The sequence below is a fragment of the Deinococcus sp. LM3 genome (assembly GCF_002017875.1).
Lineage (GTDB): Bacteria > Deinococcota > Deinococci > Deinococcales > Deinococcaceae > Deinococcus.
The window spans coordinates 1,017,501-1,127,626 of the sequence record NZ_MUFV01000001.1 but is presented as its reverse complement, the minus strand read 5'-3'; the positions used below and the strand labels follow the sequence as shown (position 1 = coordinate 1,127,626).

At 70.2% G+C, this 110,126-nt stretch carries 114 protein-coding genes, 2 tRNA genes, 1 pseudogene and 1 riboswitch (2 of these 118 cut by a window edge); of the genes and pseudogenes, 58 read left to right on the top strand and 59 right to left on the bottom strand.

What is annotated here, in order from left to right; all coding sequences use genetic code 11:
• The 8 genes from BXU09_RS05275 to BXU09_RS05240 all read right to left on the bottom strand — a co-directional run.
• Positions 1-313 carry the 5' portion of a hypothetical protein gene (locus BXU09_RS05275; protein ID WP_144011989.1) on the bottom strand. Its footprint begins 272 nt before the window's first position, so the window shows 313 of its 585 coding nt (coding positions 1-313); its start codon is at positions 311-313; its stop codon lies off the left edge, out of view.
• Positions 310-834: a hypothetical protein gene (locus BXU09_RS05270; protein ID WP_144011988.1), complete on the bottom strand. Its 525-nt coding sequence runs from the start codon at positions 832-834 to the stop codon at positions 310-312. The genes BXU09_RS05275 and BXU09_RS05270 overlap by 4 nt, the downstream gene beginning before the upstream one ends.
• Positions 835-950: 116 nt before the next feature.
• The gene (locus BXU09_RS05265) at positions 951-1,367 is read right to left on the bottom strand and encodes a helix-turn-helix domain-containing protein (RefSeq protein WP_144011987.1); all 417 of its coding nucleotides are present in this window, start codon (positions 1,365-1,367) and stop codon (positions 951-953) included.
• Positions 1,368-1,369: 2 nt separating this feature from the next.
• The gene (locus BXU09_RS05260; RefSeq protein WP_158235817.1) at positions 1,370-1,660 is read right to left on the bottom strand and encodes a type II toxin-antitoxin system HigB family toxin; all 291 of its coding nucleotides are present in this window, start codon (positions 1,658-1,660) and stop codon (positions 1,370-1,372) included.
• 32 nt (positions 1,661-1,692) lie between these two features.
• On the bottom strand, positions 1,693-3,087 hold the full coding sequence (locus tag BXU09_RS05255; RefSeq protein ID WP_078301012.1) for a nicotinate phosphoribosyltransferase: 1,395 nt from the start codon (positions 3,085-3,087) through the stop codon (positions 1,693-1,695).
• A 240-nt stretch (positions 3,088-3,327) separates the two neighbouring features.
• The gene (locus tag BXU09_RS05250; RefSeq protein ID WP_144011986.1) at positions 3,328-4,260 is read right to left on the bottom strand and encodes an adenylate cyclase; all 933 of its coding nucleotides are present in this window, start codon (positions 4,258-4,260) and stop codon (positions 3,328-3,330) included.
• Positions 4,261-4,311: 51 nt separating this feature from the next.
• Positions 4,312-5,178 (bottom strand): SDR family oxidoreductase, encoded by an 867-nt coding sequence (locus BXU09_RS05245; RefSeq protein WP_078301010.1) that lies wholly within the window; start codon positions 5,176-5,178, stop codon positions 4,312-4,314.
• Positions 5,179-5,263: 85 nt separating this feature from the next.
• A complete protein-coding gene (locus tag BXU09_RS05240; protein ID WP_078301009.1) occupies positions 5,264-6,001 on the bottom strand; it encodes an enoyl-CoA hydratase-related protein in 738 nt (245 codons plus the stop codon).
• Positions 6,002-6,126: 125 nt separating this feature from the next.
• Here BXU09_RS05240 and BXU09_RS05235 point away from each other — a divergent pair, with 125 nt between their 5' ends.
• Together BXU09_RS05235 and BXU09_RS05230 are read left to right on the top strand one after the other, a co-directional pair.
• Positions 6,127-7,749, top strand: coding sequence for an ATP-binding protein (locus BXU09_RS05235; RefSeq protein WP_078301007.1), 1,623 nt, complete (start codon positions 6,127-6,129; stop codon positions 7,747-7,749).
• A complete protein-coding gene (locus BXU09_RS05230) occupies positions 7,746-8,189 on the top strand; it encodes a response regulator (protein ID WP_078301002.1) in 444 nt (147 codons plus the stop codon). The genes BXU09_RS05235 and BXU09_RS05230 overlap by 4 nt, the downstream gene beginning before the upstream one ends.
• A gap of 96 nt (positions 8,190-8,285) precedes the next feature.
• On the opposite strand, the gene BXU09_RS05225 is transcribed toward BXU09_RS05230, so the two are convergent.
• The 4 genes from BXU09_RS05225 to BXU09_RS05210 form a co-directional block, all read right to left on the bottom strand.
• Positions 8,286-8,831, bottom strand: a complete 546-nt coding sequence (locus BXU09_RS05225) for a hypothetical protein (protein WP_078301000.1) — start codon at positions 8,829-8,831, stop codon at positions 8,286-8,288.
• Positions 8,832-8,943: 112 nt separating this feature from the next.
• A complete protein-coding gene (gene pdxY / locus BXU09_RS05220) occupies positions 8,944-9,828 on the bottom strand; it encodes a pyridoxal kinase PdxY (protein ID WP_078300999.1) in 885 nt (294 codons plus the stop codon).
• 36 nt (positions 9,829-9,864) lie between these two features.
• Positions 9,865-11,406 (bottom strand): Ppx/GppA phosphatase family protein, encoded by a 1,542-nt coding sequence (locus BXU09_RS05215; RefSeq protein ID WP_078300998.1) that lies wholly within the window; start codon positions 11,404-11,406, stop codon positions 9,865-9,867.
• A 48-nt stretch (positions 11,407-11,454) separates the two neighbouring features.
• Complete coding sequence (locus BXU09_RS05210) at positions 11,455-12,102, bottom strand: hypothetical protein (RefSeq protein WP_078300996.1); 648 nt, start codon at positions 12,100-12,102, stop codon at positions 11,455-11,457.
• Between BXU09_RS05210 and BXU09_RS20910 the strand changes: the two genes are divergently transcribed.
• Positions 12,088-12,237, top strand: a complete 150-nt coding sequence (locus BXU09_RS20910; protein WP_168174564.1) for a hypothetical protein — start codon at positions 12,088-12,090, stop codon at positions 12,235-12,237. The two genes, BXU09_RS05210 and BXU09_RS20910, sit on opposite strands and share 15 nt — an antisense overlap.
• A 593-nt stretch (positions 12,238-12,830) precedes the next feature.
• Here the strand turns inward: BXU09_RS20910 and BXU09_RS05205 are convergent.
• Positions 12,831-13,886 carry a GNAT family N-acetyltransferase gene (locus BXU09_RS05205; RefSeq protein ID WP_078300995.1) on the bottom strand — a complete coding sequence of 352 codons (1,056 nt, stop codon included), beginning with the start codon at positions 13,884-13,886 and terminating at the stop codon, positions 12,831-12,833.
• 233 nt (positions 13,887-14,119) lie between these two features.
• Here BXU09_RS05205 and BXU09_RS05200 point away from each other — a divergent pair, with 233 nt between their 5' ends.
• A complete protein-coding gene (locus BXU09_RS05200; RefSeq protein ID WP_078300994.1) occupies positions 14,120-14,674 on the top strand; it encodes a DUF99 family protein in 555 nt (184 codons plus the stop codon).
• Positions 14,675-14,823: 149 nt separating this feature from the next.
• Here the strand turns inward: BXU09_RS05200 and BXU09_RS05195 are convergent, their stop codons facing one another.
• A complete protein-coding gene (locus BXU09_RS05195; RefSeq protein ID WP_078299924.1) occupies positions 14,824-15,726 on the bottom strand; it encodes a transposase in 903 nt (300 codons plus the stop codon).
• Between the two features lie 432 nt (positions 15,727-16,158).
• Between BXU09_RS05195 and BXU09_RS05190 the strand changes: the two genes are divergently transcribed.
• A complete protein-coding gene (locus BXU09_RS05190; RefSeq protein WP_078300993.1) occupies positions 16,159-17,250 on the top strand; it encodes a DUF4384 domain-containing protein in 1,092 nt (363 codons plus the stop codon).
• Between the two features lie 93 nt (positions 17,251-17,343).
• Here the strand turns inward: BXU09_RS05190 and BXU09_RS05185 are convergent, their stop codons facing one another.
• The 8 genes from BXU09_RS05185 to BXU09_RS05150 form a co-directional block, all read right to left on the bottom strand.
• Positions 17,344-19,068, bottom strand: a complete 1,725-nt coding sequence (locus tag BXU09_RS05185; protein WP_078300991.1) for a M3 family oligoendopeptidase — start codon at positions 19,066-19,068, stop codon at positions 17,344-17,346.
• Between the two features lie 42 nt (positions 19,069-19,110).
• Positions 19,111-19,971 (bottom strand): stage 0 sporulation family protein, encoded by an 861-nt coding sequence (locus BXU09_RS05180; protein WP_078300990.1) that lies wholly within the window; start codon positions 19,969-19,971, stop codon positions 19,111-19,113.
• A 99-nt stretch (positions 19,972-20,070) separates the two neighbouring features.
• Positions 20,071-20,448 (bottom strand): RidA family protein, encoded by a 378-nt coding sequence (locus tag BXU09_RS05175; protein WP_078304772.1) that lies wholly within the window; start codon positions 20,446-20,448, stop codon positions 20,071-20,073.
• A 24-nt stretch (positions 20,449-20,472) separates the two neighbouring features.
• Positions 20,473-21,537 carry a protein phosphatase 2C domain-containing protein gene (locus BXU09_RS05170; protein WP_078300989.1) on the bottom strand — a complete coding sequence of 355 codons (1,065 nt, stop codon included), beginning with the start codon at positions 21,535-21,537 and terminating at the stop codon, positions 20,473-20,475.
• Positions 21,538-21,619: 82 nt separating this feature from the next.
• On the bottom strand, positions 21,620-23,329 hold the full coding sequence (locus tag BXU09_RS05165; protein ID WP_078300988.1) for an HD domain-containing phosphohydrolase: 1,710 nt from the start codon (positions 23,327-23,329) through the stop codon (positions 21,620-21,622).
• A gap of 292 nt (positions 23,330-23,621) precedes the next feature.
• The gene (locus BXU09_RS05160; RefSeq protein ID WP_230283624.1) at positions 23,622-24,089 is read right to left on the bottom strand and encodes a methylglyoxal synthase; all 468 of its coding nucleotides are present in this window, start codon (positions 24,087-24,089) and stop codon (positions 23,622-23,624) included.
• 41 nt (positions 24,090-24,130) lie between these two features.
• Positions 24,131-25,036, bottom strand: coding sequence for a DUF1206 domain-containing protein (locus BXU09_RS05155; RefSeq protein WP_078300986.1), 906 nt, complete (start codon positions 25,034-25,036; stop codon positions 24,131-24,133).
• Between the two features lie 158 nt (positions 25,037-25,194).
• Positions 25,195-25,692, bottom strand: a complete 498-nt coding sequence (locus BXU09_RS05150; protein ID WP_055363958.1) for a YbjN domain-containing protein — start codon at positions 25,690-25,692, stop codon at positions 25,195-25,197.
• A 172-nt stretch (positions 25,693-25,864) separates the two neighbouring features.
• Here BXU09_RS05150 and BXU09_RS05145 point away from each other — a divergent pair, with 172 nt between their 5' ends.
• The gene (locus BXU09_RS05145) at positions 25,865-26,911 is read left to right on the top strand and encodes a bifunctional nicotinamide-nucleotide adenylyltransferase/Nudix hydroxylase (protein WP_078300985.1); all 1,047 of its coding nucleotides are present in this window, start codon (positions 25,865-25,867) and stop codon (positions 26,909-26,911) included.
• 48 nt (positions 26,912-26,959) lie between these two features.
• On the opposite strand, the gene BXU09_RS05140 is transcribed toward BXU09_RS05145, so the two are convergent.
• Complete coding sequence (locus BXU09_RS05140) at positions 26,960-27,541, bottom strand: GIY-YIG nuclease family protein (RefSeq protein ID WP_078300984.1); 582 nt, start codon at positions 27,539-27,541, stop codon at positions 26,960-26,962.
• 129 nt (positions 27,542-27,670) lie between these two features.
• Here BXU09_RS05140 and BXU09_RS05135 point away from each other — a divergent pair, with 129 nt between their 5' ends.
• The 3 genes from BXU09_RS05135 to BXU09_RS05125 all read left to right on the top strand — a co-directional run bounded on the left by BXU09_RS05135 (position 27,671) and on the right by BXU09_RS05125 (position 31,339).
• On the top strand, positions 27,671-30,349 hold the full coding sequence (locus BXU09_RS05135; RefSeq protein WP_078304771.1) for a DEAD/DEAH box helicase: 2,679 nt from the start codon (positions 27,671-27,673) through the stop codon (positions 30,347-30,349).
• Between the two features lie 87 nt (positions 30,350-30,436).
• Positions 30,437-30,510, top strand: a tRNA-Gln gene (locus tag BXU09_RS05130).
• A 244-nt stretch (positions 30,511-30,754) separates the two neighbouring features.
• On the top strand, positions 30,755-31,339 hold the full coding sequence (locus tag BXU09_RS05125; RefSeq protein WP_078300982.1) for a DUF4384 domain-containing protein: 585 nt from the start codon (positions 30,755-30,757) through the stop codon (positions 31,337-31,339).
• A 69-nt stretch (positions 31,340-31,408) separates the two neighbouring features.
• Here the strand turns inward: BXU09_RS05125 and BXU09_RS05120 are convergent, their stop codons facing one another.
• Complete coding sequence (locus BXU09_RS05120; protein WP_078300981.1) at positions 31,409-32,254, bottom strand: helix-turn-helix domain-containing protein; 846 nt, start codon at positions 32,252-32,254, stop codon at positions 31,409-31,411.
• 110 nt (positions 32,255-32,364) lie between these two features.
• On the opposite strand from BXU09_RS05120, the gene BXU09_RS05115 reads away from it, so the two are divergent.
• Positions 32,365-33,045, top strand: a complete 681-nt coding sequence (locus BXU09_RS05115) for a glycerophosphodiester phosphodiesterase (protein WP_078300979.1) — start codon at positions 32,365-32,367, stop codon at positions 33,043-33,045.
• 149 nt (positions 33,046-33,194) lie between these two features.
• Here BXU09_RS05115 and BXU09_RS05110 read toward each other — a convergent pair whose 3' ends face one another.
• Positions 33,195-34,043, bottom strand: coding sequence for an NAD(P)H-binding protein (locus BXU09_RS05110; protein ID WP_168174563.1), 849 nt, complete (start codon positions 34,041-34,043; stop codon positions 33,195-33,197).
• A gap of 190 nt (positions 34,044-34,233) precedes the next feature.
• On the opposite strand from BXU09_RS05110, the gene BXU09_RS05105 reads away from it, so the two are divergent.
• The 4 genes from BXU09_RS05105 to BXU09_RS05090 all read left to right on the top strand — a co-directional run bounded on the left by BXU09_RS05105 (position 34,234) and on the right by BXU09_RS05090 (position 40,059).
• The gene (locus tag BXU09_RS05105; protein ID WP_078304770.1) at positions 34,234-35,520 is read left to right on the top strand and encodes an ABC transporter substrate-binding protein; all 1,287 of its coding nucleotides are present in this window, start codon (positions 34,234-34,236) and stop codon (positions 35,518-35,520) included.
• Positions 35,521-35,672: 152 nt separating this feature from the next.
• Entirely contained in the window at positions 35,673-36,611 is a 939-nt protein-coding gene (locus BXU09_RS05100) for a sugar ABC transporter permease (RefSeq protein ID WP_078300976.1), read from the top strand.
• The gene (locus BXU09_RS05095) at positions 36,601-37,476 is read left to right on the top strand and encodes a carbohydrate ABC transporter permease (protein WP_078300975.1); all 876 of its coding nucleotides are present in this window, start codon (positions 36,601-36,603) and stop codon (positions 37,474-37,476) included. The genes BXU09_RS05100 and BXU09_RS05095 overlap by 11 nt, the downstream gene beginning before the upstream one ends.
• Before the next feature lie 324 nt (positions 37,477-37,800).
• Positions 37,801-40,059, top strand: coding sequence for an esterase-like activity of phytase family protein (locus tag BXU09_RS05090; RefSeq protein ID WP_346417555.1), 2,259 nt, complete (start codon positions 37,801-37,803; stop codon positions 40,057-40,059).
• 315 nt (positions 40,060-40,374) lie between these two features.
• On the opposite strand, the gene BXU09_RS05085 is transcribed toward BXU09_RS05090, so the two are convergent.
• Entirely contained in the window at positions 40,375-41,877 is a 1,503-nt protein-coding gene (locus tag BXU09_RS05085) for a carboxypeptidase M32 (protein ID WP_078304767.1), read from the bottom strand.
• 62 nt (positions 41,878-41,939) lie between these two features.
• Between BXU09_RS05085 and BXU09_RS05080 the strand changes: the two genes are divergently transcribed.
• The 5 genes from BXU09_RS05080 to BXU09_RS05060 all read left to right on the top strand — a co-directional run bounded on the left by BXU09_RS05080 (position 41,940) and on the right by BXU09_RS05060 (position 47,275).
• Positions 41,940-43,778 carry an alpha/beta fold hydrolase gene (locus BXU09_RS05080; RefSeq protein ID WP_078300973.1) on the top strand — a complete coding sequence of 613 codons (1,839 nt, stop codon included), beginning with the start codon at positions 41,940-41,942 and terminating at the stop codon, positions 43,776-43,778.
• Between the two features lie 66 nt (positions 43,779-43,844).
• Positions 43,845-44,360 carry an RNA 2'-phosphotransferase gene (locus tag BXU09_RS05075; protein WP_078300972.1) on the top strand — a complete coding sequence of 172 codons (516 nt, stop codon included), beginning with the start codon at positions 43,845-43,847 and terminating at the stop codon, positions 44,358-44,360.
• 345 nt (positions 44,361-44,705) lie between these two features.
• The gene (locus tag BXU09_RS05070) at positions 44,706-45,332 is read left to right on the top strand and encodes a hypothetical protein (protein ID WP_144011985.1); all 627 of its coding nucleotides are present in this window, start codon (positions 44,706-44,708) and stop codon (positions 45,330-45,332) included.
• 393 nt (positions 45,333-45,725) lie between these two features.
• Positions 45,726-46,460: a Sir2 family NAD-dependent protein deacetylase gene (locus BXU09_RS05065; RefSeq protein WP_078300969.1), complete on the top strand. Its 735-nt coding sequence runs from the start codon at positions 45,726-45,728 to the stop codon at positions 46,458-46,460.
• A complete protein-coding gene (locus BXU09_RS05060; protein WP_168174562.1) occupies positions 46,457-47,275 on the top strand; it encodes a hypothetical protein in 819 nt (272 codons plus the stop codon). The genes BXU09_RS05065 and BXU09_RS05060 overlap by 4 nt, the downstream gene beginning before the upstream one ends.
• Here BXU09_RS05060 and BXU09_RS05055 read toward each other — a convergent pair.
• The 3 genes from BXU09_RS05055 to BXU09_RS05045 all read right to left on the bottom strand — a co-directional run bounded on the left by BXU09_RS05055 (position 47,263) and on the right by BXU09_RS05045 (position 49,190).
• Positions 47,263-48,018 carry an NAD(P)H-binding protein gene (locus BXU09_RS05055; RefSeq protein ID WP_168174561.1) on the bottom strand — a complete coding sequence of 252 codons (756 nt, stop codon included), beginning with the start codon at positions 48,016-48,018 and terminating at the stop codon, positions 47,263-47,265. The two genes, BXU09_RS05060 and BXU09_RS05055, sit on opposite strands and share 13 nt — an antisense overlap.
• 120 nt (positions 48,019-48,138) lie before the next feature.
• Positions 48,139-48,705: an IS630 family transposase gene (locus tag BXU09_RS05050; protein WP_144011981.1), complete on the bottom strand. Its 567-nt coding sequence runs from the start codon at positions 48,703-48,705 to the stop codon at positions 48,139-48,141.
• Entirely contained in the window at positions 48,702-49,190 is a 489-nt protein-coding gene (locus BXU09_RS05045) for a winged helix-turn-helix domain-containing protein (RefSeq protein WP_276205842.1), read from the bottom strand. The genes BXU09_RS05050 and BXU09_RS05045 overlap by 4 nt, the downstream gene beginning before the upstream one ends.
• A gap of 52 nt (positions 49,191-49,242) precedes the next feature.
• Here BXU09_RS05045 and BXU09_RS05040 point away from each other — a divergent pair, with 52 nt between their 5' ends.
• The 8 genes from BXU09_RS05040 to BXU09_RS05005 all read left to right on the top strand — a co-directional run bounded on the left by BXU09_RS05040 (position 49,243) and on the right by BXU09_RS05005 (position 57,753).
• A complete protein-coding gene (locus BXU09_RS05040; protein ID WP_078300964.1) occupies positions 49,243-50,688 on the top strand; it encodes a sodium:alanine symporter family protein in 1,446 nt (481 codons plus the stop codon).
• A gap of 153 nt (positions 50,689-50,841) precedes the next feature.
• Positions 50,842-51,097, top strand: a riboswitch (FMN riboswitch).
• Positions 51,098-51,195: 98 nt separating this feature from the next.
• Positions 51,196-52,236, top strand: a complete 1,041-nt coding sequence (ribD, locus tag BXU09_RS05035) for a bifunctional diaminohydroxyphosphoribosylaminopyrimidine deaminase/5-amino-6-(5-phosphoribosylamino)uracil reductase RibD (protein WP_078304766.1) — start codon at positions 51,196-51,198, stop codon at positions 52,234-52,236.
• A 56-nt stretch (positions 52,237-52,292) separates the two neighbouring features.
• A complete protein-coding gene (locus tag BXU09_RS05030; RefSeq protein ID WP_078300962.1) occupies positions 52,293-52,949 on the top strand; it encodes a riboflavin synthase in 657 nt (218 codons plus the stop codon).
• Entirely contained in the window at positions 52,946-54,151 is a 1,206-nt protein-coding gene (locus BXU09_RS05025) for a bifunctional 3,4-dihydroxy-2-butanone-4-phosphate synthase/GTP cyclohydrolase II (RefSeq protein WP_078300960.1), read from the top strand. Before BXU09_RS05030 ends, BXU09_RS05025 begins: the two co-directional genes overlap by 4 nt.
• Positions 54,152-54,300: 149 nt before the next feature.
• Complete coding sequence (gene ribH / locus BXU09_RS05020; RefSeq protein ID WP_055362280.1) at positions 54,301-54,765, top strand: 6,7-dimethyl-8-ribityllumazine synthase; 465 nt, start codon at positions 54,301-54,303, stop codon at positions 54,763-54,765.
• A 160-nt stretch (positions 54,766-54,925) separates the two neighbouring features.
• Entirely contained in the window at positions 54,926-56,428 is a 1,503-nt protein-coding gene (locus tag BXU09_RS05015; RefSeq protein ID WP_168174560.1) for a DUF512 domain-containing protein, read from the top strand.
• 424 nt (positions 56,429-56,852) lie between these two features.
• Complete coding sequence (gene mscL / locus BXU09_RS05010) at positions 56,853-57,230, top strand: large conductance mechanosensitive channel protein MscL (RefSeq protein ID WP_078300957.1); 378 nt, start codon at positions 56,853-56,855, stop codon at positions 57,228-57,230.
• 70 nt (positions 57,231-57,300) lie between these two features.
• The gene (locus BXU09_RS05005) at positions 57,301-57,753 is read left to right on the top strand and encodes a DinB family protein (protein ID WP_144011984.1); all 453 of its coding nucleotides are present in this window, start codon (positions 57,301-57,303) and stop codon (positions 57,751-57,753) included.
• 254 nt (positions 57,754-58,007) lie between these two features.
• Here the strand turns inward: BXU09_RS05005 and BXU09_RS05000 are convergent, their stop codons facing one another.
• Positions 58,008-59,216, bottom strand: a complete 1,209-nt coding sequence (locus BXU09_RS05000; protein WP_055363129.1) for a VWA domain-containing protein — start codon at positions 59,214-59,216, stop codon at positions 58,008-58,010.
• A 126-nt stretch (positions 59,217-59,342) separates the two neighbouring features.
• Between BXU09_RS05000 and BXU09_RS04995 the strand changes: the two genes are divergently transcribed.
• A complete protein-coding gene (locus BXU09_RS04995) occupies positions 59,343-61,196 on the top strand; it encodes an HRDC domain-containing protein (protein WP_078300956.1) in 1,854 nt (617 codons plus the stop codon).
• A gap of 28 nt (positions 61,197-61,224) precedes the next feature.
• Here the strand turns inward: BXU09_RS04995 and BXU09_RS04990 are convergent, their stop codons facing one another.
• The 5 genes from BXU09_RS04990 to BXU09_RS04970 all read right to left on the bottom strand — a co-directional run bounded on the left by BXU09_RS04990 (position 61,225) and on the right by BXU09_RS04970 (position 65,250).
• The gene (locus BXU09_RS04990) at positions 61,225-61,575 is read right to left on the bottom strand and encodes an NAD(P)H-dependent oxidoreductase subunit E (RefSeq protein ID WP_078300954.1); all 351 of its coding nucleotides are present in this window, start codon (positions 61,573-61,575) and stop codon (positions 61,225-61,227) included.
• A 4-nt stretch (positions 61,576-61,579) separates the two neighbouring features.
• Positions 61,580-62,380, bottom strand: a complete 801-nt coding sequence (locus BXU09_RS04985; protein ID WP_078300953.1) for an ABC transporter ATP-binding protein — start codon at positions 62,378-62,380, stop codon at positions 61,580-61,582.
• 4 nt (positions 62,381-62,384) lie between these two features.
• Positions 62,385-63,350, bottom strand: coding sequence for an iron ABC transporter permease (locus BXU09_RS04980; RefSeq protein WP_168174605.1), 966 nt, complete (start codon positions 63,348-63,350; stop codon positions 62,385-62,387).
• Positions 63,351-63,408: 58 nt separating this feature from the next.
• Complete coding sequence (locus BXU09_RS04975) at positions 63,409-64,284, bottom strand: ABC transporter substrate-binding protein (protein WP_078300950.1); 876 nt, start codon at positions 64,282-64,284, stop codon at positions 63,409-63,411.
• A 303-nt stretch (positions 64,285-64,587) separates the two neighbouring features.
• The gene (locus BXU09_RS04970) at positions 64,588-65,250 is read right to left on the bottom strand and encodes a lysophospholipid acyltransferase family protein (protein WP_078300948.1); all 663 of its coding nucleotides are present in this window, start codon (positions 65,248-65,250) and stop codon (positions 64,588-64,590) included.
• A gap of 152 nt (positions 65,251-65,402) precedes the next feature.
• On the opposite strand from BXU09_RS04970, the gene BXU09_RS04965 reads away from it, so the two are divergent.
• Positions 65,403-66,038, top strand: coding sequence for an NAD(P)H-binding protein (locus tag BXU09_RS04965; RefSeq protein WP_078300946.1), 636 nt, complete (start codon positions 65,403-65,405; stop codon positions 66,036-66,038).
• Positions 66,039-66,089: 51 nt separating this feature from the next.
• Here BXU09_RS04965 and xseB read toward each other — a convergent pair whose 3' ends face one another.
• Complete coding sequence (gene xseB, locus BXU09_RS04960; protein ID WP_078304764.1) at positions 66,090-66,329, bottom strand: exodeoxyribonuclease VII small subunit; 240 nt, start codon at positions 66,327-66,329, stop codon at positions 66,090-66,092.
• Positions 66,330-66,358: 29 nt separating this feature from the next.
• Between xseB and BXU09_RS04955 the strand changes: the two genes are divergently transcribed.
• A complete protein-coding gene (locus tag BXU09_RS04955; RefSeq protein ID WP_078300944.1) occupies positions 66,359-67,018 on the top strand; it encodes a flavin reductase family protein in 660 nt (219 codons plus the stop codon).
• An 89-nt stretch (positions 67,019-67,107) separates the two neighbouring features.
• Here the strand turns inward: BXU09_RS04955 and BXU09_RS04950 are convergent, their stop codons facing one another.
• From BXU09_RS04950 to BXU09_RS04940, 3 genes are all read right to left on the bottom strand, one after another.
• On the bottom strand, positions 67,108-67,728 hold the full coding sequence (locus BXU09_RS04950) for a DNA-3-methyladenine glycosylase (protein WP_078300943.1): 621 nt from the start codon (positions 67,726-67,728) through the stop codon (positions 67,108-67,110).
• Positions 67,729-67,825: 97 nt separating this feature from the next.
• Positions 67,826-68,677: a serine protease gene (locus BXU09_RS04945; protein ID WP_078300941.1), complete on the bottom strand. Its 852-nt coding sequence runs from the start codon at positions 68,675-68,677 to the stop codon at positions 67,826-67,828.
• A gap of 84 nt (positions 68,678-68,761) precedes the next feature.
• Entirely contained in the window at positions 68,762-70,303 is a 1,542-nt protein-coding gene (locus BXU09_RS04940; protein ID WP_078300940.1) for a S8 family peptidase, read from the bottom strand.
• A gap of 298 nt (positions 70,304-70,601) precedes the next feature.
• Between BXU09_RS04940 and BXU09_RS20905 the strand changes: the two genes are divergently transcribed.
• Together BXU09_RS20905 and BXU09_RS04935 are read left to right on the top strand one after the other, a co-directional pair.
• Complete coding sequence (locus BXU09_RS20905) at positions 70,602-70,748, top strand: hypothetical protein (protein ID WP_168174559.1); 147 nt, start codon at positions 70,602-70,604, stop codon at positions 70,746-70,748.
• A gap of 86 nt (positions 70,749-70,834) precedes the next feature.
• On the top strand, positions 70,835-71,332 hold the full coding sequence (locus BXU09_RS04935; protein ID WP_168174558.1) for a YbaY family lipoprotein: 498 nt from the start codon (positions 70,835-70,837) through the stop codon (positions 71,330-71,332).
• A 49-nt stretch (positions 71,333-71,381) separates the two neighbouring features.
• Here the strand turns inward: BXU09_RS04935 and tmpR are convergent, their stop codons facing one another.
• The 5 genes and pseudogenes from tmpR to BXU09_RS04915 all read right to left on the bottom strand — a co-directional run bounded on the left by tmpR (position 71,382) and on the right by BXU09_RS04915 (position 74,970).
• Positions 71,382-72,143: a bifunctional dihydropteridine reductase/dihydrofolate reductase TmpR gene (gene tmpR / locus BXU09_RS04930; RefSeq protein WP_240501026.1), complete on the bottom strand. Its 762-nt coding sequence runs from the start codon at positions 72,141-72,143 to the stop codon at positions 71,382-71,384.
• Positions 72,140-72,550 (bottom strand): NUDIX domain-containing protein, encoded by a 411-nt coding sequence (locus BXU09_RS04925; protein WP_078300936.1) that lies wholly within the window; start codon positions 72,548-72,550, stop codon positions 72,140-72,142. The genes tmpR and BXU09_RS04925 overlap by 4 nt, the downstream gene beginning before the upstream one ends.
• Positions 72,551-72,596: 46 nt before the next feature.
• Positions 72,597-73,826, bottom strand: coding sequence for an ABC transporter permease subunit (locus BXU09_RS04920; RefSeq protein ID WP_346417554.1), 1,230 nt, complete (start codon positions 73,824-73,826; stop codon positions 72,597-72,599).
• 101 nt (positions 73,827-73,927) lie between these two features.
• Positions 73,928-73,981 (bottom strand): annotated as a pseudogene (locus BXU09_RS22090) (hypothetical protein); the annotation flags it as partial.
• 80 nt (positions 73,982-74,061) lie between these two features.
• Complete coding sequence (locus tag BXU09_RS04915; protein ID WP_078300935.1) at positions 74,062-74,970, bottom strand: DMT family transporter; 909 nt, start codon at positions 74,968-74,970, stop codon at positions 74,062-74,064.
• A gap of 173 nt (positions 74,971-75,143) precedes the next feature.
• Between BXU09_RS04915 and BXU09_RS04910 the strand changes: the two genes are divergently transcribed.
• The 3 genes from BXU09_RS04910 to BXU09_RS20900 all read left to right on the top strand — a co-directional run bounded on the left by BXU09_RS04910 (position 75,144) and on the right by BXU09_RS20900 (position 76,493).
• On the top strand, positions 75,144-75,383 hold the full coding sequence (locus tag BXU09_RS04910; RefSeq protein ID WP_078300933.1) for a hypothetical protein: 240 nt from the start codon (positions 75,144-75,146) through the stop codon (positions 75,381-75,383).
• Positions 75,384-75,453: 70 nt separating this feature from the next.
• Positions 75,454-76,101 carry an SRPBCC family protein gene (locus BXU09_RS04905; RefSeq protein WP_055362732.1) on the top strand — a complete coding sequence of 216 codons (648 nt, stop codon included), beginning with the start codon at positions 75,454-75,456 and terminating at the stop codon, positions 76,099-76,101.
• A 224-nt stretch (positions 76,102-76,325) separates the two neighbouring features.
• Positions 76,326-76,493 (top strand): hypothetical protein, encoded by a 168-nt coding sequence (locus tag BXU09_RS20900; protein ID WP_168174557.1) that lies wholly within the window; start codon positions 76,326-76,328, stop codon positions 76,491-76,493.
• A gap of 20 nt (positions 76,494-76,513) precedes the next feature.
• Here the strand turns inward: BXU09_RS20900 and BXU09_RS04900 are convergent, their stop codons facing one another.
• Positions 76,514-76,843, bottom strand: coding sequence for a hypothetical protein (locus BXU09_RS04900; protein ID WP_078300932.1), 330 nt, complete (start codon positions 76,841-76,843; stop codon positions 76,514-76,516).
• Positions 76,840-77,439: a TetR/AcrR family transcriptional regulator gene (locus tag BXU09_RS04895; RefSeq protein ID WP_078300930.1), complete on the bottom strand. Its 600-nt coding sequence runs from the start codon at positions 77,437-77,439 to the stop codon at positions 76,840-76,842. The genes BXU09_RS04900 and BXU09_RS04895 overlap by 4 nt, the downstream gene beginning before the upstream one ends.
• A gap of 166 nt (positions 77,440-77,605) precedes the next feature.
• Between BXU09_RS04895 and BXU09_RS04890 the strand changes: the two genes are divergently transcribed.
• Both BXU09_RS04890 and BXU09_RS04885 read left to right on the top strand, forming a co-directional pair.
• Positions 77,606-78,691 carry a histidinol-phosphate transaminase gene (locus BXU09_RS04890; RefSeq protein WP_078300928.1) on the top strand — a complete coding sequence of 362 codons (1,086 nt, stop codon included), beginning with the start codon at positions 77,606-77,608 and terminating at the stop codon, positions 78,689-78,691.
• A gap of 65 nt (positions 78,692-78,756) precedes the next feature.
• On the top strand, positions 78,757-79,041 hold the full coding sequence (locus BXU09_RS04885; RefSeq protein WP_078300927.1) for a YkgJ family cysteine cluster protein: 285 nt from the start codon (positions 78,757-78,759) through the stop codon (positions 79,039-79,041).
• 13 nt (positions 79,042-79,054) lie between these two features.
• Here the strand turns inward: BXU09_RS04885 and chrA are convergent, their stop codons facing one another.
• Positions 79,055-80,203, bottom strand: a complete 1,149-nt coding sequence (chrA, locus tag BXU09_RS04880; RefSeq protein ID WP_078300924.1) for a chromate efflux transporter — start codon at positions 80,201-80,203, stop codon at positions 79,055-79,057.
• A gap of 226 nt (positions 80,204-80,429) precedes the next feature.
• Between chrA and BXU09_RS04875 the strand changes: the two genes are divergently transcribed.
• From BXU09_RS04875 to BXU09_RS04865, 3 genes are all read left to right on the top strand, one after another.
• On the top strand, positions 80,430-81,233 hold the full coding sequence (locus BXU09_RS04875) for a VC0807 family protein (RefSeq protein WP_078304761.1): 804 nt from the start codon (positions 80,430-80,432) through the stop codon (positions 81,231-81,233).
• Positions 81,234-81,341: 108 nt separating this feature from the next.
• Positions 81,342-81,426 (top strand) — tRNA-Leu (locus tag BXU09_RS04870).
• A gap of 93 nt (positions 81,427-81,519) precedes the next feature.
• Positions 81,520-81,768 (top strand): hypothetical protein, encoded by a 249-nt coding sequence (locus BXU09_RS04865; RefSeq protein WP_144011983.1) that lies wholly within the window; start codon positions 81,520-81,522, stop codon positions 81,766-81,768.
• Between the two features lie 66 nt (positions 81,769-81,834).
• On the opposite strand, the gene BXU09_RS04860 is transcribed toward BXU09_RS04865, so the two are convergent.
• Complete coding sequence (locus BXU09_RS04860) at positions 81,835-82,983, bottom strand: glycosyltransferase family 4 protein (protein WP_078300921.1); 1,149 nt, start codon at positions 82,981-82,983, stop codon at positions 81,835-81,837.
• Positions 82,984-83,053: 70 nt separating this feature from the next.
• Here BXU09_RS04860 and hisA point away from each other — a divergent pair, with 70 nt between their 5' ends.
• Positions 83,054-83,767: a 1-(5-phosphoribosyl)-5-[(5-phosphoribosylamino)methylideneamino]imidazole-4-carboxamide isomerase gene (gene hisA / locus BXU09_RS04855; RefSeq protein ID WP_078300919.1), complete on the top strand. Its 714-nt coding sequence runs from the start codon at positions 83,054-83,056 to the stop codon at positions 83,765-83,767.
• A gap of 18 nt (positions 83,768-83,785) precedes the next feature.
• Here hisA and BXU09_RS04850 read toward each other — a convergent pair whose 3' ends face one another.
• Positions 83,786-84,946, bottom strand: coding sequence for a YihY/virulence factor BrkB family protein (locus BXU09_RS04850; RefSeq protein WP_078300917.1), 1,161 nt, complete (start codon positions 84,944-84,946; stop codon positions 83,786-83,788).
• 145 nt (positions 84,947-85,091) lie between these two features.
• On the opposite strand from BXU09_RS04850, the gene BXU09_RS04845 reads away from it, so the two are divergent.
• From BXU09_RS04845 to dnaX, 4 genes are all read left to right on the top strand, one after another.
• Positions 85,092-85,517, top strand: a complete 426-nt coding sequence (locus BXU09_RS04845) for a thioesterase family protein (RefSeq protein WP_078300916.1) — start codon at positions 85,092-85,094, stop codon at positions 85,515-85,517.
• A gap of 122 nt (positions 85,518-85,639) precedes the next feature.
• Entirely contained in the window at positions 85,640-87,373 is a 1,734-nt protein-coding gene (locus tag BXU09_RS04840; protein WP_078300914.1) for an NAD-dependent malic enzyme, read from the top strand.
• A 359-nt stretch (positions 87,374-87,732) separates the two neighbouring features.
• Complete coding sequence (locus BXU09_RS20895; RefSeq protein ID WP_168174556.1) at positions 87,733-87,888, top strand: hypothetical protein; 156 nt, start codon at positions 87,733-87,735, stop codon at positions 87,886-87,888.
• A gap of 184 nt (positions 87,889-88,072) precedes the next feature.
• Positions 88,073-90,454, top strand: coding sequence for a DNA polymerase III subunit gamma/tau (gene dnaX / locus BXU09_RS04835; RefSeq protein ID WP_078300913.1), 2,382 nt, complete (start codon positions 88,073-88,075; stop codon positions 90,452-90,454).
• A gap of 201 nt (positions 90,455-90,655) precedes the next feature.
• Here dnaX and BXU09_RS04830 read toward each other — a convergent pair whose 3' ends face one another.
• Positions 90,656-91,096: a hypothetical protein gene (locus tag BXU09_RS04830; RefSeq protein WP_078300911.1), complete on the bottom strand. Its 441-nt coding sequence runs from the start codon at positions 91,094-91,096 to the stop codon at positions 90,656-90,658.
• Between the two features lie 122 nt (positions 91,097-91,218).
• On the opposite strand from BXU09_RS04830, the gene BXU09_RS04825 reads away from it, so the two are divergent.
• The 6 genes from BXU09_RS04825 to BXU09_RS04800 all read left to right on the top strand — a co-directional run bounded on the left by BXU09_RS04825 (position 91,219) and on the right by BXU09_RS04800 (position 97,525).
• Complete coding sequence (locus BXU09_RS04825) at positions 91,219-92,838, top strand: family 10 glycosylhydrolase (protein ID WP_078304760.1); 1,620 nt, start codon at positions 91,219-91,221, stop codon at positions 92,836-92,838.
• A 45-nt stretch (positions 92,839-92,883) separates the two neighbouring features.
• Positions 92,884-93,402: a flavin reductase family protein gene (locus BXU09_RS04820; RefSeq protein WP_078300910.1), complete on the top strand. Its 519-nt coding sequence runs from the start codon at positions 92,884-92,886 to the stop codon at positions 93,400-93,402.
• A 58-nt stretch (positions 93,403-93,460) separates the two neighbouring features.
• Positions 93,461-94,198: a metallophosphoesterase family protein gene (locus BXU09_RS04815; protein ID WP_078300908.1), complete on the top strand. Its 738-nt coding sequence runs from the start codon at positions 93,461-93,463 to the stop codon at positions 94,196-94,198.
• Positions 94,199-94,385: 187 nt separating this feature from the next.
• A complete protein-coding gene (locus BXU09_RS04810) occupies positions 94,386-94,811 on the top strand; it encodes a hypothetical protein (RefSeq protein ID WP_055362685.1) in 426 nt (141 codons plus the stop codon).
• Between the two features lie 108 nt (positions 94,812-94,919).
• The gene (locus BXU09_RS04805) at positions 94,920-96,005 is read left to right on the top strand and encodes a M20/M25/M40 family metallo-hydrolase (RefSeq protein WP_078300907.1); all 1,086 of its coding nucleotides are present in this window, start codon (positions 94,920-94,922) and stop codon (positions 96,003-96,005) included.
• Between the two features lie 149 nt (positions 96,006-96,154).
• Positions 96,155-97,525, top strand: coding sequence for a S41 family peptidase (locus BXU09_RS04800; RefSeq protein ID WP_078300905.1), 1,371 nt, complete (start codon positions 96,155-96,157; stop codon positions 97,523-97,525).
• 7 nt (positions 97,526-97,532) lie between these two features.
• On the opposite strand, the gene BXU09_RS04795 is transcribed toward BXU09_RS04800, so the two are convergent.
• From BXU09_RS04795 to BXU09_RS04790, 3 genes are read right to left on the bottom strand one after another with little or no spacing between them, the layout of a single operon-like run.
• Complete coding sequence (locus tag BXU09_RS04795) at positions 97,533-98,480, bottom strand: MFS transporter (RefSeq protein WP_346417584.1); 948 nt, start codon at positions 98,478-98,480, stop codon at positions 97,533-97,535.
• Between the two features lie 17 nt (positions 98,481-98,497).
• Complete coding sequence (locus BXU09_RS22085) at positions 98,498-98,824, bottom strand: hypothetical protein (protein ID WP_346417588.1); 327 nt, start codon at positions 98,822-98,824, stop codon at positions 98,498-98,500.
• Positions 98,825-98,876: 52 nt separating this feature from the next.
• Positions 98,877-99,305, bottom strand: coding sequence for a hypothetical protein (locus BXU09_RS04790; RefSeq protein WP_078300904.1), 429 nt, complete (start codon positions 99,303-99,305; stop codon positions 98,877-98,879).
• A gap of 63 nt (positions 99,306-99,368) precedes the next feature.
• Here BXU09_RS04790 and BXU09_RS04785 point away from each other — a divergent pair, with 63 nt between their 5' ends.
• From BXU09_RS04785 to BXU09_RS04775, 3 genes are all read left to right on the top strand, one after another.
• A complete protein-coding gene (locus BXU09_RS04785; protein ID WP_078300902.1) occupies positions 99,369-100,271 on the top strand; it encodes an MBL fold metallo-hydrolase in 903 nt (300 codons plus the stop codon).
• Positions 100,272-100,319: 48 nt separating this feature from the next.
• A complete protein-coding gene (locus BXU09_RS04780) occupies positions 100,320-100,934 on the top strand; it encodes a Dps family protein (protein ID WP_078300901.1) in 615 nt (204 codons plus the stop codon).
• 70 nt (positions 100,935-101,004) lie between these two features.
• A complete protein-coding gene (locus BXU09_RS04775; protein WP_078300899.1) occupies positions 101,005-101,496 on the top strand; it encodes a DUF4385 domain-containing protein in 492 nt (163 codons plus the stop codon).
• A gap of 64 nt (positions 101,497-101,560) precedes the next feature.
• On the opposite strand, the gene BXU09_RS04770 is transcribed toward BXU09_RS04775, so the two are convergent.
• Together BXU09_RS04770 and BXU09_RS04765 are read right to left on the bottom strand one after the other, a co-directional pair.
• Entirely contained in the window at positions 101,561-102,145 is a 585-nt protein-coding gene (locus tag BXU09_RS04770) for a molybdenum cofactor guanylyltransferase (RefSeq protein WP_240501024.1), read from the bottom strand.
• The gene (locus BXU09_RS04765; RefSeq protein ID WP_078300897.1) at positions 102,142-103,587 is read right to left on the bottom strand and encodes an aldehyde dehydrogenase family protein; all 1,446 of its coding nucleotides are present in this window, start codon (positions 103,585-103,587) and stop codon (positions 102,142-102,144) included. The genes BXU09_RS04770 and BXU09_RS04765 overlap by 4 nt, the downstream gene beginning before the upstream one ends.
• A gap of 214 nt (positions 103,588-103,801) precedes the next feature.
• Here BXU09_RS04765 and BXU09_RS04760 point away from each other — a divergent pair, with 214 nt between their 5' ends.
• Positions 103,802-104,245, top strand: a complete 444-nt coding sequence (locus BXU09_RS04760) for a superoxide dismutase (protein WP_078300896.1) — start codon at positions 103,802-103,804, stop codon at positions 104,243-104,245.
• Between the two features lie 133 nt (positions 104,246-104,378).
• Here BXU09_RS04760 and BXU09_RS04755 read toward each other — a convergent pair whose 3' ends face one another.
• From BXU09_RS04755 to BXU09_RS04740, 4 genes are all read right to left on the bottom strand, one after another.
• A complete protein-coding gene (locus BXU09_RS04755; RefSeq protein ID WP_078300895.1) occupies positions 104,379-105,524 on the bottom strand; it encodes an A24 family peptidase in 1,146 nt (381 codons plus the stop codon).
• A 64-nt stretch (positions 105,525-105,588) separates the two neighbouring features.
• Entirely contained in the window at positions 105,589-106,098 is a 510-nt protein-coding gene (locus BXU09_RS04750; RefSeq protein ID WP_078300893.1) for a hypothetical protein, read from the bottom strand.
• Between the two features lie 230 nt (positions 106,099-106,328).
• Positions 106,329-107,822 carry a 30S ribosomal protein S12 methylthiotransferase RimO gene (rimO, locus tag BXU09_RS04745; RefSeq protein WP_078300892.1) on the bottom strand — a complete coding sequence of 498 codons (1,494 nt, stop codon included), beginning with the start codon at positions 107,820-107,822 and terminating at the stop codon, positions 106,329-106,331.
• Between the two features lie 125 nt (positions 107,823-107,947).
• Positions 107,948-108,364: a hypothetical protein gene (locus BXU09_RS04740; RefSeq protein ID WP_144011982.1), complete on the bottom strand. Its 417-nt coding sequence runs from the start codon at positions 108,362-108,364 to the stop codon at positions 107,948-107,950.
• Positions 108,365-108,486: 122 nt separating this feature from the next.
• Here BXU09_RS04740 and minD point away from each other — a divergent pair, with 122 nt between their 5' ends.
• The 3 genes from minD to ruvC form a co-directional block, all read left to right on the top strand.
• Positions 108,487-109,287, top strand: a complete 801-nt coding sequence (gene minD / locus BXU09_RS04735) for a septum site-determining protein MinD (protein ID WP_055362676.1) — start codon at positions 108,487-108,489, stop codon at positions 109,285-109,287.
• Position 109,288: 1 nt separating this feature from the next.
• Positions 109,289-109,546: a cell division topological specificity factor MinE gene (minE, locus tag BXU09_RS04730; RefSeq protein ID WP_055362675.1), complete on the top strand. Its 258-nt coding sequence runs from the start codon at positions 109,289-109,291 to the stop codon at positions 109,544-109,546.
• Between the two features lie 80 nt (positions 109,547-109,626).
• Positions 109,627-110,126: the 5' portion of a crossover junction endodeoxyribonuclease RuvC gene (ruvC, locus tag BXU09_RS04725; RefSeq protein WP_055362674.1), read on the top strand. 4 nt of this gene lie beyond the right edge of the window; the window shows 500 of its 504 coding nt (coding positions 1-500); its start codon is at positions 109,627-109,629; its stop codon lies beyond the right edge, outside the window.

Below are 110,126 nucleotides of genomic sequence, written 5' to 3'. Positions count from 1 at the left end.
GGGGCAGCAGGCCCAGCCAGTCCACGCGGCCCAGCTCCTCTGGCGTGAACGCGCGCGGCAGCACGAACGGCACGTACGGCGTGTCCGTGTCGCTCGATTCGGTCAGGGACGACATGGCCCCCGCCAGCGCCGCAGCAAACGCCACGCCCTCCTGCACGGCCCCGGCACTCGCCGCTTCTCCCAACTGCTCCGGCCAACCGAACACCCCGTCCGGCGACAGACGACCCGCCACCACCACCGGCGACACCGACCCATCCGCCCGGTACGCCACCAGACGCTCCAACTGTAAGGGCACGTTCAGATCACCGTTCATAAGTCTCCTTCCCACTCATTCCCGCCCAGTCGCGTCAGCACGGCCACCTGACGCGCCAGCGCCGTGAGCGTCCACGCGGCTTCCGGCTCGCTCCACTCGTCCCGGCGCACGTCCGCCCGGCTCAGGAATCCCTGTTGCGCCAGCCCCAGCAGCGCGGAGGCGAACTCCTGCCGGGACAGCCCAGCCACCGTCGCCGTGCCGTTCACGGGCAGGCTGTCCGCGAACGGGTCGATCGGGTCGAGCAGGTCGAACAGACCCACGAATACCCGCAACTCCCGGTCAGACAGACCCTCGATCACGCGCATGGTCTGGAACTTGTCCGGCGCGGGCGGCGGGAAGGCCAGCACGCACCCCGCCAGCGACCGCGCGATGAAGCGCAGCTTGTCCTCGGACTCCGCGACCTCCGCCGCCCGCACCGCCTGCACCACGTTCGCCTGGAAGGCACCGGAACGCAGGTAGGCGTGATCCACCGACCCCGCGAAGGCCCGCAGCAGCGCAGCGAACTCGGCCTGCACATGCACGGCCAGCCGCGCCGCCTGCCGCTCGTTTGCATAGGCGAACCACTCCGGCAGGGAAGAGGAGGGGAGGCCCAGCGGTTCCAGGGAGCGCAGGGCCGGGAGGAGGGGGGTCAGGGCGTTCAGAGGAACATCCCGGGATTCACCTGAAAGAACGCGCCCAGCTTCCGCGCGTGATCTGCCGTGAACGCCCGTCGCCGCCGCAGCAGGTCGCTGATGGTGCTCTGCGGAATGCCGGTGGCGGCGGCCAGTGCCTGCTGCGTCAGGGGCCGCTGCTGGAGCAGGAAGGCCAGCATGTCCGGTCCGTCTGCGTCTGGTACCGGGAATCGCCGGGCCTCGTACGCCGTGATGCGCTGCGTCAGCAGTTCCGCCAGGGGGTCCAGCGGGTGCGGCTCCTCGCCCTTGACCTCGAAGTCGAAGGTGTACAGGAACGCCGTGGCGCGCGCCAGATCATCGTCGGTGCGGATGTCCATGAAGAATTCGGGGGCCAGCCCGCTCAGCTCCTGGAAGGAACGCGTGATTTCCGGAAAGTTCGTCATGGTCACCTCAACTCCTTCGTCCAGGCGTCGTACTGCCGGTGGGTGTACACGCCCGCGATGTAGAAGCGTCTCCCGGCGAAGTTCGGGCGGACGATCAGACGGTACCGGTTGCCGCTGATGTCGAACACGAGGAATCCCTGCACCCAGTCGGCGCTGCCGAAGTCCGTTTTCACGTCGGCGAACGAGGTGTACTCGCGTGCGCGGACCAGCCGGTACCACTCGCGCAGGGGCTTCTCGGCGTCCGGGTGCTCGGTCCAGAACGCGATCAGCACGGCCAGTGTCAACGCGTTCATGCCCATGCCCATGATTATAGCATGGCGCTATATCAGGCCCGTCCCCGCACTGCCTCCAGCGTGTCCCGCACCAGCAGTTCGCCGTCGCGGTACACGGTGCGCAGCAGGCTGCCGGGGAAGTCCGTATCAAACGTTTTGTACGCTTTCGTGACCATGCGGCCGCCTTCCTGCACGAGGTCGAGGACGCCGTCCTTGCTGCGTTTGCCGGGGTCGGTGACGGGGTCTTTGTAGATGCCGCGGTACTCGCCGTCGATCAGGCCGGCGCTGGCCTTGTACGCGAAGCGCTGCGTGTCGCGGTCGACTTTCTGGAGGAGGGCTCCGCCCATGCCGAAGCTCACGTTCTCGGCGCTGTAGCCGTCCACGTCGAGGTTGTCGAGGATCTGGCGGATGGTGTGTTCGTCGATGCCGTCGCCCTGGATGACGCGGACGTGGTTCAGGACCTTGTAGCCTTTGCTGTTGGTGCTGGTGCCGTACTTGGCGGCCAGGGCGTTCACGGCGAGGCGGACCATGGCGGGGGGTTCGCCGCTGTCGGGCCGGACGACCAGGGTGCCGCCGGATTCGATGACCTGCTGTCTCAGGGTGTCGCCCCAGAGGTGGTTGATGGCGTTCTTGAGGTCGTAGGAGTCGCTGACGACGGCGTACACGCTGCCGGGGCGGCTGAAGCGGGTGATCATGTTGCGGTACGCGTCGACCTCGTGTTCCTTGCCCCAGCTGGTGATGGTGCTGTGTTCGGCGGCGGGGATGCTGAAACCTGCGAGGTCGCTGTCGTAGTGGTTGCGCCCCACGCGCAGGGCTTCGAGGGTGTCGCTGCCCTGGAAGTTGATCAGGTGCGCGAGGCCGCCGATGCCGGCGCTCTCGCGGCTGCTCACGCCCCTGGAACCGAAGTCGTGCAGTTTGAACGGGAGTTCCTCGGCGGCGTGGTCGCTGGTCTTCTCCAGCGCGGCGCGGATGATCTCGCGGATGAAGTAGCTCTGCGTGGCGACGGTGGTGGGGTACCAGACGCGCATCAGCATGGTCTCGAACCAGCCGGGCAGCCAGGGCAGTTCGGGGTCGGTATTCGTGCAGGTCATCAGGACGTTGTGGATGGGCACCAGCGTGCCTTCCGGAACGGCGCGGATGTGCAGGGGCAGGCGGCCGCCGTGCACGTTCACGATGCGCATCCAGCCGTCATAGGGGAAGGGTTCGCCGTGCGCTTCGATCAGCGTGCGGGCTTCCTCGACCATCTCGGCAGTGATCCGGCGGGTCAGGTAGCGGTCGAGGATGTACTGCAGTCCGAAGAAGCGGGTCTGCGGGTACCGGCCGCCGCGCGATTCCAGGTAGGAGAACAGGCGGGTGGTTCCTGTGGGGTACTGGAGGAAGTGGCTGCTCTTGTAGGAGTCGGTGTCGAGGATCAGGTTGTCGTCGCTGAGGGGGGTGCGGGTGGTCATGGGGTGCCTCCTATGGTGACGCCTTGTCTTGACTCATAATCCAGAAATCAATTATGAAAACTATGAGCAGGTCGGGCTGACTCCGGCATCATGTTGCTTCCCATCGGGGCGACCCGACCACCCACACGCACTTTTCCCGACCCACTGACCAGAACGATCACCTGACCGGACAGGCATTGAACGTTCCTTCATCCACCCCGCGCACAGATCGGCCACCGCCGCAGCCCAGGTTCACGACCCCTACAGGTACACCTGACAGCCCCGCGCGATCAGCGCGTCGAAAGCGTCCGGCAGGCGTTCGATGCGGTTCCAGCGCAGGTCGAGTTTCCGCAGCCCCGGCAGGTGCGCCAGCCCCTCAGGGAGGGTGGTCAGCCCGTTGGCACGCAGGTCGAGGGTGTGCAGCGTGCCCAGGTCGCCCAGCGTGTCCGGAAGGTGTGTCAGCGCGTTGAAGCGCAGGTTCAGGGTCGTCAGGCGCGCCAGTTGCCCCAGCGAGTCCGGCAGTGCCGTCAGCGCGTTGCCCTGAAGGTCGAGTACCTCCAGCGCCCCGCACCCGCCCAGGCTGGCGGGCACCCCTGTCAGGCGGGTGTTCATGACGTGCAGTTCCCGCAGATTGCCCAGCGCCCCGAGGCTCTCCGGCAGGGCCTCCAGCGGGTTGCCATACAGCCTCAGTTCCGTCAGGGCGCGCAGCTCGCCCAGCCAGTCCGGCAGGCGCGTCAGGGCATTATCCGTGACGTTCAGGTACGTCAGCGACCCCAGGTGCCGCATGGACTCCGGCAGGGCCGTCAGCCCGTTGTGGCTCAGGTACAGGAACGCCAGCCGACCCAGCCCGCCGAACACGTCCGGCAGGGCGTCCAGCGCGTTGTGCCCCAGGTCCAGCATCCGCAGCTCGCGCAGGTCACCCAGCGCGTCCGGCAGCCTCTGGAACCGGTTGGCGGACAGGTTCAGCGTCCGCAACCCGGTGCGCGTCCACACCCAGTCCGGCACGACCGTCAGCGCGTTGTCGTACACGCTGAATGCAGTCATGTCCGGCGCGGCCTTCCGCTCCGGCAGCCCGCTCAGGCCCAGCCCATCCAGATTCACGCGCCGCACCCCCGACCAGTCCGGCGCGGCCAGCAGCGCTGCCCCCCGGACCTCGGAAAGATGCTGGTGAGTGGGCATCAGGGCAGCAGACATGCCCGCAGCGTACCGGCCGCGGGCATGGTCAGGAGGCTCAGGTGAGGTGGCTCAGTCTTTCTTGGGCAGGGCGAGGCCCATCTGCTGGTACATCTGGTACTGGGGGGCGCCGCCGAGCATGTTCTGGCCGCCGTCGACGGGCAGGATGACGCCCGTGACGTAGCTGGCGGCGTCACTGACGAGGAACAGGGCGGCGTTGGCGATGTCCTGGGGGATGCCGAAGCGGCCCAGCGGGACGGTGCTCATGAACTGGTGGCGGGTCTTCTCGTCGGGGGCGAGGCGGGCCATGCCTTCGGTGCCGTCGATGGGACCGGGGATGATGGCGTTCACGCGGATGCCGCGCAGGCCCCATTCGATGGCGAGGGTGCGGGTCAGGGCGTCCACGCCGGCCTTGGCGGCGACGACGTGCGCCTGCATGGGGACGGGGATGCCGTAGGCGCTGATGCTCAGGATGTTCCCGCCGGGGGTGGTCAGGTGGGGCGCGCAGGCTTTGATGGTGTGGTACGTGCCGAGCAGGTCGATCTCGACGACGGTCTTGAAGCCGTTGGGGCTGATGCCGTCGACCGGTGCGGGGAAGTTCCCGGCGGCTCCGGCGAGGACGATGTCGAACGGGCCGAAGGCTTCCACGGCCTGCGCGGCGGCGGCCTGCATGGCGGCGATGTCGCGCACGTCGGCGCTGACGCCGAGGGCCTGCCCGCCCGCGTCGATGATGCCCTGAGCGGCCTTCTGGGCTTTTTCGAGGTTGCGGCCCAGGATGGTCACCTTGCAGCCGTGTGCGGCGAAGCTCTGCGCGATGCCGAGGTTGATGCCGCTGCCGCCGCCGGTGATCAGGGCGTGCTTGCTGGCCAGCAGGTCGGGGCGGAAGGTGCTGTCGGCGGTGCCGGGTTGCAGGGTGCCGAGGGTGGGGGTCTGGGTCATGTGGGGTCTCCTTGGGATGGGGAATGGGGAATGGGGAATGGGGAATGGGGCGTGGTTCGGGGGTCGGGGGTCGGGGGAGCCGGCCTTACTTCAGGGCCTGTGCGAGGCCGCCGGCGGTCATGTGCTGGGCGTTCCAGCGCACGGCCGCCTCCAGACTCTGAGCGTGAGGCAGGTGCTCTTGCAGGGTGCGTTTGGTGCCCTCGACCGCGCGGGGCGGCAGGGCGGCCAGCCCCGCGGCGAGGGTGTCTGCCCGCTCGAACAGGGCGTCCGGGGTGGGCAGGATTTCGGTGATCAGGCCCCAGCGTTCGGCGGTGGGCGCGTCGATGGGGTCGCCGGTCAGGGCCAGGTGCGCGGTGCGGCCCGTGCCGATCAGGTGTGGCAGGCGTTGCAGGCCGCCCAGGTCGGCGGTGATGCCGAGCCGCACCTCGGGGAGGCTGAAGCGGGCGTCCGCGCTGGCGACGCGCAGGTCGCAGGCGCTGATCAGTTCCAGGCCCGCGCCGATGCACCAGCCGTGCACGGCGGCGATCACCGGGATGGGCAGCGCGGCGAACGCGTCGATGGCGGCGTGCATCTCGGCCACCACGGCGGCGAACGCGTCGGGATTCCCGAGGGTGGGGGCGATGACCGGGGCGCTGGCCCGGACATCCAGACCGGCGCTGAACAGGTCCTGGCCGCGCAGGATCAGCGCGCGGGCGCTGCCCAGCTCCGCCAGGACGCGCGGGATCTCGGGCCAGAAGGTCGGTCCCATGCTGCCCTTCTTGCTTGTCAGGGTCAGTGTGGCGACCTCACCCGCGTGGGTGAGACTCACGTTCTGAAATGTCATGCGTTTACTCTACCGCGCCGCAGTGAACCGGGTACAAAATAACCGGGTGTCACGTCCGGTCGGCTGGCCCGGCCCGCCGCTGCGAACCGGGCAGCGGGAGCGGGGGCCCTACAATGCGGGCCGACATGGCCGCCCCCGCCTCCCGCCCGCCCGACCTTGCACCTGCCACCGCGCCGCGCCGCCGCGCCGGACGCCCCAGCCTGCGGAGCTTCCTGCTGCGGCCGTTCCTGCTGCCGTTCACGCTGCTGCTGGGAGTGGGGGTGGCCGTCACGGTCGGCGTGCACCGCAACGAGGACCAGCTGCGTCTCGTATCGGACGCGCAGACGCGGATGCTGCTGCTGAACGACCTGAACACCCAGCTTTCCGTCATGGAGAACGGCGAACGCGGGTACGTCATCACCGGCGACCCCGACTTTCTCGCTCCGTACCGGGAGGGTGACGCGGCCTTCCGGGCGGCGGTGTTCGCCCTGCACGACCTGAGCGTCACGGACCTGCAACGCACGAACCTCGCCCGCGTGCAGAGCCTCGTGCTGCGCTGGCAGGAGGACGCCGCCCGGCCCGAGATCGCGGCGCGCAGCGACTCGCTGGCGCAGGCCGCGAGTCTGGTCCAGCAGGGCAAGGGCCGCGACCTGCTGAACGACGCGCGCGACATCATGTCCGTCATGCGCACCAACGAGAGCGGCCGCCTGAGCGCCGCCACGACCGCCAGCCAGTCCACCCTGGCCACCGTGCGGACCCTGACGGTGGGCGGCCTGCTGCTCTCGCTGGCGCTGCTGCTGCTGACCGCGTACCGCGTGACCCGCACCGTCACCCACAGCCTGAACGACCTGAACGCCGGGGCCACCGACATCGCCGCCGGGCAGTACCAGCGCCGCATGCCGGTCATGCCCGTGCGGGAACTCGCGCAACTGGGCGAGCAGTTCGACGTCATGGCGGCCGCCGTGCAGGAGCGCGAACAGGCCCTGCGTGAGAGCGCCGAGGCCCTGCGCGCCAGCAACACCCACCTGGAACGAAGCAACCGCGAACTCGAACAGTTCGCGTACGTCGCCAGCCACGACCTGCAAGAACCCCTGCGCACCATCGGCAGTTACACCGAACTGCTCGCCCGCCGTTACCAGGGGCAACTGGACGAACGCGCCGACCAGTACATCGCGTTCACGACCTCGGCCACGCAACGTATGAAGACCCTGATCCAGGACCTGCTGGCGTACTCCCGCGTGCGCAACGCCCCGCGCGCCACGCAGCCGGTCGACACGGCCGCGCTGGTCCGCGACATCACCGCCGACCTGGAACAGCAGATTCTGAGCGCGCAGGCGCAGGTGACGGCCCACGGGCTGCCGGTCATCCTCTCCAACCCGGAACTGATGCGGCACATCCTGCAGAACCTGATCGGGAACGCCCTGAAATTCCGCGACCCCACCCGCCCGGCGCTCGTGCAGGTCAGCGCCGAACGCACCCGGCACGCCGGGCAGGACCGCTGGGTCTTTCACGTGCAGGACAACGGCATCGGCATCGCGCCCGAGTACCATGAACGCATCTTCGGGGTCTTCCAGCGGCTGCACGGCATGGACGAGTACCCGGGCAGCGGCATCGGGCTGGCCGTCACGCGCAGCGCCGCCGAACAGCTCGGCGGGCAACTGTGGCTGGACAGCGAACCCGGCCAGGGCAGCACCTTCCACCTCGCGCTGCCTGTCGTGACCACCCCGGACCTGCCAGAACCCACCCCGCCCCAGGAGAAGCACGCATGACCGAACCCGTCGAAATTCTGCTTGTCGAGGACAACCCGGCCGACGTGATGCTCACGCGGGAAGCCTTCGAGGACGCCCAGTTCCCACACCGCCTGCACCACGCCCGCGACGGCCTGGACGCCCTGAACTTCCTGCGCCGCGCCGGCCCGCACCCCCAGGCCCCGCGCCCGGACGTGATCCTGATGGACCTGAACATGCCCCGCATGACCGGCCTGGAACTGCTGGACATCCTGAAAGAGGACGCCAGTCTGCGCAGCATCCCCGTGATCGTCCTGACCACCAGCCGCGCCGAGAGCGACATCTGGCGCAGCTACAACCTGCACGCCAACGCCTACATTCCCAAACCCGTCAGCCTGCTGGAATTCGAGGACGTGATCCGCACCCTGGGGAACTTCTGGTTCCGCAAGGTCGCCCTGCCCCACCCGCCCGAAGCCGACTGATCCACGGTCGCCCGGCGCCGTCAGAACAGACAGCAGGAGAAGGGACCCCGGATCGCTCTGGGGTCCCTTCTCACCTGGGGTTCAGTTCAGAGGTGCTTACATCGTGCGGCGGCTGAGCTGCCCGCCGCTCACGTACTCGCCGCCGTGACGGATGGCGGCGGCCTCGACCACGTCGGCCGGCACGCTGTCATCCACGGCGACCGTGCGCCCACCGTTGGTGTGGGTGGTGTTCAGGCGGTCGTAGTAGTCGGCGTCGGCGTCATAGTAGTCGCCCGTCTCATCGACGCCCATCGCGCCGCCGGTCGCGCCGACCGCCGCGCCCACCCCGGAACCCAGCGCCGCCATGCCCAGGATGACCGGGAGGGCCAGACCGCCGGTCGCGACGGTCGCGCCGGTCGCGATGATCCCGGCGACAGCGCCCACGGCCGCGCCGACCCCGGTGCCCTTCACGGCGCCGGCCCCGGCGTCCTCGGCGGTGCCGCCGCCATCGGTGACGACGGTGTCCGTGGTGGCGGGGGCGGTCATGTCACCGCGGCGGGTGACGGTCGCGCGGCCCATGGTGGGGGCGATCACTCCCTGCGCCTGCAGGTCAGCGGTGAAGGCGTCGGCGGCGGCGGCGGTCGGGAAGATGATGTGTTTCATGCCCACAGTCTTTCCCGGCTCAGCGGCCCGACCGTGAGAGGGCGTACAAGCGGACTTGGCCGGACCCTGACGGGACCCTGAGACGCGCCTCATCTGACCGGCCCCGAACGGGCTATCCGACCTGCTGGGCCTCGAACAGCCGCGCGGGCTTCACGAACTCGTCCTGCGCGGCCACCAGCTGAATCTCGCGGGTGCCGGCGGCGTGCGTGCGGCTCAGCAGGCCGAACAGGGCGCTCATGGACAGACTCAGCGCCTGCGCGGCCTGACCGGACTTCAGGTAATGCCCCAGGAACAGCGCGGCGATGGCGTCCCCGGTGCCGTTGCGGGGCGGGTCCAGCGGCAGCAGCGGCGTGCGGCACAGCCATGCCCCGTCGTCCGTGACGGCCAGCGTCTCGATGCTGTTCTCGGGCGCCCCGCTGCGGACCAGACTGGTCAGCAGCACCACGCGCGGCCCACCCGCCCGCATCCGCTCCCGCAGCGCGCGCGCCGCGTCCAGCGCGTGCTCCAGCGTGTCCACCGTCACGCCGGTCAGGAGTTCCAGCTCGAACTGGTTGGGCGTCACGATGTCCGCCTCCGGAATGGCCTGCGCCGCGATCAGGTCTGGCAGTTCCGGCCGCACGAACACCCCGCGCCCCACGTCGCCCATCACGGGATCGCAGGCGTACAGCGCCTCCGGGTTCGCAGTGCGCACGCGCCGCACGGCGTCCACGACTGCCGCGACCGTCCCCTCGCTGCCCATGTAGCCGCTCAGGACCGCGCCGCACTCCGGCAGCACCCCGCGCGCCTCGATGCCGTCGATCAGGTCCGCGACCGCCTCGGGCGGGAAGACCGCGCCCGTCCACGCGCCGTACCCGGTGTGATTACTGAACTGCACCGTGTGAATCGCCCAGACCTCGAAGCCCAGGCGTTGCAGGGGAAACACGGCGGCCGCGTTCCCCACGTGCCCGAAACTGACCCACGACTGAATGCTCAGGATGTTCTGCGGCGTGCCCGTCATGCCCGCAGGATACCCGCCCGCGCGCCGGCCGCCCCGTCAGGGAGCGCGCAGCGTGAGCGGCCCGAATACCCGCGCCCACAGGTCCGCCTTGTCCCGCGCGCCCGCCAGGTCCAGCGGCGTGGCCCCCGACACCCTCAGTTCCCAGCTGCCGTCCGCCGCGCGGCGCAGTCCCTCCAGTCGCGATCCGCCCGCGTGCGAGCGGTCCAGGCCGTCCGCGACGCGCAGCACCGCCGCCAGCCGCGTCACCCGCGCCCGGTCCTCCGAACCGAGCGCCATGAACTCCGCGTGCGACGGCTTCGGCGGACTCTTGCGGTGGTAGCGGGCCAGTTGCGCGATCAGCTCGATCTCACGCGGACTGAAGCCGCGTAGTTCCGCGTGCCGGATCAGGTACGCCGAGTGCTTGTGGTGCGCACTCTGCGCCACGATCTGCCCCACCTCGTGCAGCGCGCCCGCCGCCGTCAGCAGGCTGCGGTCCTCGTGATCGACCGGCTCGCCCGCCGCGTGCAGCGCGTCCAGCAGCGCCCGCGACAGCGCCGCCACCTGCCGCGAATGAGACAGGTTCGCGCCGAAACGCTCGGCGGTGCCCAGCACGCTCCGCTGCCGCGCACTCAGCGCCGACCGGTACGCCTGGAACCGCGACAGTTCCTCGATCAGCATCCCCTCGCGCAGCGCCCCCTCGCTGACCGTCACCTCGGACGCCCCCAGCACCGTCAGCGCCGCGTGCAGCGTCGCCAGACCCGCCACGACCGTCTCCGCGCGCCGCTCCAGGCCCGGTATGCGCGCCCGTGCCGCCACCTTCAGGCCCCGCACGTGCTCCAGCAGCGCGCCCAGCTCGGCCACCGTGAAACTCACGCCGTTCACGCCCTCCGGCCCGTCCCCGCCGCTGCCCGCACCGCCCCCCGCGCCGCGCCGCGCCACGATGGCGGCCGCCGCCCCCTCGGCCGTACCGCTCGACAGCACCACCCGCGTGCCGGGCCGCACCCGGAACCGCTCCGCGTACGGCGAGAGCGCCGCGCGCACCGCGTCGGCCAGCGCCTGCACCTCCCGCCGCGCCGCCGGTTCGGACCGGATGAACGCCCCCGTCATGCGGATCCCGCCCAGCGGCAGGCTCAGCACGTCACGCGGCCCCTGCCCGTCCCCGCGCACGAACTCCAGGCTGCCGCCCCCCAGGTCCAGCAGCACGTTGTCCTCACCCAGCTCCACCGCGTGCGCCGCGCCCAGGTACGTCAGTTCCCCCTCACGCTCCCCCGAGATGATCGCCGGGTACACCCCCGTCCGGGCCAGCATCCGCCCCGCCACCTCCGCCCCGTTCGGCGCCTCACGCAGCGCACTCGTGGCGTACACGTGCACCTCGGCCACGCCCGCCGCCGACGCCAGCTCCCGGAACCGCGTCAGGGCCGACGCCAGCCGGTCCTCACCCTCCGGCGACAGGTTCCCCGCCCCGTCCAGGCACTCGCCCAGCCGCGTGCGGTCCTTCAGGGCGTCCAGCACCCGGAAGCCCCCCGCGTCCCCCTGCGCCGCCTCGGCAATCAACAGGTGACTGGAATTCGTGCCCACATCCGCAACGGCGACTCTCATGACAGGCAGCCTAACGGCTTTTGCCGGAGGGAACGGATCACGCTCCCTTCAGCCTTCCGCCGGGGGTAACCACAGGCGTTTGAAGTCGATGCGGCCGTACGCGTCCGGGTGCACGTCGCGGATCAGGGGGTGCAGGGAGCGGCGTTTCACGCGGTGGTGCGTCAGGTGCAGGTGGTGCCCGCCCAGCAGCAGCGCCTCGGCGCGGTCCAGGATGGCCTCCAGCGCCGCGTGGTCCGGCGCGCTGCGGTAGCCGTCCAGCAGGGCGTCCACGCTGCGCAGCGTGGCGGGGGGCAGCAGGCGGCGGAACAGCAGTTCCGGCTGCTTCAGCGCCGACCAGAACGAGAGGTGCTCGTCCGACCCGGCGATCTCGCCCAGAAAGGCGAGGTCCACATCGTCCCCGGCGTCCGGCAGGGCGTCCAGCGGCGCGGGAACGACCTGCATGGGCAGGCCGAGACGGGCGGCGCGCGCGGCCAGCCAGTCGGCCTCCTGCCGCGCGCCGGGCAGGTCCAGCACCCAGAGGCGCAGCGGCGGCCCGGCGTACGCGGCCTGAGCCAGTAGCGCCTGCGCCCGCGCCAGCGAGTGCCCGCGGGGCGGGCGGCCCAGACTGCGCCGGGGCAGGAACGACGTGGCGGGCAGCAACCGCTCGGGACGGCCCGTTTCCTGCCAGAACGCGCGGATGTCGTGCAACTCGATCACCGCCTCGCGCAGCGCGGCCGACCGGGCGGCGGGGCGGGCATGGGGGTGGCGCTACTCGCGCTGGGGGCCCTGGGCAGCCTGCTGACTGCGCTGGCACTCCGTCGGACGGCTGGGGCGGAGCTGGCCCGCGCCTGAACTGGTTCGGTTGAGGGGGGAAGGGGGGCGCCTGTGGCAGGCTTTCCGGGTGCTGCCCCACCCCCCAGCCCCCATCCCCAGGGGGGACGGGGGAGCAGTCGTTGCACTGGGCAAGAGTTTTTACTCCTGCGGCGGAGGTGTGGTGGGCGGTGACGGGTCCGGCTTCGACGCCATCCTGCCGCCCCCCTCGCAGGCCCGCGCGCTGCGCGCACGACGGCCGGTGGTGGTCTGCTGTCAGGGGCAGGGCAACCGGATAAACGCCGCTGATCGACTTTGAAAAGAGAGCTGTTGCAGTAGCTGGAAAAAGTAGAACCTTCCAGCACGCACCAAGAATTGTGGCCACACAGGCGTCGTGGCAACGCGGCCCGTCGTGCGCGCAGCGCGCGGGGCGAACGCCGCGAAGCCGGAGGCGTGCAGCCCCATACGTGGCCGTCCCCGCACCATGCCCGCCGACCACCTCGGCGAAATACCTGCCCAGTGCCAACGCTGGCTCCCCCTGCCCCCCTGGGGTAGGGGGCTGGGGGTGGGGAAGCACACGGGAGGCCTGCCGCCAGGCGCAACCAGACGACATCAAACTCAATCTGCAATCCGCGTTACCCGAGTTTCAGTTGCCACTCGGTGAAGGTGCTGTACGGCGCGAAGCCCAGTGCCACGTTGATGCCCAGCATGGGGGCGTTTTCGTTGGCGTTGTGGGTCTGCACGGCGCGCGCGCCGGGGCAGTGCGCCTGCACGTGCCGCAGCATGGCGGCCTTCAGCCACTTGCCCAGGCCCCGGCCGCGTGCTTCGGGGCGCACGGCGGTGGCGCCCTGGTAGACCAGTGCGGCGCGGTCCGGGTGCCAGAAGACCTCGCTGTACCCGTCGAGCTGGCCGCTGCGGGTGTCCTCGGTGGCCATCAGGAAGCGGGTGTCGCCGGCTTCGTCGATCATGGCGTCCCAGGCGCGGATCATCTCGGGCGTGATGGTCCAGTCGTCCTGTTCCAGGTCGCCTCTGGGGGCGGTGTTCATGACCATCATCATGTCGGCCAGGCGGGTCAGGTAGGCGTCTGGGACGGTCGTCCAGATGTGCAGGCGGTACGGGTCGCCGTCCGGGCGGGCCTGCCAGCGGGTCAGCAGGTCGGGGTCGAGGTCCGCGAGGGTCGCGCGGCTCTGGCGCATGGGCAGGGCGGGCGTGGCCCCCAGGCGGCGCGCGAAGGCCTCGGCGGCGGGAACGCGGCTGCCGGTGCCGAAGGTGAGCGTCGTGAGTCCCTGGGCGCGGGCGGCGGCCTCCGCCTGCGTCCACAGGGCGCGGCCCAGCCCGGCGCGGCGGCGCTGCGGGTGGACGTTCAGGCGCACGTGGCCCAGGTGGGTGTTCTGCACGGTATCGAAGCTCAGCTGCGCGTACCCGATGGCGGCGGTGCCGTCCCACACGGCGAACGCGACGAGGCGTTCGGTGGGCAGCAGGTGCGAGAGTCCCTGCGCTTCCTGCGCCGGGATCAGGGGTGGATCTTCCGGGTAGGCGGCGGCGAAACTGACGGCCAGCAGTTCCCCGACCGCGAGGCGCTGCGCGGGCGTGGCGGTCGCCGGATCGAAGGGCTGCACGCCGGGCGGCGTGACCGGCGGGGCGGGGGAGGGTTGGTCCGTCGTGTGGGCGGTGGTCGGGGTCGGGGTCATATCTCCAGTGTCCTCCTGGCCGGTCAGGGGTGAATGCGCCAGATGGCTCATCGGACTCCGATTGAAGGGGCTGCAAAGACCCTTCAATCCGAGCGGGGCGAGCAGGAGAGAAACGGGTTCCGGACGTGGAGTTGGCAACCCGGTGATGTTCCGGGTTGTTAACGAAACAGACGGAATCCGTATCAGCGCGCCGTAGGCCGGGTGCGGCTGGCAGGCGCGTTACCCTGGGGGGTGTGTTCGCTCACGCCATCGGTTTCGACGACGCTCCGTTCGCGCACGGCTGGCGGGGAGACGTGCCGGTCATCGGGACGGTGTACGCGCGCACGACCCTGCACGGCGTGGTCAGTGGGCGCGTGCGGCGCGATGGGCGCAACAGCACCGCCGAACTGGCCCGACTGGTGAACCGTTCGCCCGATCACCTGCAACTGATCCTGCTTCAGGGGATCGCGCTGGCGGGCTTCAACGTGGTCGACCTTCACGCGCTGCACGCGCAGACGGGAAGGCCGGTGCTGGTCGTGGCCCGGCGAGATCCGGACCTGCCGCGCCTCCGCGAGGCGCTACTGACCAGGGTGCCGGGCGGGCGGCGCAAGTGGTCGCTGATCGAGGCGGCCGGCCCGATGGAGCCGTGCGGGCCGGTGTTCGTGCAGCGCGCGGGCCTCACGCACGCCCAGGCGCAGGAGGCCCTGCGGACCTTCACGGTCACCGGGAACGTGCCCGAACCGCTGCGGGCCGCGCACCTGATCGCGGGCGGCGTCACGCGCGGGCACAGCGCCGGCCAGCGCGCCTGATACGGACTCCGATTGAATGGGCTGCAAAGCCCGTTCAATCCGAGCGAAGCGAGTGGGAGCAAAACGGGTTCCGGACGTGGAGCCGGCAATCCGGTGAAGTTCCGGATTGTTGGCGAAACAAACGGAATCCGCTGGGAGCCTGACATAAATCATGAGAAACCCTGAACGACGTTCCAGCCGAATGGCGATCGTCGACGACGTGACGGTTCAGGATCACAGGCCTGGGAGAGGCGCAGCCTCTCCAGGACTGGCGTTCGACGTGTCAATGCCTGGCGAATGGCACGCAACCCTATCTGCGCATAACTCAAGCCCCGTGTCCAGTGTGGATCGACCTCCCGTCGTTTCCCCTCCTCCGTGACGGCAGTTCCCTCGCTCAAGACCATCAGGTACGCCATTCCCAGCACGCACCAGAGTTTCTCCAGTTGGTGCGCCTGATCCAGGCGTGTATCCTCCAGGTTGAATGCCCCGCTCTTCAGGTCGAGGAAGGATTCCTCGACCTGAGTACGTTGGTGATACTCCGCAAATGTTCGCCTGTTGCAGGGCTGATTACTCACGATGAACCACGGATCACGCTGCCCAAAGGGCCGCACTGCCGCGATGTTCACGGGCCCGTACTTCTGCCCCGTGACGTACACCCCATGCCGCACGACCAACTGACCGTGTTGGCTGAGCTGTGACTGAAATTGCCCCAAGGACGCTCCGTTCTGATCAAAGAGGTGGATGGGACCCTTGCCGCGCATCATCCACCGCCATCTGAAGGTGGTGAAGTCGTCCATCAACGTGTGATCCAGGAAGCCCCGGTCTGCATAGATGCAGACCTCTTCGACCTGTGGCAGGTGAACGAGCAGACACTGGACACTGGCCAGCACAGGGTAAATCTCCTGATTCCCCACCGTAGAACTGCCATGACGGATGACACGCCAGGACAGCGGCACGGCACGCCCCCGGTAGAGGAGGGAGACGCAGATCACGCACCAGCGTTTGAACAGGAGAGTGGTGTCCAGGGCGAGGGTGATGCGGGCATCACCCCAGTCACGCAGTGCGACCTGCATGAGGTGCTGGTAGACCGCGCGCCAGGGGACGGTGGAAGACGTCAGTGCGCGGAGGAATCGTCGTTCATGACTCTGGGCGTATCGGGCTCGGGAGACCACGAAAGGAGCACCACGCGGCTGGGTGAGGAATGCAGGTCAGGAGGAGGCCGGCAACCATCCAGGCGAACGTTCGGGCATGTCGCTGATCCGACCATGGGGCAGTTCGCAGGAGGTCGAAGATGCGGTGGAATAGGATGGAGGCGTCCCCGTCAGTGTGCTGTTCTTGTTTCATGGCCATTCAAGAATGCCCCGTCGGGGGCATTCTCATCATTTGTGTCAGGCTCCCAGCGGAATCCGTATGAGCGGATGCCCATCTTTACACTCCCCTGAATTCTGAACGCTTCCGTCAGGTGCCATCAGCCGCCCGTCACGCGGGCGCGGCACACTGCCCGTATGAAAAGCACCCTGACCGCCCTGCTCGCCCTCGGTACCGTCGCCCAGATCAGCACCGCCTCCGCCGCGCCGAAGATCAGCGCGCAGAGCATCATCGTGAACCCCACCACGCCCGACCTGAATGTCAGCGTCCGCGTGAACAAGGACACCACCGGCGCGCAGAACCCCGCGTACCGCATCGACGAGAAGATCAGCATCAGCACCACCGTCAACCGGGATGCGTACGTGTACCTGTTCAACGTCAACCCCGACGGCAGCGTCGATCAGGTCCTCCCCAACCGCCTGAGCGGCGCGAACTTCGTGAAGGCGAACACCACCACCACCTTCCCGGCCGCCGACGCGAACTTCACGTACACCGTGGGCGGCCCCATCGGGCAGAACAAGGTGCTGGCCCTCGCCAGTCTCACGCCGCTGAACCTCGACCAGATCAGCTCCTTCAAGACCGCGCAGGACCAGTTCGCCACCGTGACCGCCAAGGGCCAGGACGGGCTGGCGCAGGCCCTGAGCATCGTCGTCACCCCGCTCCCGCAGAACAGCTGGGTCAGCGACACGGCCTTCTACACGGTCGCCGCGCAGAACCCCGTCACGACCGGCAGCCTGTTCGTCGGCACGAACGTCTCGGGCGCCACCGTCACCCTGAACGGCCAGCGGCTGGGCGGCGCGAACGTGACCTACAGCAACCTGCGCGCCGGCACGTACCCCGTCCGTGTCCAGGCCCCCGGGTACAGTGACTACACCACCACCGTCACCATCCGTGCGGGCGGCACCACCAACGTGAACGTGGAATTCGCCCAGGCCTTCACGCCCGCCCCGGCCCCCGTCAGCACGGGCAACAACGTGCTGGACTTCATCGGCACGCTGCTGGGCGCCATCACCAACAACCAGATGCAGGACCCCGCCCGCAGCGCCTACGACCGCAAGGTCAGCGACCTGCAGGGCCAGGGCTACGCGCTCCAGCAGACCCGCCAGACGAACACCGGCTTCGTGGGCACGCTCGTCAAGGGCGGCAGCACCGTCACCCTGACCGTGGACCGTGGCGCGAACCGCACAGTGCGCGTGAACGTCAGCGAGACCACCACCTACCGCTACTGATCAGGACTCAGGTTGGACGGCCTTGCGGGGCCTTCCAACCCGAGCAGACAACGCCCCGGACCCTGTGAAGGTCCGGGGCGCTGTCCTGCCGCTTCAGCCGGGCAGTTGCGTTTTGATGAAGGCCATCAGGCCCCGGATGTGTTCGCGGTCGAAGCGGAACTCCACCCCGGCCGCGCGGTACAGGTCCGGCACGCTGACGGTGCTGCCCAGGCGCAGGCTGGCCCTGTAGCGGGCGAGCGCTCCGGCCGGGTCTGCCTGCGCGCCGCGCCACACGCCGACCGCCGCGAGGTAACACATGGCGTACTCGATGTAGTAGAAAGGCACCTGGAACACGTGGTAGTACTGCCAGCCCTTGGCGCGCACGCGCTCGTCCAGCCCTTCCCAGTTCACGAACGGGTGGAAGGTCCGGTCCAGTTCCAGCCACCGGGCGTCCAGGTCGGCGATGGTCACGTTCTCGGGCGCCTCGGCGTACAGCCAGTGCTGGAAGGCGTCCATCTGCGCCGCCCACGGCAGGAACGCCACGACACCCTGCAGCTGCTTCTCGCGGTAGCGGCCCAGTTCTTCCGGCGTGAACACGTGCCCCAGGTGGTCCAGGGTCAGGAATTCCATGGCCATGCTGGGAATCTCCACGAACTCGATGGGACTCCAGCGGTTCCACACGAGAGGTTGCGCGTCGCCGCTGTAGAAACCGTGGAAGGCGTGCCCGACCTCGTGGAACAGCACGCGCACGTCCTCGGCGGTGCCGACCACGTTCATCAGCACGAACGGTTCGTTGCGGGTCGGGAAGTACTGGCAGTACGCGTGCGTCATCTTGCCGGGCCGGGATTCCAGGTCCAGCAGGCCGCCGCGCATCTGCCGGAAGCGCGCGGCGAGGTCGGCGTCCAGGCTCTCGAAGGCCGCCTCGGCCAGCGTCTCCAGTTCCTGCCCGGTGCGGAAGGGTTTCAGGGACTCGCGGCCCTGCGGGTCGAGGAGGTTGTTGCGGTTGTAATCCCAGGGGCGCACGCTCTCCAGGCCCAGCCCGTCGGCAATGCCGCGCACGATCCTCGCGGCCAGCGGCACGACCTCGTCCCGCACCGCCTCGTGGAAGGCGGCGCAGTCGGCGGGCGTGTAGTCCACGCGGTCCAGCGCCCGCCACTGGTAGTCACGGAAGGTGGGCAGGTCGGCGTTACGGGCCAGCTGCCAGCGCGTGCCGATCAGGTCCAGCATCACGCCGTCCAGTTCGTCGGCCACGCCCAGGTTGCTGTCGCTCAGGGCGCGCCACGCCGCCTCGCGCGCCGCGCGGTCCGGGCTGTCCAGGCGCTGCTTGGCCTGCGGGATGGTCAGCGTCTCGCCGTTCAGGGTGACCGTCTGGTTGCCGGTCGCGACCGAGTAGCGGTTCTTCTGCGCCTCGTGCGTGACGCCCAGGGTCACGTTCGCCTCGCGGTACAGCGCCGCGCCGTCACGCATCCGCCGGAAGTTCAGCGCGAAGTCCGGGGCGGGCACGAAGTCCGGCACGGCCAGCAGTTTCTCCTTCAGGGCCTGCTCGGCCCGCTCGACCTGCGGCAGCACCTGCGCCACGAACGTCTGGTAGCGTTCCTGGATGTCCGGGCGGTCCGTGTGCAGGTCGGCGTGCGTGGACAGCCGCGCGGCGACGTCCGTGACCGCGCTGCCGACCGCGTTCCACCCGGTCAGCCAGTCGGGCACCCCGGCGGCGTCCAGCGGGGCGTCCAGCAGCGCCCGGTACCGTCCGGCGAACGCTTCCCACTGGGAATCGTCGGCCGGGACGAATAGCTTGGCCTCGACGGCACTCAGGGCGGATGGACTGTCGGTGGTGGTCATTCCCGCGAGTGTACGCGAGCCGCGGGCCGCGCGGCCGCCGACTTACCGGTCGCGGGCCGGTTTACCCGGACGCCCGCCGCGCCCGCCGTCCGGCAGGGCCTTGATCTCGGCCTCGGTCAGGCGGCGCAGCTCGGTGGCGGGCACGTCCGTCAGGACGCCCTGATCGGTGAACACGTCCACCGTGCCGGCCAGCGGGTGCAGTTTCGTGACCTTCCCGCACGCGCCGCTCGCCTCGTGGCACACGCGGGCGTTCTTGCGCGGCAGGTCCTTGAGCAGGTCCAGGTACTGGGTGTGCTCGAACTGCAGGCAGCACAGCAGCCGCCCGCACGGCCCCGAGAGTTTCTCCGGGTTCAGCGGGAGCTGCTGGTCGCGGGCCATGCGGATACTGACCGGCGCGAAGTCCTGCAGGTGCGTCGAGGAGCAGTTCTCGCGCCCGCAGGCGCCCAGCGTGCCGATCATCTGCGCCTGCTCGCGCGGCCCGACCGCTGCGAAGTTCACGCGGGCGCGGGTGTGGGCGCGCACCTCGCCGATCAGGCCGGACAGTTCGATGCGTTCGTCGGCGCTGTAACTGACCGTCACGAGGCTCTCGTCGAGCGTGAACTCGACCGCCACGACCTTCACCGGCAGGTTCTTCTGGCGGGCGCGGGCGCGCAGCAGCCACTTGAGGTCCTCACCGGACGCGTGCAGCGCCTCCCAGCGGCCCAGATCGTCGGGTGTGGCGGCCCGCAGCACCGCCCCGTACCGCCCCTGCGGTTCAGGCGGGGCCGCCTCGCCGCGCACGGTGGCGACCTCCGGGCCGCGTTTGCCCTGCACCACGACCCGCGTACCGACCGCGTGAGCCTCTTCACTCAGCATGGCGTGAAGGCGTGGACTGCGCTCGAAGCGGACCGGCAGGACAAACATTACGCGCAGAATGTCACGCCGCGCCCCGCAGCGTCGAGACCCGGTGCACAAACCCCGCCGGGAGAGCGTTCCGGCGGGGCGCGCGGCGGGCCGGTACGGTCAGTGCCGCTCGGCGATCACCTCGATCTCCACGCGCACGTCGCGCGGCAGGCGGGCCACCTGCACGGTGCTGCGCGCCGGGTAGGGCGCGCGGAAGTGCGATTCGTACACGGCGTTCATGGCGGCGAATTCGTTCATGTCGGCCAGGAACACCGTCGTCTTGACCACGCGGTCGAGGTCGGTGCCGGCGGCCTCCAGCACGGCCCTGAGGTTCGCGATGACCTGCTCGGTCTGCTCGGTCACGCCGCCACTCACGAGTTCCCCGGCGGGCGTCAGGGGAATCTGCCCGCTGGTGATGACCAGGTTTCCGAAGGAGACGGCCTGGCTGTACGGGCCGATGGCGGCGGGAGCGTCCGGCGTCTGGATGATGTCTTTCATGCCTCCGAGCATACCGGGCCGCGTTCAGTGCCGCGAGCTGCTGAGGGGGCTGTCCGGGGCGGGCGGCGCGGGGTCCAGGGCGGCGCTGGGACTTTTCAGGACGTTCAGGGTGCGCCGCGTGACCTGGGTGCGCTGCCACACCAGCAGGCCGAGCAGGGTGGCGGTGCCCAGCAGCCCGATCAGCATCCGGCGTTCCGGGACCAGCATGATGCCCAGCAGCGTGAAGTACGCGACCATCAGCAGCAGGTACGTGAGCAGGCTGCTGCCCCGCTGTGTGCTGAGCAGCACGTCCACGTAGGTGGGGCCGTCCTCGCGCCGGACGGGCAGGGGGTAGCGGGGCGCGGGACTGTCGCGGTGCACGTCGATGATCAGCGCCGTGATGTTGTCGGGGCCGCCCCCGTCGTTCGCGGCGTTCACCAGGATGCGGGCCGTCGCCTCGGGCTCCATGGGCCGCGACAGCAGCAGCAGCAGCTCCTGATCGGTCACCACGCTGCTCAGACCGTCACTGCACAGCAGCAGGCGGTCCCCGGCGCGCAGCGGCAGCCCGAACAGCTCCAGCCGCACACGTTCCTCGCCGCCCAGCGCGTTGCTGACCACGCTGCGCCACTGATGGTCGCGCGCCTCGGCCTCGGTCATGTGCCCCAGCCGGACCTGCTCGGCCACCCAGGAGTGATCCTCGGTCAGGCGGTGCAGTTCGCCGCCGCGCAGCAGGTACGCCCGCGAATCCCCGACGTGCGCGATCAGCGCCGCGCCCCGGTCGATCAGCGCGGCCAGCAGCGTGGTGCCCATTCCGACGTACTCGCCGACCGCGTGGCGCAGCACGGCCACGTTCGCACACTGCACCGCCTCGGCCAGTCGCGCCGGGGGGGTGCCGCGCCCGTCGAGGTACTGCTGGCTCAGGGCGTCAAGCGCGAGGTTCGCCGCGAGTTCCCCGGCCGCGTGGCCGCCCATGCCGTCCGCGACCGCGTACAGCCCGCCGGTCGGGAGGTCCAGCGCCAGCGCCGCGTCCTGGTTCACACCGCCCTGACGCTGACGACCCACGTCCGTCAGCAGACCGGCAGTGAGAGAGGGCGTCGCATTGGCGCGCATGAGTTCAATATAAGCCACCGGGTCAGATTCGCCCGCTCGGAATTCCACACACCCAACCGGGCCGACCGTTCAGTCTTCTCATTCAGTGGCGTTCAGGCAGGCGGCCGCTCTCATGCAGGGCCAGGAAGACCCTCACGATTTCGGGGTCGAACAGCGTCCCAGCGTGGCTTTCCAGGTAGGCCAGCGCCTGGGCCGGTGTCCAGCCGGGTTTGTAGGGACGCTCGCTGATCAGCGCGTCGAAGGTATCGACCACCCTCACCACCCGGCCCCCCAGTGGAATCGCCGGTCCCGCCACCCCGGACGGATAGCCGCTGCCGTCCCAGCATTCGTGGTGCGTCAGGGCGATCTGCGCGGCCAGTTCCAGCAGCGGCCCGCCGTCCGCCGCGCCCGGCTGCGACAGCAGTTGCGCGCCCAGCGTGGTGTGGGCCGCCATGCGCGCCCACTCGTCGGAGATCAGCGGCCCCTGCTTGAGCAGGATGGCGTCCGGAATGCCGATCTTGCCCACGTCGTGCAGGCGCGCCGCCAGTCCCAGCTGCGCGGCGTCGGCGGGCGCGCGGCCCAGCGCCAGCGCCACCGCCTGCGTGGCGTCCCCGACCCAGCGGGTGTGCGGCCCCAGCGGCGCGTCCCGGAATTCGGCGCAGCTGGCGAGCAGGTCGATCACGGCCCGCTGGCTGCGCGCCAGCTGCGCCGTGCGTTCCTGGACCAGCAGATCGAGTTCCTCGCTGCGCTGCCGGTGCAGCCGCGCCTCCTCACGCGTGGCGTGCAGGCCCACGCGCGCCTGGGCCGCTTGCGTCCGCTCGCGCGCCAGCCGGTCGCGGCGGCGGGCGTCCAGCGCGTGGTACGCGCGGTGGTGAGCCAGCGCCCCGGCGTGATCGCCCAGCGCCTCGCAGGCGTCGCAGGCGGCCAGGTGCAGCGCGGCGTGCTCGTCCGGCAGGTGCGTGTCGGGATTCAGGGTCAGGGCTGCCCGGACCTCCGTGAGCGCCTGGGAGGCCAGACCCAGCGCCAGCTGCGCGCGCGCCAGGTCGGGCAGCACCTGCAGGGCGCCGCGCGTGTCGCCGCCCTGCCGCATCAGGGCCAGCGCCCGCCACGCCGCGTCATGCGCCGCTTCCGGGTCGCGGCGGTGCAGCAGCAGCCGCGCCAGCGCCGCGTGCCCCTCCCCGGCCAGCCGGTCGCCCCGGCCGGGCCGCCGCTGCGCCAGCGCCTCCTGCAGGTGCGTCTCGGCGTCCGTGAGAGCCCCGGCGTAGCGTTGCGGGTCGGCCTCGAAGGCCCGCAGGGTCACCTGCGCCAGCCGCACCACCGTGTGCAGCGCCAGACCGGGCCGGTGCCGCGAGGCCAGACTGCCGCGCAGGGCCTGCAGGGCCGCCGCGTGATCCCCCTGCTCCGAGTGCGCCTGCGCCAGATCCTCGATCACCTGCACTTCCAGGCCCGCCTCGCCCGCCTCACGCGCCAGATTCAGGGCCAGCGCCAGGAATTCCTGCGCCTCGCTGTCGCAGGCGAGATTCCGCTGCGCGCAGGCCGCCTCCTGCCACGCGTGCGCCTGCGCGGCCCGGTCCTCCGCCGGCAGGAACGCGACCGCCTCGAGCAGCGCGGCCAGCGCCTCCTGCGAGCGGCCCAGGCGGTTCAGGGCCACGCCGCTGCGGTACAGCGCCGCCCCGAGCGCCGCGTCGTCCCCGGAAGCACGCGCCTGTGCCTCGGCCCGCAGCGCCTCCTCGAACGCAGCCTGCCACTCCGGGCCCGGCTGGAACGTCAGGCCGTCCAGCCCGAAACACGCCTGCCCGAACCACGCCGTCACGCCTGCCCCCGCCCGGACGAACGGAGGCGCCCAGCCGCAAGGACACGCCCCGCCGGTCCGGACCGGCAGGCGAGCGTCAGGAAGGCCGACCCGCACATGCCCCACCATGAAACTCCAGCCGGGCGCCGCTGACCAGCGCCCACCGGGAACCGCCACCGGGGGTCCCCACTGTATGAAGGTCGGGTGGAGGCCCTGCCCCGCACCCTGACTTGACACCCTGGCCCGGCCGCCGCGTGGTGGGCGCCGCGGGACGGCCTTTACAGACCGCCCGGCCGATCCGGGCCGACGCCGGTCAGCCCTGGATCTGCTCGCGCAGCCACAGCATCAGCGCCTCGGCGCTCGCCGGGTTGGTCGCCAGCGGGATGTCGTGCACGTCGCACAGGCGCACCAGGGCCGACACGTCCGGTTCGTGCGGCTGCGCCGTCAGCGGGTCGCGGAAGAAGAACACCGCCAGCACGCGTTCCTCGGCCAGTCGCGCCCCGATCTGCTGGTCGCCGCCCAGCGGCCCGGACAGCACCCGCTCGACCTGAAGGCCCGTCTGCTTGGCCAGGATGCCGCCGGTCGTGCCGGTCGCCACCAGATGAAAGTTCGCCAGGGTGTCGCGGTGACTCAGGGCGAACAGGGCCAGTTCCAGCTTTTTCTTGTCGTGCGCGATCAGGGCCACCTGCCGCCGCTCATCGGGCCGCCGGTCGTCGGGCTGTCGGTTGTCGGGTCGCCGTTCACCGGACTGCCCGGATGCAGAGGAATCGGGTACGGTCATGCCCGGCATTCTTTCACGCTTTCACGCGTCGCTTCCCGCCCTCACGCGGCGTCCTGAATGCGGATGCGGCGGTAACGGGCCTGCACGGCGCACCACACCCCGTAACACAGGGTCCCGGCCGCCACCACGCCCAGCAGCAGATTCCCGGATGGCTGCGAGCGCAGCCACGTCAGCGCCTCGGAGATACCCACCGTCCGGCTGGCCTGCCCGCTCCAGGCGGCCAGCAGGGCGAACACCCCGATGATCAGCATCAGCACCCCGCGCGACGCGATGCCCACCTGCCCGGTCCGGATCAGCAGGTCGCGCACGCGGCCCTGCACGTCCGTGAAGCGCATCCGCTTCATGAACTTCGCGCCGTACGCCGTGTACAGCTGACTGCCCGCCAGTCCCAGCAGGCCCACGCCCACCAGCCCCAGCAGCAGCTGCCCGCCCGGCAGGTTCAGGACCGTCCCGGCCGCCTGCGTCTCGCTGCCGTTCCCCTGCGGCGCGCGGCCCGAAGCGGCCAGTCCCGCCGTGAACACCGCCAGCGTCAGATTCACGCCCGCGCTCAGCAGGTACCCGGCCCGCTTGACCAGCCCCTTGGCGGCCGTGCCCTGCCGTTCGGGATCCAGCGCGGCGCGGATCAGCTGCCACAGCGCGTACCCGACCAGCCCGACCGCCAGCACGAACAGCAGCGCCGACCCGCCCGGCAGGTCCTGCAACTGCGACAGCGCGCCGCGCGTGTCGGTGGTCCGGCCGCCCCGTCCGAGCGCGACCCCCAGCGCCAGGAATCCCACCGTGAAGTACACGATGCCCTTGCTGGCGTACCCGACGCGCGCCAGGGTCTCCAGGCCCGGAGCGGCGTGCTGCGCGGCGTGTCCGGCCGCGTCACGGGTGTCCCTCAACCCGGCCTTCACCTGCTGGGCGCCGCGACTGACGCGGCTGTTCACGTTCTTCAGGTCTGCCATCAGACCCGCAGTCTGACCCGTCCCCCCGCCCGGACGGACCTGAACGGCCCCTGGAGGTCTTGAGCTGACATCCGGTGTTTCTTCATGCAGGGCGCGGCCACAGCAGAGGAGGCGGCGCCGTGACCACACGCGCCGCCCCCTCTGCTGTCCGGGTCGGATCAGGGCAGTTCGAGTTCGAAGTCCTTCACGTCACCCAGGTAATCGGTCATCCAGGCTTTCAGGGTGGCGCGGGTGTACCCGCCGCCGATCGGCATGCTGGAATCCAGGTAGTACGCGCCCTCGTAGGCGTAGGCCTGCGTGTAGTAGTTGCTGTTCCAGTCGTTGACCAGCGCGGTATCCAGTTCTTCCTCGCTGTCGCTGTAATCCCAGGAGGTGCTGGCCGTCACGCGGCCACAGCTGCCCGCCTTGCAGTTGCTGAGCCACACGCTGACCTCGTAGTCGCCGGCCATGACGGTCATGCTGGGGTCGCTGTCGGGGGTGGCGGGGTCCATGGTGACGCGGTACCCGGCTTCCTTCAGGGCGGCCATCAGCGCGGCGGGCGTCGAGGCGACCACCTGCGCGCTCGCCCCGGTCATCGGAGCGGCCGCGCCGCCCGCCAGGGCAGGAGCAGACAGGGTGAGGACGAGCAGCGCAGCGGACACCAGATTTTTCTTCATGCTTCACAGTACGCCGCCGCCGCAAGCCGCGCACACCGACCTGACTCACCTGAACCCGGTTCAGACTTACGGGGATTGCCCCGGCCCGCGCCGCCACTGCGCCTCCCCATCACTGCGCCTCCCCACCGAGTCCTCATCAAATTCATAGACCGCTGGTGACATCGTGAGGATCATGGCCGTTCCCACCCCCACCCCACCCCGCCGCAAACGCACCTTCGGCGTGTACATCGGCCGCTTCGAACCCCCCCACGCCGCCCACCTGCAGGTCATGCTCGAAGCCCTGCGCAGCGTCCAGAAACTCATCGTCGTCATCGGCAGCGCCCGCGCCGCGCGCAACACCAAGAACCCCTTCACCGCCGACGAACGCCAGGAACTCATCACCGCCATGCTCCAGCAGGCCGGCGTCCCCCGCACCCGCCTGCTGTTCGTCCATGTGCGCGACTACTACTACAACGAAACCCTCTGGCTCAGCGAAGTCCAGGCCGGCGTCCACGCCCACACGCGCGGCAGCACCGACATCGCCCTCATCGGCCACATCAAGGACGAAAGCAGCTACTACCTGCGCTCCTTCCCCGCCTGGGAATTCATCCCCACCCACGTCGTCAGCCCCCTCAGCGCCACGGATGTGCGCCGCGCCTACTTCGAAGGCCGCCTGAACGACGTGCAACCCATGGTCCCACCCGCCGTCCACGCCTTCCTCGACACCTTCAGCCGCACCCCCGACTACACCGAACTGAAAGCCGAGTACGACCACCTCCTCGCCTACCGCGCCGCCTGGAAAGACGCCCCCTTCGCGCCCATCTTCGTCACCACCGACGCCGTCATCACCCGCAGCGGCCACGTCCTCCTCGTCCGCCGCGCCGGCCGCCCCGGACGCGGCCGCCTCGCCATGCCCGGCGGGTTCCTCGAACCGCACGAAACCCTCCTCGCCTGCGCCATCCGCGAAACCCACGAGGAAACCGGCCTGAGCCCCAGCATCGACCTCGCCGCCGCCCTGCGCGCCCAGGCCGTCTTCGACTACCCCGACCGCAGCCTGCGCGGCCGCACCGTCACGCACGCCTACCACTTCGACCTCGGCATCGGGCAACTGCCCCGCCTCAGCGGCGGCAGCGACGCCAGCGAAGCCCTCTGGATGCCCATCAGCGACGTCCTCGCCCGCCCCGAACTGTTCTTCGAGGACCACCACGCCATCATCGAACACTTCGTCATGCGCGGCTAAGGGGGCCGGGGGGAGGTTGCGGGCCGTGAGGGAGAGGCGGGCCGCAGCTCAGCGAACGCGCGCGACGTGCTGATGGCCGGGCTTGCGGCGCTCGATCTTTCCCTCACGCATCAGCAGGCCCAGCACCGAGTACGACAGGTAATCCTTGGCGCCGCCGCCGTAGTCGCTGCGCAGCCCCAGCAGGCTGGCCGTGTCCGAGTTGGTCACGCCGCCGGGGTTGGCCTGCGCGAATTCCAGCACGGCGTCCTTGAGCAGTTGCAGGCCCACCTGCGCTTTCTCCGGCACGCCCGCCGGCACGACCTTCCCGGCACGCGCCTTGCCTCCCAGACCGCTGGGCAGCACGGTGTTCGTCAGCAGGCCCCCGCTGGCCTGCGTGCCAAAGGCAGCGATCAGTTCCGCCTCGATCTTCAGCGCCTGCGCCTCGGTCAGGCCCTCGACCAGCCGCACGACCAGTATCTCGGCGCCGCCCGCCAGAATCTCGCGGATGCGCTGGCCCTTGGGCGTGCTGTCGGGTCGCCGCAGGTGATCGTGAGCGCGGGTACCGATGCCCTTGCCGATGTAGAACGGCGCGGCGGGCGACGTGCGCGGGTCCTTCAGTGCGTACACGTAGTACGAGAGGTCGGTGGTCACGCGCGGCGTCCGGTCATGCTGCGCCCATCATGCCAGGTCGCTCCCGGACACGTTTCCTCATACCCCGCACCCGGCCTGACCGTGACGCAACTCCCCTGCACCTGCGCGCGCCGCGCCTAGACTGTGCGGGTGTTGCCTGCCCGTTCTCCCTACGCCCGCCTGGAGGGGTTCCTGCGGGACACGCTGGGCGGCGGGGCGACGCGCCTGCACGAGGAGGAACCCGCTCCGGCGCGGACGGTGGGCGTGCCGGAGCTGGGCTGGAGTGACGCGGTGGCGCGCGGCTTCGGGTTTCCGGCGGTGTTCGCGCATCAGGCGCGCACGTTCGAGCTGATGCGCGCGGGCGAGAACGTGATCATCACGACACCCACGGCGAGCGGGAAGACCGGGGCGTTCTTTCCGGGGGTGTTCGACCGCCTGGAGCGGGACCCGGCGGCGACGGCGCTGTTCGTGTATCCGCTGGTGGCGCTGGGGCAGGATCAGCGGGACAAGCTGCTGGAGTTCCGCGAGCGGGGCGGCTTTGGGTGGGAGGTGGCGGCGTTTCAGGGGTCGGCGCAGGGGTCGGCCGTGTTCCGGCCGGGCGTGCGGATGGTGACGGCCACGCCGGACAAGCTGCACTGGTCGCTGGTGCAGCCGGGCGTGCGGGACTTCCTGCGCAACCTGTCGTTTCTGGTGCTGGATGAGGCGCACACGTACCGGGGCGGCTTCGGGAGCGAGGTGGCGGGGATGCTGCGGCGCCTGCTGGGGCTGGCGCGGGCGCTGGGCGCCAACCCGCAGGTGGTGCTGAGTACGGCGACCATCGGGAACCCGGCGGAGTTCGCGCGGGAACTGACGGGCGTGGACGCCACCGAGGTCAGCGAGTCCGGCGCGCAGCGTCACGGGAAACGCTACTACCTCGCGGACCACAGAGGGCAGCCCCGCCGTTTCTGGAACGCCGTGATGGACGCCAGCGCCCGTTACGACCTGAAGGTGCTGGCGTTCTTCCGGGGGCGGTCGCGGGCGGCGCGGCTGTACTCCACGTACCGGGCGCAGCCGGGGTACGCGGGGCGCGCGCACCTGTACATGGCGGGCACCAGCGACCGCGAGGGCCGCCTGTCCGAGTTCCGCCGCACGCGCAGCGGCGTGATGTTCGCCACGAACGCCCTGGAAGCCGGGGTGGACATCGGGGACCTGGAGGTCGTGATCATCGACGGGTATCCGGGCTCGCGCATGGCGTTCCGGCAGATGGCGGGCCGCGCCGGGCGGATCGCGCCGGGACTGGTGCTGTACCTGCCGTCCCTGAACGAGCAGGGCGTCCCGCAGCCCGCCGACGCTTTTTACAGCAACGCCGGGAATTTCCTTGACCTGCTGACCGGCCCGATCGAGAAGGCGGTCGTGGAGGCGAACAACCCGTACCTGTCGCCCCGGCATCAGGCGCGCGCGAACGAGGAATTCCACGCGGCGGGCCTGCCGGAACCGCACGCGGCCGCCCTCACGGCGCCCCGCTACTGGAACCTGCGCGGCGAGGGCAGCCTCAAGTACGTGGTGGTCGAGGCGGCCGACTGGGAGCGGCTGGGCGCGCGGGCGCTGGATAACCCGCTGGAAAGCCCCAGCCAGCACTACGCCCTGACCGAGAAGCACGAGGGCGCCGTGTTCACCCTGGACGGCCAGGGGTACCGGGTGCTGCGCTGGGAGAAACACGAGGGCGGCACCGTCATCCTGGTCGAGCGGCATGACACCGCCAACCTGTTCACGCGCGGCCTGTACACCATCGAGGTCACGCCCCGCGAGATGGGCAAGTGGGTGCAGCGCGGTCCGCTGGCGTACCGGCACGGCGAGGTCGTCATCCGCCGCCGCTACACCGGCTACCAGATGCTCCGGCAGGTGTTCGAGCGCGTCTGCGTGGGCTGCGACCGCGAACCCGGCCCCGCCGAACGCAGCTGCGTGAAATGCGGCGGCCGCATCCAGGACCGTATGCAGGACCACAAGCTCTCCGAGCACCTGTACGACACGCCCACCGAACTCCCCCCGTTCCGCACCAGTGCCCTGGAAGTCGGCGTGGACGCCCGCGCCACCGACTACCCCACGGCAGTCGCGCACACCCTCAAGCACCTGCTCCAGAAGGTCACGCCCGAGCGGGTCGCCTGCGACGAGAACGACCTGTCCGGCGCGTTCCGCGAGGGCCGCGACACGTACTTCTTCCTGTACGACGACTGGCTGGGCGGCCTGGGCGTGTCCCGCCGCGCCTCGCTGCACATGGACGACCTGCTGCGCCGCGCACTGGACCTGACCGCCAAGACCTGCTGCCAGAACCCGCACGGCTGCTTCGAGTGCATCGCCGTGAGCCGCTGCTACTCGCCCACCCTGCCCAGCGGGGAACGCCGCCCGACCGACAAGCACGCCACCCGCGCGTTCCTTCAGGCCGTGCTGGGCGTCACCGACGAGGAGCTGCACCAGCCCATCCCCGCGCACCTGCGGCCCGACCACTCCCCCGGCGCCTCCGTCCCGCACGCGCCGCTGCCCGACCAGCCCACCCCGCCCACCGACTGGCCCCTCCAGGCCCGCGAACTGCTGGATCTGCACGGCCTGAGCCTCCCGGAAGTCAGCGCCCGCCTCGGCATTCCCAGCCGCGAACTGCAACGCGCGGTCAGCACCACCCAGCCGCTGCGCCTGCGCCACGCGAAATTCGGGGACGGTGTGTTCATGCAGGGCTTCCATCAGGGCGAACGCCGCGAGGTTCTCGTGTACTTCCCCGGCGTGGGCCAGAAACGCCTGCTGCTTAAATTCGCCGGGCTGACCGTCATCGAGGCCGCCCCCACGCCCGCCCGCTGAGCGCGCCCCCACCCGCGCCGTCTTGACCCTGCCCGGCTGCCCCCGGTATACTCATGCCCGCCTGAAAAGGCACTGCGGGCGCACCCTAGGGATATGGTGTAATGGCAGCACAGCAGATTTTGGATCTGCTTGTCTAGGTTCGAATCCTAGTATCCCTGCCAGAACCCAGCGGCTTTCCGACCACCATCGGGGAGCCGCTTCTGCATGCCCCCGGCCCCAGCCGCGCCCCTTTTCTGACTGGATCATCATGAGCCGAAACGTGACGCAGCTCATGTTCAGTCAGCCTCCCTTCACCGCCCGTCAGGTGCCGGCGCCTACGCTTGAGGAGAACAGAAGCCGCTCCCAGACCCCACCAGCGCAGGCCACCCCGGCCGCGCCCAGGACAGAGCGGCCCCGGAGCCCCCCATGAAGAAAGCTGCCCTGATCCTCGCCGCCCTCGCCACCGTCACCCTGGGCACGCCCGCCACCGCCGCGCCCAAACTCAGCGCGCAGAGCATCATCGTCAACCCCGTCCCCACCGACCTCAGCGTCCGCGTGTGGGTGGACCGCGACCCCGGCGGCAACGGCACGCCCACCTACCGCGTCGGCGACGAGATCCGCATCGCCACCACCGTCAACGAAGACGCGTACGTGTACCTGTTCAACGTCAACCCGGACGGCACCACCGACCAGATCCTCCCCAACCACCTCAGCGGCACCCACTACGTCCGCGCCGGACAGACCCGCACCTTCCCCGCGCCCGGCGACAACTTCGTGTTCAACGTCAGCGGCCCGCGCGGCCTGAACAAGGTCCTGGTCATCGCCAGCCGCACCGAACTGAACCTCAGCCAGCTCAGCTCCTACCGCAGCGGCGAAGCGTTCGCCACCGTGAAACCCACCACCACCCCCGGCTTCGCGCAGGCCCTGAGCATCGTCGTGAACCCCATCGCGCAGCCCATCCCGCAGCAGAACTGGACCAGCGACACCGTCCGCTACACCGTCGGCCGCTAACCCCGCACCAATAACCCCGCACCAACCGCGCCGCCCCCGAGTGATCCGGGGGCGGCGCTGTCTGGGAGATCAGCCGTTGGGCAGGTAAGGCCACGCGACCTCGGCGGCGGGCGCTTCCGGGTCGGCCTGATCCCAGCCGTAGGGGTAGACCTCCCGGCAGATCAGGTCGCTGCAGGTGCCGTGCGCGCCGGCGTACGCGGCGGTCACGTCGAAGGCTTCCAGAATGGCGGGGAACTCGAACTGACGTTTCGTGACCGTCACGTACGCCTCGTGATGCGCCTCCTCCTCCCGCAGCGTGATCCCGGCCGTGGGCGTCAGGGTGCCGGTGTAGGGCACGCAGACCTCGACGGGACCGTCGCTGTCGGCGGTGACCGCGCCGTGGTAGATCACGAAGGGCGGTCCGGCAATCGCGGCGCCCTGCGCGGGAATGAACTCCAGCAGACGCTCGATGCTGGGCGGCAGGAATCCGTCCAGGTCCGGCTGGTAGACGCGCCGCTGGATGGTGGCGATCAGTCGGGCGGGCAGGTCGCGGGTGTGCACGGTGAACGTCTGGGTCATGGTGTCTCCTTCGAGGGTGTTCAGGACGTAGTCGGCGAGGGCGCGGTGGGCAGTGTGCCGCTGCTCGGCGCTGGCCCAGTACCTTCGGATCAGGGCCGGTCGTTCGCCGGGCGCTGCCTGCAACGTGGCGCGGATGGCGTTCAGGGGCATGTTCAGTTGCCGCAGCAGGCCGATCAGCCGGGCCGCGTCCAGTTGCGCGGGCGCGTAGTAGCGGTACCCGGTGTGAGCGTCCACGTGAGTGGGCGGCAGGAGGCCCAGGTCGTCGTACAGACGCAGCGCCTTTGAACTCAGGCGGGTCGCCTGCGCGAACGTACCGATGGTCATGAGGGACGTGGCGGGTGAGGGCAGTTCGGTCATGGGCGGGCCTCCGGAGGTGAGTCCAGCTTGAGCCCTGCCCCTGGGGAAAGGTCAAGGGCAGAGGCGCCCCTGACACCCAACGCTGACGTCGGGCGGGTAGCCTGCGGGGTATGAAGCCGCTTCTGCTGGGTCACCGTGGCACGCCCCGACTGCATACCGAGAACACCCTGGCCGGATTTCAGGCGGCGATGGACGCCGGTCTGGACGGCGTGGAGCTGGATGTGCGCCGCCTGATGGACGGCACGCTGGTCATTCATCACGATCCGGCGCTGAAGGAGGGCGGGTCGCTGCCCGCGATGAACGCTGCCGACCTGCCCGCGCACGTGCCGACGCTGGACGCCACGCTGGCCTGGGCGGCGTATGCGGGGGCGTTCGTGAACGTGGAAATCAAGTTCGAGGGGCCCCGCCCCGATGACCGCGTTCACCGCACGCTGGACGCCATTCGCGCGCATGGGCTGTCACGCCGCGTGATCGTCAGCTCGTTCAGTCCGCTGGTGCTGTACGCCGCGCGGCACCACGCGCCGGAGATCGAGCGGGGATTCCTGTTCCACCGCGCTTACCGTCTGGGTGCGCTGGACCTCGTGCCGCTGGTGATGCGGCGCGTGAAGGCGGCCGCACTTCACCCCATGCACCCCCTGATCAACGACACCCTGATGGCCCAGGCCCGCACGCACGGCTGGCGCGTAAACACCTGGACGGTGAACGACGCCGCGCAGGTTGCCCGCCTGAAAGCACTGGGCGTGGACGCCCTGATCGGCGACCTGCCGGACGTGCTGCTGACTGCCCGCTGAAGAAGGAAGCAACGTGTAGGCAGTGGGTGAGTCTTGACATGGCCGGGGGCGCCGCGCACACGCTGTTGACCATCAACCATCAACCATCAACCATCAACCATCAACCATCAACCATCAACCATCAACCATCAACCATCAACCATCAACCATCAACCATCAACCATCAACCAGTCCTGCCGGTAGTGCTGCGCGAAGTCCTCGATGGTGTGGCCGGTGCTGCCGGTCAGGGTGTGCAGGTCGGGGGTGATGGGGGCGGTGTCGCCGGCGCGGATGGGCGGGTAGATGGAGGCGATGCCGCGCGCTTCTTCCTCGTCGCTCTCGCCGGTGGAGATCAGGAAGTCCACGAAGCCGTCGTCGTCGACGGGGCGGTACGTGATGGTGTGGCCCAGGGCGCTGCTGAGGGCGGCGGCGACGGCGTGCCGGTCGGTGGAGTGTGGGCCGGTCAGGTCGTACTCGTGGCCCTCGTGACCGGGCTGGGTGAGGACGGCCACGGCGGCGGCGGCCACGTCGCGCGTGTCGATGAAGCTGGTGCGCTGCTCTCCGGCGGGTTCCGCGAACTCGTGGCGGTCGCGGATGCCGCGTCGGAACATCTGGTTGTAGTTCTGCATGAACCAGTTGGGCCGCAGGACCGTCCAGTTCAGGCCGCTGGCGCGCACGCTGTCCTCGGCCTCGCCCAGCGGGTTGTTGCCCTGCCCGGCCCCGAACCCGGATTGCAGGACGACGCGCTCCACGCTCGCCTCCTTCATGACACTCAGGGCGCGGGTCAGGGTCTCTGTGTCCACGGTTTCCGGGACGATCAGGTACACGCTCTGCACGCCGGTGGCGGCCTCGCGGACGCTGGCCTCGTCGCCGAAATCGAAGTGCGTGGCGTGCGCGCCGGGCGGGAACGCCGCTTCCTGCGGATGGCGGGTGCCCGCGCGGACCTGCTGTCCGGCGTTCAGAAGCTGGGGCACGAGTTCGCGCCCGACGTTCCCGGTAGCGGCAGTAACGAGAATCATGCCCTGACTGTAGGCCCGCCGCGCCCGGTGGTCGCGTTCCCTGAAGGCCCGCTCAAGCGCCGCGCGGGTGGGGAGGGGAGAGTGGGCAAGTCCTGCCATGACAGGCCGGCGGGCCACCTGACAGACCCATCACACGCCGATGATGAGAAGCTGATGGGAGGGGCCTAGGCTCGCCGGCGTGAACAAATTCATGCTGACCCTGGCCCTGCTGGGCACCGCCGCCACGCCGCTCGCCTCCGCGCAGACGACCGTAGAATTCTGGCACTCCTTCGGGGACGCCAAACGCAGCGGCTGGATTCAGGCCCGCGCCGACGAGTACAACAAGACCCAGAGCGGCGTGAAGGTCGTGCCCAGCTACAAGGGCAGCTACAACGACAGCCTGCAGGCGACCATCCTCGCCGCGCGTCAGGGCAAGGCCCCGGCCCTCGTGCAGATCTTCGAGGTCGGCAGTCAGCTGGCGCTGGACAGCGGCGCTTTCCAGCCGGTCAGCAGCGTCAAGAACGTCGATTTCAGCGATTACATCAAGCCGGTCATCAACTACTACACGATCGGCGGGAAGGTGAACAGCCTGCCGTTCAACTCCAGCAGCCCGGTCCTGTACTTCAACGAGGACCTGATGAAGAAAGCGGGCCTGAACCCCAAGCAGCCGCCCACCACCTTCGGCGGCCTGCTGAACGCCTGCCAGAAGATCGAGGCGGCGAAACTGAACGCCAAATGCTTCGGCATGAGCCTGAACGGCTGGTTCATCGAGCAGTGGATGGCGCAGCAGGGCGCGCCCCTCCTGAACAACGCCAACGGCCGCCAGGGCCGCGCGACCGCCACGAACCTCGACAGCCGGGCCGCGAAGAACATCTTCACATTCTTCAAGACCATGCAGGACCGCGGGTACTACACGTACACCGGTAAACTGCAGGACTGGGACGGCAGCGACGCCATCTTCACGAACCAGAAGGCGGTGTTCCACATCACGTCCACCGCCGACATCGGCAACATCCGCGACGCCGCGAAGAAGGCCGGGTTCGGGGTGGGCGTGGGCGTCATGCCCATCGCGGACGGCAGCAAACGCAACGGCGTCGTGATCGGCGGGGCCAGCCTGTGGATCAGCAAGGGAATCAGCAAACCCCAGGCCGAGGGCGCGCTGGACTTCGCGCTGTACATGACCAACACCCAGAACATGGCCGACTGGCACAAACTGACCGGTTACTACCCGGTGCGCCAGAGCTCCATCGAGCTGCTGCGCAAGCAGGGCTGGTTCACGCAGACGCCGCTGCAACTCGTGGCGTTCAACCAGCTCACGAAGACCGTGCCCGGCACCGCCACCGCCGGCGGCCTGAACGGCGCGGCCATCCAGACCCGGAAGATCATGGAAGAAGGCGTGCAGAAAGTCCTGGCCGGGCAGAACGTGGACGCCGCGCTGAAGGAAACCAAGGCCCGCGCCGACGCCGCGCTGGCCGAGTACAACGCGAACTTCAAGTAAGCGGCTGCGGGGTCCCCTGACCCCCTGACCCGTCCCACCGTCTCGCCCTGCCCGCCGCGCGGCCCGGTCCCTCCCTGACGGAGGGTGGGCCGCCCGCGCCGTTCACCGGAGGCCCGCATGACCCGTTTACTCGCCCCGCCCCCCGCCTGCCCATGCTGAGTCCCGCCCGTTCCCGCCCTGCCCCGGACGCCGCCGCGAGCGCCGTGTTCCGGGGCCGCGCCCTGCCGTGGGCGTTCCTGCTGCCCAGCCTGCTGATCCTGGCGGTGTTCATCTACCTTCCGGCGTTGCAGACGCTGCGGCTGGCCGCGTACCGCGCCAACGTGATCCTGGGCACCGAGCAGTTCGTGGGCCTCGCCAACTTCGCCGAACTGCTGTCCAGTCCCGCGTACCGGCAGGTGGCCCTCCAGACGCTGGTGTTCACGGTCCTGACCGTCACGTTCGGGCTGCTGCTGTCCCTGGGACTGGCGTGGCTCGCCAGCCGTCCCGTGCGCGGCGCGAGCACGTACCGCCTGCTGCTGATCTACCCTTACGCCCTGAGCCCCGCCATTGCCGGGACGCTGTGGCTGTTCCTGTTCAATCCCGAGATCGGGCTGGTCAACCAGCTGCTGGGCGAGCTGTTCGGCGTGCGCCCCCGCTGGCTGGACACGCCGGCCCTGGCGTTCGGGCTGGTCACGCTGGCCGCCATCTGGAAGGGACTGGCGTACAACATCGTGTTCTACCTGGCCAGCATCCAGAACCTGCCGCGCGACGTGATGGAAGCCGCCGAGATCGACGGCGCCACGCCCGCGCAGGTGTTCTGGCGCGTGGCGTTCCCGCTGCTGACCCCCATCACGTTCTTTCTGGTGTTCACGAACATCATCTCGGCGCTGTTCGACTCGTTCGCGCTGACGGACATCCTCACGCGCGGCGGGCCGTACACCGGGAACGCCGGGGCGACCACGTTCCTGGTGTACCAGCTGTACCAGGACGGGTTCGTGAACTTCAGGACCGGCGCGGCCGCCGCGCAGGCCGTGCTGATGCTGGCGCTGGTGGCGTTCGTCACCTGGATGCAGTTCCGGGTGGGCGAGCGGCGGGTGCACTATGGCAGTTAAGCACCCCGCCGCGCCCGCCGCCCGCGCCGACCGGGCCGCCCCCCGCTCCCGCCGCTCGCGGGGCGAGTGGGTCACGCACGCCGCGCTGATCCTGTCGGTCCTGATCATCGGCGCGCCCCTGATCCTGGCGGTCATCAAGAGCACCCAGACGTCCAGCGTCGTCCTGAGCCCCAGCCTGCTGCCGGGCGGCGCGTTCTTCCAGAACCTGTCCGGCGTGTGGCAGGACGCGAACCTGGGCCGCTACATGCTGAACAGCCTCGTGGTGGCCGTGTGCGTCACGGCCGGAAAGACCCTTCTGGCCCTTCTGGCCGCGCTGGCGTTCGTGTACTTCCGCTTTCCGCTGAAGGGCGCGGCGTTCACGCTGGTCCTGCTGTCCCTGATGCTGCCCACCGAGGTGCTGATCATCGCGCTGTTCGACCTGGTCAGCCGCGACCTGAACTGGGCGAACACGTACGCTGCGATCATCGTGCCGTTCCTGGCCAGCGCGACCGGCACGTTCCTGTTCCGGCAGCACTTCCTGAGCATCCCCACCAGCCTCGCCGACGCCGCCCGCATCGACGGCTGCGGCCCGCTGCGGTACCTGACGCACATCCTGATTCCCATGAGCACCAACACCATCGGCGCGCTGGCCGTCATTCAGTTCGTGTACGCCTGGGATCAGTACATCTGGCCGCTGGTGATCATGCAGCAGGACGACAAGCAGGTCGTGCAGGTGGGCCTGCGCCGCCTGATCGAGGTGGGCGGCCAGACCGACTGGGGCGCCGTGATGGCCGGCGCCGTCATCACGGCCCTGCCGCCCCTGATCGTGTTCACGGCCCTGCAGAAGCAGTTCAGCCGGGGCTTCGCGCTCAGCGAGGACAAGTAGGCACTCCGGGTGACGGGTCCACGGCCCCTGCGCCGTCTGTTGACCCTCTCGCCCCGCGGGAGAGGGTGCCCCGAAGGGGCGGGTGAGGGGGCAACGAAGCCGACCCGGTCCGTGCGGAGGGACCCTCCTGATACGGACTCCGATTGAATGGGCTGCAAAGCCCATTCAATCCGAGCGGAGCGAGTAGGAGAAAAACGGGTTCCGGACGTGGAGCTGGCAGATCGGTGGTGTTCCGATCTGTCAGCGAAACAGACGGAATCCGTATGACTCTGGGCTGACCGGCCGCGCACGCTCCTCTGACGTGCGCGGCTTCAACTGACGGGTGTGAATTCCTCATCTGCTGTCCGCACGTCCGTGAAAGCCCTCATGATCCGCCTGTCGGCCGCGCTGCTGCTGGGTGTGGGGGGAGCGCAGGCCGTCACGCTCGCCGGGTACGCCGAGTTGCCCGCCGATACCTTCGCACCCGGCCCGGCCAGCGGCGCGTGGAGGGACGGGCTGCGTGGTCAGACGCGTTTTCAGGGGCAGCCGGTGCAGGGGTTCAGCGGCGTGCAGTTCGCGCCGGACGGCACGTACCTGTTCCTCAGCGACAACGGGTTCGGCGCGAAGAACAACAGCGCCGATTACCTGCTGCGCCTGTACCGCCTGACCCTCACCCCGAAAACTGCGCCCACGGGAACCGGGAAGGTCGAGGTGGGCGCGTTCGTTCAGCTGCGTGACCCGGAGCGGCGCGTGCCGTGGGTGATCGTGAACGAGGCCAGCCCGGAGCGGCTGTTGACCGGCGCGGACTTCGATCCGGAAGGCTTCGTGGTCGCGCCCGACGGGACGCTGTGGGTGGGCGACGAGTTCGGCCCGTACCTGCTGCATTTCAGCGCGGACGGCGTGCTGCTGGACGCGCCCATGCCCACGCCGAACCTGCCGGGCCTGCCGACCCTGACCGGCCGGCCGCCCCTCGTGATCGGGCACCGGGGCAGCAGCGGCACCCGCCCGGAACACACCCTGGAAGCGTACCGGGTGGCCATCGAGGCGGGCGCGGACTTCATCGAACCGGATCTGGTCGTCACGAAAGACGGCGTGCTGGTCGCCCGGCACGAACCCGTCATGGTCGTGCTGGACAGGGACGGCAAGGTCACGGAGGCCACCACCGACGTCGCCACCCGCCCCGAATTCGCCGGGCGCGTGAAGACCAAGAACCTGGACGGGCAGGACGTCACGGGCTACTGGATCGAGGATTTCACGCTGGCGGAACTCAAGACCCTGCGCGCCGTGGAACGCCTCCCGGCCCTGCGCGGCCGCACCTTCGACGGGCAGTTCGAGGTGCCCACCCTGAGCGAGATCATCGCCCTGATCCGCGACACCGAAGCCCGCACCGGCCGCCGGGTCGGGATCTACCCCGAAACGAAGCACCCCACCTTCATGGCCGCGCAGGCGGGCGTGAACACCTCGCAACTGCTGATCGACACCCTGAAGAAGGAGGGGTTCACGGACCCGGCGCGCGTGTTCATCCAGTCCTTCGAGACGGGCAACCTGCGCGACCTGCACGCCACCATCATGCCGGCCGCCGGCGTGAAACTGCCGCTGGTGCAGCTGCTGGGCGGCCAGACCGGCGCGCCCTACGACCTGACCGCCCGCAAGGACCCCCGCCGGAACGCCGACCTGACCACCCCCGAGGGCCTGCGCGACATCGCCACGTACGCCAGCGGCATCGGCCCCAGTAAGGGCTGGATCATCGATGGCAAGGGGCAGACCACCGACTTCGTGACCCGTGCGCACGCCGCCGGGCTGCTCGTGCACCCGTACACCTTCCGGAACGAACCCACCTTCCTGCCCGCCCAGTACGCCAACAACCCCGAAGCCGAACTGCGGCAGGCCATCCTGGCGGGCGTGGACGGCCTGTTCACCGATTTCCCCGCCACCGGCGCGAAGGTGGTCGCCGAGTACGCCGCGCCCGAAGTCCGCAGCCCCCAGCACCCCGCCTTCACGCAGGGCGGCAGCAGCGGCGCCGCCACGCTGGGCAGCAGCGGCGGCTTCGAGGGCCTGACCCTCAGCCCCGACGGCAAGACCCTGCACGCCCTGCTGGAGAAAACCGTGGCGGGCGACACGCCCGGCCAGCTGCGCCTGCACGCCATCGACCTCGCCACGAAGAAGTGGACCCTGACCGGCCGTTACCCGCTCGACGCGCCCGGCAACGCCATCGGGGACATCACACCCGTGAACGCCTCGGAACTGATCGTGATCGAGCGCGACGGCGGCAGCGGTGACGCCGCCCGCACCAAACGCCTCTACCGCGTCAGCCTGACCGACCGCAACACCGACGGTACCCTGAAAAAGACCCTGCTGGCCGACCTGCTGAACATCGCCGACCCGCAGGGACTGGCACCTAGCACGACCGGCGGCGTGTTCCGCTTCCCGTACGTGACCATCGAGAACGTCATCGTGCTCGACGCCACCACCGTCCTCGTCGCCAACGACAACAACTACCCCGGCACCGGCGGGCGCGGCGCGGCCGTGAAGGACACCAACGAGTTCATCTGGCTGAAACTCGACGCGCCCCTGACCCTCGCGCCCGGCGTCGGCCGCCGCTGAGCCTCACAGGCGGCCCACCGCCGCTGTCAGAATCCCGCCATACTCTGTGTAGGACACTGAAATCCGGACCGGCAGACCCTGTGCGGTGATCCCCCGCGCCCTGCCCAGCCCCCACACCCCCAACCCAGGGCCGCCCGCCGATGTTCCCCCGGCCGGGCGGCCCTTTTTTCGCGCGTCGCTCAAACGGATTCCGTCTGTTTCGTTGACAGATCGGAACACCACCGATCTGCCCACTCCACGTCCGGAACCCGTTTCTCTCTTACTCGCATCCGCTCGGATTGAACGGCTCTACAAGCCATTCAATCGGAGTCCGTATCAGCTCAGGCCGTACAGCTCCGTGTACTTCCCGCGCAGGTACGCGAGGTAAGGCGCGGCCGTCATGCCCTGCCCGGTCGCGCGTTCCACCAGTTCGTTCGGCGTGAACGTCCGGCCCGGCGCGTACACGTGCTCACGCAGCCAGCCGTGCAGTCGCCCGAACTCGCCGCGCGCGATGTCCGCCTCCAGCCCAGGATTCGCGGCGCTGGCCGAGGCGTAGAACTGCGCGCTCAGCACGTTCCCCAGCGTGTACCCCTGGAACACCCCGCCGATCCCGCCGCTGAACCAGTGCACGTCCTGAAGCACGCCGTCCACGTGACTCGGGGCGCGCAGCCCCAGGTTCGCCTCGTACGCCGCGTGCCACGCGTCCGCCAGATCAGAGACCGCCAGCGACCCGCCCAGCAGTTGCCGCTCCAGCTCGTAGCGGGTGATCACGTGCAGGTTGTACGTCAGCTCGTCCGCGTCCGTGCGGATCAGGCTGCGGCGCACCACGTTCACCGCGCGGAACATCTCCTCCTCGGTCACGTCGGCCAGCTGCTCGGGGAAGGCGTCGCGCATCCGCCCGAACTGCCCGGCCCAGAACGCCCGCGACCGCCCCACCAGGTTCTCCCACAGCCGCGACTGGCTCTCATGCACCCCGGCACTCACGCCGCCGCCCAGCGGCGTGTCCAGCAGGTCGTCCGCCACGCCCTGCTCGTACAGCGCGTGCCCCACCTCGTGCAGCGTCGAGTACAGCGCGTCCGTCGGGTCGTTCGGCTGCGCCCGCGTCGTGATCCGCACGTCCCGCGCGCCCAGCCGCGTCATGAACGGATGCGCCGTCAGGTCCTGCCGCCCCCGCGCGAAATCGTACCCGTACAGCGCCCCGATCTCCTCACCCAGTCGCAACTGCGTGTGAACCGGGTACTCGCGCTCCAGGAAGTCCATGCGGGGCGCCGGGGCCGCCGCGACCGCGTCCACCAGCGGGACCAGCGCCGCGCGCAACTCCGCGAACACCGCGTCCACCTGCGCGGCCGTCATGCCCTCATCCGAGGCGTCCACGAAGAAATCCATCGGGTCCGCGAACTCCGGGAAGTACGCGGCGCGCTGCACGCTCAGGTCCAGCGTCCGCTCCAGCAGCGGCACCATCCGCGCCCAGTCGTTCGCGGGCCGCGCCTCCACCCACGCCGCGTAACTCTCACCGGCATGCTGCGCCGACGCCCGCACGAACTCACCCGGCAGGCGCGTCGCCCGCTCGAAATCCCGCCGCGCCACCGCCAGCATCCGCGCCTCCACCGGCCCCAGATCCAGCGCGCCCGCCTGATCCAGCAGTCGCCCGTACCCCGCGTCCGTCGCCCGCGCGTGCCGCAGACCCGACAGCAGCGCCCGCTGCCGCGCCCGCCCCGCCGCCCCCCCACGCGGCAGGTACGTACTCTGATCCCACCCCAGCAGCGCCCCGATTCCACCCAGGTCCGCCAGCTCCTGCCAGTGCGCCCGCAGCGCCACCCACGTCTCATGCTGTGTCATGAACCGCAGCGTACCGCGCACCTGCGGCAGATCGCACGCCGACCGGATGTCAGACTGCCCGCATGCCCACCCCACTGCCGCTGGAGGAACTCGTCACCCTGCCCATCACGATGGGCCTGACCGTCTCGCCGGACGGTGAGCACGTCGCGTACTACGACAACCGCAGCGGCCGCATGGAACTGTGCAGCCTGCACCTGCGCACCCGCGAGCGCCGCCAGCACACCAGCGGGCAGGCCCCCGCCACCCCCCGCAGCGCCCCCGTCTGGAGTGCCGACAGCCGCGCCCTGTTCCTCGCCTGGGACCACGACGGGAACGAACGCACCGCCCTGCACGTCCTCACCCTGGACACCGGCGAAGTGCGCGCCCTGCACCACCAGCCCGGCAGCATGGACTTCCCCGTGCATGCCCACCCGGACGGCACGCGCCTGCTCGTGAACTCCACGCGCGGCGGTCAGATGAACGTCTGGCAGTACGACCTGACCCGCAGCGGCGAGGACGCCTGGACGCCCCTGACCACGCAGCCCAACAGCACCCAGGCGGTCGCTTACAGCCCCGACGGCCGCCGCATCAGCCTGAACACCAACGAGAGTCCCGACCTGCGCAACATGGACGGGTACGTCATGAACGCCGACGGCACGGGGATGCGCCGCGTGCTGCACGTTCAGGAAGGCACCCGCGAGAGCGTCGGACACTGGCACCCGGACGGCACGCACCTGACCGCCGCCAGCGACGCCGCCGGGCACGGCCGCGCCGGTCTGCTCGACCTGACCAGCGGCGAGGTGAAGTGGTTCACGCCCGAAGGCGGACCCGAAGAAACCTCCGGCCGCATCAGCCCGGACGGCCAGTGGCTGAGCGTCACCCGTAACGCCGACAGCACCCTCACGCCACTGCTGTACAGCCTGGACACGGTCGCCCCCCGCCCCCTGCACCTGCCGCCGGGCCTGTGCAGCGGCACCCAGTACGCCCTCGGGCAGCAGCTGCTCGTGGGCCACTCCACCACCACCACCCGCGCGGACGTCCTCCTGTACGACCTGACCACCGACACCACCGGCACCCTGATCCCCGCCGAATACGGCTCCCTGAACCCCGGGCAGTTCACGCCCGGCCAGTACATCCACTACCCCAGCCCCAGCGCCCACGACCCGCAGGTCCAGGTCCCCGCCATCCTCTACACGCCCGCAGGCCTCGACCCGACTGTCCGCCACCCCGCCCTCGTGCAAGCGCACGGCGGCCCCACCGCGCAGTTCTTCCGCACCTTCGACGACGAGGTGCAATACCTCGTCAGCCTCGGTTACACCGTCATCTGCCCCAACGTGCGCGGCAGCACCGGCTACGGCACCCCCTGGCGAGACGCGAACCTGCGCGACTGGGGCGGCCGCGACCTACAGGACATCGCCGCCGCCGCCTCGTACCTCGCCACGCTTCCCCACGTCGATCCCGCCCGCATCGGTCTGTATGGCGGAAGCTACGGCGGCTACCTCTCGTACCTTGCGCCCGTCAAACACCCCGACCTGTTCAAAGTCGCCATCCCCATCGTCGGCATCACCGACCTGCACCAGTTGCACGCCGACAACAACCGCGACATCCCTCAGCTCGCCTACTACTTCCGCACCATGATGGGCCACCCCGACGAGCACGCCGGGCTCTGGCGCGACCGCAGCGCCATCACCCACGCCGCGAACCTCAAAGCTCACCTGCTCATCCTGCACGGCACCAACGACCCCCGCTGCCCGATCAATCAGGCCCGGAGCTTCCGCGACGCCCTGAACGCCACCGGCAAACACGAAGGCCAGGACTACGAGTACGTGGAATTCGACGACCAGGGCCACGGCACCGCCGACCCCGCCGCCCGCATCCGCACCACCGGGCTCATCGCCGACTACCTCGCCCGGCACCTGTAACCAAGCCATTCAGTCTGCGCCAACTGGCCGATCCCCCACCCGCCTCACCCCGCGCAGACTGGGCGCATGACCGACCCCGTCCTCTCCCGGCGCCTCTCGTACCTGTTGCGCCACGCCCCGCACGAGGCGGGCCTGACCCTCGCGCCCGGCGGCTGGGTGCCGCTCGCGCCGCTGCTGAGGCACCTGAACGCCACCCGCGCGCAGGTCGAAGCCGTCGTGACTCACTGCGACAAGGGGCGCTTCAGCCTGCGCGGCGACCACATCCGCGCCAACCAGGGGCACAGCGTGCCCGTCGACCTGCAACTCCAGCCCGCCAGCCCACCCGCGCGGCTGTATCACGGCACGCACGCGGGCGCCCTCTCCGCCATCCGCGAGGGTGGACTACAGCCCATGAACCGCCACCACGTCCACCTCTCGCCCGACCCCGACACCGCCCGGCGCGTCGGTGCGCGGCGCGGCCCACCCGTCATCCTGATCATCCGGGCAGGGGAGATGCACACCGCCGGGCACCTGTTCTTCGTCAGCGAGAACGGCGTGTGGCTGGTGGACACGGTGCCACCCGCGTTCATCGACGGTGCATAAGACCTGAAAGCGCGGCTCAGTTGTTGGCGTGCTGGACGGCGTAAATCAGGCCGCGTGGCGGGGGTTGACGCCGCCTGCATACCGGGGTATCCTTTTCTTATCACCGCCGGAGAAGGCGGGTTTTTTGTTTTGGGTTGCAGTTGCCCGGTCGGTCGGCCGCAGCGGGCCACCGGGGGAACGCGCTTGACAGCCGAGGCGGCGGGACGCTACCGTTCGCCTTCCCGCTGCCCAGGTTCCCGCCATACGTTCCCGAGTCGTTGTCAGTCATGAGCCCTGCCACGTCCCGTCTTCCGTCCCCCTGTGCAGCCAACCGGCCCTGATCCGCCCTGATCCGGAGGTGTCCCCGTGTCCAGTGAACGAATGACCATCACCAAGGCCCTGAGCGAACTCAAACTGCTGGAGAAACGCGCCAACAAGCTGATCGACGAGACGACCTTCGTGACCTTCACGGTCGGCGGGGAGCCGCCCCGCGAGGCTCGCAGCGCCGCCGAGTTCGCCGACCGTGTCAGAGCCCGCCGTCAGAGCGTCGCGGATCTGCTGCGCCGCCGCTCGGCCATCAAGGCGGCCGTGGTCGCCAGCAACGCCCGCACCACCGTGGAGATCGCCGGGCAGACGTACACCGTCGCTGCCGCGATCGAACGCAAGGCCAGCGTGGCCTTCGAGCAGCGGCTGATCGCGCGGCTGGGAAGCGACCTCGCCCGCGCGCAGCGGGAGGTGGAGCTGAACAACGAGCGGGCCGGGGACCGCCTCGATCAGCAGGCGCAGGCGCTGCTGGGCAAGGAAGGCTCACGCGGCGCGGAGTACGAGGCGCTGCACCGCTCCTTCATGGAGCGCAACGCGTCGCGCCTGCTCGACCCGCTGGATGCGCAGGCGGACATCGACCGGCTGTCGGACCAGGTGGATGCGTTTCTGGCCGAGGTCGATCAGGCCCTGAGTGTCAGTAACGCCCTGACGGTGATCGACGTGCCGTGAGGCGCGGGGCTGGCCGTTCGAACGGCGCGCGCCGTGACCGCCCCGACCACAGGGTCATGTGGTCAACTCCCTGACTTCCGGAAACTGGATGTCTTCTGCACCAACCCCCCACAGGGGGGCCGCTGAACACTCAAAGTTGACAGTTCAGGTGACAGCCTTCACACTTCTCAACCCTCTTTCCATGAACGCTCAGCGCTCAAGCTTGCAAGGCTCGATCAAATCCTGGACGCAGGGCACCCACGGACCCGGTCACTCCGGCGCGCGGCCCCCAGGCTGAACGGTCAGCCCCACCCACTTCAGGGCTCCCTGGCACCACCGGGGAGTCCTGAAACGTTCTGCTCCCTGCCGGAGTTGAGGCAGCGTGGCCGTCCGGGTTCGGGCTACCCTGCGCTCATGGATCTCGCTGCTGCCCGCGCCGCCCTGCATTCCGCCTCCCGCGTTGCCGTGCTGACCGGCGCGGGCGTCAGTGCCGAGAGCGGCATTCCCACCTTCCGGGACGCGCAGACCGGGCACTGGGCGCGCTTCCGGCCCGAGGATCTCGCCAGTCCGCCCGCGTACCGCCGCGATCCCCAGATGGTCTGGGAGTGGTACGCGGGCCGCTACCGCGACGTGCTGGCCGCGCAGCCGAACGGCGCGCACGACCTGCTGGCGCGGCTGGAGGCACAGAAAGGGGCGGGCTTCTTCCTCGCCACGCAGAATGTGGACGGCCTGCACCACCGCGCAGGCAGCGGCGCGCACGGCGGGCGGGTCGTGGAACTGCACGGCAACCTCCTCAGCGGCCGGGACGAGGTGACGGGGCAGACCTACCCCCTTGCCGCGCCCGCCGAACTGGTCACGCCGCCCACCTCCCCGCTCGGGAACCGCATGCGGCCCAACGTCGTCTGGTTCGGCGAACTCCTGCCCGAGGACGCCCTGGAAGCCGCGCAGGACGCTTTCGCCGCCGCCGAGGTCGCGCTGGTCATCGGCACCAGCGGGGCCGTTTACCCCGCCGCCGGACTGGCCGCCGAGACGCTGCGGCGCGGCGGGATCGCCATCGAGATCAATCCCACCGAGACCGGGATCTCGCACCAGATGACCTACGCCATCCGGGACGTCGCGTCACGCGGACTCGCCGCGCTGCTGGAATGACAGGACACGTGGGAACGCCCCCCGCCCCGGCGCGCATCTGGGGGCTGCTTGCCAGCGAGGCCGACCGCGTGGTGCTCTTCCGGCGCGGCCCTTCACGCTGGACGCGCGTGTACCTGTGGGACACCGCCACGGACACCCTGACGCCCGGATCGTGGTTCCAGGGACGGCTGTACGAGTGGATGAGCGACCTCTCGCCCGACGGCGAGCACCTGCTGTACCACGCGCAGAACGAATCGAAGCGGCAGCAGGCGCTGGCAATGGAACGCTACGGCGTGACCATGTACGACTGGACGGCCCTATCGAAACCGCCGCAGGTTCACGCCATCGGCCTGTGGAATGCCTCGGACGGCTGGAGCGGTGGCGGCGCGTTCCGGGACTCGCGGACGATCCTGGTCAACCACACCGACCTCCCGAGACAGCAACTGATTCGCCCGCCGGGTTTTGAGGTCCTGCCTCCTACGGGCAAGTTGCGGGTGGATACCTTCCTCGCCGTATTGAAACGGACGGGTTGGCACGTCACTCATCAGCCGAGACGCTGGATCGGCATGGGTGAAGCTGACCCGTTCACCCTGCGGAAGAGGTCACTGGAACTGAATTTCATCTGTGATCAGCGGTATCACCGTTTCGTCCGGTACCGCTGGCTGTCGGACGGCCCGGCACCCGATCTGGAGGGCGCCACCTGGGCCGACCTCGACCACCGGGGGCGGCTGCTGATCGCCCGCGCCGGACGCGTGTTCATCTGGCGCGGTGGGCAGGAGGCGGAACTGGCGGACCTGAACGCCGACCAGCCGCCCCGCCCGGCTCAGCCCGCGTAGGGGTTGGGGCGCGTGGCCTCCTGCGCGAGCCACTGCGCCCAGGTGCGGCCCACGCCGCTCAGGTCCGGGCGGGTCAGGGGCGTGAAGCGCCGCGCGGCCGGAATGGGCAGGACGCGGGTGCGCACACCGGTCGCGTCGGCCCAGCTGCGGGCCAGTTCCGGGAGTGGGATGACCTGCGGGCCGACGAGGTCCGGCGCGTGGCCCTGCGGGTCGCCCAGCGCCACCTGCGCCACCCCGGCGGCGGCGGCGTGGACGTCCACCGGTTGGAGGGGCAGGCCCGGCAGGGGCAGCAGCGGCGCGCGGGTCAGGCGGGACAGCAGGAACGCCACGAACTCATGGAACTGCGTGGCGCGCACCACCGTGAAAGGCACGCCGCCCGCCGCGACCAGCGCCTCCGAGTGCGTCTTGGCACGGTAGTACGGGAACGCCTGCACCCGGTCGCAGCCCACGATGCTGACGTACACGACGTGCCGCACACCCGCCTCCCGCGCCGCCGCGAGCAGCACGCCGGTCATCTCGATGTCCACCTGGGGCCGCGACGGCTGGCTGGCCGCGTGAATGACGGTATCCACGCCGCGCAGCGCCTCCGCGAGGCCCGCGCCGGTCTGAAGGTCGCCCGGCCGGAACGTGGGCCGGGAGTCGGCGTGGCGGGACAGGACACGCACGTCCGCGCGGCCCTCCAGGGCAGGCAGGAGGGCGCGGCCCAGTACGCCGCTGCCTCCGGTCACGAGGATGGTCTTCATGGGTGGAGTGCCTCCGGACCTGCCCGCGCCCCTTTGGTGCCGGCGCGTGGGGCCTGTGCAAAGCATACCCGCGCCGGTCCAGGCATTGCCGGGCGGGTGGTACAGTAATACGGATTCCGATTAATTAGCCAACAAGGGCCACCAGTAGAAGAGCGTGTGACGAGTGACCAGATCAGGTTGACCTTCCAACCAGACGCAGCGATCCGAGAGTGCTGCCTCCACCTCCTTGATGCTCTTGAACGCTCGATTCGCAATCGGTACATCCGTCAACTCCCACAGCCGTTCCGCTGGCTGCAATTCCGGCGAGTACGGCGGCAACGTCACCGTCTGAATCCCCTCAGGATGCCCGTCATCCGGTGGCAAATGGAAACCGGCCCCATCCTGAACGACCAACACACGATGGTCGGCGCCCGCGCCGACCTTCTGCGCAAACGCCGTCATGACGGCCGCATACGCCTGCTTGTTCACCACCGGGATCAACCAGAACAAGCTCTCGCCACTCTCCGGATTGACAAACGCGTACACATACAACCACTCGTATCCAGGCTGAACTGGACACGTCAACGGCTGCCCAGTTGGCGCCCACATGGAACGCCGGATCGGTTTGAGCCCGATTCGATGTTCGTCCATGCACCACAGAGAGACACGCGGTGAGAGACGCTCCGCCAGGCGGAGCGTCTCGGTCAGGACTTTGTTTTGAACGCTTCCTTGGCGGCCTCATCGCCGCCAACGTGCCGGGGTCGAGGGCGTTGAGGCGTGAAGCCCGCCGCCCGTAGGAATTCATAGGTGCGCCCGAGATGGACGGCCATTCCGTACTGCTGCTGAAGCCAGTCTTGAACGTCTTTACCGGACCACACGATGCCCTGCTCGAAGTCGGCGTGCAGTCGGGCAGCCAGGGTTTGTTGTTGCTCGGCCGTCAGGAGGCGGGGAGCGCCCTGGTTGGCGTGACGCGCGTCACGGAGGCCAGCGAGCCCCTGTTCGCGGTAGCGCTTGACCAGTCCGTAGACTGTGACCCGGTTGTACCGGGTCACTTGAAGGATCTCTGGCACGGGGCGTCCTTCTGCGAGGAGTGCGAAGAGTTGAGCTCTGCGTCGTTCGACGGCACAGGTACTGGCCCGGTAGAGATGCCAGAAGGTGTCAGCGTCATGCGCGAGAGGAGCGGTTAGAGGTATCTGTTTGATGCAACGATTATAATCTACTTAATCGGAGTCCGTATAACGGGCTATGAATGCGCTGAACGCAACAATTGACGCGGGCAACAACCTGCTGTGGGGCTGGCTGCTGATCTACCTGCTGATCGGCGCCGGACTGTACTTCACGGTCCGGACGGGCGCGGCGCAGTTCCGGTACTTCGGGCAGGCGTGGCGGACCATCCTGGGCAGCCGTTCCGGCGGGTCTGGGGGCGGCATCACGTCCTTCCAGGCGTTCGCGACCGGACTGGCCAGCCGCGTGGGCACCGGGAACATCGCGGGCGTGGCGATCGCCATCTCGCTGGGCGGGCCGGGCGCCGTGTTCTGGATGTGGGTCACGGCGCTGGTGGGCATGAGCAGCGCCCTGATCGAGGCGACGCTGGCGCAGGCCTTCAAGGTCCGTGACGGCGAACGCGGGTTCCGGGGCGGCCCGGCGTACTACATCCGCCAGGGGCTCGGGCAGGGCTGGATGGGGCAGCTGTTCGCGGTGTTCCTGATCCTGGCGTTCGGGCTGGTGTTCAACGCTGTGCAGAGCAACAGCATCGCGGCGTCCATGCAGCAGGCGTTCGGGCTGTCGCCCGCCGCGGTGGGGGCGGCGCTGGTGCTGCTGACCGCGCCGATCATCTTCGGCGGGATCCGCCGGGTGGCGCGCGTGGCCGAACTGGTCGTGCCGTTCATGGCGCTCGCGTACCTGCTGGTGGCGCTGTACGTGGTGTTCACGCACCTGGGTCAGGTGCCGGACATGCTGCTGGGCATCGTCCGCAGCGCCTTCGGTCTGGAGAGCGCGGTGGGCGGCGCGGCCGGCTTCGCGGTGCAGCAGGCGCTGATGATGGGCGTCAAACGCGGCCTGTTCAGCAACGAGGCCGGAATGGGCAGCGCCCCGAACGCCGCCGCCGCCGCCAGCGTGAACCACCCGGTGCAGCAGGGACTGGTGCAGATGGTCGGCGTGTTCGTGGACACCATCATCGTGTGCACCTGCACGGCCGCCATCATCCTGCTCAGCCCGCTGCCGCGCGACGCGGACCTGTCCGGCGTGCAACTCACGCAGGCGGCGCTGGAATCCCACGTGGGCGGCTGGGGCGGCGCGTTCCTGGCGGGCGCGATCTTCCTGTTCGCGTTCACCAGCATCATAGGGAACTACGCGTACGCCGAGGGGAACGTGCAGTTCCTGACCCGTCACCGCTGGGTGCTGAACGTCTTCCGGGCGCTGCTGCTGGGCATGGTCCTGTTCGGCGCGCTGGCCGAGGTGCCGACCGTGTGGAACATGGCGGACCTCAGCATGGGCCTGATGGCCGTCACGAACATCGTGGCGCTGCTGCTGCTCTCGCCGCTGGCCCTGCGGCTGCTGCGCGACTATGACCGCGCCCGCCGCGACGGTCAGGCCGACCCGCTCTTCGACCGCCGCGCCGATCCGGAACTCGACCGCCGCCTGCCGCGCGAAGTCTGGGGAGCCGGCGAGGGGGTCAACGCCACGGATTGACCGCCCCGTGAATGGGCCTGTGGGGGGGATGCCAGACCGGCGTGCCCCCCACAGCCTGTTGTGCGGTGGTGTCCCCCGTCAGGTGTCTGATCTCTCCCACAGTTGGGTGGCGGCCGGGTGCTAGTTTCAGGGTGGCCCGCTTCCGGGTGGGCCGACTTCCTTCGGGGCGGGGTGAAATTCCCTACCGGCGGTGATGTCGCTTCAGGTGGCGCGGGCCGTCCCGCGTCACCCGAGCGGAGCGAGCAGAAGGCTCGCCTGTTCACGAACTGACTCAGCCCGCGAAGCCCGCGCAGACTGCACCACGCGCAGGCCCGATCCAGTGAAACTCTGGAGCCGACGGTGTTATGGCGCGCAGAGACGCTTTCGGCGTTCTGTCTGGCCCATTCAGTCCGGATGAGAGAAGGAGGAACGCTGCCCTGCCACCCCGGCGGGCGGCGACAGACCATGTATGAAGTGAATGCTCCACCCCCTGGGGTGGCGGCGGCACTGCCGGTAGACGAGCGGTTCATGACGCTCGCGCTGGCGGAGGCTGCCAGAGGACTGGGCCGCACCGCGCCGAACCCCCCCGTGGGCTGCGTGATCGTGCAAGGCGATGAATTGGTGGGGCGAGGGTTTCACCCGAGGGCCGGTGAGCCGCACGCGGAGGTGTTCGCCCTGCGTGACGCGGGCGAGCGGGCGCGCGGTGCCACGGCGTACGTGACCCTGGAACCGTGCAGTCACCACGGGCGCACGCCGCCCTGCGCGGACGCGTTGATCGCGGCGGGCGTGCGGCGCGTGGTCGTGGCGGCGCTGGACCCGAACCCGCTGGTGGCGGGGCGCGGCGTGCAGAAACTCCGCGAGGCAGGGATCGAGGTCACGGTGGGCGTGCTGGAGCCTGAGGCTGTGCGGCAGCAGGCGGGGTTCCGCAGCGCAGTGGTGCGGGGTCGCCCGTGGGTGGTGGCGAAGTACGCCATGACCCTGGACGGCAAGGTGGCCGCACTGAACGAGGGCAACGGCGCGGTCAGCGGCCCCGAGGCCCGAGAGCGCACCATGCGCTGGCGCGACGAACTGGACGCCATCGCGGTCGGCCGCGGCACGATTGAGCTGGATGACCCGGCCCTCACGACACGCGGCGTGACGGGCGGGCGTGATCCGCGCCCGGTGGTGTTCGACCGCCGCGCGGCGAGCGACCCGCAGGCCCGCGCGTGGCGCGACGGCGCGGTGCTCGTGACCGCCCCGGACGCCGACGTTGCCGCGCACGAGGCCGCCGGGATCACCGTGCAGCGCGCCGAATCGCTGCCGGACGCCCTGAGCGGACTGGCGGGCCTGGGCATCAGCAGCGTGCTGCTGGAGGGCGGCCCGACCTTGCTCAGCGCCTTCCTCGCGCAGGGACTGGTGGACGAGGTCAGGGTGTTCGTGTCCCCGAAGCTCCTCGGCGCGGGCCTGAGTCCCGTGACCGGCCCCACGCGACCCATGCACGAGGCGCAGGCGTTGCACGAAGTCACCGTCGAACTGCTCGGCCCGGACGTGCTGATCACCGGCCTGCTGCACGACATCCCGCGCGTCTAGTCTTTCTCCCTTCTCCCTGGGGGTGAGGGGTTCCTCGCTCCACCCGAGGTCAATACATGTTCACTGGAATCATCGAGCAGGTCGGGCAGATCGCCCGCACCACCGACAACGAAGGCAACCTGACCGTCACCATCCAGCCCGCGCGTATGTGGGCCGACGTGGAACTGGGCGAGAGCATCGCCGTGAACGGGACGTGCCTGACCGTGACCACCTGGGACGCGACGGGCTTCACCGTGGACCTCAGCCGCGAGACGATCGCCAAGACCGCCCCGCACTGGCGGGAGGGCACGAAAGTCAATCTGGAACGCGCCATGACCGCCCAGGCGCGTTTCGGTGGACACGTGGTGAGCGGGCACGTGGACGGCGTGGGCACGGTATTGAGCGTGGACGCCCAGCCCGGCGCGTACACCATGACCGTGCGCGCCGCGCCGCACCTCGCGCGGTACCTCGTGCCGAAGGGCAGCGTCACGGTGGACGGCGTGAGCCTGACCGTCGTGGACGCGGGCGGCCCGGCCGGCAGCCGCGCGGACCTGCGCCCCGACGAGTTCACGCTCTGGCTCGTGCCGCACACGCTGGAGGTCACCACCCTGCACACCTGGGCAGCCGGAACGAAAGTGAATCTGGAGGCCGACCAGATGGCCAAGTACGTCGAGCGGCTGATCCTGATGCGCGACTGGACGCCCGAACAGGTGGAACCGGAGGTGACGGCATGACCCTGGCCTCCATCCCTGACCTGCTGGCGGAACTGCGCGCCGGGCGCCCCGTGATCCTCGTGGACGACGAGAACCGCGAGAACGAGGGCGACCTGCTGATGCCCGCCGCCACCGCGACGCCCGAGTGGGTGAACTTCATGGCCCGCGAGGGACGCGGCCTGATCTGCGTGACCCTCACGCCCGACCGCGCCCGCGCCCTTGACCTGACGCCCATGGTGGGCAGCAGCACCGACCCGAACGGCACGGCCTTCACCGTCAGCGTGGACCACGTCAGCAACTCCACCGGCATCAGCGCCTTCGACCGCGCTGCCACGATTGCCGCCCTGATGGACGACGCGGCGAAGTCCACGGATTTCCGCCGTCCGGGGCACATCTTCCCGCTCGTGGCGCGGCCCGGCGGGGTGCTGCGCCGCGCCGGACACACCGAGGCCGGGTGCGACCTCGCCCGGCTCTCGGGCTTCGCGCCGGTCGGCGTGATCTGCGAGATCATGGGCGACGACGGCGAGATGAGCCGCCTCCCGGACCTCCTCGCGTTCGGCGAGCGGCACGGGCTGAAGGTCGGCAGCATCGAGGCGCTGATCGCCTACCGCCTGGAACACGACCCGTTCATGCAACTCGTCGCGGAAGCGAAGCTGCCCACCGAGCACGGCGAGTTCCGCATCGTCGGCTTCGAGGACTCCCTGACCGGCGCCGAACACGTCGCGCTCGTCATGGGTGATGTCACGCCCGAGCCCATGCTGGTGCGCGTCCACAGCGAATGCCTCACCGGCGACGGCTTCCACTCGCTGCGCTGCGACTGCGGCCCGCAACGCGACGCGGCCATGCAGGCCATCGCCGCCGAGGGACGCGGCGTCCTCGTGTACCTCCGGCAGGAAGGGCGCGGCATCGGCCTGCTGAACAAGATCCGCGCGTACCACCTGCAGGACGGCGGCGCCGACACCGTCGAGGCGAACCTGCAACTCGGTTTCCCCGCCGACGCCCGCGACTTCGGCATCGGCGCGCAGATGCTTCACTTGCTCGGCGCGCGGCAACTGCGCGTCCTCACCAACAACCCCCGCAAACTGCACTCCCTGGGCGGCTTCGGCCTGGAAGTCGTCGAACGCGTGCCCCTGCACGTCGGGCACAACGCCCACAACACCGCGTACCTCAGCACCAAGGCCGCCAAACTCGGCCACATCGGCACCGACGGCAGCGGGGACTGAGCGGCGGAGAACCCCTCAGTCCGCTGCGCGGCCAGCTCCCCTTGAGGGGAGCCAACAACAGATCCCTGCCTCCCCTTGAGGGGAGGTGCCCGAAGGGCGGAGGGGTTCGCCCGCAGCTTCACCGCCCATCACCCACAAGGAGAATCACCATGAACCGAATTGAAGCCAATCTGCTCGCCACCGACCTGAAGTTCGCTGTTGTCAGTACCCGCTGGAATCACCTGATCGTTGATCGCCTTGTGGAGGGGGCGGAGCTGGCGTTCGTGCAGCATGGCGGGAAGTCGGAGAATCTGGATCATTTCCTGGCGCCGGGCAGTTACGAGGTGCCGCTGATCGCCCGCCGACTGGCGGAGTCCGGGAAGTACGACGCGGTGGTGTGCCTGGGGGCCGTCATCAAGGGCGATACGGATCACTACGATTTCGTGGCGGGCGGCGCGGCGAACGGCATCCTGAACACCAGCCTGCACACGGGGGTGCCGGTGGCGTTCGGGGTGCTGACCACGGATACGGTCGAGCAGGCCCTGAACCGCGCTGGGATCAAGGCGGGGAACAAGGGTGGCGAGGCGGTGCTGGCGATGATCGAGACCGTGAACCTGCTGCGGCAGATCGGGTAAGCGGGAACGCTGGGTGCGGGGGCGGCGGTTGCGCCCACCCCGCCAATCCCGCTTTGACTCACACCCGGCCCTGCGCGGGGTTGTTATGCTGTCGTGCTTGATGCGGGGCCGCCACTGGAGTCCCGAAAAGGGGTGATGTGTTGTGACGGCAGCTGAGAATATGCAGGATCAGGTTTTTCCCGCACCGATCAAATCGGTGGAGGGTGGCAGCGCCGCCGAGCGCGCCGGGGTGCAGCCGGGTGACGTGCTGCTGCGCGTGAACGGCGAGCCTGTCACGGACGTGCTGGCGTACCGGCACGCGCTGTCGCAGGGCCGCGCGACGCTGGAGATCGCCCGGCCGAAGGAAGCTCCGCGCGTGATGACGGGTGTGGCGGGCACCGCGCAGGATCACCACCGGTTGTTCCTGCCGACCCCGCCCAGCCTGGAGGACACCTTCACGTTCGACGTGGAGTGGGAGGACCCGGGCCTGGAGTTCGAGGAGGTGCTGTTCGACGGCATCAAGAAGTGCGCGAACAAGTGCGATTTCTGTTACGTGCATCAGATGCCGCGCGGCTTCCGCAAGAGCCTGTACATCATGGACGACGATTACCGCCTCTCGTTCCTGTACGGGTCGTTCGTGACCCTGACGAACCTCTCGGAAGGCGACATTCAGCGGATCGAGAACGAGAACCTCTCGCCGCTGTACGTGTCGGTTCACACGGCGAACCAGGACCTGCGGCAGGACATGATGAAGTGGTGGCGCCTGAAGGTCAAAGACCAGCAGGCCGTGCAGATCCGCTCCATGATCGAGCGTCTGGAGCAGATCGACCTGTACACGCAGATCGTGCTGGTCCCGGAACGCAACGACCGCGAGAACCTCGACGAGACCGTGGAGTACCTCGCGAGCCGTCCGAACGTGATCAGCGCGGCGGTCGTGCCGATCGGCCTGACCTCGCACCGCACGAACCTGCCGGACGTGCGGACCTTCACGCGGGAGGAAGCGCAGGACAGCCTGCGCCGCCTGAACGTGTGGCGCAAGCGCTTCCTGAACGAGCGGGGTACGCGTTTCGTGTTCCCCAGCGACGAACTGTACCTGCTGGCCGGAGAGCCGCTGCCCAGCGAGGAGGAGTACGAGGGTTTCCCGATGCTGGAAAACGGCGTGGGCATGATCCGCGACTTCCTGACCGAGGCCCTGCCGGAACTCCCGGCGGCGCTGCCCGAGCCCCGGCGCGTGATTCTGGGGACGGGATCGCTGTTCGCCGAGTCGCTGGACCGCGCGGTCGAGCCGCTGCGCGCCATCGGGGGCCTGACCCTGGAGGTGCGGGCCATCGAGAACAAGACCTTCGGGAAGGTCACGACCGTGGCGGGCCTGCTGACGGGCCGCTGTTTCCGGCACGCCATCAAGCCCGGCGAGGCCGACCTGCTGATCGTGCCGCCCACCACGCTGCGTTACGGCACGGAACTGATGCTGGACGACGTGAGCCTGGACGAACTGCGCTCCGAGCTGCGCATGGACATCCGGCCGGGCGGCGCGACGCTGGGCGAACTGGCCCGCGTGATCCTGCAGGGCGCGCAGAGCAGCGGTCACCAGTGGGGCATGAGCGCGCACGCCGTGAAGGACAGCGGGCGCGAGGAACCGGCGTCCGTGCAGGTGGCCGCCCAGAACATGCGCGGTCAGGCCTGAGCGGAGACCGGGCACCCTCCAGACGGTTGCATTTGGCGCGGGGCGGGCATCAGGTCATGGACCGGGTGCCCGCGTTTCGTGCTTTATGCAGACTCGGATTGAAGGAGCTGCAAAGATCCTTCAATCCGAGCGGATGCGACTCGTAGCGCTGCCCCGCAGAGTGGGAGAAAAACGGGTTCCGGACGTGGAGCTGGCAATCCGGTGAAGTTCCGGATTGTCAGCGAAACAATCGGAGTCCGTGTGACTCGCGCGGGGCGGGCATGGTCGGGCCGGATTGGTATAGCCCGCCGGGGGGGGTTGTCTGGGATTGGTAGCATAAAACCGCCGTTTTTGATCAGGAATACCCCACATCCCCCCGCAAACATCTAGACAAGCTTATGTGAATTGCATTGCTATCCGATGAACAGAGTGTAAAACTTCACGCATGATCAGCGGATTCAAGGATTTCATCATGCGCGGCAACATCGTCGACCTCGCCATTGCCGTCGTCACCGGCGCGGCCTTCGCGGCCCTCGTCACGGCCTTCTCGAACGCCTTCATCAACCCCCTGATCAAGCTCATCACGGGCGGCGGCGCCGTCGGCGGCAAGTTCACGGTTAACGGCGTCGACTTCGACTACGGGCTGTTCATCACGGCCCTGATCACCTTCCTGCTCACCATGGCGGTCATCTACTCCGTGGTCGTCGTGCCCTACAACAGGATGCGCGAACGCATGGTCAAGCCCGCCGACGCCGCGCCCGCCGGCCCCACCAACGAAGAGAAACTCCTGATGGAAATCCGCGACGCCCTGCGCGCCCGCTGAACCCCCGTCCCAGCACAGACTGAAGCGCGGCCCTCACACACGTGGGGGCCGCCCCTTTATGCTGCCATTCATGACCCGATCCGCGAACTACGCCCGCGCCTTCCAGATGCACCGCGCCGCCCTGATGGACCTCTACGAGCAACTGCCCGAGGACCAGGGCACCTTCAGCGCCTGGGAAGGCGGCATGAACTTCATGGCGCAGGCCGACCACCTGTCGGTCAGCGCCACCCGCTTCCTCAGCATGATCCAGGGCCAGACGCCCGCCCCCGCCCCGGAACCCAGCCAGACCCTGACCGAAGCGCGCGGCCGCCTGTGGGACACCAACGAACTGGCCCTGGCCGCCATCAGCGCCCTGAGCGAAGATGACCTCGCCCGCCGCGTCCCGGCCTTCGGCGGCCGCGAGATGCCCGTCACCGCCCTGCTCGACATGATCATCACGCACGAGGCGCACCACAAGGGCCAGGTGTGGGTCATGGCCCGCATGATCGGCGTCAAGCCGCCCATGTTCGTCAAGATGGGCTGATACGCACTCCGATTGAATGGGCTGCAAAGCCCGTTCAATCCGAGCGGATGCGACTCGTAGAGCTGCCCCGCAGAGCAGGAGAGAAACGGGTTCCGGACGTGGAGTTGACAACCCGGTGCCTTTCCGGGTTGTGAACGAAACAGACGGAACCCGTATGAGCCACCCGGCAGCCACCGAACAGCACATCAGGGAGGACATCAGAAAAAGCCGCTGGCGCATTCACGCTGCCAGCGGCTTTCGGTGCGCCCTGTCGTTCAGTTCACCAGTTTGGTCTTGTTCGTCACGAAGTCCATCAGCACGTACTGCCCGATGTTCTGCGGCGTCGTGAAGTACGCCTTGCCGCGCGTCATCTCGCTGACGCGGCGGACGAAGCCCACCAGTTCCGGGTCGCGGGCCAGCATGAACGTGTTCACCTGAATGCCGCTGCGGCGGCAGCTGGCGACTTCGCGCAGGGTCGCGCCCAGCACGTAGGGGTCCAGGCCGTACGCGTTCTTGTAGATGCGGCCGTCCGGGAGGGTCAGGGCGCTGGGTTTGCCGTCCGTGATCATCACGATCTGCTTCATGTCCTTGTTCTCACGCTTGAGCAGCTGCTGCGCCAGCCGCAGGCCGCCCGCCGTGTTCGTGTGGTACGGCCCGATCTGCGCCTGCGCCAGTTTGGAGACCGGCACTTCCTCGGCGCTGTCGTGGAACAGCACGAACTTCACGGTGTCGCCCGGGTACTGCGTGCGGATCAGGTGCGCCAGTGCCAGCGCCACCTGCTTGGCGGGCGTGAAGCGGTCCTCGCCGTACAGGATCATGGAGTGAGAGCAGTCCAGCAGCACCACCGTCGCCGCCGACGAGTTGTACTCGGCCTGCCGGATCACCAGATCGCTTTCTTCCAGGTTCTCGAAACCCTTGCCCATCACGTTGCCCAGCGTGGCGGTCGTGTCGAGGTTCATGGTGTCCCCGAACTCGTAGGCTTTCAGTTCGCCGGTCATCTCGACGCCCGACGCGTACTCGCGGGTGTCGTGCGCGCCGGCGCTGCTGCGGCCCAGGCCGCCCATCAGGTCGCGCAGGCTCTTGTATCCCAGGAAATCGATGCTCTTGTCGGTCAGCTGGAATTTCGCGTCGCCGGGTTCACCCGCGCCGCCGCCCTCGCCGTCCTCGAATTCCTTGCGGATGAAGCCGTCCTGTTGCAGGCGGTCCATCAACTGCTGAATCTGCTGCCCCAGCCCCGTCTCGCGGATGTCCTCGGCCTGCATGGCCTCCAGCAGCTGATCTTCGGGGATCATGCCGCGCTCGGCCAGCGCCTCCAGGATCGCGTCGAACAGGTCGTCCATGCTGGGCCGGGCGTTCGGGTCCGGGTCGTACGGGTCGTTCATGCCCTGCCCCAGCAGCGCCTCCTGAATCATCTGCATCAGTTCACTGGAATCCAGCTGATCCAGTTCCCCCTCGAACTTGCTGTACCGGGTAATGCGCGCCATGAAGACCTCCGTTCGTTCCCAGCATGGCGCGTTTGGCAGCCGCACTTTGTAAGGGTCTGGGCGTTTCGGGCGCGTGAACGCCGCCGCTATTCCCCCGGTTGCGCCGGGTACGTCACAATGGCGGGTATGACTGATGCTCCTGCCTCCCTGCGTCCTGACGCCCGCCTCGTGCGCCTGCACGCCGAACGCGGTGACCCACAGGCGCGGCTGGCCGGCGCGCTGGCCGCGCTGGAAGGCGCCGACTGGGGTCTGCTGCTGCGTGACCACGCCGCCCTGGCCCTCCAGCTGGCTGCGTTGCTGGGCAGCGGCACCCTGCGCGTGGACCCGCGCGTGCGCGTGAACCGCGACGCCCTGGCCGACGCCGGACTGGCCGCCGCGCCGCTGGACGCCGACTGGCGCGGCGCGCGCGCCGTGTGGCTCCTGGAGGCCACCACCGACGACCTGGACCGCGCCCGCCGCGCCGGGGTGCCGGTCATCGCGGACGCCACCCTGGCCCCCGGTGGGGACTGGCTGCGGCGCGGCGCGGCGCTGGCCGTGTACCGCGACAGCGTGACCCTGACCGGGCACGGTGACGCGCCGCTGACCGCGCTGTTCGGCGCGGGCCGCGCCCCCACGGCGGTCGGCGCGCCCCCCAGCGACCTGAGCGTGTCGCTGGCCCTGCGGGACGCCGCGACCCTGCCGCTGCGACTGGCCCGCGCGGCCCGCACGGCGGCGCAGCTGGCCGAGCGGCTGGGCGGCGCGGCGCAACTCGCCGGCCCGACCGCGCTGCTGCTCTCACCGGACGCGGCGGCCGACACGACCGCGCCGTCCGGCGGGGTCCTCGCGTCGGCCCGTAGCGTGGGCGGGGGCGTGCTGCTCACGCCGGGCCTGGAGGACCTGAGCGTCAGCCTGGAGTTGCTGCGCGCCGCCGGGACGGTCCGCCCGGAGCAGCCCGCCCAGACACAAACCCAGGCCCAGGCCCAGGCCCAGCCCGAGCGGGCGCCGTCCGAGCCGTCCCAGCCGGGGCGCGACCGGACGCCACCTGCCCAGGAACGCGACGGCCCGCCCGAGGCCAGGGGAGACGACCGCCGCGAGTTCCGCCGGGGGGGCCGTGACCGCGCCGCGTTCGACCGTGGAGGCCGCCCCCGCCGCGACGAGGGGCGCCGGGATGAAGCTCGCCGGGATGAAGGGCGCCGTGACGAGCCGCGCCGTGAAGACCGGCCGCGCCGCGAGGCTGGCCCGGACCGCGTGACCTTCGAGGCGCCGGCCGCCGCGCCGACTCCGACCTCCACCCCTGCCACGACCCCCGCGCCGGTCCAGGCTCCAGTGCAGGCTCCGGCCGAGGAGGTCTGGGAGCCGGAGATCGTGTTCAGCGATACTCCCTCCCCGGCGCACATGCCGCTGCCGATGCCGGTCAGCTCCGGCCCGGACGCCCCGAACCTGCCGGCGGGCCTGCCGGACGTACGACACCTGGACCCGCTGCCCGCCGACGCGCCCTCTGAGACGCCCGCCAGTGAGTCGGAGCAGCCCGCGCCCCAGACCGCCCAGACGCCCGCCGCAGATGCCCGGACAGACGCGCCCGCACCGCGTGGCGACCGTCCGGCCCGCAGTGACCGGCCGGCCCGTGGCGAGCGCCCCGACCGTGGTGAACGCCCGGCCCGCAACGAGCGTCAGGGCCGCCCGCTGCCCCGCGGCGCCGCGCCCGTGACGGCCGACCTCACCCCGGTCACGCTGGTCCCGGACCTGCCGGGCGGCAAGGAGGACCCGGCCGCCGACCTTACGGACGACCAGGCCGCCGTGTACGCCCGCCTGCGCGACTGGCGCAACAGCGAGGCCAAACGCCAGGAGATCAGCCGGTTCATCGTGGCCAGCAACGCCACCCTGGCCGAGATCGCCCGCCGCGTCCCCTACACCGAGGCGGACCTGCAGGAGGTGCGCGGCATGGGCCCCGAACGCCTGCGTAAGTACGGTCAGCAGATTCTGGAAGTCGTGCGCGGCTGACCCCCGCCCCCATTCCTGCTGGGCGCCGCTACCCCTGCCCGTCGGGGCCGTACTGATGCTCGGCGGGCAGCGGCCCCTGCTCGTGTACGGCCTGCGCGATGCGGGCGGCCAGCGGGAAGTCCACGGCGGCGTACCACGCTTCTTCCAGGCCCCCGCCGGGCGCGGCGCGGTACACGCACAGGCTCGGGCCGAAACTGCACGAGCCCAGGCAGCCGCTCTCGGTCAGGCGCAGCGTCCCGCCGCGTTTGTAGTACGCCAGCGAGGCGCGTTCCAGGTGGTTCCACAGGGCCTTGTGCAGCAGCGCCGACCCGCGCGCCTGACAGTTGGGGCCCTGGCAGACGAGCAGGTGGCCGTGGGTGGGGAAGTACTTGGCTGGCATCGCCCTAATCCTCGGGGATAACCAGCAGGCGGTCTGCGTCCTGCACCACCCTGACCCGCACCCCGTACGCCGCGTGCAGGTGCGCGGGCGTCAGGACGTCGGCGGGCCGTCCGCTGGCGAGGACCTGCCCGGCGTGCAGCAGCACCAGCCGGTCGGCGCGGGCCGCGAGGTTCAGGTCGTGCAGGACCGCCACGACGCCCAGCCCCCCGGCCACCTCGCAGCGCAGGTACCGCACCACGTCCAGCGCGTACGCGAGATCCAGGTGGTTGGTGGGTTCGTCCAGCAGCAGGAACCGGGGTTGCGCGGCCAGCGCGCGCGCCAGGGCCACGCGCTGGGCCTCGCCGCCCGACAGTTCCGACACGCGCCGGTCCTCGAAACGGCGGGTGTCCGTGCGGTCCAGCGCGGAGTCCACGGCGGCCTCGTCCTCGGGCGTCCAGGGGGACCGGGGCAGCAGACCGAAGCGCCAGTCGCCCGCCCCGCGCCCCAGGGCGACCACGTCCCGCACGCGCGCGGCGGCCGGCAGGCCCTCGCTCTGCGCCAGGAACGCCAGTGCCCGTGACCGCTCGGCGCGGCTCCAGCTCCGCAGCGGCTTTCCGGCCAGCCTCACCTCGCCGCGTGTGACCGGGGTCAGGCCGATCAGTGCGCGCAGCAGCGTACTTTTCCCCGCGCCGTTCGGGCCGATCACGGCCGTGAACTCGCCCGGCGCGAACGTGGCGCTCACGCCCCGCACCGCCGGGAACGACCCGGCCTGCACGTGCACGTCGTGCGCCTCCAGCCGGTCCGGACTGCTGGCCGGGCTCTGCATGGGCCTACTCACTGGATTGCCGCCTCAGCAGCCACAGGAAGAACGGCCCGCCCAGCAGCGTGGTCACGATCCCCACCTGCGACAGGGGCGTGGTGCGGGCCAGCAGGTCCGCGTACACCAGCAGCGCCCCGCCCAGCAGTGCCGAGAGCGGCAGCAGCGTCCGGTGACCGGGGCCGAACATCAGGCGCACCACGTGCGGCACGATCAATCCCACGAAGCCGATCACGCCCACGTACGCCACCGCGCCCGCCGTGGCGACGCTGGCCGCCACGACCGTGATCAGCCGGAGTCGCTCGACCGGCACGCCCAGACTGCGGGCGGTCAGTTCCCCCAGTTGCAGCGTGTCGAGCGCGCGGGCCAGCAGCAGCAGCGCCCCGCCGCCCAGCGCCGCGTACGGCAGGACCGTCAGCACGTCCGGCCAGCCGCTGAAGCCCAGGTCGCCCAGCGTGTACGCCAGCACCTGCCGCGCGCGGTCCTCGCCGCGCAGGATCAGCGCCGTGGTGGCCGCGCTCAGGACGCTGCCCACCACCACGCCCGCCAGGATCAGGCGGTTCGGCGGAAAGCGGCGGCCCTCGCGCGCCAGGGCCAGCGTGCAGGTCACGGCGGCCAGCGCCAGCAGCAGCGCCGTCACGGGAATCAGGGTGCGCGGCCAGCCCGACACGATGGCGATGGTCGCGCCCAGCGCGCTGCCGCTCGCCACGCCCAGCAGGTACGGGTCGGCCAGCGGGTTGCGGAACACGCCCTGGAACGCGCCGCCGCACACGCTGAGGCTGGCGCCCACCAGCACGCCCATCACCACGCGCGGCAGGCGGATCTGCCACACGATCACGTCGTTCCCGGCCAGCTCCTGACCGGTCACGCCGCGCCACAGCGCGCCCAGCACCTCGCCGGGCGGCACGTTCACGCTGCCCAGCCCGGTGCCCAGCACCACCGCCGAGAGCAGCAGCAGCACCAGCCCGGCCGTCTTCAGGGGAAGCGCCAGGGCACCGGCCGCTCCCCGGCGGTCACTCGCGGCGGCCTCCACCGGCTTACTTGAACAGTTCCGGGTGAACGATCTTCGCCAGGCCGCGCAGCGCCTGCGGCAGACGCGGACCGGGGCGGCCCAGCATGGTGTTCAGCTCGGCGGGGATGTTCACGACCCGCCCGGTCTTCAGTGCACTGATGCTGTTCCAGCCGGGCCGCGCGCCCGCCGTCTTCGCGTCCACGCCCAGGATCAGCTGCGGGTTGGCCTTCACAATGAATTCCGGGTCCACCTTCGGGAAGTCACCCATGCTGGCCGGAATGATGTTCCGCGCGCCCGCCTTGGTCAGCAGCACACCCATGAACGAGTTCGGGCCGACCGAGTACGGCGTCGGGTCGATCTCCAGGTAAGCGGTGGGCTTGCGCACCACGTTCCTCGTCAAGATCTCCACGCGGGCAATGTCGCTCTTCATGCGCGTCACCAGCGCCCGCGCCTGCGCCTCGCGGTTCACGATGCGGCCCAGCGTCAGGGTCTTGCTGAACACCTCGTCGTACGTTTCCGGGTTCACGGCGACCACCGTGATGCCCGCCTGCGTCAGCGGCCCCTCCAGCTTCCCGTACTGACTGACCAGCACCAGATCCGGCTTCTGCGCGATGATCGCCTCGATGTTCGGGTCGTACAGGCCGCCCATCTTCGGCAGCTTCATGACCGCCTGCGGGTAATCGCTGTACGCGTCCACGCCCACCAGCTTCTCGCAGGCGGCGATGGCGCACAGCGTCTCACTGGTGCTGGGCAGCATGCTCACGATCCGCCTGGGCTCGGCCTTCACCGTCACGGTGCGGCCCAGGTCGTCTTTCAGGGTCAGGGGGTAGGAGGTCGCGGCAGACGCGCCGCCCAGGGTCAGGAAGCCGGTCAGGGCTGCAGTCAGAAACGTGCGGTTCATGGGGTGCTCCTCGCCCCTCGCCCGGAACGACAACGCCGCCCCGGAGTGGGGCGGCGCAGGGATCAGCAGTCCGTGGGCAGGCGCGCGCCAGGGGCGAGGCAGCCACGGCGTGCCCCCTACTCCGCGAGAGGTCATGCCACACGCCCCCCGGGTGCCGGGCAGGCGTGAACGGCGGGGGTGCTCGGCCTTGCCCACCACCAGGGGCGGGTTACCGTTGCGCGACAGGACCGGACTCTCACCGGATTTCCCCCCGCAGCCGTCACCGCCCAGCATAGCGCACGCCGCCCCCGGCCCGCCGGACCGTCAGTACGCCCGGCCGACCGGTACGGCCAGTTCCCGCAGCGCCACGCCCAGTTCCGCCGTGACGCTCTTGATCCCCCCGCGCGGCGAGATGGGCTCACCGAAACGCACGATCCAGCGTTTCCCGTCGCGGCTGATCCCGGCCGGCAGGATGGGTGCGCGGCCCTTCGCGGCGATCAGCGCCGCCCCGCCGTGCAGTTCGCCGCCGCCGCGCGTGCCCTGCGGGAAGATGCCGACCGTGCCGCCCGCCTTCAGGATCCGCAGGGACGTGCGGACCGCGCCCAGGTCGTTGCCGCTGCGGTCCACCGGGAATGATCCCCCGGCGCGGATCACGTCCCCGACCAGCGGCACGAACAGTTCCTTTTTCGCCATGAACTGCAGGAACCGGCCCGGCGGCAGGGCGCGCGCCACCAGGAACGGGTCCAGGCCGCTCACGTGGTTGGCCGCCACGACCAGCGGCGTGCCCGCGACCGGCACGTGCTCCCGGCCGTGCACTTCCAGGTGCATGCCGCTCGCCAGGACCGGCAGGTACGTCACGTTCACCACGAAGCGGTACACGGCCGGAATGACGGGGGGCGGGCCGGGTTCAGGCCGGGCGAGGCGCAGCGGGCTTCCCGACTCGGGCGAGCGGGAGCCGTTCAGGTCAGGGCGGGCAACTTCACTCATCAAAGCAGAGGATACGCCCGCCGCGCCGCCCGCGCAGGCCCGGCCTGACCGGACGGCCCGTCCGCGACGCTAAGGGCCGCGTGAAGACCGCTCGCCGCGCACCGTGAGCAGCCCGACAGTGACCAGCGGGGGCGGCGCTCAGGCTGGGCGGCATGAAGATCACTGTCATCGGAGCGGCCGGAGGCGTGGGCCGCCGCGTCGTGCATCAGGCCGCGCAGGCCGGTCATGCCGTCACCGCTCTCGTTCGCACGCAGGAACAGGCGGACATGGTCGCCCTGCACGGCGCGGCCCCCGTCCTGGGCGACCTGACCGGCCACTGGCAGCACGCCCTGGACGGCGCCGAAGCCGTCGTGTGGGCCGCCGGGGCCGGCACCAGCGGCCATTACCGGGCCATCGACGGCGACGCCCTGATCGCCCTGACCGACGAACTCGCGGGCCGCGCCGCCACCGGAGGCCCGCGCCGCCTCGTGGTCGTCAGTTCCATGGGCGTGGACCGCCCGGAGCAGATGCCGCCCTTCCTGCACGCCGTGCTGCGCGTCAAGGCCACCTCGGACGCGCACGTGCAGGCCAGCGGACTCGACTGGACCATCCTGCGCCCCGGCGGCCTGACCGACACGCCCGGCACCGGTCAGGTCAGCGCCGGACTGCCCGCCCCGCGCGGCATGATCCCCCGCGACGACGTGGCTGCCGCCGTCCTGGCTGCCCTGCACGAACCCGGCAGCGTCGGCCTGACCACCGAACTCGTCAGCGGCAGCACGCCCGTCCGCGAGGCCATCGGCGGGCAGTAGCCAGCGGGGGGAGGGAGGGTCGCAGGTCAGTCACGCTCCGCTCCCCACGGTCTATTCAGCGTCGGATTCGTCTTCCGGATCGCCGTCGGCCCAGTCGCCCGCCAGGACGCCGCGCACCGCCTCGATCCGCTCGCGGCACTGGGCGTACGCCTCGCGGGCCTCCTCCAGCAGGGGCAGCACGCGGTCCAGGTCGGCCTCGCCGGATTCCAGTTCCGCCGCGATGCGGGACAGCCGCGCGTACGCCTCGCGGTACGGGACGGGGCCGGGCGGGGTGGGCTGAGGCTCAGTCATGACCGGCATGCTACCGCTACGCTGCGCGCATGACCCAGGCCCCCACCCCGCCGGACGCGCAGCACTTCGACCTGACCGCGCTGCCCGCCGCCGCGCGCTACAAACTGCTGACCGCCACGGTCGTCCCGCGCCCCATCGCGTGGGTCGGCACGCTCGGCGCGGACGGGCACGTGAACCTCGCGCCGTACTCGTTCTTCGGGCTGATGGGCAGCGACCCGCCCGTCGTGGCGTTCGCGCCCGGTGACCGCGCCGACGGCACCCCCAAGGACACCGCGCTGAACATTCCGCCCGGCGGCGAGTTCACCGTGAACATGGTCAGCGCCGCCCTGGCCGACGCCATGAGCGCCACCGCCACCGACTTCCCGCACGGGCACGCCGAACCCGACGCGCTGGGCATTGCCCTCACGCCGGGCGTGAAGGTGCGTGTGCCGCGCGTGGCCGCCGCGCCCGCCGCGCTGGAGTGCCGCGAGGTGCAGACCCTCATGATTGGCCGCACCCGCATCATTCTGGGCGAGGTGCTGGGCCTGACCCTGCGCGCCGACGCCGTGCAGGACGCCGAACGCCACCACGTGGATACCGCCGCCCTGGACCTGATCGGCCGCCTGGGCGGGCGCGGCACCTACGCGCACACCCGCGACACCTTCACCATCGACCGCATTCCCTTCGAGGAGTGGCAGAAGGGACAGTAGGGAGTGGGTAGGCCTTGACGTGGGCACAGGCGCCGCGTACACGCTGTTGACCATCAACCATCAACCATCAACCATCAACCATCCGCCGCTCACACCGGTTCCCCGCCGCCCTTCACGCGGGCGTTGTCGGCCCAGATGTAGCGGGCGGCCAGGGTGCGATACGGGCTCCAGCGGGCCAGCACGTCGGCGGGCGCAGCGTCCGGGTGCAGGCGGCTCAGGCCCTGGCGCAGCGCGAGGTCCCCGAGGCTGAAGACGTCCGGGCGGGCCAGGGCGAACATCAGGAACATCTCGGCGGTCCAGCGGCCGATGCCGGGCAGCGGCAGCAGCGCGGCGATCACGGCCTCGTCGTCCTGCGCAGCCAGGTGCGCGAACTCCACCGCGCCGGTCTTCGCGGCCTGTGCGATGGCCTGCACGGTCCGTACCTTCGCCCAGGACAGGCCCGCGCCGCGCAGGGTGTCGCCACTGGCGGCCAGCAGGGTGTCGGCGGTCACCTCGCCCAGCGTGGCGGTCAGGCGGGCGTGGATGCTGGCGGCGGCCTTCACGCTCAGCTGCTGCCCGGTCACGTTGCGGATCAGCGTTCCGAACGGGTCCGGGGTGGGCGTCAGGACCGGCAGGTCGCCCACGCGGGCGATCACACCGGCCAGGACGGGATCAAGGGACAGGTGCGCGGTCGCCGGGGCGTGGCTGGTCAGCGGAGCGGAGGGAGGCACGCGCCCATTCTCGCGGATGGGGTTGGGTGGCGGGCAGAGAACAGCGAACCGGGCGGGGAAGCCTCGGTTCGCTGCGGGGAGGAGTGGTCGGCGCGGGTTACTGCGCGGCGATGCCGGTGTTCTGCGCGATCCAGTTGATGAAGCCGTTCACGCGGGTGTACACGCCGTAGCCTCGGCATTCGAGTGGGCCGTAGCTGACGGCGCCCAGCACGTAGAACTTGCCGTTGTACGGCGCGGCCAGCGGGCCGCCGCTGTCGCCGTTGCAGGAGTCCTTACCGCTGGAGTACTTGCCGCAGATGGTGTTCGCGGGGCGGGTGCCGCAGTCGCTGCCGGTGGGCGTGATCGGAATGGTGACCTCGCGCAGCGCGGTGGGGCTGTCCGCGCCGGTCTCGGTCTTGCCCCAGCCGCTCACGGTGGCGCTCTTGCCGTTCACGTCCAGAATCGCCTCGACCGCGTTGCCGGGCAGCGCGGCGGGTTTCACGGTGCTGCCCAGCGTGAAGGCGCTCACGCGGATCAGGGCGATGTCGTTGGCGTAGGTGCTGGGGTTGTAGCTGGGGTGCTTGATGATCTGCGCGGCGGTGCGCAGCTGCCCGGTGCTGGTGGTCAGGTTGTTGATGCCGGCGCGCACCCGCATGGAGCTGGCGCTGTAGCCGTCCACGCAGTGCGCGGCGGTCAGGATCCACGTGGAGCTGATCAGGGTGCCGCCGCACCAGCCGCCCGCGAGTTCGGTACTGGGCGTCACGCTGACCTGATAGGGCCGGTTGGTGACGTTGGTGACCGTGCCGTACACGATCTGGCTGCTCAGGTCGCCGAAGGCGGGGGTGGTGCCGGTGACGGTCAGCGACTCGGCGGGCAGGGCGGCTTCCGGGGTGGGGGCGCTCTGGGTGGAGCAGGCGGACAGGGCCAGGAGGCCCAGGGCGGTCAGTGCGGCGTGCAGGGGCTTGAACATCGGATACCTCGTGAGGGGAGAGGGGGGGGCGGGCGAACGAAACGGACCGCCCCCTGGGGGAGGACGGTCCGTGGTGGGCGCGGGTCAGCGGGTTTCGGTGAGGGTGTAGCTGCCGCTGCCGGAGTAGGCGTACACGCGCCAGCGGTACGTGCCGCTGGTGCCGGTGTAGGTGATGGCCTCGGTGCTGGTGCTGCCCTCGGCGCGGGCGACGGTGGTCCAGGTGCTGCCCGAGAGCTTCTGGAGGAACAGGTCGAAGTCGGTGCCGGACGGGCCGCTCAGGTTGCCGCGCAGCGTGCCGCCCGCGTAGCTGAAGCCGGCGGTGCCGGGCTGGTAGGAGTTCCCGCGGCTGGCGACGGTGCCGGTGTAGGTGGTGCCGGCGGGCGGCGGGGTGACGGTGCCGGTGCCGGTGAACAGCAGGCGGTTGGGGCTGCCGGTGCCGGCGCCCGTGACCTTGCCGGTGGTGGCGTTGTTGATGAGGGTGCCCGTCACGCCGCTGCTGGTGCTTCCGCCGTTCGCCAGCGCCAGGGCGGCGGCGCCGGCCACGTGCGGGGCGGCCATGGAGGTGCCGCTGATGGTGTTCGTGGCGGTCGTGGAGCCGATCCAGGTGCTGGTGATGTTGCTGCCGGGCGCGAAGATGTCCACGCAGGTGCCGAAGTTGCTGAAGGAGCTGCGGGCGTCGGTGTTGGTGGTGCTGCCGACCGTGATGGCGCTGGCGGCGCTGGCGGGCGAGACGTTGCAGGCGTTCTGGTTCTCGTTGCCGGCGGCGACGACCATCACGAGGTTCTGGCTGGCGGCGCTGTTCACGGCGTCGTTCACGGCCTGGCTGAAGCCGCCGCCCAGGCTCATGTTCGCCACGGCCTTGGCCGAGCCCTTGTTGCTCACGGCCCAGTTGACGCCGGCGATCACGCCGGAGTTCGTGCCGCTGCCGGAGCAGTCCAGCACCTTCACGGCGACCAGGCTGACGCCCTTGGCGACGCCCCAGGTGCTGCCGCCGACCGTGCCGGCCACGTGGGTGCCGTGGCCCTGGCAGTCGGTGTTGTTGCCGTCGCCGGTGGTGTTGGTGCCCCACACGGCGCGCCCGCCGAAGTTGGTGTGGGCGGTGTTGATGCCGGTGTCGATGATGTACGCCTTGATGCCGCTGGCGGTGGTGTCGTAGGTGTAGCTGCCGTCCAGCGGGAGGTTACGCTGGTCGATGCGGTCCAGGCCCCAGGTGGCGCCGGTCTGGGTGGCGCTCATGCGCATGACGGCGTCCTGCTCGATGTACTTGACGCGGGGGTCGGCCTGCAGTTTGTTCAGGTTCTGGGCGTCGAGTTTCGCGGCGAAGCCCTGGATGGTCTGGGTGTAGAGCTGCTGGACCTGCACGCCCTGCGGGTCGAGGCCCAGCGAGCTGATCAGGGCGTCGGCACTCTGGAGTTTGATGCTGCCGGCGCTCTCGCCGCCGCTCAGGACGACGATGTACTGGCCGGGGATGGCGTCGGGGTTGCTGGTGCCCAGGAGGGGGGCCTGCGTGCGCGTGACGGCCGCGTCGGTGGCGGTGTCGGCGCTGGGGGCGGCCGCGTTCTGCGTGCCGCAGGAGGCGAGGGCCAGGGTAAGGGCAAGTGTTCCAAGAGCGATGCGTGCGTTCATGGTGGACCTCCTGGGGTGTTCCTGAGGTGTCACGCGGGAATGACGGCAGGGGAACCGCTGCGCTGGGCGCGGTTTTCTGCGGTGCTTCTCGTATGAGTGTGGGAACTTGGCCGATGATACCCACAGCGGGGGCAGCGCTGCATGAATCGCTGTGGAATTGGTCACATTTGTCTTTTCGAAGATCAGAATGAGCGAAAAAGACCGACACCCACACTCAAAATGCCGTCCTGCATATCCGAACGCTCTCGATTGGTCCAGTCCTCTGTGAGGCGACTCTCATTTTACTCATTATGATTCTATGGTGCGCTCGCCGAACGAATGGCGCTGGGACGTCGAAAAAAATCCGTCTCTCGCGCTGGTGTCCGCCGGAATGCCTTTCGAAAGCACAACCGGTCACTTCCGGCTCATGAATTGGGAATTGCTGGACTGCGGCAACATCGCTTGACGGCCCGCCCGGACCCACTCCCGGGCAGGCGGACAGACAGATCCGGGCCTCTTGCAACGCCACCCTGCACGGGGCACCATGAGGATATGAACTTTTTCACACTCACTACCCGGTCGCTGCCGGGCCTGCTGCTGGCGTGCGCCCTGAACGCCGCGCCCGCCGGCGCCCAGATCATCCTCACGCCGGTCACGCCGCCCACCACTCCGTCGGCCACCCCCCGCAGCGCAGCCGACCCGGCCCCCAGGGGGGACCTGCCCGCCGGCTGGCGCGAGGTTCGCGGCACCCTGCGACCCGACCCGGCCCGCCCGCTGCCCACCCTGCCGCCCGGCACGCAGGCCACCCTGACCATCCGCGACAGCGCCCGCCCGGACACCCCGCTCGTCCGCGTGAGTTTCCCGGTCAGGCGCCTCCCCACCCCGTACTGGCTGAACTTCAATCCCGCCCGCCTCCAGAGCGGACACCGCTACACCGTGCAGGCCGTCCTGACCGACGCGGCCGGAACGACGCTGTGGCGCGCGCAGGCGCCGCTGCCCGGCACGACGCGCGCCCTGCTGCCCCTCACGCCCCAGCCGACCACGCCGTAAATCACCTCACGCTGAGCGCAGCTTCCAGGGCGGCGCGGTTCCGGGCCAACTACAAGTTCCAGCCGCCTGCCACTTCCAGTTCCTGCCCGGTCAGGTAATCGCTGGCCCGCACGAACGACAGCGCCGCCTGCACCAGTTCCGGGACGGTGCCGGGCCGCCCGGCCGGAATCTGCGCGACCGGCTGGCTGACGCTGGTGTCGATCACGCCGGGACTGACCACGTTCACGCTGACCCCACTGCCGGCCAGCACCACCGCCAGCGACCGGCTCAGTTGCAGCACCCCGGCCTTGGCGATCACGTACGGCACGATGCCGGGCCGCGCCACGTTCGAAGAGGCCCCCGCGTACCCCAGGTTCACGATGCGTCCCCAGCCGCGCGCCCGCAGCAGCGGCGCCGCCTCCTGACAGGTGGCGAAGGTGGCGGTCAGGTTGCTGCCCAGCATGTCGGCCCACTCGGCGTCCGTGGTGTCCAGCAGCGGGCGGTTCACGTAGTTGCCCACGTTGTTCACCAGCACCGCCAGTCCCGATTCCGGGAAGGCCGCGTGCGCCGCGCGGACCAGCGCCCGCGCCTGGGCCGGGTCGGTCAGGTCCGCCTGCAACGCGGCGGCCTGCCCCCCCTGCTCCCGGCACAGCCGCGCCGTTTCCTGCGCGTCGGCCTCGCTGCCCCGGTAATGCACCGCCACGTCGAAGCCCTCGGCGGCCAGCGCGACCGCCAGCGCCCGCCCGATGCCCCGCGACGCGCCGGTCACGAGCGCCGTTCCCCGGCCCTGGGAGGCAGCCTGATCCGGGGCGGTGTCGGTCCCGTCCGTCACTGCTCACCCCGCCGCAGCGCCAGTTCCACCAGCGTGCGCGTCACGCCGTTCAGCGGGTAGTCCAGCGCCCCGGACAGGTGCACCCAGGCCCACTCCTCGATCTCCTCGTTCGGGGTGATCTCGTGCCCGTCGGTGCTGGCAAAGAAATCCACCAGCAGCATGTGCGCGGGCTTATGGAACTCCGGGCTCAGGACCGATTCCTGCGTCTGCGCGTACAGCACGTCCCGCAACTCCAGGCCCACCTCCTCGCGGAACTCGCGGGTCACGGCGTCCAGCAGCGTCTCGCCCCACTCGACCTTGCCTCCGGGCACGCCCCACAGGCCGCGCCATTTCGTGGTGCGCACCAGCAGCACCCGGCCACCTTTGTCCCACACGAGCGCCCCCACACACACCAGCGGTCTGTCCATGCGGCCCAGGGTAACGCCCGCCGCGCCCGGCCGTCCGGGTGAACGCCTACCGACCCCGCCGCCGCATCACGCGGCGTTCCAGGCCCGTGATCAGCGCGTACACCAGCACCCCGTACCCGATCAGCAACGCGATCGCTGCGAACTGAGCCGCCTTGTTCTGGTACACGCCTGCCACCTGCACGGCCAGCCCCAGGCCCTTCTGGTTGGGGTCCACGAACTCCCACACGACTGCCCCGATCAGCGCCAGACTGGCCGCCAGCCGCAGGCCGCCCAGCATGACCGGCAGCGCGCCCGGCAGTTCCAGCCGCGTCAGCCGCTGCCACCACGACGCGCGCAGCGTGCTGAACAGCTCATGGAAGGTCGCCTCCAGCTCGCGCACGCCCACCAGGGTCGCCACCATGATCGGGTACAGGGCGCTCAGGGCCGACACGACTACTGCCGGCAGGAACCCGAAGCCCAGCCACGACACCAGCAGCGGCGCGAGCACCACGATCGGCGTGCTCTGCGACGCCACCACGAACGGACTGAGAAAGCGTTCCAGCGCCCGCCACTTCGCCAGCGGGTACCCGATCAGCACGCCGCCCAGCGCGCCCAGCAGCGTGCCCAGCAGCGCCGTGCGGACCGTCACCCCGAACGCCTCGGCCAGCGCCGGAGCGGTCCGGGCGGCCTCCTGCCACACCGCGCTGGGCGTGGGCAGCAGGAACGGCTGGTTCAGCGCCGCCGCGCCCAGCTGCCAGCCCAGCAGCGCCAGCCCCACAGCCAGCAGCGGCAGCAGCCACCCGGCACTGCGCGCGGCCGGCACGTCCGAGCGCACGCGGGTGCTGTCGCCGGTGCCCAGCACGGTTCGCAGGTGCGCCTCCAGCCCGTCGGTGTAGGCGCTCACGCGGCCCTCGCCGCGCGTGTCGAGCACCTCGACGATCCGCCCGTCGCGCAGGACCGCCACCCGGTCGGCCAGCCACACCGCCTCCCGGATCGAGTGCGTGACGAGCACCGTCGTCCGGCCCGTCTTCTCGTGCAGGTGCCGCAATTCGGCATTGAAGCGCTCGCGGACCAGCGCGTCGAGCGCCGCGAACGGCTCGTCCAGCAGCAGCACGTCCCCGCTCTGCGCCAGCGCGCGGGCCAGCGCCACCCGCGCCCGCATCCCGCCCGACAGTTGCGCCGGGAAGTAAGAACCGTACTCCTCCATGCCCACCAGCCGCAGCGCCTCCTCGGGCGGCAGGCCCCCCCGGCCCCCAGGTCGGCGGGCAGCGCCACGTTCCGCAGGGCGCTGCGCCACGGCAGCAACCGGTAATCCTGAAACACCAGCGCCGGGGGCGTCCCGATCCGCACCGACCCGGACGCGGGCTTCAGCAGGCCCGCCAGCACCCGCAGCAGCGTGCTCTTGCCGCCGCCGGACGGGCCGATCAGCGCCAGGAACTCGCCGCGCTGCACGTCCAGCGTCACGCCGCTCAGGATCACCTCGCCGCCCAGCCGCACCGTCACGTCCTGCACGCCCAGCGCCCCCGCGCCGCTCACGCGCGGCTCCCGGCGAGCGGCGCGGGCCGCCCGCGCGTGTTCACCAGCACCACGCCCGCCACCGCGATCAGGCCGCCCAGCAGCGTCAGGCGGGTCGGCACCTCGCCCAGCCACATCCAGGCGATCAGCACCGCGAACACCGGCGACACGTACAGGAACGAGGTCGTCACGCCCGCCCCCACCCGCGCGAGCGCGAACGTCCAGGTCAGGTACGCCAGCGCCGCCGGGAACAGCCCGATGTACACCATCGCCAGGTGCGCGTCCAGCGGCGCGGCCCGCAGCTCGGCCCCGAAACCCGGCAGGAACACCAGCATCGGCACGGTCCCCAGCATCAGCGACCACACCGTGAAGTGCAGCGGATTCATGCGCCGCAGCAGCGGCTTCTGAAACACGAAGTACACGCTCGTGAACACGGCCGCCGCCAGGATCAGCAGCGCCCCGCGCGTGAACTCCAGGCCCTGCCCGCCCCCCAGTACGATCAGCGCCACGCCCCCCAGACTGACCAGCGTGCCCGCCCAGCCCAGCGCGTTCAGCCGCTCCCCACCGAAGCGCGTGGCCAGCAGCGCCGTGATGACCGGCCCCGCCGCGATGATCAGGCTGGCCGTGCCCGCCGGGACGCTCACCTCGCCGTAGTTCAGGCACACGTGGTACAGCGTGATGCCCGAGAAACTCAGCGCCGCGATCCGCCCCAGGTCCGCCAGTGGCGGTACCGGAATCCGCGCGGCCAGCGCGTACACGCCCAGCGCCGCGCTCGCCACCAGAAAGCGGTACAGCGTCACGTGACCCGGCGTGAAGGCCTCCAGCCCCGCGCGGATCCCGGCGAAGGCCGACGCCCAGAACACGATCGTGACCAGAATCGCGCCCAGCGAAAGGGCGTCCAGGCGGGCGGAGGAAGCGGCACTCATATGGGCGCAGGGTAGCGCAGGGCAGCGGACCCGCCTCCCCCGCACCGTCCCCGCACCGCCCCCGCATGGTGCGAGCGTGGGCGGCACTTGGGGGAATCCACATCCACGCGCCGCCCGGCAGGGGAGAGGATGCAGGCCAGCACCCCTCACCTTCCCCGCCGCAGGAGGCCCCGATGACCGCACCCGACCGCTCTGAACCCATTCCTGAACATGAGCCTGAAACCAGCCCGGCGACCAGCACCCCGGAAACCGCGCAGGACCACACGGGCAGCGACCACGCCACCCACGGCGCGAACACCAATCTCGACCCCCACCTGCAGGGCGGCCCCGTCACCCCCGCCGACCGCGCCGCCACCCAGGACATCGAGGACCAGAATGCCGCGCCCGACGCCCCGAACCTCAAGGGGTCTTAATCTGGCCGGAGCAAGCCTTCACCCCCACCCCCGCACACCCCACTAGACTGACTCTCACGGAGGACGAATTATGACCAACAACGAAAGTGGAATGGATCAGACCCGCATGATCAGCGGCGCCGCCGGTGGCGCCCTGCTGCTGATGGGACTGCGCAAAAGAGGCGTGCTGGGCCTGGGCATGGCCGCCGTCGGCGGGTACCTCGCGTACCGCGCCGCGACCGGCAACGACCCCGTCATGGCTGCCGCTGGCCTGAGCGGGAACGCTGCGGCCGCCAAGCCGATCTTCGTGGAGCACAGCGTCGTCATCGACCGCCCCGCGCAGGACGTGTACGACTTCTGGCGCAAACTGGACAACCTGCCCCAGATCATGAGCCACCTCGAGAGCGTCACCGCCCTCGACGAGAAACGCAGCCGCTGGGTCGCCAAGGCCCCCCTCGGCACGCACGTCGAGTGGGAAGCCGAGATCGTGAACGACAAGCCCGGCCAGCGCATCGGCTGGCACTCCCTGCCCGGCGCGACCGTCGACAACGCCGGCAGCGTGCAGTTCGAGAGCCTGCCCAACGGCGGGACCCGCGTGCACGTCGCCCTCTCGTACCGCCCCCCGGCCGGCCCGCTCGGCGCGGCCGTGGCGAAACTGTTCGGCGAGGAACCCAGCCAGCAGATCGCCGAGGACCTCCAGAAGTTCAAGGCCGCCTTCGAAGGCAACGCCAAGAACTGAACGGCCCTGCCCGGTGAAGCCCACCGGCAGAGCCCCACCGGCAGAGCCCCACCGGCAGAGCAGAGAGAAGTGGGAGTGTCAGCAGATGTTCAGCTGACACTCCCACTTTCTCCTGTGTGCGTGGCAGACCGGTGTTCGCCCAGCGCACGGACTGCCGTGCAGGTGCCTGGAACTCCGATTGATCCGGGCAGTCCCCTCTGAAGGGAGTTGAGACTCTGATGCGAATGGTATTGATCTCTGCTGCGCTGGTCGTTCTCTATCTGGCGTGCTTTTATCTGGTGCAACTGCGTTTCGGCGAGGTCGGTGTCGGCGTAGCCATGCTGGCCATTCCGGTGACGAGCCTGCTGGTCGGAAGACTGTTCCGGGGCAGGTCAGCCGTACGGATGGACTGATCTGACACCACTTGACAGCCTTACAGCGTGCCGTCGTCCGCTTCGGCGGGGCCGCTCTCGGGGAGGCTCTGGGCGCCCTCCTCGATGACGGTCAGGGAGCGCAGGGTGGCGCCCTGATGCCAGCCGTAGGCGGGGTTCTTCAGGCCCAGGGCGGCGGCGATGGCCTCGGCGGTGCTGCGGGGCGGTTCGCCGTCCAGGCAGAACAGCAGGAATTTGCGGCCGCCGGGGCCGATGCGGATGAACAGGTCCTCGCCGATCTCGAGTTGCTGGGTGCGGCCCAGGCGTTCGGCGCGGCCCTGCGCGTAGCGGATCGCCTCGCGGATGGGCACGGTGACGGTGGGGTTGCTCACGGCTGCGCTCCGGTGGGGGCGCGCAGGCCGCCCAGCAGCATGTCCGCGAACTGTTCGGCCACGTCGCGCGGCGCGAGGCTGCCGCCGGGGCGGTACCAGGTGTACGCCCAGTTCACGGCGGACAGCACGAGGTACGAGGTCATCTTGATGTCCAGGTCGGCGCGCAGGGTGCCTTCCTGCACGCCCTGCGTGATCAGTTCGCGGTAGAAGGCGTCGATGGTGTCGCGCCAGCCGGTCACGCGGGCGTACGCCTCGGGGGACAGGTGTTTCCACTCGTGGAAGAACACGGTGGCGCTGTCCATGTTGTCCGCGACCACGCGGATGTGGCGGTACATGGCCTCGCGGAGTTTCTGGTCGGCGGGCATGGCCTCGGCGCGCAGCGTGAACAGCGCCTCGTCGAACTGCCGGGACGCCTGGTTGACGATCTCGATCAGCAGTTCTTCCTTGGAGGAAATGTGCGCGTACAGGCTGCCGCCCTGCATGCCCAGGTCCCCGGCGAGGTCGCGCATGCTGGTCGCGTGGTAGCCGCGCTCGGAGAAGAGGCGGCTGGCCGAGTCGAGAATCTGCTCGCGGCGGGGTTTGGCAGTGTCTGTCATGGTCGTGGGGGTGGGCGCGTGGCGTGCGGCGCTCCTGAGGGGCAGGGTAGCACGCTGCCAAACGGGCGTTTGGTGCGGCGTCTGTACCAATGCCTGTCGGGCGGGGTCGGCCGTGGGTCTGGCCTGGGTGGACGCCCGGCGGGGGGCGGGTGATACAACGAACCCCATGACCTCCACGCCCTCTGCCGACGCCGGAACCACTCCGGCCGGGGTGCGCGCCGCCGTGCGCGACGTGCCCGCCTACCCGTTCACGCCGCTGGACGTACCCATCAAGCTCGACCAGAACGAGAACCCCTACGATTTCCCGGCGGACCTGAAGGCCGAGGCCCTGTCGCGCATGGCCGCCCGCCCCTGGAACCGTTACCCGGATCTGCACGCCGACACCCTGCGTGAACGCATCGCCGCGTTCGAGGACTGGGACGCGGCCGGCGTGGTCGTCACGCCCGGCAGCAACGTCCTGATCAAGCTGCTGACCGAACTGGGCGGCATCGGGCAGACGGTCCTGACCGTGAACCCCACCTTCAGCGTGTACACCCTGGAGGCGCAACTGCTGGGCGCCGAACTGGTGCAGGTGCCGCTGAACGCGGACTTCAGCCTGCCGGTCGAGGCGCTGAAGGCCGAACTGGCCGCCCGGGCGCCCGGCGTGCTGTACATCACGCAGCCGCACGCCCCGACCGGGCACGTGGACGCCGAACGCGACATCCGCGCCCTGATCGACGCGGCCCAGGGCTGGATCGTGGTGCTGGACGAGGCGTACTACCAGTACGGCGGTCAGGACCACCGCGACCTGATCCGCGCCAACCCCCACTGCCTGAGCCTGCGGACCTTCAGCAAGGCCTGGGGACTGGCGGGCCTGCGCCTGGGTTACGCGCTGTCGCACCCGGAACTGGCCGGGCAGCTCCAGAAACTTGTGCCGGCCTTCAACGTCAGCCTGCTGGCCCAGACGGCTTTGGAAGTCGCGCTGGAAAACCCTGCCTATGTGCAGCAGCGTGTCGCCGAGGGCCTGCGCGAGCGGACGCGCGTGCTGGAGGCCGTGGCCGCGCACCCGACCCTGGAGGCGCTGCCCAGCGGCTCTAACTTCTTCCTGCTGCGCTCCCCGGACGCCGGGACCACCTACACGCACCTGCTGTCACGCGGGATCGTCGTGCGCCGCCAGGACCGCCTGCACCTGCTCGAAGGCTGCCTGCGCGTGGCCGTCGGCACGCCCACCGAGAACGACGCGCTGCTGGCCGCGCTGGCCGAACTGGCTTGATCAGGGTCGCCGGGCCGCTGCACCTGACGGCACAGGAAACGGCCCGGTTCACCCCGCCTGCCGGTGTGGCCCCGCGCAGTCCGGTCACGCGGGACTGCACGGCCTGCGGGGCCTGCTGCGCCGCGCCGGACATCCACGCGCTGAGTAAGCCGCTGGGCGTGCCGTGCGTGAACCTCGGACCCGATCAGGGGTGCGGGCACCTGTGCGCCGTGTACGACACGCGCCCCCACGTGTGCCGCGCCTACCAGCCGGACTGGGTGTGCGGCGAGGTCGCGCCCCTGCCCACCCTGCACGCCCGCGTGGGGCGGTTCCTGACCATCTACGGCCTTCAGGACGAGGCCGGTGTGTAGTGCCTGAAGGGGCCTACAGCGCCGCCCACCCGACGCCCGCGCAGGCCAGCACCACGGCCCAGGCGGGCCACCGCAGGACGGTCAGGGCGGCGTAGGCCAGCACGGCCAGCGCGAGGTCATGCGGGCCGCGCACGGCGCTGGTGAAGACCGGGTCGTACAGCGCCGCCAGCAGCAGGCCCACCACCCCGGCATTCAGTCCGGCCAGCGCGGCGCGGGCGGCGGGTCGGGCCGCCAGCGCCGCCCAGTGGGGCAGAGCGCCGACCATCAGCAGCGCGCCGGGCAGGAAGATGCCCAGCGTGGCCAGCAGCGCCCCGGCCGGGCCGTGCGCGGCGGCCCCCAGGAACGTGGCGAAGGTGAACAGCGGTCCCGGCATGGCGTTCGCCGCGCCGTACCCGGCCGTGAACGTGGCGGCCGGCAGCGCCGCGAAACTGCCCTCCAGCAGCGGCAGGACCACGTGCCCGCCTCCGAATACCAGCGCCCCGGCGCGGTACGTGGCGTCCAGCGTGGCCCAGCCCGGCCCCAGCGGCGCCAGCAGCGGCAGCGTCAGCAGCAGCGCCCCGGCCAGGAGCAGCAGCGCGGTCCCGGCGCGGCGCGACACCGGTACGGGCGGCAGGGCCGCGCCCCCCGCACCGACCGGCCCGGACAGCCAGCGCCACCCGACGCCCGCGCACACCAGCAGCGCCAGCAGCTGCGCGCTCGCGCCGGGCAGCAGCAGCAACGCCGACGCCGTGCCCAGCGCCAGCCCTGCCCGCACGCGGTCCGTGACCAGCGACGCCCACAGGCCCGCCACGGCCTGCGCGACCACCGCGACCGCCGCGAGCTTCAGGCCGGTCAGCCACCCGGCCTGCCCCGGATCGCCCAGGCGGGTCAGGCCCAGCGCCAGCGCCGTCATCAGGGCGGCGCTGGGCAGCGTGAAGCCCGCCCACGCGGCCAGCAGGCCCGGCCAGCCGGCGCGCAGCAGGCCCACGCTCAGGCCCACCTGCGAACTGGCCGGGCCGGGCAGGAACCCCGCCAGCGCCACCAGATCCGCGTACGCCGCCTCGCCCAGCCACGCGCGGCGCGTCACGAACTCCGCGCGGAAGTACCCCAGGTGCGCGACCGGCCCCCCGAAACTCGTCAGGCCCAGCCGCAGGAACACCAGAAACACTTCCAGAACACGCATCCCCCGGATCGTACAGGCCGGAGGTCAGGACGTGATACGGACTCCGATTGAATGGGTTGCAAAACCCGTCCAATTCGAGCGAAGCGAGCAGGAGAGAAGCGGGTTCCGGACGTGGAGCTGACAATCCGGTGAAGTTCCGGATTGTCAGCGAAACAGACGGAACCCGTATGGTGGGCCGGGCGCGGGCGCGGCGCACTCCTCACCTGTTGATGAGAGAATGCCCCCCATGAGTCAAGCGGCCCCCCCTCCCCCCGAACCCAGTCCTGCCCAGAAAGGCCGCGTGCCGAAGACCGTGTGGGACCTGGTGTTCACGCTGGTCATCCCGATCCTGATTCTCAGCCCGAACATCCTGGGCAGCGGCATCAGCGTTGCCGAGCAGGTGTTCGGCGGCGGCACGGCCGGTAACGTCCGCGCGTACCTGCTGGCCGCCCTGATTCCCGTGGCGTACGTGCTGTGGGATCTGCTCGTGAACCGTAACGTCAGCCCGGTCGCGCTGATCGGCGGGGCGGGCGCGATCTTCAGCGGCGCGCTGGCCTTCTGGTACGTGGACGGCTTCTGGTACGCCATCAAGGACTCGGCCCGCTCGTACCTGACGGGGCTGCTGTTCCTGATCAGCGCGGCGACCAGCGTGCCGCTGTTCCGGGTATTTCTGGACGCGAGTTCCATTGGCGAGAGCCCCGAGCACCGCGCCGCCACGCAGCGGGCCATGCGCGACCCCGCCGTCCACCGCGGGCTGGTGCTGGGCACGGTCGTGTTCGCGGTGGTGGACCTGATCGGCGGGGTCGTGAACAGCGTCGTGAACTACCAGCGCGTCACCGCGAAATTCGGCACGGACGACTTCAACGCGCAGGTGGCCGCCGTGAACGCCCTGATGCGCGTGCCGGGGCTGATCATCAGCTTGGTCGGCGTGTTCGGCGCGATCTGGCTGGTCAACCGCGCCGTGCAGGCCCGCTACGGCGCGGGCGCCAGCCTGTTCGAACCCGGCAAGCTGGCCGAACGCATGCGCGAACGCGGCGAACCCGTCGCCTGAACTCCGGCCCCCGCCCTTGCGGGGTGGGGGTTGACAGTTCTGGCACTCGCCTATAAAGTAAGCGAGCCCTGAAACGCGCCCGAGCGCGGGCGAGATTACCAAAGGTGTGCCGAGGTGGCGGAATTGGTAGACGCACTAGTTTCAGGGACTAGCGCCGCGAGGCGTGTGGGTTCAAGTCCCATCTTCGGCACCACAAGGAAAGCCCCAGCAGCAATGCCGGGGCTTTCTTGTTGCATGGCGTTCCCGGTGATCCGGCCCCCGGCAGTCCGGCGCGGTACGCTTGGATATGGGCGTCCCTGCCAGACTGCTGCTTTCGCTCTTGATCGCCGCGTGCGCGCTGCTGGGCCTGTACATGAGCGCCTATGCGTTCAGCGTGCCCCGGCCCACGCTGCTGGCCGCGCAGGTCGGCGGCCTGACCGGCGCGGCCGCCCTGATTGCCGCCGTGTGGCGTCGGCCCGGCCGCTGGCTGTGGCTGGCACTGCCCGTGGTGGTTGGACTGGCGACCCTGCTGCTCTGGCAGGGTGGAGGCCTCTGATGGCCTCCGGATGAGGCAGCGCTGCTGGGGAAGCCGGCGCAGCGGCCGGTCAGGGGTGGGGGAGGGTCAGCGGCGGGGGCGTTCCTGCCGGGCTCGTTCGTACACGGCTGCCAGCGCGGCGGCCCGCATGGGCAGGTCATACCGGGCGGCACTGAGGCGCGCGCCCTCCTGCAAGGCGGGCAGGCGGTCCGGGTGCAGGGTGTCCAGCAGGCCGTCCGCCAGGGCTTCGGGCGTGGGGGGGCGGACCGTGCCGTTCACGCCTTCCTCGATCAGGTCCAGCGCGGCGGGACTCTGCGCGGCGACCAGCGGGGCGCCCGCCGCGAGCGCCTCGATCATGCTCATGGGCAGCACCTCGCTGGTACTGGCCGTGATGAACGCGTCGGCGGCCGCCAGCGCCTCGGGCACGCGGGCGTACGCGACGGGACCGGTGAAGGTCACGCCCTCGGGCGCCTGCGCCTGCAGGGGCGCGCGGCTGGGGCCGTCCCCGACCACCAGCAGCTGCAATTCCGGGCGACTGGCCCGCGCGCGCGTAAAGGCGCGCAGCATCACGTCCAGGTTCTTCTCGGGGGCGAGGCGGCCCAGGTACATCACGAGCGGTGTCTCTGGTCCCACGCCGAACTCGGTGCGGAAGGCCGCGCCGCCCGCCGCGCGGAACGACGCGAGGTCCACCGGGTTCGGCATCAGGTCCACGCGGCCCGCGAAGCCGTACTCGCGCAGCATGTCCACCATCGCCCGGCCCGGCGCGAGCACGGCGTCCACCCGGCGCGCGAAGGCGCTCACGTGCGGGCGCAGCACGGCCCGGCCCACCCGTTTCGGCATGGGCGCGTAGTGCAGGTACTGGTCGTACTGCGTGTGCGCCGTGTACACCACGGGTGCCCCCGACAGCCGCGACCACCTCAGGGCCAGTTGCCCGGCCAGGAACGGGTGCATGGTGTGCAGCACGTCCAGGTCCCGCAGCGGCAGGCGCGAGGTCAGCAGCGGCCCCGGCGCCAGCATCACGGGGTAGTCGGCCGGGGCACCCAGCGCCCGCGCGCCCGCGAACGACGAGTTCAGGCGGTACACGCCGTCCTCGCGGGGCGGCATCTGCGGGTGGCGGGGCGCGAAGATCCGCACCTCGTGCCCGAGGTCGCGCAGGCCCCGCGCGAACAGGGCCGTGCTGGTCGCCACCCCGTTGCGGGACGGCAGGTAGGTAGCAGTGACAATCCCGACGCGCACGGGGGCAGTGTACCCCCCGCGTTCCCCCGGCGCGACCCGGCCGCCCCGCGCGGCCCGTATCCTGTGGCGCATGAGTTTGCCGCTGATCATTCCCTGCGTGGACATCCAGTCCGGCCGCGCCGTCCGCCTGTTCGAGGGTGACCCGGACCGCGAGACCGTGTACTTCGACTCGCCGCTCGACGCCGCGCGCCACTGGGTGAGCCTGGGCGCCTCCCTGGTGCATCTGGTCGACCTGGACGCCGCCACCGGACGCGGCGAGAACCGCGCCGTGATCGCGCAGATCACCGCCGAACTGGGCGTGCCGGTCGAGGTGGGCGGCGGCATCCGCAGCCGCGAGGCCGCCGGGGACCTGCTGCGCCTGGGGGTGCAGCGCGTCGTGATCGGCACGGCCGCCGTGAAGGACCCCGCCATGGTGACCGACCTGATCGCCGAGCATGGCCCGCAGCGGGTGGTCGTCAGCCTGGACGCGCGCGGCCTGGAGGTCGCCACGCACGGCTGGGCGCAGGGCAGCGGCGTGATGGTCGGCGACCTGACCCCCGCCCTGGCCGACGCGGGCCTGGAAACCCTGATCTTCACGGACGTGACCCGCGACGGCACCCTGCGCGGCCTGGACCGCGACCTGATGGCCCAGGTCCGGCAGCTGTGGGCGCACACCCTGATCGTGGGCGGCGGCGTGGCGAACACCGACGACGTGCGCCTGCTTCAGGACGAGGGCATCGAGGGGGCCATCGTGGGCCGCGCCATCTACGAGGGCACCCTGCCGTACCCCGTCACGCTGGACTGAAGGCGGCGGGCGGGCCGACTATTTCCGCCGGCCGCCCGTGATGCCCAGCACCCGCAGGACGATCACGGCCGGGACGGCCAGCACGGCAGTCACGGCGTTCCAGATGGCGGCGCGCACGGTCGGCAGTACGCGCCCCTCCTCGCGGCGCGGCACCCTGGGCAGCACGCGCGGCACCGGGACGCCCAGTACCCGGCCCCGGCTGTCGCGGACCGGGCTGTCCGCCTGCCGTTTCGCGTCGCGTTCCTGGCTGCTCTCGGTCGGGTCGATCTCGGCGCCCTGTGCGGCCAGGGCTTCTTTCTTGGCGGTGTTCGCCGCGCCGCCCGCGTGCGTGCCGAACTTCTGCGAGTACACCCACGTGACCTCGGCGCCGAAGAAGAAGATCATGGCCGAGTAGTAGATCCACAGCAGCAGCACGATCAGCGTGGCGGCCGCCCCGAACGCGCTGCCTGGAGCTGCCTGCCCCAGGTACAGGCCGATGCCCAGCTGCCCCAGCGTGAACAGCGTGGACGTGAAGAACCCCCCCACCCACACCTCGCGCCATTCCAGTTTCACGTCGGGCAGCACCTTGTAGATCCCGGCAAACACCGGCGCCAGGAACAGCACAGACAGCAGCGCCGTCCCGGCCCGCACGAAGAACGCCCCCGCGCCGATGGTGTCTCCCAGCCGCTGCGCGATGGCGGACAGGTACGTGTTCACGCCCAGGAACGCGATCAGCAGCAGCCCGATGCCCAGGATCATCAGGAACGACTTCACGCGGGTCCACAGGACATTCACGAAGCCCTGCGGCGGGCCGGGGTCCGCACCCCACATCGAGTTCAGGGCGTCCTGAAGCTGCACGAACAGGCCGGTGGCGCCCATGAACAGCGTCACGAACGCGGCGATGGTGGCCATCACGCTGCCTTTCTGCAGGGCGTCCGTGTCGATCAGGCCGCGCAGGAAGTCGGCCGCCTCCAGCCCCAGGTTCTGCGCGACGATCCCGGCCGGACCGAACAGGTCGTCCAGGACGGTGCCGCTGCTCAGGAATTGCCCGGCGACCAGCACGGCCAGCAGCAGCAGCGGCGCCAAGCTGAACATGGCGTAGTACGCGATGGCCGCCGCCAGCCGGGGAGCCTTGTCCTGCCCGAACGCGAGGAAGGCGTCGCGCAGGAGCGTGAAGATATCGGCCGGTTTGAGGGTCACGCGCGGTCCTTCATGACCGGCAGTGTACGTGCCGGCCCCGTGAGTGTGCGCCAGAGCGGCTTAAGGGACCGTTGAGCGCCCCCCGGCCCTGCCGGCCGGACGGCGGGGTGTCCAGGCAGCCCCGGCGCGCACTAGCCTGCGGGGCATGCAAGCCATTCCAGAGGGGTTCACGCAGACGTTGAGCGTGACCGTGACCGACGAGATGACCGTGAATTTCGGCGAACTGGGCCGACTGCACCCGGTGTACGCCACGTACTGGATGGCCCGGCACTTCGAGGAGGCGGGCCGCAAGATCATCCTGCCGTTCCTGGAAGACGGCGAGGGCGGCATCGGCACGCAGGTGGACGTGACGCACACCGCCAGCGCCCTGCCCGGCATGCGCGTGACCGTGACCGCCACCTTCGAGCGGCAGGAGGGGCGGCGCGTGACCGCCCGCATGGTCGCCGTGAACGAACTCGGCGACCAGATCGGGCACGGCACGACCACGCAGATGGTGCTGCCGCAGGCGCGCATCGACGCGAACTTCGACACCCTCCGGCAACGCTGGGCGGAGCAGACCGGGACGCCGTGACCCACCGCCCCCTTTCTGTTCACGCCCTGAACAGAGCGGGGGGCCTGTCTGGGCGGCTGCGTGCATTGTGTGCGTGGCATGCCTGAACCGGGTACAACGCCCGGCCGCTATGCTGGAGCGTCATGCCGAAAAATCTTCCTGTCTCCCGTTACTACGACGTGAAACGCGACCCCCAGGGGCAGCGGTACATCGACGTTCACGTGTCGGGACTGGCGCTGCTGCAGAATCCGCTGCTGAACAAGACCACCGCCTTCACGCCCGAGGAACGCCGGGAACTGGGCCTCGAGGGCCTCGTGCCGCCGCACACCAGCACCTTCGAGGAGCAGAAGGAACGCACGTACCTGCGTTACCTCAAGTGCGGCTCCGACCTGGAAAAGCACGAGTACCTGCGCGCCCTCCAGGACCGCAACGAGGTGCTGTTCTACGCGATCCTCGAAGACCACCTCGAGGAGATGCTACCGATCATCTACACGCCCACGGTCGGCGAGGCGGTCCGGAACTACTCCAGCAACTACCGCTACCCGCGCGGCTTCACGGTCAGCACGGGCGACATCGACCGCGTGGACGACATGCTGGAGAACGTCACCGTGAACGACGTGCGCATGATCGTCGCCACCGACTCCAGCGCCATCCTGGGCATCGGGGATCAGGGTTTCGGGGGCATGGCCATCAGCATCGGGAAACTGTCGCTGTACACCGCCGCCGGGGGCGTCGGGCCGGACAAGACCCTCCCGGTCGAACTGGACGTCGGCACCAACCGCCAGGACCTGATCGACGACCCGCTGTACCTGGGCGTCCACCACCGCCGCCTGACCGGCGCCGCGTACGACGAGTTCCTGGACGCGTTCGTCGAGGCGGTCACGGCCCGTTACCCGAAGGCGATCATCCAGTGGGAGGACTTCAGCCGGGGCACGGCGTTCCGGGTGCTGGAACGCTACCGCCGCGTGGTGCCCAGCTTCAACGACGACATTCAGGGCACGGGCGCCATGGCACTGGCCGGGCTGATCAGCGCCGCGCGCCTCAAGGGCGAACGCCTGAGCGAACAGGTGTTCGTGGTGGTCGGCGCCGGGGCCGCCGGGATCGGCGTGGCCATGGCCATCCGCCACGGCCTGCAGGCCGACGGGCTGAGCGCCGAGGACGCGAACGCCCGCGTGTTTGTCGTGGACCGCCACGGCCTGCTGATGCACGGCCAGCCGGACCTGGAAGACCAGCAGCTGAGCTTCGCACGCCGCTCGGAAGACCTGAGCGGCTGGGTGTTCGACGGCGAGTACCCCAGCATGCACGACGTGATCGTGAACGCCCGCGCCACCGCGCTGCTGGGCTTCACGGGCGTGCCCGGCCTGTTCCGGCAGGAGAGCATCCAGGCGATGCTGGACTTCACGCCCCGGCCCATCGTGTTCCCACTCAGCAACCCCAGCAGCCACGTCGAGGCCCGCCCCGCCGACCTGATCCACTGGACGCGCGGCGGCGCGATCATCGCGTCCGGCAGTCCCTTCCCCGACGTGGAATACGAGGGGAAACGCTACCCGGTCGGACAGGGCAACAACGCCTTCATCTTCCCGGGACTGGGCTTCGGGGCGGTCGCCAGCCGCGCCCGCGAGATCACGGACAACATGGTCATGGAAGCCGCCCGCACCCTGGCCGAGTTCACGCAGACGTACGGCGAGCGCGTGTACCCGCCCATCAGTGACCTGCGCGAACTGAGCATCCAGGTGGCCGTGAACGTCGCCCTGCAATCCATCCGCGACGGCGTGTGCGCCGAACGCCGCATCCGCAACATGACCCGCGACGAACTGGAAGCCGTGATCCGCGACCGCGCGTGGCAACCCCGCTACCTGCCGCTTCGGCAGGGTTGATGGCCGACAGGTGATGGGTGATGGAAAGCAGAGCCCGGTCTGACGACAGGTAACGGAACGACAAAAAGACAACATGAAACAGAAGGTGTCGCCTGCCGAGAGACACCTTCTGTCTGTCTGGGGTGCTGTCTGTGGAACGGTTCCGGTCGGCCGGTCCATGAACACCGTGCGTGGCGGGGGCTTCTGTGGCTTCCGTACCGGCACGCCACCCTCTGGCCCGGCAGTGCGGTGGGGGAGGAAGGCGAAAATAGGAACTTTCTCACTGTTGTCACATGTTATGAGGCGGGTGACACGATCTTAATCTGATTTACATGTATATTCCTGATCCAACCTTAATTGACTTGAGACAGGAGGTCTCTGTGTTGCTGACTGCGTGTGTCGTTCTGCTTTGCCTCGTCTACCTGATCGTCCGTCACATGAATACGCTGGAAGTGCCGCCCGTCACCCGCGAGGAATTCGCCGAATTCAGGGCGGCCCTGCAACGCTCCCCGCAGGAACCCCTGTCGGCCACCTGACAGCGGGCGTCTCGGGGATGCCTGCGCCGGGCCCCATGTTCCCTGTCTCACTGCGCCGCCTCTCCCCCTGGCTCTAGAATGCTGAGGTGAAGCGGCGTGTGTGCAGTGGTGGGGTCGGGTTGAGCGGCGGCAGGCCGTGTGGTTCAGCGTTCGGGCCTCGCCTCCGCGCCGCCGGAGGGCGTCTGTGAGCGCCATCTATCAGCGCGCCCGGCCGGTGCGCTGGGAGGACGTGGTCGGGCAGGAGCACGTCAAGGACGTTCTGAAAGCCGCGCTGGAGCAGGGGCGGGTGGGTCACGCGTATCTGTTCAGCGGGCCGCGCGGGGTGGGGAAGACCACCACGGCCCGCCTGATCGCCATGACCGCCAACTGCACCGGGCCGCTGCCCAAACCCTGCGGTGAGTGCGAATCGTGCCTGAGCGTGCGCGCCGGGTCGCACCCGGATGTCATGGAGATCGACGCGGCCAGCAACAACTCCGTGGACGACGTGCGCGACCTGCGCGAGAAGGTCAGTCTTGCCGCCATGCACGGCGGCAAGAAGATCTATATCCTCGACGAGGCGCACATGATGAGCCGCGCGGCCTTCAACGCCCTCCTGAAAACGCTGGAAGAGCCACCCAGCCACGTGATCTTCATCCTGGCGACCACCGAACCCGAGAAGATCATCCCGACCATCCTCTCGCGCTGCCAGCACTACCGGTTCCGGCGCCTGACGCCCGAGGAGATCGCCGGGAAGCTCGGCGGACTGGTGCAGCGCGAGGGCGCGCGCGCCGATGAGGACGCCCTGCACCTGATCGGCCGACTCGCCGACGGGGCCATGCGCGACGGCGAGAGCCTGCTGGAGCGCATGCTGGCCGCCGAGACCGCCATCACCCGCGCGGGCGTGGAGGACGCGCTGGGCCTCCCGCCGGGCGAACGGGTGCGCGGCATTGCCGCCGCGCTGGTCGGCGGGGACGCGGGGGCGGCCATCAGCGGCGCGGCCGCCCTGTACCGTGACGGGTTCGCGGCCCGCACGGTCGTCGAAGGGCTGGTCGCGGCGCTCGGCGCGGCCCTGCACGCCGAACTGGGCCTGAAGGACACCGGTCCGGAAGCCCGCCTGGACGGCGCGGACGTTCCCAGACTCCTGAAACTCCAGGCGGCGCTGGACGAGCAGGAATCCCGCTTCGCCCGCGCCGCCGACCAGCAGAGCCTGGAACTGGCCCTCACGCACGCCCTGCTGGCCGCCGACGCCAGCAGCGCTACCACTGGCCGGCCCGCCGCCGGGGCCGCCACAGGCCCCGCCGCGTCCGTCCCGGCGGACCTGACGCAACGCCTGAACCGCCTGGAAAAGGAAATCGCCAGCCTGCGCGCCCGCCCTGCCGGGGGGCCAGTGGTGAGCGCCCCGGTCGCGGACTTCGATCCTGGTGCGCGCCGCGCCCCCGCCGCCGCTCCGGCCCGTGCGGGCGCGCCCACGCCCGACGCGCCGCCGCCCGCCCCGACCGGGGGCAGCTGGCCGGACGTGGTGCGGCAGGCCAGCATCCAGCTGCGCGCCTTCCTGAAACCCGCCCGGCAGCACGCCGAACCCGGCTACGTGAGCCTGTCGTACGACGAACGCAACGCCTTCCACGCCAAGCAGGTCGCCGCGAAATTCGACGAGATCGGCCGGATCGTGCTGAGCGTCTTCGGGCCGGTCACCTTCGAACTGATCGCCCCGGAAGGTGGTCGCCGCGTGAACCTTGGCGGGCCGGGCGGGAGTGGCGGCGGCGCGCCCGTGCCCATGCCGGCCGCAGCGGCCCAGCCGGCGGCCCCCCAGTCCGCCCCGGTGCAGCCTGAGCCGGTCCCGTCCACGCCTGCCCTGGCCGAGGTCGCCCCCTTCGATCCGGGCCGGGCCGCACCGCGCCGCGCCGCACGCGGGCCGGACTTCGACCCGCTGCCGTCCGGGGCCGGAGTGGGGGGCTCCGTGCCGGTGGCCGGGGGCGGCGGGGTCGCCACGCTGCCGCCCCGTCCGGAACGCCGTGTCCCGCCCCGCAGTCCCGACGACGTGGCCCCGGCCCCGCTGCCCGACGATCCCTTCGCCGGAGCGCACGTGACCGACGCGCCGCCCGCCCCGGCCGACGCGGCGGGCGGGGACCGCCTGCCCCCACCGGCCCGCGAGCGGGAACTGTACATCGTGGAACCCATCACCGAGGAACCCGACTGGAACGCCTTCGGCGGCCCCGATCTGCTGGGAGGCCTGCCGCCCGAGGAGGACATGCCCTTCGGGAACGTGACCCTGCCCGCCCCGGCGGCCCGTACCGCCCCGGCCGGTCAGGCGGCCCCGCCGCCCCCACCCCGGCAGGCGCAGCCCGCCCCGGTGCAGGCCCGCCCCGCGCCAGTCAGTCCGGTGCAGACCGCGCCGGAACCGGCCGACCCGGTATCGGCCGCGCCCGCCCCGTCCCGTCCGGGGGACATCCGCGCGCACCCCAACTACGAACTGATCCGCAGCCGCTTCGGCGGACGCGTGCGCGAGATCGGCAAGAACCGCAACGTGCCCCCCACCGTGACCCCCGGCGACGACGACGCCGAGGACATAGACGACAGCGAGGTCTGACCCGCGCGCCGCAGCGCACAGGCCACCCCGTTCAGCGCGGGCGGCCTGCTGTCATACGGATTCCGTTTGTTTCGCCAACAATCCGGAACTTCACCGGATTGCCGGCTCCACGTCCGGAACCCGTGTTGCTCCCACTCGCTTCGCTCGGATTGAACGGGCTTTGCAGCCCATTCAATCCGAGTCCGTATCAGGTGGGGAGGATCAGAGGGGCGCGCAGACCGGCACGGGCAGGCCCGCGACGTTCTCGTGGACGTTGATGTACTTCGCGTCCTTCAGGTCGGCGGTCATCTGGAAGCCCTTGATGGTCAGGTCGCCGCTGGCGTTGCTCTTGGTCGTCATGCCGATCATGCCGCCCACGACTGCGCCGTTGGACTTGCAGACGTCGGTGGTGCTGGCGGCGCCCATCGCGTGGTAGTGCGCGAGGTAGTCCGTGTTGGGTTTCAGGCCCTTGACGGTCAGGGTGGTGCGGCGGTCCCCGCCGGTCAGGTCCACGAACACGGCGGTGCCGGAGGGCGCGTTGTACCCGGTGAGTTTCTGGTCCGTGAACGTCTTGGTGACGCTCTTCCCGGACACGTCCGGGGCCTGGTTGCAGGAAGCGAGGGCGACGGTACCGATGAGGGCCAGCAGTGCACGTTTCTTCATGGTGAAACCTCCGGGTTGTGGGTGTACCTCCCGAGCCTAACATGACGGCCCGGCCGGATGGGAGGGGGGTGCGGGCGTTCATGTGCGCCCGGTCCGGGTGCGGTAGCCTGCCGCTCACGATCATGACGTTTCCCCTGTCGCGCCGCGCCGCTCCGTTGCTCCTGACCTCCGTCCTCGCCCTGTCTGCCGCTGCGGGGAGAGTGGCCGCGCAGGACGCGCCCGCGACGCAACCGGCCGCGCCCGCGACGGCAGGGGCGGCCAGCACCCCGGCGCCGGCTGTGGCGGTACCCGCTCCCACGACGCAGCCGGGCGCGAACCTGCGCGGGCTGTGGATCGACGCGTTCGGGCCGGGCCTGAAGACGCGGGCGCAGGTCGCGCAGACTGTGGCGGACGCCGAGCGCATGGGCGTGAACACCCTGTTCGTGCAGGCCATCCGCCGCGCCGACTGCCTGTGCCTGAAGGCCAGCGTGCCCACCGTGACCGACGCGGACCTGGAGAAGAACTTCGACCCGCTGCGGGTGATCACCACGCTGGCGCACGCGCGCGGCATGCGCGTGATCGCCTGGGCCAGCGTGACGGGCGTGGGCAACACGGCCGCGCCGAACACCGACCCGGCGCACGTGCTGCGCCGACATGGCGCGGAGGCCGGCGCGAACTCCTGGCTGGCCCGCCGACCCGACGGCAGCTGGCAGGAGGGCCGGGACACCTGGCTGGACGCCGGGATTCCCGCCGCCGCCGAGTACATGACGCAGGCCGTCCTGAGCATCGTGCGGAACTACCCGGTGGACGGCGTGCAGCTCGACCGCATCCGCTACCCGGACGGGGACGTGTGGGGCTACGATCCCAAGACCCTGGCCCGCTACCGCGCCGAGACGGGCCGCACCGGCACGCCCGCGCCCAGCGATCCCGTCTGGGCCGCCTGGAAACGGCAGCAGGTCACGAACCTCGTGCGGCGGATCACGCTGGAAAGCAAGGCGCTGCGCCCGGACCTGTGGGTGAGCGCGGCGACCATCACGTACCAGACCGCGCCGCGCGCCGGGGACCTCACGGCCTTCCGCCGGACCCGCACGTACGGCGACGTGCTGCAGGACTGGCCCGAATGGATGCGGGCCGGCCTGATCGACCTGAACGTCCTGATGAACTACAAACGCGACGGGCAGCCGGATCAGGCGCAGTGGTTCGACGGCTGGAACGCGTTCGCGCTGTCGGTGCGGGACCGCCCGGACGGCGCGCGGGCCGCCGTGGCTGCCGGGACGGCCATGTACCTGAACGATCCGGCCGTGACGGCCGCGCAGGCCCGCCGTTCGGTGCAGACCGGGATGGGCTGGGTGGGGTACTCGTACCGCACGCCGACCGCCGGGGTGTACGGGCAGCGCGAGTCGACGGCGCAGGGCCTGAAGGCCGTGCAGGCCGTACTGAGCGCACCCGGCATGCCGCTGGAGCGCCCGCTGCGCTGGACGGACGAGGCCCCGACCGTGCGCGGCCTGCTGGGGCGCGTGACCGGCGCCGTCACGCCCGGTCACCGGACCGTGCAGGCGGTGCAGGGCGGTCAGGTGGTCGCCGAGACGCTCACGGACGCCCTGGGGTACTACGGGTTCGCGGCGCTGCCGGCCGGGAAGACCGAGGTACGCGTCAGCGGGCAGCGCTGGACCGATACCATTCCCGGGCGGGGCGTGGTGCGTCTGCCGGACCTGCTGATCCGCGACGCGGCGCCCGTGCCGGTGCTTCCGCCGCGCCGCTGAGGCTGCGCCGACCCGGTCGCCACGCTGACCCGGTACACTCGCCGCATGAGTGAACCGCAGCAGGACCGGGCGCCGCAGGAGCAGGCGCAGCAGGGTGGCCTGAACGCCACGGAATTCCGTCAGACGCTGGGCCGTTTCACGAGCGGCGTGACGGTCGTCACCGCCTCGGACGGCCAGACGCGCCGGGGCATGACGGCCAGCGCCTTCGTGTCGGTCAGCCTCGCGCCGCCGCTGATCCTGGTCAGCGTGGACCGCCGCGCGCAGATGCACGCCCTGCTGAGCAGCGAGAGCGTCACGCACTTCGGCGTGAACGTCCTGTCGGCCACGCAGCGGCACCTGAGTGACCACTTCGCCGGAAAGCCCGGCCCCGAGGAGAGCGTCCCGTGGTTCGAGCACGAGGGCCTGCCCCTGATCGGCGGGAGCGTCGCGCAGCTGGTGTGCCGCCGCCACGAGGTCATTCCGGCCGGGGATCACACGCTGTTCGTGGGCTTCGTGGAGTACAGCCGCTACACCGACGACGACCCGCTGGTGTACTTCCGCGGGCAGTACCACGAACTGGGCTGACCCCGTGAGCGCCCGGCCTGCGTCCTGGGAGCGTGGGGGGGTGGGCTACACTCCGGGCATGATTCGCCTCGCCATTCTCGCGGACCTGCACGCCAACCTGGCGGCCACGCTCGCGGTCCACGCAGACGTGCAGCGGCGCGGCCTGACCGACATCTGGGTCCTGGGGGACCTGGTGGGCAAGGGCCCCCGCCCCCGTGAAGTGCTCGACTGGACGCAGGCGCACGCCACGCGCGTCATTCAGGGCAACTGGGACGCCCGCGTGGCCGGCGCCACGCACCGCCCGCAGGACCTGTGGCCGCGCAGCCGCCTCACGCCCGCCGGCCTGACGTACCTCGCCGAACTGCCGTACGGCATCGAGGAGCAGTTCGGGGGCGCGTGGTGGCGTTTCGTGCACGCCAGCAGCCGCGGCCTGTTCCACCGTCTGTACCCGCACAGCAGCCTGCATGACCAGCTGGAATCCTTCGCGCCCAACCCGACGTTCGGTCTGACGCAGCACGCCGACGCCCTCGTGTACGCCGACATGCACGAGGCGCTGCTGCTGGACGTGGAGGGCCGCCCCCTGATCAACTGCGGCAGTGTGGGCAACCCGCTGGACTCCACGTTGCCGTGCTACCTGATCCTGGAATTCGACCCGCACTCGCCGGTGCACAGCGCGACCTTCGTGCGCCTGACCTACGACCGCGACGACGAGATCCGCGCCGCCGAGGAAAGCGGCATGCCGTTCACGCGCGAGTACATCGCGGAACTGCTGACCGGCGCGTACCAGAAACGCCGCGCCCGGACCGGCGAGGGCTGACGCGGACCCTGGCCCGACAGGCAGGGCGCGGGGTCGTCACTTCCCGCAGGGCCAGTACACTTCCCGCAGGGCCGGTGAAGGTGGCGCTCACGTTCCGGGGGGCGGCCTTGCGTAGCGTGAGTGTGTTTCACGATCCGAAACCGCCGGAGCCGACCGTGGTTCCGCAGCAGTCCCCAGGAGGTCAGGTATGTTCTTCCAGCAGAAAGACCGGCACGAACAGATGGCGAAACTCGATCCGCGCGACACGAACGGCGACGGGGTCGTCAGCCCGCAGGAGGCCGCCGCGTACATCCGCGAGTACCTGGAAAACGCCTCGCCCGAGGAGCGGCAGGCCGTCCTGAAAGAGTACGTGGGCGGCATGAGCCCCGAGCAACGCCGCGAGATGGGCGACGCCATCGTGCGCAGCCCCGCCAACCCCGTGCAGGCCGTGCGTCCCGACGACGACGACGACCTGATCGACGCGTACACGAAGACCGCGCAGGCCCCGGCCCAGAACGGCCGCAGCCCGCTCGAAGAGGCGTTCGCGCCCGGCGGCCTGCTCAGTAACCCCATGGTGAAGGCCGGACTGGTCGGGCTGGCCGGCATGATCGGCAGCCGCATGCTGCGCCGCTGACCACCCGCCGCAGGGGAGGGCGTCTGTTCCGGAAACGGGGCCGGCGCCTTCACACTTTGTTCCCGATCAGCCCCCCCGCCCGGCCCGGCGCGTCTACAATGGCCCGCAATGCCTCTTTCGTACCTCACGCGCATCGCGCAGACCCCGGCTCCGACGTTCGCGGAGGGCCGGCGCGCCGACCTGATCGCGGACCTGTGGACCGAACTGGGCTACGCGACCGAACGTGACGAGGTCGGGAACATCCTGACCCGCCTGACCCCTCCCGGCACCGAGGGCCGCCCTGCGCTGCTGCTCGCCGCGCACCTCGACACGGTCTTCGACGCCGGAACCGACGTGACCGTCCGCGAGGAGGCCGGGCGGCTGATCGGGCCGGGCGTGGGCGACAACAGCGCCAGCCTCGCGGTCGTCACGGCGCTGCTGCGTGACCTGCGCGGCCAGACCGGCGCGCTGCGCCGCCCGCTGTGGATCGCCGCGAACGTCGGCGAGGAGGGCCTGGGCGACCTGCGCGGCGCGAAGTACCTGCTGGCCCGGCACCGCCCGCAACTCGGGGCGTTCATCGCGGTGGACGGGTACCTGGGCGTGGCGGTCACGCGGGCCGTCGGCGTGCGCCGCTACCGAGCCGTGTTCGTCGGGCCGGGCGGGCACTCGTGGGGCGATCAGGCGCCCAGCGCCCTGCACGCGCTCGGGCGGGCCATCAGCACCCTGTACGCCCTGCACCTGCCCGCCTCGCCGCGCACCACCCTGAACGTGGGCGTGGCGTCCGGCGGGACCAGCGTGAACTCGATTGCTGGGACGGCCGAACTGCTGCTGGACCTGCGTTCCCTGGACGCCCGCGTCCTGGCGGACCTCGACACCCGCGCCGTGGCGGTCCTGCACGCCGCCGCGCGTGACGCGGGCGTCCAGCTGCGCCTGGAACGGGTGGGAGACCGGCCCGGCGGAGACCTGCAGAGCGGCCCGCTGCTGGGCGCTGTCCGGGACGCCGCGCGCGAGATCCGCACGGACATCCGCCTGGCGTCCAGCAGCACCGACGCGAACGCCGCCGTGCCGCATGGGCTGCCGGCCGTCGCGGTGGGCGTGTACCGGGGCGGGAACGCGCACCGCACCGACGAGTGGGTGCAGGCGTCCAGCCTCGCGCCGGGCCTGAAATTCCTGCGGCGTCTCGTGGACCTGTACCAGCGCTCCCCGGCGGCCTGAACGGCGGGCTGTTCCCCTGCCGGGGGCCACAGCGGGCGGAGCGCCGCTCCCCAGGCGGAAAAGGGCGTGCTGGCGCGGCAATCCTGTAATGTCCGTCGCAATTGCCGCCCACCAAATTCCCATCTGTCCAGAGCAGAATGGGCCTACCCATGAACGCCTTCCTGCGCCGCTCGCCCCCGCGCCGTGACCGCCCGGCCCGGTTCCGCCCGCTGCTGAGCGCTGCCCGCACCGCCGGTCTCACGGCGCTGCTGGCCTGCGTGAGCGTCCTGCCCGGCGCGGCCGCGCAGGGTAAGGTATCACCGGCGCAGGCGGTCTTCAATCAGGTGAACGACCTGCTGCGCCTGGAGTACGGCGGCCTGTCCACCGTGGACCGCGCCGCCCTGACCCGCGAGTACCAGGAGCGCCTCGACAACGTCTGCGCCCCCACCCCCGACACCTGCGAGGAGGGGCGTGCCTACCCCGTCCTGGAAGCCGAGCTGACCGCACTGGGCGACGAGCACAGCTTCTTCCAGCTGCCCGAGGACTACCGCGAGTTCGTGACCAGTGTCACGGGCGGCAACCGCCTGCAATTCGGCGTGAAACTCGCCCTGCTGGACGGCCAGAACCGCGTGGTCAGCGAGGTCGTGCCCGGCAGCGCCGCCGAGGAGGCCGGACTGCGGCGCGGCGACGTCCTGCTGCGCCTGAACGGCCGCCCGTACCTGTACGCCGACCTGCGCGACGCCCGCGAAAAAGGGCAGACCATCCGTCTGGACGTGCAGCGTCAGACCGAACGCCTGGAAGTGACCCTGACCGCCCGCGAGAGCAGCACCCTGGACCTGCCGCGCCTGACCTCCGTGCCGGTCAGCGACCTGCCGGGCGCGGACGCGCAGGTCGCCGTGATCCGCATTCCCACCTTCCTGTCCGGCGGCCGGGTCGCGCAGACCGTGCACGATCAGGTACGGCAGGCGCAGCGCAGCGGCGCGGCCGGAGTGATCGTGGACCTGCGCGGCAACCCCGGCGGGAGCCTCACGGAATGCGACAGTGCCGTCAGCGCCTTCCTGCCCAGCCTGACCCGCGTGGCCCGCAGCGCCGACGCCAGCAGCCGCACGGTCGTCAGTCGCGGCACCCGCCTCGAAGACGGCCGCCTGAGCGCCAGCGTCAGCAACCCGGCCCTGTGGACCGGCCCGCTGGCCGTGCTGGTCGACGACGGCAGCGCCTCATGCAGCGAATTCTTCGCCTACGAGATCCAGCACGCCGGGCGCGGCCCCGTCATCGGGGAAGCCACCGCCGGCGTGGGCAACACCGCCACCCGCGTCTTCCCCGTGGGGTCGCAGGCGGCCGTGCAACTCACGATCCTCAACTACGCCAAGCCCGACGGCACGCCCTACCCCGAACGCATCACCCCGGATCAGGTGAGCGCGCAGGACGAGGCCGCCATCCGGCAGCTCACGCAGGGGCGCGACACGCTGCTGCAACTGGGCGTGCAGGCCCTCCAGACCGCGCCGGTCCTGACGCTCGACCCCTTCCGCCAGCGGCCCTGAACGCCCCTCAGCCGGATTCCGACCCGGCGTGCGCCGGCAGGCCCCGCAGCGCCCAGCGCAGCCCCAGCGCCGTGACCACCCCGATCACGGCCAGCGTCAGCCACGGCAACGCCGGGAAGCCCAGCCCCGCGCCGCCGTCCACCAGTGCGCCGCCCAGCACGCTGCCCACCGCGCCCCCCACCCCCAGGCTGATCGCCGAGAACCCGAAGTAACTCCCGACCCGCCCAGGCGGCGCGAACCGGGCTGTCAGGGTCTGCTGGGTGGGGTACACGATCATGGTGCCCAGGCTGTACAGCGCCACGCAGACCAGCAGTTGCGGGAACGTCGCGGCCACCGACATCAGCCCCAGCGCGGCGCCGACCAGCAGCACCGCCGCCACCAGCGCCGAGCGCACCGGCACGAAGCGCTCGACCAGCCGCAGCAGCGGGTACTGCAGCAGCACCGCCAGTCCCGCCGACAGGCCGTACAGCGGCCCCGTCGCGCCGTTCCCGGCCAGCGCGATGGCTTTCAGGGTGACCGCCACGTTGATCTGCGTACTCAGGATGAAGTACCCGATCAGCACCAGCGTGAACCGCCGGAACCGCGTATCGGCCGCCGCCGCCCGCAGGCCGTCCAGACTGCTCGCCGCGAGCCGCTGCGGCCGCAGGTGCGGCAACGTGACCGCCATCACCGCCCCCGCCAGCAGGTACACGGCCGCCGCCGACAGCGCCGCCGTCCGGAACCCCAGGCCCAGCAGCGCCGCCCCGATCAGTGGCCCCATCACCATGCCCGCGTTCCCGGACATGCTGGTCAGACTGAACATCCGCGTGCGGTGCTCGGGCGGGGTCACCTGCGTGATCGCCGCACTCTTAGGCGCGTCGAACAGGCCGCCCCCCACGCCCGCCAGCACCGCCGCCGCCAGCAACTCCACCCACGAGTCACTGAAGCCCATCCACGCGAACCCCAGCGTCCGCAGCGCGCAGCCCAGCAGGATCAGCGGTTTCGGCCCCCAGCGATCCGCCCAGGCCCCCCGAACACCGTCAGGCCCTGCTGCGTCAACTGCCGCAAACCCAGCACCGCCCCCACGCTCGCCGCCGACCAGCCCAGCCCGCCGCCCGCCACCGACCCGCTGAAATGCACCGTCACGAGCGGAATCACCGCGAAGAACCCGCCCCACATCAGGAAATTCGACCCGATCAGGCCCAGCTGCGCCGCCGACAACCGGAACGGCGCGGGCGGGCCGGGCGCCGCGGCCTCCGGGGCAGGGGAGACGGGCGTAGGAATGGGCGAAGCGGGAGGGGCAGGCGGGGGCGCAGACACGCGCGCAGGGTACACCCGCCCGCCCGTGCGGCGGCCCATCACGCGGGACGCGTCACTTCACGGCCGACACCACACCGGCCAGTGCCACCCCCGCAAGCACCAGCAGCCCACCTACGACGGCGTGCAGGCGCAGCACGCGCCCGTACTGCCAGCGGGACAGGCCCAGGCCCAGTGCCACCAGGGTCGTCATGAAGGTCAGGTACACCCACGTGAAGTCGGTCGGCGAGGGCGTGTTTTTCTGCATGAATGCCGCCTCAAACGTATGCGTGATCAACGCACCCGAGTGAGTTACACCCAGTCCCAGCAGCACACCCGCCGCGCAGGTCAGGACCGTGGCGACGCTCCCACCGGCCGGTCTGCGGCCCCGCAGGGCTGCGCGTTCCAGCATCCACGAGAACGGCAGTGCCAGCCCGAACGCCGCAGCGACCACCACGCCGGTGATCTGAACTGCGAAGAGGAGCAGCAGGGGCAGGAAAACCATGCCCTGACCGTATCGCGCCTGCCTGCGCGCCGCTGCCGCACCTGAGCGGGTACGCTGCCGGGCATGGGTTCTCTTGTCTCGTTGGCTCCGGGGGTGCGTTACCTGCCGGGCGCGGTGAACAGTCTGGTGGTCGAGGACGGCCGGGGCGGGGCGCTGCTGGTGGATACCGGGCTGGATGACGGGCACGCGCGCCGGCTGCTGCGCGGCCTGACGGAGCTGAACCTGACGCCGACCGGGATTCTGAACACGCACAGTCACGCCGATCATCACGGCGGGAATGCGTTCATCCTGAAGAAATTCCCGGAGCTCAAGGTGTTCGCGCCGCCGCTGGAGGACGCGGTGATCACGCACCCGATTCTGGAACCCATCACGCTGTTCGGGGCGCGCCCGCCCAGGGAGTTGCAGAGCAAGTTCCTGCTCGCGCCGCCCAGCCCGGCGCGACTGGCCCCGGAACCGGGCCTGACGCGAATCGGGGGCGCGGTGGTGGAGCTGCTGGAGGTGGCCGGGCACGCCAGCATGATGTACGCCGTACGGGTGGGCGAGGTGCTGTACGCCGCCGACGCGCTGTTCGGAGACGTGGCCCTGGCCAAGCACCCGCTGACGTTCTGCGCGGACTCGGCGTTGCAGAAGGAGGCGGCCGCCCGCCTGGGTGAACTGGAGGGCGTGCGCGTCACGCTGCCCGGTCACGGGGACCCCACCCCGGATCTGACACGGCTGGTCGCGGCGAACCTCGCGGCGTACGCGCGCACGACGGCGGCCGTGCTGGAGGCCGTGCAGCTCGGCGCGGCGGGCGTGGACGACCTGCTGGTGCGGGTGTGCGGCGCGCTGGGCGTCACCATGGACAGTGCGGGGGCGGTGGTCCTGAACCGCGCAGTCGTCAGCGCCCACCTGACCGAGCTGCTGGAGGCCGGGCAGGTGCACATGAAGGTTCGCGGGAACCGCCTGCTGTTTGTGGCCGGAGCCTAAAGGAAACCCGTATGGGCGGCCCGGCGGGTACGGGGGTACGGTGAACGCATGACCAGCAAATCCAAACCCGCCAAGAAATCCGCCAGCAAGGCCACCAGTGACGGCAAGGCCGTCGCCGGGAAAGCCAGCGGCAAGGGCGGCGCCGACGCCGCGCACCTGAACACCACCAACAACGCCCTGGTCGACCACAACTACCTGACGGAAGCCGAGTTCGGCACGGTCGCCGAGACGCTGCAACGCAACCTCGCCACGACCATCAGCCTGTACCTGAAGTTCAAGAAGTACCACTGGGACATCCGCGGCCGGTTCTTCCGCGACCTGCACCTCGCGTACGACGAGTTCATCGAGGAGATCTTCCCGGCCATCGACGAGCAGGCCGAGCGTCTGGTCGCGCTGGGCGGCAGCCCCATCGCCGCGCCCGCCGACATCGAGCGTTTCAGCGTCGTGAAGGTCCCCACCGAGACCGTCCGTGACGCCCGCACGCAGGTCGCGGACCTCGTGGACGACCTGAGCCGCGTGGGCCGCGGCTTCCGCGACGACAGCCAGACCGTCGACGACGCCAACGATCCCGCCACCGCCGACATGTACAACGGCTACGCCGCCACCATCGACAAGATCCGCTGGATGCTTCAGGCGATGATGGACGACGACCGGATGAACTGAGTTCCCGGCAAATGGCAGATGGCAGAAAGCCGAGGACCTCTGCCATATGCCTTCTGCCATCTGCACTCCTATGCCGAAATTCGATTACTCCCTCCATTACGCCCAACTGGACCTGCGCGCGCATCCGGAACTGTACCGGGTGGGGGTGGGCGAGCAGGGTGTGCTGCTGGTCCAGCCGTACAAGTCGGAGTTGCTGCCGCACTGGCGGTTTGCGACGCCGGAACTGGCGCGCGAGAGCAGTGAGGTCATCTACGGAATGTTCCTGGCGTACCTGCAAGCCGGGGAGTTCGTGGGGGCAGACATGGCGCGCAAGTTCCTGCAGATGGGTTTCACGCGCGCCCGCCGCTACGCGAACCACCGGGGCGGCAAGAAGTACGACGGCCCGGTCCCGGAGGACAAGAAGGGCCAGAGCGGCGCGCACGGCCGCGCGGAACTGCCCCGCAGCCCGGAAGACCCGGTTAAGGCCGAGTCCGCCCGCATCTTCAAGGCGAAATGGGACGAGGCCGAGGCGAATGAGCAGTACGCCGCCCTGAAAAAAGCCCACAAGGCCCAGTACGGCTGAAGGCAGGAGCGTCGATGGGTGACAGTTGATGGTTGATGGGGTCGTGTGCTGTCTCCATCGACTTTCAACCATCAACCATCAACCCGTCCGGCGTGTTGACGTTCAGGAACGTCCGGGCCGTAAAGCCCCCGACCAGCGCGGTGTGTTCGGGCGGCGCGGCGCGCCTCAGGCGGCGTTCCCCGCTGTCCAGCAGGGCGCTCACGTGGGCCAGCAGGTCCGTGTGGTACAGCGCGGCCAGCGGTTGCGGCCGGTCCTGCCCGTCCGTGGCCTGCACGCTGAGGCGGCCGGGCGTGATGGCGGCGCTCAGGGTTCGCCAGTAGTCGGGGGTCAGCCAGGGCAGGTCCACTCCGGTGAACGCCACCCAGCCGGGCGGGGCGTGCGTCAGGGCGCTTTCCAGTCCGGCCAGCGGGCCCTCGCCGGGGCGCCGGTCGGGGTGTGTGTCCCAGCGGCCCAGGTGGGCGGGCAGGACGTAACGGCCGGGTGGGGCGATCAGCAGGCGCGCGGGGCAGTCCTGAAGGCTGGCGCAGGCTCGTTCCAGCAGCGTCCGGCCCTCCAGCAGGGCCAGGGCCTTGTCACTCCCGAAGCGGCTGGATCGTCCGCCTGCCGTGACGGCTCCGGTCAGCCACAGCCCCGGCGGGGAGTGAGTCACTCGCGCGGGCCGCTCTGGCGTTCCAGTTGCCGCAGGCCCCACGCGACCAGCCGGGGCACCGGGCGGCCGTAGGGGGGGTACAGGAAGCGCACGGGGCTGGGCGTGGGCTCACGCAGCACGGCCCGCTCGTGACTGAAGGTGCGGAAGCCGTGCTCGCCGTGGTAGTTGCCCATGCCGCTGGGCCCGACCCCACCGAACGGCAGGTTGGGGTTGGTCAGGTGCACGACCGCGCCGTTCACGACCATGCCGCCGCTGGTCGTCTCGCGCTGAACGCGGCGGATCATGTCCTCGTCGGTGGTGAACAGGTACAGCGCCAGCGGCGCGTCCAGGCGGCGGATCAGGCTCAGGGCCTCCTCGGGCGTGTCGTATGTCAGGACCGGCAGGACCGGCCCGAACAGTTCCTCCTGCATCAGGGGCATGTCGGGGGTCACGCCGCTCACCACGGTCGGCGAGATGAACCGGCCCGGCGCGTCGAACTCGCCGCCCAGCACGATCCGCGCCCCCTGCGCGACGCTGTCCTGCGTGAGGCGTTCCAGGCGCTGCACGCCCGCGCTGTCCACCATGCGCCCGTAGTCGGGCCCGGCCCGCAGCCACGCGCCCGTCCCGAAGCGCCGCGCGATCACAGCCTCCAGGCGGCGCAGCAGCGGCCCTTCCAGGTGCCGGGGCACCAGCGCGTAGTCCGGCGCCACGCAGGTCTGCCCGGCGTTCAGCAGTTTTCCCCACGCCAGCCGCTCGGCGGTCACGTCCAGGTCTGCGCTGGCGTCGATCAGGGCGGGGCTCTTGCCGCCCAGTTCCAGGGTCACGCCCGTCAGGTTGTTCGCGGCGGCCCGCATGACGTGACGCCCGACCGCACCGCTCCCGGTGAAGAAGATGTGTCCGAACGGCAGTTCCGTCAGGGCGCGGGCCACCTCGCCGTCCCCCTCCACGACCGCCACGAGCCGCGGTTCAAACACGCTGCCGATCAGGTCGCTCAGCGCGCGGGCCACGTTCGGGGCCTTCTCGCTGGGTTTCAGGATCACGGTGTTCCCGGCGGCCAGACTGGCGACCAGCGGCACCAGCGCGAGGTTCACGGGGTAATTCCAGGGGCTCAGGATCAGGGTCACGCCGCGCGCCTGCATCTGCACCTCGCTGCGCGCCCCCAACAGCATGCTGGGCGTGTCCACGCGGCGGGGCGCCATCCAGCGCGGCAGGCGGCGGATGGCGTGCTGGATCTCCTCCAGCACCGGGTGCAGTTCGGTGATCTCGGATTCGGCGCGGCTCTTGCCCAGGTCGGCTTTCAGGGCGTCGGCCAGCGGCACGCGGTGCGCGCGGACCGCGTCGTGCAATCGGCGCAGGATCGCCTGACGCTGCGCGGCGCTCGTCTGCGAGGCCGGCCAGCGCTGCGCCTGCTGCGCGGCGAACAGGGCGTGAAGGTCGGGGGCCGGCAGGCTGGTATCGGACATGGGCACCTCGGGGGAGCGCGGCAGGGGGGGCGGAGAACCGGACGGAATTGAACCGAGTATAGAGCGCGTCCCCACCCTGAGAACGCATTGAGCACCCCGTCATAAAGAAACCCCGGCGACACTCTGAGCGCTCCCGGCACGCGCACACTGCAAGTCGCACGACAACCCACCGGCCCACCACCCCGCCGCCCCTCACCCACCGGAGGTTTCCCCCATGACCGTCACCAGACTGCTGCTCGGCTCGACCCTCGCCCTGACCCTCGGTTCCTGCGCCATGATGGCCCCCACCATGAGTTACACCCTCGCCAAGCAACCCGCCGGGGGCGCCCTGGCCTCCAGCGGCATGGTCGACGTGAAGAAAGACGGCATGACCGTCATGACCACCGCCAGGGTGATGGGCCTCGCCCCGAACACGTACTACGTCGCGCACTACCACCTGCAGGGCGCGGCCAGCGCCGACCCGTGCAGCAGCGGCGGCGCGCCCATCATGAACAGCGCCCTGGTGGGCCAGAGCGACGCCACGGGCATGCTCACCCTGACCGGCAGCGTGGCCGCCGCCGACGTGATGAACGCCACGTACTTCAACATCCACACCGCCAGGGACGCCACGGGCGCCCCCGCCGACGCCGGCGTGACCTGCACGGGCATCAAGATGTAGACAGCAGAAGGCAAATGGCAGAAGGCAAATGGCAGAAGGCAAATGGCAGAAGGCAAATGGCAGAAGGCAAATGGCAGAGGTTCCGTGACCGGGTCTCTGCCATCTGCTATTCGCTATCTGCCATCTGCCTCTCTTACAGCCCCAGGCCGTCGCGGTAACCTTGGATGATCTGCGCGCCCCAGATCAGGGCGACCAGCGCGCCCACCGCCAGGAACGGCCCGAACTTCACGCGGTTCTCGCGTTTCATGGCGAGCTGGGCCACGCCGAACAGCGCCCCGGCGAACACCGCGACCACCAGCGTCAGCAGCAGCCGCTCCCAGCCCAGGAACGCGCCGATCACGGCGGCCAGTTTCACGTCCCCGAAGCCCATGGCACTCGCGTCGGCCGGTTCGTCGGCCCCCTCGTCTGCGCTCTGCCCACGGTACTTCAGCCACCAGTACACGCCCGCCACCAGCGACGTGGCGCCCGCCGCGGCCAGTGCGCCCTGCACCATCAGGATCATGCCCGGGCCGTACCCGGCGCTGCCCAGCACCACGCTGACCAGCAGGCCGCCCAGCGTCAGCAGTTCCGGCACGCGCACCACGCGCCGGGCCGCCACGTTCACGGCCGCCGACAGCAGCGCCGCGCCCAGGCCCCACCACGGCCCCAGCCACGCCCCGGCCAGCAGCGCCAGACTGATCTGCTGGTACCCGATGGGCGCTTCCGGGTACGACCGCTCCCGGAAGCGGCGCAGCACCCACGACCCGAACTGGTTGATCGCCACGACCAGACCCGCGCCCAGCAGCGCGCCCTGCACCGCGCCCGCCAGGTCCGGCAGGCCCTCGGTGCCGGCCCGGCCGTTCAGGAACCCGAACAGGATGCCCAGCGCCGTGCCCGGCAGCGTCAGCTCGTCCGGGATGGTGTACGTGTCCAGGTCAATGGCACTCCCGACCAGGAGGATCGTGAACAGCACCATCAGCCCCAGCGCGCCCCACCCGACCACCAGCGGCGGGAACAGCGCCGCGATCACGCCGTACCCCAGCCCGGTCAGCAGTTCCACCACCGGGTACCGCGCCTTGATGGGCGCCCGGCAGTACCGGCACTTGCCACCCAGGCTCAGCCACGACAGCACCGGCACCAGATCCGGCACGCCCAGCCGGTGATCGCAGTTGGGGCAGTGACTCGGCGGGAAGGCGATACTCTCGCCGCGCGGCAGGCGCCAGATCAGCACGTTCGAGAACGACCCGACCAGCAGGCCGAGCAGGGCAGCAAAGATCACGAGGAGGACGTCAGGGGTCACCCCGGCAGTGTAGGCAACAATTCTCACAGACGTCTTGCCTTCACCGGCCCGGCCTGCCCGGCCGCTATCCGGCCGGGGGGCCGTCCAGCGTGAACAGCGCGTCCAGCCACGCCCGCAGCGGCTCCGGCACCCAGGACACCCCTTCGGGCAGCGGCGCCGGGACGACCGGGACGCCCAGTTGCGCCGTCTCGCCCTGCACTGCCGCCAGGGCTGCCCCGAAATCCACGTCCCCCTTCTCGCCCGGCGGGATCAGCGCCGTGCGGGTCAGCGCCCCGGCGCGCGTCAGGTCCGCCCAGTTCAGGCGGTACACGTCCTCGAACACGAACGACCGCGTCGGCTTGCCCGGCACGTCCGCCACGAACCGCACCGGGGGGCGGCAGTCACCGTCCAGAATCGTCACGCTTGCCCCGCACCCTCCACAGGTGAAGCCGCCCACGTGCCCGTACCGGCTTCCCACGTACCGCCGCGCCTCATGTGGCACGAACCCGCACGCCGGGCAGACCGTGAAGATCGGCACGTCCAGCAGCCATGTCGAAGGCTGCCGTCCCGTGCGGTTGAAGTACAGGCGAACCATGCACCCAGTCTGGCACGCACGCACGTGAGCTTTCAGGCAGGGGAATGGCGGGCGCCCCGTTCCCAGGACACCCGCCACCCATCAGTAACCGTTACGCCCCTACGGATTCCGTCTGTTGCGTTGACAGATCGGAAGGGCACCGATCTGCCAACTCCACTCCCGGAACCCGCGTTGCTCCCACTCGCTTCGCTCGGATGGAACGGTTTGCAAACCATTCCATCGGAGTCTGATCAGTGCTTCCCGAAATGCCCCAGCTGCGGCACGTTGGGTTTCCAGGCGGGCGTCTCCACGACCTCGCCGTACAGGTCGTACTCGTCGCTGTCCTCGATGCGTACTCGCACGATGTCCCCGATCTTCACGGTCCCGGCGAAGTCACCGGCGAACAGGTACACCTGCCCGTCGATGCCCGGCGCGTCCCCTTTGGTGCGGCCGATCAATTTCGTGCCCGGCGCGTCGTCCTCGTCGTCGTTGAACTCGTCCACGATCACGTCCATGACGGTGCCGACCTTCTCGGCCAGCCGCTCGGCACTGATGCGCTGCGCGACCTCCATGAAGCGGCTCAGGCGCTCCTCCTTCACGTCCTGCGGCACGGCGTCCGGCAGGGCGTTCGCGTCGGCCTCGTCCACGTCGCTGTACGTGAACGCCCCCACGCGGTCCAGGCGGGCGTCCTCCAGGAACTGCAGCAACTCCTGAAAGTCCGCCTCCGTCTCACCGGGGAACCCCACGATGAACGTGGAGCGGATCACGAGTTCCGGGCAGATCTCCCGCCAGCGGCGGATGGTGTCCAGCTGCTTGCCCGCACCGGGGCGGCGCATGGACCGCAGGATCTTCGGACTGGCGTGCTGTAGCGGCACGTCCAGGTACGGCAGGATCTTGCCCTGCGCCATCAGTTCCACGATCTTCTCCACGTGCGGGTACGGGTACACGTAATGCATCCGCACCCACGCGCCCATCTCGCCCAGCTTCACAGCCAGGTCCGTCAGGTGCGCGCGGACCTGCTCGCCCTGGAATTCGCTCTCGCGGTAACGGACGTCCACGCCGTACGCACTCGTGTCCTGCGAGATGATCATCAGTTCCTTCGTGCCGCCCGCGATCAGCCGGTACGCCTCGTACAGCACCGACCCGGCGTCACGGGACACCTGCAACCCCCGCAACTTCGGAATGATGCAGAACGAACACGTGTGATTGCAGCCCTCCGCGATCTTCACGTACGCGTAGTGCTTAGGCGTCAGCTTCACGCTCGGCGCGAACACGTCCCCGTGCCGCGTATCCTCCCGCTCCGGCTGCACGGCGTCCGCCCGTGTGCCCGGCGCCGCCACCGGCAGCAGACCCGTGAACGCACTCGTATCGATCGGCAGCAGGGTGCGCACGTGACCCATCACGTCATCCACCGCCTCACTGCCCGTGATCGCCGCGACCTTCGGGTGCCGCTCCATGATCTTCTCAGGCCGCTCGCCCAGGCACCCGGTCACGATGACCTTCCCTGTCGCCTCCAGCGCCTCACCGATCGCACTCAGGGACTCCTCGACCGCCGGCGTGATGAACCCACAGGTATTCACGATCACCGCGTCCGCGTTCTCGTAGCTGGCGGCCACCTCGTAGCCCTCGAACCGCAGCTGCGTCAGAATCCGCTCGCTGTCCACCAGCGCCTTCGGGCACCCCAGACTGATGAACCCCACCCGTTTTGCGCCCGCCACAGCGGGACCATTGCCTTCCATCATCATCTACTCCTTCCCTTGCGCCGCACCCAGCACCCCGGGGGCACAGAGGTTCAGCCCGCCACTCTACAGGGACGGGCCGCGCCGGGCGACGCACTGGATTACAGGATCACCCCGGGAGAGGGGCTCAGTTACGTTCGGGCGTTGCCCGCGAACTCCCGCTCGAAAGCGTCCAGAATGTCGCGGTCACTGACGCTCTGTAATCCCAGGCTCAGGAGCTTCTTGATCTTCGGGAAGTACGGCTCGTCCGTGATGTCCTTCTCGTAACCGTCCCGGAAGGTGGGTTTCCCGGTCAGGGTCACGCGGAACTCGTCGTCCGAGCGTCCGTAACTGCAACGGGTATCCACGATTCGCTGGTACAGGAAGTAGCGTTTGCTCTTGCTGTCCGGTCGGCCGATGCACCAGATGATCCCGCCTTCCGTGGCGGCCCGCTCCGCAACGGCTTCCTTGTTGGTGGCGACGGATCCGCTCCTGGCGACCTCACCCCGGAAACCGACGCCCATCGAGGCAGGGTTGTGGTACAGCACGTAGTTCGCAGTTCGGGCCATGCCGTACGGTATTCCCCTTGGTAGCCACGTGGTGCCGCAGATCCAGCACCCCCTGATTCACGCGACTGTCCGCTGGCACTCGCGGGCGCGTCTCTCAGGGTTGGGCTGTACACTGCCTGGAGATGAATGCCAAGGTTATTGTGGTCACGTCCGGCAAGGGGGGCGTGGGTAAAACCACGACCACTGCGAACATAGGAGCGGCACTCGCGAAACTGGGTGAGAAGGTCGCGGTCATCGACGTGGATGTGGGTCTGCGGAACCTGGATGTGGTGATGGGGCTGGAGTCGCGGGTGGTGTTCGACCTGGTGGACGTGCTGGAAGGCAAGTGCCGCATGAGTCAGGCGCTGATCCGCGATAAGCGCGTGGAGAACCTGTTCCTGCTGCCCGCCAGTCAGACGCGCGACAAGGACGCGCTGGACCCGGAGGTGTTCAAGGGTGTGGTGCGGGATCTGATCGAGACCGAGGGTTTCGACCGGATCCTGATCGATTCCCCGGCGGGGATCGAGTCCGGGTTCCGCACGGCGGCTGCCCCGGCGGAGGGGGCGCTGGTGGTCGTGAACCCCGAGGTGTCCAGCGTGCGTGACGCCGACCGCATCATCGGGCTGCTGGAGGCGCAGCAGATCAACGAGATCCGGCTGGTCATCAACCGCCTGCGTCCCAAGATGGTCGCCAGCGGGAACATGCTCTCGGAGGCGGACATCCTGGACATCCTGGGGGTCAAGCCGATCGGGATCGTGCCGGAGGACGAGGGGATCATCGTGTCCACGAACGTGGGGGAGCCGGCGGTGCTGGGCAAGACCAAGGCGGGCGAGGCGTTCATGGCGACGGCCCGGCGCCTGAAGGGTGAGGACGTGCCGTACCCGAAGTTCGAGGAGGACAAGGGATTCCTGGCGGCGCTGCGCCGACTGTTCGGGGGGGCCTGACGTGTTTTCCTGGATGAAACGTGGCCGCAGCAAGGAGACCCTGAAAGACCGCCTGGAACTGGTGCTGGCGTATGACCGGGCGCAGATTCCGCCGGGCAAGGTCGACGCGCTGCGTCAGGATCTGCTGGAGGTCGTGCGGCGGTACTTCCCGACCGGGAACAGTTCCGTGGAGATCGAGCAGCGCGGCGACATGGTCGTGCTGATGGCGAACATTCCGCTGGACGAGGACCGTCCGGCTGCCTCCGACCGGAGCCGCTGAGCGCGGCCGCGCGGCCCGTGCCCCCGCTCAGGCGGGGGTTTTTCCTGTGGCGACGGGCCTCCATGGCGTATCCTGGGGGGGTGATCGTACTTGGCATCGACCCCGGACTCGCGAACCTCGGCCTCGGGCTGGTGGAGGGTGACGTGCGCAAGGCCCGCCACCTGTACCACGTGTGCCTGACCACCGAGAGCGCCTGGATCATGCCGCGCCGCCTTCAGTACCTGCACGAGGAAGTCAGCCGCCTGATCGCCGAGTACCGGCCGGACGCCGTGGCGATCGAGGATCAGATTCTGCGCAAGCAGGCGGACGTGGCGTTCAAGGTCGGGCAGGCGTTCGGGGTGGTGCAACTGGCGTGCGCGCAGGCAGGCGTGCCGGTGCACACCTACGGGCCGATGCAGGTCAAGCGGTCGCTGGTGGGAACCGGCCGCGCCGAGAAGGAGCAGGTGATCTACATGGTCAAGGCGACGCTGGGCGTGCGTGAACTGTTCAACAACCACGCGGCCGACGCGCTGGCCCTGGCCCTGACGCACCTGGCGAGCGCGCCCATGCAGTCGCGGGTCGCGGCGGGCCTCGCGGTCCG

What these genes read in the sequence shown, in the direction of transcription:
- BXU09_RS05265 (WP_144011987.1), bottom strand. Translation starts at nt 1,367, where the DNA reads ATGACGAACTTTCCGGAAATCACGCGTTCCTTCCAGGAGCTGAGCGGG.
- BXU09_RS05260 (WP_158235817.1), bottom strand. Translation starts at nt 1,660, where the DNA reads ATGAACGCGTTGACACTGGCCGTGCTGATCGCGTTCTGGACCGAGCAC.
- BXU09_RS05255 (WP_078301012.1), bottom strand. Translation starts at nt 3,087, where the DNA reads ATGACCACCCGCACCCCCCTCAGCGACGACAACCTGATCCTCGACACC.
- BXU09_RS05250 (WP_144011986.1), bottom strand. Translation starts at nt 4,260, where the DNA reads ATGTCTGCTGCCCTGATGCCCACTCACCAGCATCTTTCCGAGGTCCGG.
- BXU09_RS05245 (WP_078301010.1), bottom strand. Translation starts at nt 5,178, where the DNA reads ATGACCCAGACCCCCACCCTCGGCACCCTGCAACCCGGCACCGCCGAC.
- BXU09_RS05240 (WP_078301009.1), bottom strand. Translation starts at nt 6,001, where the DNA reads ATGACATTTCAGAACGTGAGTCTCACCCACGCGGGTGAGGTCGCCACA.
- BXU09_RS05235 (WP_078301007.1), top strand. Translation starts at nt 6,127, where the DNA reads ATGGCCGCCCCCGCCTCCCGCCCGCCCGACCTTGCACCTGCCACCGCG.
- BXU09_RS05230 (WP_078301002.1), top strand. Translation starts at nt 7,746, where the DNA reads ATGACCGAACCCGTCGAAATTCTGCTTGTCGAGGACAACCCGGCCGAC.
- BXU09_RS05225 (WP_078301000.1), bottom strand. Translation starts at nt 8,831, where the DNA reads ATGAAACACATCATCTTCCCGACCGCCGCCGCCGCCGACGCCTTCACC.
- pdxY (WP_078300999.1), bottom strand. Translation starts at nt 9,828, where the DNA reads ATGACGGGCACGCCGCAGAACATCCTGAGCATTCAGTCGTGGGTCAGT.
- BXU09_RS05215 (WP_078300998.1), bottom strand. Translation starts at nt 11,406, where the DNA reads ATGAGAGTCGCCGTTGCGGATGTGGGCACGAATTCCAGTCACCTGTTG.
- BXU09_RS05205 (WP_078300995.1), bottom strand. Translation starts at nt 13,886, where the DNA reads ATGACCCCGACCCCGACCACCGCCCACACGACGGACCAACCCTCCCCC.
- BXU09_RS05195 (WP_078299924.1), bottom strand. Translation starts at nt 15,726, where the DNA reads ATGCAGGTCGCACTGCGTGACTGGGGTGATGCCCGCATCACCCTCGCC.
- BXU09_RS05190 (WP_078300993.1), top strand. Translation starts at nt 16,159, where the DNA reads ATGAAAAGCACCCTGACCGCCCTGCTCGCCCTCGGTACCGTCGCCCAG.
- BXU09_RS05185 (WP_078300991.1), bottom strand. Translation starts at nt 19,068, where the DNA reads ATGACCACCACCGACAGTCCATCCGCCCTGAGTGCCGTCGAGGCCAAG.
- BXU09_RS05180 (WP_078300990.1), bottom strand. Translation starts at nt 19,971, where the DNA reads ATGTTTGTCCTGCCGGTCCGCTTCGAGCGCAGTCCACGCCTTCACGCC.
- BXU09_RS05175 (WP_078304772.1), bottom strand. Translation starts at nt 20,448, where the DNA reads ATGAAAGACATCATCCAGACGCCGGACGCTCCCGCCGCCATCGGCCCG.
- BXU09_RS05170 (WP_078300989.1), bottom strand. Translation starts at nt 21,537, where the DNA reads ATGCGCGCCAATGCGACGCCCTCTCTCACTGCCGGTCTGCTGACGGAC.
- BXU09_RS05160 (WP_230283624.1), bottom strand. Translation starts at nt 24,089, where the DNA reads ATGACCGTACCCGATTCCTCTGCATCCGGGCAGTCCGGTGAACGGCGA.
- BXU09_RS05155 (WP_078300986.1), bottom strand. Translation starts at nt 25,036, where the DNA reads ATGGCAGACCTGAAGAACGTGAACAGCCGCGTCAGTCGCGGCGCCCAG.
- BXU09_RS05150 (WP_055363958.1), bottom strand. Translation starts at nt 25,692, where the DNA reads ATGAAGAAAAATCTGGTGTCCGCTGCGCTGCTCGTCCTCACCCTGTCT.
- BXU09_RS05145 (WP_078300985.1), top strand. Translation starts at nt 25,865, where the DNA reads ATGGCCGTTCCCACCCCCACCCCACCCCGCCGCAAACGCACCTTCGGC.
- BXU09_RS05125 (WP_078300982.1), top strand. Translation starts at nt 30,755, where the DNA reads ATGAAGAAAGCTGCCCTGATCCTCGCCGCCCTCGCCACCGTCACCCTG.
- BXU09_RS05120 (WP_078300981.1), bottom strand. Translation starts at nt 32,254, where the DNA reads ATGACCGAACTGCCCTCACCCGCCACGTCCCTCATGACCATCGGTACG.
- BXU09_RS05115 (WP_078300979.1), top strand. Translation starts at nt 32,365, where the DNA reads ATGAAGCCGCTTCTGCTGGGTCACCGTGGCACGCCCCGACTGCATACC.
- BXU09_RS05110 (WP_168174563.1), bottom strand. Translation starts at nt 34,043, where the DNA reads ATGATTCTCGTTACTGCCGCTACCGGGAACGTCGGGCGCGAACTCGTG.
- BXU09_RS05105 (WP_078304770.1), top strand. Translation starts at nt 34,234, where the DNA reads ATGCTGACCCTGGCCCTGCTGGGCACCGCCGCCACGCCGCTCGCCTCC.
- BXU09_RS05100 (WP_078300976.1), top strand. Translation starts at nt 35,673, where the DNA reads ATGCTGAGTCCCGCCCGTTCCCGCCCTGCCCCGGACGCCGCCGCGAGC.
- BXU09_RS05095 (WP_078300975.1), top strand. Translation starts at nt 36,601, where the DNA reads ATGGCAGTTAAGCACCCCGCCGCGCCCGCCGCCCGCGCCGACCGGGCC.
- BXU09_RS05085 (WP_078304767.1), bottom strand. Translation starts at nt 41,877, where the DNA reads ATGACACAGCATGAGACGTGGGTGGCGCTGCGGGCGCACTGGCAGGAG.
- BXU09_RS05080 (WP_078300973.1), top strand. Translation starts at nt 41,940, where the DNA reads ATGCCCACCCCACTGCCGCTGGAGGAACTCGTCACCCTGCCCATCACG.
- BXU09_RS05075 (WP_078300972.1), top strand. Translation starts at nt 43,845, where the DNA reads ATGACCGACCCCGTCCTCTCCCGGCGCCTCTCGTACCTGTTGCGCCAC.
- BXU09_RS05065 (WP_078300969.1), top strand. Translation starts at nt 45,726, where the DNA reads ATGGATCTCGCTGCTGCCCGCGCCGCCCTGCATTCCGCCTCCCGCGTT.
- BXU09_RS05060 (WP_168174562.1), top strand. Translation starts at nt 46,457, where the DNA reads ATGACAGGACACGTGGGAACGCCCCCCGCCCCGGCGCGCATCTGGGGG.
- BXU09_RS05055 (WP_168174561.1), bottom strand. Translation starts at nt 48,018, where the DNA reads ATGAAGACCATCCTCGTGACCGGAGGCAGCGGCGTACTGGGCCGCGCC.
- BXU09_RS05040 (WP_078300964.1), top strand. Translation starts at nt 49,243, where the DNA reads ATGAATGCGCTGAACGCAACAATTGACGCGGGCAACAACCTGCTGTGG.
- ribD (WP_078304766.1), top strand. Translation starts at nt 51,196, where the DNA reads ATGACGCTCGCGCTGGCGGAGGCTGCCAGAGGACTGGGCCGCACCGCG.
- BXU09_RS05030 (WP_078300962.1), top strand. Translation starts at nt 52,293, where the DNA reads ATGTTCACTGGAATCATCGAGCAGGTCGGGCAGATCGCCCGCACCACC.
- BXU09_RS05025 (WP_078300960.1), top strand. Translation starts at nt 52,946, where the DNA reads ATGACCCTGGCCTCCATCCCTGACCTGCTGGCGGAACTGCGCGCCGGG.
- ribH (WP_055362280.1), top strand. Translation starts at nt 54,301, where the DNA reads ATGAACCGAATTGAAGCCAATCTGCTCGCCACCGACCTGAAGTTCGCT.
- BXU09_RS05015 (WP_168174560.1), top strand. Translation starts at nt 54,926, where the DNA reads ATGCAGGATCAGGTTTTTCCCGCACCGATCAAATCGGTGGAGGGTGGC.
- mscL (WP_078300957.1), top strand. Translation starts at nt 56,853, where the DNA reads ATGATCAGCGGATTCAAGGATTTCATCATGCGCGGCAACATCGTCGAC.
- BXU09_RS05005 (WP_144011984.1), top strand. Translation starts at nt 57,301, where the DNA reads ATGACCCGATCCGCGAACTACGCCCGCGCCTTCCAGATGCACCGCGCC.
- BXU09_RS05000 (WP_055363129.1), bottom strand. Translation starts at nt 59,216, where the DNA reads ATGGCGCGCATTACCCGGTACAGCAAGTTCGAGGGGGAACTGGATCAG.
- BXU09_RS04995 (WP_078300956.1), top strand. Translation starts at nt 59,343, where the DNA reads ATGACTGATGCTCCTGCCTCCCTGCGTCCTGACGCCCGCCTCGTGCGC.
- BXU09_RS04990 (WP_078300954.1), bottom strand. Translation starts at nt 61,575, where the DNA reads ATGCCAGCCAAGTACTTCCCCACCCACGGCCACCTGCTCGTCTGCCAG.
- BXU09_RS04985 (WP_078300953.1), bottom strand. Translation starts at nt 62,380, where the DNA reads ATGCAGAGCCCGGCCAGCAGTCCGGACCGGCTGGAGGCGCACGACGTG.
- BXU09_RS04975 (WP_078300950.1), bottom strand. Translation starts at nt 64,284, where the DNA reads ATGAACCGCACGTTTCTGACTGCAGCCCTGACCGGCTTCCTGACCCTG.
- BXU09_RS04970 (WP_078300948.1), bottom strand. Translation starts at nt 65,250, where the DNA reads ATGAGTGAAGTTGCCCGCCCTGACCTGAACGGCTCCCGCTCGCCCGAG.
- BXU09_RS04965 (WP_078300946.1), top strand. Translation starts at nt 65,403, where the DNA reads ATGAAGATCACTGTCATCGGAGCGGCCGGAGGCGTGGGCCGCCGCGTC.
- xseB (WP_078304764.1), bottom strand. Translation starts at nt 66,329, where the DNA reads ATGACTGAGCCTCAGCCCACCCCGCCCGGCCCCGTCCCGTACCGCGAG.
- BXU09_RS04955 (WP_078300944.1), top strand. Translation starts at nt 66,359, where the DNA reads ATGACCCAGGCCCCCACCCCGCCGGACGCGCAGCACTTCGACCTGACC.
- BXU09_RS04945 (WP_078300941.1), bottom strand. Translation starts at nt 68,677, where the DNA reads ATGTTCAAGCCCCTGCACGCCGCACTGACCGCCCTGGGCCTCCTGGCC.
- BXU09_RS04940 (WP_078300940.1), bottom strand. Translation starts at nt 70,303, where the DNA reads ATGAACGCACGCATCGCTCTTGGAACACTTGCCCTTACCCTGGCCCTC.
- BXU09_RS20905 (WP_168174559.1), top strand. Translation starts at nt 70,602, where the DNA reads ATGGTGCGCTCGCCGAACGAATGGCGCTGGGACGTCGAAAAAAATCCG.
- BXU09_RS04935 (WP_168174558.1), top strand. Translation starts at nt 70,835, where the DNA reads ATGAACTTTTTCACACTCACTACCCGGTCGCTGCCGGGCCTGCTGCTG.
- BXU09_RS04925 (WP_078300936.1), bottom strand. Translation starts at nt 72,550, where the DNA reads ATGGACAGACCGCTGGTGTGTGTGGGGGCGCTCGTGTGGGACAAAGGT.
- BXU09_RS04915 (WP_078300935.1), bottom strand. Translation starts at nt 74,970, where the DNA reads ATGAGTGCCGCTTCCTCCGCCCGCCTGGACGCCCTTTCGCTGGGCGCG.
- BXU09_RS04910 (WP_078300933.1), top strand. Translation starts at nt 75,144, where the DNA reads ATGACCGCACCCGACCGCTCTGAACCCATTCCTGAACATGAGCCTGAA.
- BXU09_RS04905 (WP_055362732.1), top strand. Translation starts at nt 75,454, where the DNA reads ATGACCAACAACGAAAGTGGAATGGATCAGACCCGCATGATCAGCGGC.
- BXU09_RS20900 (WP_168174557.1), top strand. Translation starts at nt 76,326, where the DNA reads ATGGTATTGATCTCTGCTGCGCTGGTCGTTCTCTATCTGGCGTGCTTT.
- BXU09_RS04895 (WP_078300930.1), bottom strand. Translation starts at nt 77,439, where the DNA reads ATGACAGACACTGCCAAACCCCGCCGCGAGCAGATTCTCGACTCGGCC.
- BXU09_RS04890 (WP_078300928.1), top strand. Translation starts at nt 77,606, where the DNA reads ATGACCTCCACGCCCTCTGCCGACGCCGGAACCACTCCGGCCGGGGTG.
- chrA (WP_078300924.1), bottom strand. Translation starts at nt 80,203, where the DNA reads ATGCGTGTTCTGGAAGTGTTTCTGGTGTTCCTGCGGCTGGGCCTGACG.
- BXU09_RS04875 (WP_078304761.1), top strand. Translation starts at nt 80,430, where the DNA reads ATGAGTCAAGCGGCCCCCCCTCCCCCCGAACCCAGTCCTGCCCAGAAA.
- BXU09_RS04865 (WP_144011983.1), top strand. Translation starts at nt 81,520, where the DNA reads ATGGGCGTCCCTGCCAGACTGCTGCTTTCGCTCTTGATCGCCGCGTGC.
- hisA (WP_078300919.1), top strand. Translation starts at nt 83,054, where the DNA reads ATGAGTTTGCCGCTGATCATTCCCTGCGTGGACATCCAGTCCGGCCGC.
- BXU09_RS04845 (WP_078300916.1), top strand. Translation starts at nt 85,092, where the DNA reads ATGCAAGCCATTCCAGAGGGGTTCACGCAGACGTTGAGCGTGACCGTG.
- BXU09_RS04840 (WP_078300914.1), top strand. Translation starts at nt 85,640, where the DNA reads ATGCCGAAAAATCTTCCTGTCTCCCGTTACTACGACGTGAAACGCGAC.
- BXU09_RS04830 (WP_078300911.1), bottom strand. Translation starts at nt 91,096, where the DNA reads ATGAAGAAACGTGCACTGCTGGCCCTCATCGGTACCGTCGCCCTCGCT.
- BXU09_RS04825 (WP_078304760.1), top strand. Translation starts at nt 91,219, where the DNA reads ATGACGTTTCCCCTGTCGCGCCGCGCCGCTCCGTTGCTCCTGACCTCC.
- BXU09_RS04820 (WP_078300910.1), top strand. Translation starts at nt 92,884, where the DNA reads ATGAGTGAACCGCAGCAGGACCGGGCGCCGCAGGAGCAGGCGCAGCAG.
- BXU09_RS04815 (WP_078300908.1), top strand. Translation starts at nt 93,461, where the DNA reads ATGATTCGCCTCGCCATTCTCGCGGACCTGCACGCCAACCTGGCGGCC.
- BXU09_RS04810 (WP_055362685.1), top strand. Translation starts at nt 94,386, where the DNA reads ATGTTCTTCCAGCAGAAAGACCGGCACGAACAGATGGCGAAACTCGAT.
- BXU09_RS04805 (WP_078300907.1), top strand. Translation starts at nt 94,920, where the DNA reads ATGCCTCTTTCGTACCTCACGCGCATCGCGCAGACCCCGGCTCCGACG.
- BXU09_RS04800 (WP_078300905.1), top strand. Translation starts at nt 96,155, where the DNA reads ATGAACGCCTTCCTGCGCCGCTCGCCCCCGCGCCGTGACCGCCCGGCC.
- BXU09_RS04790 (WP_078300904.1), bottom strand. Translation starts at nt 99,305, where the DNA reads ATGGTTTTCCTGCCCCTGCTGCTCCTCTTCGCAGTTCAGATCACCGGC.
- BXU09_RS04785 (WP_078300902.1), top strand. Translation starts at nt 99,369, where the DNA reads ATGGGTTCTCTTGTCTCGTTGGCTCCGGGGGTGCGTTACCTGCCGGGC.
- BXU09_RS04780 (WP_078300901.1), top strand. Translation starts at nt 100,320, where the DNA reads ATGACCAGCAAATCCAAACCCGCCAAGAAATCCGCCAGCAAGGCCACC.
- BXU09_RS04775 (WP_078300899.1), top strand. Translation starts at nt 101,005, where the DNA reads ATGCCGAAATTCGATTACTCCCTCCATTACGCCCAACTGGACCTGCGC.
- BXU09_RS04765 (WP_078300897.1), bottom strand. Translation starts at nt 103,587, where the DNA reads ATGTCCGATACCAGCCTGCCGGCCCCCGACCTTCACGCCCTGTTCGCC.
- BXU09_RS04760 (WP_078300896.1), top strand. Translation starts at nt 103,802, where the DNA reads ATGACCGTCACCAGACTGCTGCTCGGCTCGACCCTCGCCCTGACCCTC.
- BXU09_RS04750 (WP_078300893.1), bottom strand. Translation starts at nt 106,098, where the DNA reads ATGGTTCGCCTGTACTTCAACCGCACGGGACGGCAGCCTTCGACATGG.
- rimO (WP_078300892.1), bottom strand. Translation starts at nt 107,822, where the DNA reads ATGATGATGGAAGGCAATGGTCCCGCTGTGGCGGGCGCAAAACGGGTG.
- BXU09_RS04740 (WP_144011982.1), bottom strand. Translation starts at nt 108,364, where the DNA reads ATGGCCCGAACTGCGAACTACGTGCTGTACCACAACCCTGCCTCGATG.
- minD (WP_055362676.1), top strand. Translation starts at nt 108,487, where the DNA reads ATGAATGCCAAGGTTATTGTGGTCACGTCCGGCAAGGGGGGCGTGGGT.